104 protein-coding genes, 4 tRNA genes and 7 pseudogenes (2 of these 115 only partly in view) are annotated in these 115343 nt (G+C 30.4%); 64 read left to right on the top strand and 51 right to left on the bottom strand.

Annotated features, from left to right (window positions below; translation table 11 throughout):
- The 19 genes and pseudogenes from BTO04_RS08850 to BTO04_RS15740 all read left to right on the top strand — a co-directional run.
- Positions 1-157, top strand: the final stretch of a protein-coding gene (locus BTO04_RS08850; RefSeq protein WP_087564151.1) for a Gfo/Idh/MocA family protein. 818 nt of this gene lie to the left of the window's left edge; 157 of the gene's 975 nt are visible here — the last part of the coding sequence; its start codon lies beyond the left edge, outside the window; the stop codon is at positions 155-157.
- Between the two features lie 29 nt (positions 158-186).
- Positions 187-1641 carry a lipopolysaccharide biosynthesis protein gene (locus BTO04_RS08845; protein WP_087564150.1) on the top strand — a complete coding sequence of 485 codons (1455 nt, stop codon included), beginning with the start codon at positions 187-189 and terminating at the stop codon, positions 1639-1641.
- Positions 1634-2758, top strand: coding sequence for a DegT/DnrJ/EryC1/StrS aminotransferase family protein (locus tag BTO04_RS08840; RefSeq protein ID WP_087564149.1), 1125 nt, complete (start codon positions 1634-1636; stop codon positions 2756-2758). The genes BTO04_RS08845 and BTO04_RS08840 overlap by 8 nt, the downstream gene beginning before the upstream one ends.
- A complete protein-coding gene (locus tag BTO04_RS08835; RefSeq protein WP_087564148.1) occupies positions 2755-3456 on the top strand; it encodes a WbqC family protein in 702 nt (233 codons plus the stop codon). Before BTO04_RS08840 ends, BTO04_RS08835 begins: the two co-directional genes overlap by 4 nt.
- A 45-nt stretch (positions 3457-3501) precedes the next feature.
- Positions 3502-4020, top strand: coding sequence for a GNAT family N-acetyltransferase (locus BTO04_RS08830; protein ID WP_087564147.1), 519 nt, complete (start codon positions 3502-3504; stop codon positions 4018-4020).
- Positions 4021-4260: 240 nt separating this feature from the next.
- Positions 4261-4815, top strand: a complete 555-nt coding sequence (locus tag BTO04_RS08825) for a GNAT family N-acetyltransferase (protein ID WP_087564146.1) — start codon at positions 4261-4263, stop codon at positions 4813-4815.
- Positions 4816-5520: 705 nt separating this feature from the next.
- A complete protein-coding gene (locus BTO04_RS08815; protein WP_087564144.1) occupies positions 5521-6369 on the top strand; it encodes a glycosyltransferase in 849 nt (282 codons plus the stop codon).
- Entirely contained in the window at positions 6351-7229 is an 879-nt protein-coding gene (locus tag BTO04_RS08810) for a glycosyltransferase family 2 protein (RefSeq protein WP_087564143.1), read from the top strand. Before BTO04_RS08815 ends, BTO04_RS08810 begins: the two co-directional genes overlap by 19 nt.
- 199 nt (positions 7230-7428) lie before the next feature.
- Entirely contained in the window at positions 7429-8826 is a 1398-nt protein-coding gene (locus tag BTO04_RS08805) for an oligosaccharide repeat unit polymerase (RefSeq protein ID WP_087564142.1), read from the top strand.
- 217 nt (positions 8827-9043) lie between these two features.
- Positions 9044-9325, top strand: a complete 282-nt coding sequence (locus BTO04_RS08800) for a hypothetical protein (protein WP_157662446.1) — start codon at positions 9044-9046, stop codon at positions 9323-9325.
- Positions 9322-10299 carry a glycosyltransferase family 2 protein gene (locus tag BTO04_RS08795; protein WP_087564140.1) on the top strand — a complete coding sequence of 326 codons (978 nt, stop codon included), beginning with the start codon at positions 9322-9324 and terminating at the stop codon, positions 10297-10299. The genes BTO04_RS08800 and BTO04_RS08795 overlap by 4 nt, the downstream gene beginning before the upstream one ends.
- A gap of 13 nt (positions 10300-10312) precedes the next feature.
- A complete protein-coding gene (locus BTO04_RS08790; RefSeq protein WP_087564139.1) occupies positions 10313-11245 on the top strand; it encodes a glycosyltransferase in 933 nt (310 codons plus the stop codon).
- Positions 11246-12340: a hypothetical protein gene (locus BTO04_RS08785; protein ID WP_087564138.1), complete on the top strand. Its 1095-nt coding sequence runs from the start codon at positions 11246-11248 to the stop codon at positions 12338-12340.
- A 34-nt stretch (positions 12341-12374) separates the two neighbouring features.
- Positions 12375-13556 (top strand): non-hydrolyzing UDP-N-acetylglucosamine 2-epimerase, encoded by a 1182-nt coding sequence (gene wecB / locus BTO04_RS08780; RefSeq protein WP_087564137.1) that lies wholly within the window; start codon positions 12375-12377, stop codon positions 13554-13556.
- Positions 13557-13710: 154 nt separating this feature from the next.
- Positions 13711-14841 (top strand): sugar transferase, encoded by a 1131-nt coding sequence (locus BTO04_RS08775; RefSeq protein WP_087564136.1) that lies wholly within the window; start codon positions 13711-13713, stop codon positions 14839-14841.
- Positions 14842-15189: 348 nt separating this feature from the next.
- Complete coding sequence (locus BTO04_RS08770; protein ID WP_087564135.1) at positions 15190-15945, top strand: polysaccharide biosynthesis/export family protein; 756 nt, start codon at positions 15190-15192, stop codon at positions 15943-15945.
- A gap of 13 nt (positions 15946-15958) precedes the next feature.
- Positions 15959-18286 carry a polysaccharide biosynthesis tyrosine autokinase gene (locus BTO04_RS08765; RefSeq protein ID WP_087564134.1) on the top strand — a complete coding sequence of 776 codons (2328 nt, stop codon included), beginning with the start codon at positions 15959-15961 and terminating at the stop codon, positions 18284-18286.
- Between the two features lie 277 nt (positions 18287-18563).
- A pseudogene (locus tag BTO04_RS08760) lies at positions 18564-18814 on the top strand (DUF3127 domain-containing protein); the annotation flags it as partial.
- A gap of 530 nt (positions 18815-19344) precedes the next feature.
- Positions 19345-19536: a PID-CTERM protein-sorting domain-containing protein gene (locus BTO04_RS15740; protein ID WP_087564132.1), complete on the top strand. Its 192-nt coding sequence runs from the start codon at positions 19345-19347 to the stop codon at positions 19534-19536.
- A gap of 3 nt (positions 19537-19539) precedes the next feature.
- On the opposite strand, the gene BTO04_RS08745 is transcribed toward BTO04_RS15740, so the two are convergent.
- A complete protein-coding gene (locus BTO04_RS08745) occupies positions 19540-20124 on the bottom strand; it encodes a riboflavin synthase (RefSeq protein ID WP_087564131.1) in 585 nt (194 codons plus the stop codon).
- Positions 20125-20183: 59 nt separating this feature from the next.
- Between BTO04_RS08745 and pdxA the strand changes: the two genes are divergently transcribed.
- The 7 genes from pdxA (at position 20184) to BTO04_RS08710 (ending at position 25643) form a co-directional block, all read left to right on the top strand.
- Positions 20184-21218, top strand: coding sequence for a 4-hydroxythreonine-4-phosphate dehydrogenase PdxA (gene pdxA / locus BTO04_RS08740; protein ID WP_087564130.1), 1035 nt, complete (start codon positions 20184-20186; stop codon positions 21216-21218).
- Between the two features lie 84 nt (positions 21219-21302).
- Positions 21303-21839 (top strand): DUF177 domain-containing protein, encoded by a 537-nt coding sequence (locus BTO04_RS08735; protein ID WP_087564129.1) that lies wholly within the window; start codon positions 21303-21305, stop codon positions 21837-21839.
- A 1-nt stretch (position 21840) separates the two neighbouring features.
- The gene (gene rpmF, locus BTO04_RS08730; RefSeq protein WP_087564128.1) at positions 21841-22035 is read left to right on the top strand and encodes a 50S ribosomal protein L32; all 195 of its coding nucleotides are present in this window, start codon (positions 21841-21843) and stop codon (positions 22033-22035) included.
- 153 nt (positions 22036-22188) lie between these two features.
- Positions 22189-23184: a beta-ketoacyl-ACP synthase III gene (locus BTO04_RS08725; RefSeq protein WP_087564127.1), complete on the top strand. Its 996-nt coding sequence runs from the start codon at positions 22189-22191 to the stop codon at positions 23182-23184.
- Positions 23185-23217: 33 nt separating this feature from the next.
- Positions 23218-23682, top strand: coding sequence for an acetyl-CoA carboxylase biotin carboxyl carrier protein (gene accB, locus BTO04_RS08720; RefSeq protein WP_087564126.1), 465 nt, complete (start codon positions 23218-23220; stop codon positions 23680-23682).
- Positions 23683-23763: 81 nt separating this feature from the next.
- Positions 23764-25101: an acetyl-CoA carboxylase biotin carboxylase subunit gene (gene accC, locus BTO04_RS08715; protein WP_087564125.1), complete on the top strand. Its 1338-nt coding sequence runs from the start codon at positions 23764-23766 to the stop codon at positions 25099-25101.
- A 92-nt stretch (positions 25102-25193) separates the two neighbouring features.
- The gene (locus BTO04_RS08710) at positions 25194-25643 is read left to right on the top strand and encodes an Lrp/AsnC ligand binding domain-containing protein (RefSeq protein ID WP_087564124.1); all 450 of its coding nucleotides are present in this window, start codon (positions 25194-25196) and stop codon (positions 25641-25643) included.
- A 696-nt stretch (positions 25644-26339) separates the two neighbouring features.
- Here the strand turns inward: BTO04_RS08710 and BTO04_RS08705 are convergent.
- From BTO04_RS08705 to BTO04_RS08695, 3 genes are all read right to left on the bottom strand, one after another.
- Positions 26340-26425, bottom strand: a tRNA-Leu gene (locus BTO04_RS08705).
- 23 nt (positions 26426-26448) lie between these two features.
- Positions 26449-26520 (bottom strand) — tRNA-Gly (locus tag BTO04_RS08700).
- Between the two features lie 21 nt (positions 26521-26541).
- Positions 26542-26615: transfer RNA gene (locus BTO04_RS08695), tRNA-Asn, on the bottom strand.
- A gap of 176 nt (positions 26616-26791) precedes the next feature.
- Between BTO04_RS08695 and BTO04_RS08690 the strand changes: the two genes are divergently transcribed.
- The 6 genes from BTO04_RS08690 to BTO04_RS08665 all read left to right on the top strand — a co-directional run bounded on the left by BTO04_RS08690 (position 26792) and on the right by BTO04_RS08665 (position 33773).
- On the top strand, positions 26792-29524 hold the full coding sequence (locus BTO04_RS08690; protein ID WP_087564123.1) for a 2-oxoglutarate dehydrogenase E1 component: 2733 nt from the start codon (positions 26792-26794) through the stop codon (positions 29522-29524).
- A gap of 241 nt (positions 29525-29765) precedes the next feature.
- Positions 29766-30971 (top strand): 2-oxoglutarate dehydrogenase complex dihydrolipoyllysine-residue succinyltransferase, encoded by a 1206-nt coding sequence (gene odhB, locus BTO04_RS08685; RefSeq protein ID WP_198342046.1) that lies wholly within the window; start codon positions 29766-29768, stop codon positions 30969-30971.
- 181 nt (positions 30972-31152) lie between these two features.
- On the top strand, positions 31153-31731 hold the full coding sequence (locus tag BTO04_RS08680) for a Crp/Fnr family transcriptional regulator (RefSeq protein ID WP_087564121.1): 579 nt from the start codon (positions 31153-31155) through the stop codon (positions 31729-31731).
- Between the two features lie 94 nt (positions 31732-31825).
- Positions 31826-32632, top strand: coding sequence for an SDR family oxidoreductase (locus BTO04_RS08675; protein WP_087564120.1), 807 nt, complete (start codon positions 31826-31828; stop codon positions 32630-32632).
- Positions 32633-32645: 13 nt separating this feature from the next.
- Positions 32646-32858: an aldehyde dehydrogenase family protein gene (locus tag BTO04_RS08670; protein ID WP_157662445.1), complete on the top strand. Its 213-nt coding sequence runs from the start codon at positions 32646-32648 to the stop codon at positions 32856-32858.
- A gap of 54 nt (positions 32859-32912) precedes the next feature.
- Positions 32913-33773 (top strand): alpha/beta hydrolase, encoded by an 861-nt coding sequence (locus BTO04_RS08665; protein ID WP_087564119.1) that lies wholly within the window; start codon positions 32913-32915, stop codon positions 33771-33773.
- A 129-nt stretch (positions 33774-33902) separates the two neighbouring features.
- On the opposite strand, the gene BTO04_RS08660 is transcribed toward BTO04_RS08665, so the two are convergent.
- Positions 33903-34322 (bottom strand): helix-turn-helix domain-containing protein, encoded by a 420-nt coding sequence (locus BTO04_RS08660; RefSeq protein WP_232455877.1) that lies wholly within the window; start codon positions 34320-34322, stop codon positions 33903-33905.
- A gap of 249 nt (positions 34323-34571) precedes the next feature.
- On the opposite strand from BTO04_RS08660, the gene BTO04_RS08655 reads away from it, so the two are divergent.
- Positions 34572-36977: a helix-turn-helix domain-containing protein gene (locus tag BTO04_RS08655; protein ID WP_198342045.1), complete on the top strand. Its 2406-nt coding sequence runs from the start codon at positions 34572-34574 to the stop codon at positions 36975-36977.
- A gap of 711 nt (positions 36978-37688) precedes the next feature.
- On the opposite strand, the gene BTO04_RS08650 is transcribed toward BTO04_RS08655, so the two are convergent.
- The 3 genes from BTO04_RS08650 to BTO04_RS08640 form a co-directional block, all read right to left on the bottom strand.
- Positions 37689-37988: a GIY-YIG nuclease family protein gene (locus BTO04_RS08650; RefSeq protein WP_087564116.1), complete on the bottom strand. Its 300-nt coding sequence runs from the start codon at positions 37986-37988 to the stop codon at positions 37689-37691.
- 234 nt (positions 37989-38222) lie between these two features.
- Complete coding sequence (gene recJ, locus BTO04_RS08645) at positions 38223-39908, bottom strand: single-stranded-DNA-specific exonuclease RecJ (RefSeq protein WP_087564115.1); 1686 nt, start codon at positions 39906-39908, stop codon at positions 38223-38225.
- A 33-nt stretch (positions 39909-39941) separates the two neighbouring features.
- On the bottom strand, positions 39942-40370 hold the full coding sequence (locus tag BTO04_RS08640; protein WP_087564114.1) for an OsmC family protein: 429 nt from the start codon (positions 40368-40370) through the stop codon (positions 39942-39944).
- A gap of 105 nt (positions 40371-40475) precedes the next feature.
- Here BTO04_RS08640 and BTO04_RS08635 point away from each other — a divergent pair, with 105 nt between their 5' ends.
- Together BTO04_RS08635 and BTO04_RS08630 are read left to right on the top strand one after the other, a co-directional pair.
- Entirely contained in the window at positions 40476-43448 is a 2973-nt protein-coding gene (locus BTO04_RS08635; RefSeq protein WP_087564113.1) for a T9SS type B sorting domain-containing protein, read from the top strand.
- Positions 43449-43451: 3 nt separating this feature from the next.
- Positions 43452-44054, top strand: coding sequence for a carboxymuconolactone decarboxylase family protein (locus BTO04_RS08630; RefSeq protein ID WP_087564112.1), 603 nt, complete (start codon positions 43452-43454; stop codon positions 44052-44054).
- A 67-nt stretch (positions 44055-44121) separates the two neighbouring features.
- Here BTO04_RS08630 and BTO04_RS08625 read toward each other — a convergent pair whose 3' ends face one another.
- From BTO04_RS08625 to BTO04_RS08585, 10 genes and pseudogenes are all read right to left on the bottom strand, one after another.
- Positions 44122-44694, bottom strand: coding sequence for a uracil-DNA glycosylase family protein (locus BTO04_RS08625; protein ID WP_087564111.1), 573 nt, complete (start codon positions 44692-44694; stop codon positions 44122-44124).
- Between the two features lie 3 nt (positions 44695-44697).
- Positions 44698-45042: a HopJ type III effector protein gene (locus tag BTO04_RS08620; protein ID WP_087564110.1), complete on the bottom strand. Its 345-nt coding sequence runs from the start codon at positions 45040-45042 to the stop codon at positions 44698-44700.
- 110 nt (positions 45043-45152) lie between these two features.
- Positions 45153-45824: a 16S rRNA (cytidine(1402)-2'-O)-methyltransferase gene (rsmI, locus tag BTO04_RS08615; protein ID WP_087564109.1), complete on the bottom strand. Its 672-nt coding sequence runs from the start codon at positions 45822-45824 to the stop codon at positions 45153-45155.
- A 171-nt stretch (positions 45825-45995) separates the two neighbouring features.
- Positions 45996-46112: pseudogene (locus tag BTO04_RS15525) on the bottom strand (GIY-YIG nuclease family protein); the annotation flags it as partial.
- A 128-nt stretch (positions 46113-46240) separates the two neighbouring features.
- A pseudogene (locus BTO04_RS15190) lies at positions 46241-46330 on the bottom strand (GIY-YIG nuclease family protein); the annotation flags it as partial.
- A 162-nt stretch (positions 46331-46492) separates the two neighbouring features.
- Positions 46493-46762 (bottom strand): annotated as a pseudogene (locus BTO04_RS08605) (GIY-YIG nuclease family protein).
- Positions 46763-46945: 183 nt separating this feature from the next.
- Positions 46946-47059: pseudogene (locus BTO04_RS15520) on the bottom strand (GIY-YIG nuclease family protein); the annotation flags it as partial.
- 190 nt (positions 47060-47249) lie between these two features.
- Positions 47250-47372 (bottom strand): annotated as a pseudogene (locus BTO04_RS15515) (GIY-YIG nuclease family protein); the annotation flags it as partial.
- Positions 47373-47494: 122 nt separating this feature from the next.
- Positions 47495-47584 (bottom strand): annotated as a pseudogene (locus tag BTO04_RS08590) (GIY-YIG nuclease family protein); the annotation flags it as partial.
- Positions 47585-47776: 192 nt separating this feature from the next.
- A complete protein-coding gene (locus tag BTO04_RS08585) occupies positions 47777-48136 on the bottom strand; it encodes a cupin domain-containing protein (protein WP_087564107.1) in 360 nt (119 codons plus the stop codon).
- Positions 48137-48320: 184 nt separating this feature from the next.
- Here BTO04_RS08585 and aspS point away from each other — a divergent pair, with 184 nt between their 5' ends.
- The 5 genes from aspS to BTO04_RS08560 all read left to right on the top strand — a co-directional run bounded on the left by aspS (position 48321) and on the right by BTO04_RS08560 (position 56435).
- On the top strand, positions 48321-50075 hold the full coding sequence (aspS, locus tag BTO04_RS08580) for an aspartate--tRNA ligase (RefSeq protein WP_087564106.1): 1755 nt from the start codon (positions 48321-48323) through the stop codon (positions 50073-50075).
- A gap of 144 nt (positions 50076-50219) precedes the next feature.
- Entirely contained in the window at positions 50220-52709 is a 2490-nt protein-coding gene (locus BTO04_RS08575) for a DUF2339 domain-containing protein (protein ID WP_087564105.1), read from the top strand.
- Entirely contained in the window at positions 52696-53919 is a 1224-nt protein-coding gene (locus BTO04_RS08570; RefSeq protein WP_157662444.1) for a DUF3999 family protein, read from the top strand. Before BTO04_RS08575 ends, BTO04_RS08570 begins: the two co-directional genes overlap by 14 nt.
- Positions 53920-53946: 27 nt before the next feature.
- Complete coding sequence (locus tag BTO04_RS08565) at positions 53947-54651, top strand: DUF6503 family protein (RefSeq protein ID WP_087564103.1); 705 nt, start codon at positions 53947-53949, stop codon at positions 54649-54651.
- A gap of 2 nt (positions 54652-54653) precedes the next feature.
- The gene (locus BTO04_RS08560) at positions 54654-56435 is read left to right on the top strand and encodes a chloride channel protein (RefSeq protein ID WP_087564102.1); all 1782 of its coding nucleotides are present in this window, start codon (positions 54654-54656) and stop codon (positions 56433-56435) included.
- A 168-nt stretch (positions 56436-56603) separates the two neighbouring features.
- Here the strand turns inward: BTO04_RS08560 and BTO04_RS08555 are convergent, their stop codons facing one another.
- Both BTO04_RS08555 and glpQ read right to left on the bottom strand, forming a co-directional pair.
- On the bottom strand, positions 56604-57137 hold the full coding sequence (locus BTO04_RS08555; protein ID WP_087564101.1) for a hypothetical protein: 534 nt from the start codon (positions 57135-57137) through the stop codon (positions 56604-56606).
- 4 nt (positions 57138-57141) lie between these two features.
- Complete coding sequence (gene glpQ / locus BTO04_RS08550) at positions 57142-58119, bottom strand: glycerophosphodiester phosphodiesterase (RefSeq protein ID WP_087564100.1); 978 nt, start codon at positions 58117-58119, stop codon at positions 57142-57144.
- Positions 58120-58167: 48 nt separating this feature from the next.
- On the opposite strand from glpQ, the gene BTO04_RS08545 reads away from it, so the two are divergent.
- Both BTO04_RS08545 and hflX read left to right on the top strand, forming a co-directional pair.
- Positions 58168-58407: a hypothetical protein gene (locus tag BTO04_RS08545; protein WP_087564099.1), complete on the top strand. Its 240-nt coding sequence runs from the start codon at positions 58168-58170 to the stop codon at positions 58405-58407.
- Between the two features lie 596 nt (positions 58408-59003).
- A complete protein-coding gene (gene hflX / locus BTO04_RS08540; RefSeq protein WP_087564098.1) occupies positions 59004-60215 on the top strand; it encodes a GTPase HflX in 1212 nt (403 codons plus the stop codon).
- Positions 60216-60372: 157 nt separating this feature from the next.
- Here the strand turns inward: hflX and BTO04_RS08535 are convergent, their stop codons facing one another.
- The 6 genes from BTO04_RS08535 to BTO04_RS08510 form a co-directional block, all read right to left on the bottom strand.
- Entirely contained in the window at positions 60373-61482 is a 1110-nt protein-coding gene (locus BTO04_RS08535) for a CNNM domain-containing protein (RefSeq protein ID WP_087564097.1), read from the bottom strand.
- 85 nt (positions 61483-61567) lie between these two features.
- Entirely contained in the window at positions 61568-62488 is a 921-nt protein-coding gene (locus BTO04_RS08530) for a DUF3078 domain-containing protein (RefSeq protein WP_087565369.1), read from the bottom strand.
- 59 nt (positions 62489-62547) lie between these two features.
- On the bottom strand, positions 62548-63429 hold the full coding sequence (locus BTO04_RS08525; protein ID WP_087564096.1) for a DUF3078 domain-containing protein: 882 nt from the start codon (positions 63427-63429) through the stop codon (positions 62548-62550).
- Between the two features lie 47 nt (positions 63430-63476).
- On the bottom strand, positions 63477-63986 hold the full coding sequence (locus BTO04_RS08520; protein WP_087564095.1) for a DUF2480 family protein: 510 nt from the start codon (positions 63984-63986) through the stop codon (positions 63477-63479).
- 108 nt (positions 63987-64094) lie between these two features.
- Positions 64095-64415: a DUF59 domain-containing protein gene (locus tag BTO04_RS08515; protein WP_087564094.1), complete on the bottom strand. Its 321-nt coding sequence runs from the start codon at positions 64413-64415 to the stop codon at positions 64095-64097.
- 9 nt (positions 64416-64424) lie between these two features.
- On the bottom strand, positions 64425-64850 hold the full coding sequence (locus BTO04_RS08510) for a SufE family protein (RefSeq protein ID WP_087564093.1): 426 nt from the start codon (positions 64848-64850) through the stop codon (positions 64425-64427).
- A 71-nt stretch (positions 64851-64921) separates the two neighbouring features.
- Here BTO04_RS08510 and BTO04_RS08505 point away from each other — a divergent pair, with 71 nt between their 5' ends.
- Positions 64922-65848 (top strand): PfkB family carbohydrate kinase, encoded by a 927-nt coding sequence (locus tag BTO04_RS08505; RefSeq protein WP_087565368.1) that lies wholly within the window; start codon positions 64922-64924, stop codon positions 65846-65848.
- 78 nt (positions 65849-65926) lie between these two features.
- A complete protein-coding gene (locus BTO04_RS08500; protein ID WP_087564092.1) occupies positions 65927-67825 on the top strand; it encodes an amidophosphoribosyltransferase in 1899 nt (632 codons plus the stop codon).
- A gap of 131 nt (positions 67826-67956) precedes the next feature.
- Here the strand turns inward: BTO04_RS08500 and BTO04_RS08495 are convergent, their stop codons facing one another.
- Both BTO04_RS08495 and fbp read right to left on the bottom strand, forming a co-directional pair.
- Positions 67957-68565, bottom strand: a complete 609-nt coding sequence (locus BTO04_RS08495; RefSeq protein ID WP_087564091.1) for a superoxide dismutase — start codon at positions 68563-68565, stop codon at positions 67957-67959.
- A gap of 112 nt (positions 68566-68677) precedes the next feature.
- Positions 68678-69688, bottom strand: a complete 1011-nt coding sequence (gene fbp, locus BTO04_RS08490; protein ID WP_087564090.1) for a class 1 fructose-bisphosphatase — start codon at positions 69686-69688, stop codon at positions 68678-68680.
- Between the two features lie 165 nt (positions 69689-69853).
- Here fbp and BTO04_RS08485 point away from each other — a divergent pair, with 165 nt between their 5' ends.
- Genes BTO04_RS08485 through BTO04_RS08475 form a run of 3 tightly spaced genes read left to right on the top strand, consistent with a single transcriptional unit; the run spans position 69854 to position 73453 of the window.
- On the top strand, positions 69854-70333 hold the full coding sequence (locus BTO04_RS08485; protein WP_087564089.1) for a GNAT family N-acetyltransferase: 480 nt from the start codon (positions 69854-69856) through the stop codon (positions 70331-70333).
- A 2-nt stretch (positions 70334-70335) separates the two neighbouring features.
- Positions 70336-71589 (top strand): aspartate kinase, encoded by a 1254-nt coding sequence (locus tag BTO04_RS08480; protein WP_087564088.1) that lies wholly within the window; start codon positions 70336-70338, stop codon positions 71587-71589.
- A gap of 55 nt (positions 71590-71644) precedes the next feature.
- Positions 71645-73453 (top strand): lysophospholipid acyltransferase family protein, encoded by a 1809-nt coding sequence (locus tag BTO04_RS08475; protein ID WP_087564087.1) that lies wholly within the window; start codon positions 71645-71647, stop codon positions 73451-73453.
- Between the two features lie 93 nt (positions 73454-73546).
- On the opposite strand, the gene BTO04_RS08470 is transcribed toward BTO04_RS08475, so the two are convergent.
- The gene (locus BTO04_RS08470; RefSeq protein WP_087564086.1) at positions 73547-74245 is read right to left on the bottom strand and encodes a hypothetical protein; all 699 of its coding nucleotides are present in this window, start codon (positions 74243-74245) and stop codon (positions 73547-73549) included.
- Positions 74246-74385: 140 nt separating this feature from the next.
- Between BTO04_RS08470 and BTO04_RS08465 the strand changes: the two genes are divergently transcribed.
- The 5 genes from BTO04_RS08465 (at position 74386) to dnaG (ending at position 80568) form a co-directional block, all read left to right on the top strand.
- Complete coding sequence (locus BTO04_RS08465; protein WP_087564085.1) at positions 74386-74745, top strand: phage holin family protein; 360 nt, start codon at positions 74386-74388, stop codon at positions 74743-74745.
- A 98-nt stretch (positions 74746-74843) separates the two neighbouring features.
- Positions 74844-76166, top strand: a complete 1323-nt coding sequence (gene tig, locus BTO04_RS08460; protein ID WP_087565367.1) for a trigger factor — start codon at positions 74844-74846, stop codon at positions 76164-76166.
- Positions 76167-76352: 186 nt separating this feature from the next.
- Entirely contained in the window at positions 76353-77015 is a 663-nt protein-coding gene (gene clpP / locus BTO04_RS08455) for an ATP-dependent Clp endopeptidase proteolytic subunit ClpP (protein ID WP_087564084.1), read from the top strand.
- Between the two features lie 139 nt (positions 77016-77154).
- Positions 77155-78393 carry an ATP-dependent Clp protease ATP-binding subunit ClpX gene (gene clpX, locus BTO04_RS08450; protein WP_087564083.1) on the top strand — a complete coding sequence of 413 codons (1239 nt, stop codon included), beginning with the start codon at positions 77155-77157 and terminating at the stop codon, positions 78391-78393.
- 153 nt (positions 78394-78546) lie between these two features.
- Entirely contained in the window at positions 78547-80568 is a 2022-nt protein-coding gene (gene dnaG / locus BTO04_RS08445; RefSeq protein WP_087564082.1) for a DNA primase, read from the top strand.
- A gap of 456 nt (positions 80569-81024) precedes the next feature.
- Here dnaG and nadE read toward each other — a convergent pair whose 3' ends face one another.
- Positions 81025-81813 (bottom strand): NAD(+) synthase, encoded by a 789-nt coding sequence (gene nadE / locus BTO04_RS08440; protein ID WP_087564081.1) that lies wholly within the window; start codon positions 81811-81813, stop codon positions 81025-81027.
- Positions 81814-81872: 59 nt separating this feature from the next.
- Between nadE and gldB the strand changes: the two genes are divergently transcribed.
- Complete coding sequence (gene gldB / locus BTO04_RS08435; protein WP_087564080.1) at positions 81873-82832, top strand: gliding motility lipoprotein GldB; 960 nt, start codon at positions 81873-81875, stop codon at positions 82830-82832.
- Positions 82832-83167, top strand: a complete 336-nt coding sequence (gldC, locus tag BTO04_RS08430; RefSeq protein ID WP_087564079.1) for a gliding motility protein GldC — start codon at positions 82832-82834, stop codon at positions 83165-83167. Before gldB ends, gldC begins: the two co-directional genes overlap by 1 nt.
- An 82-nt stretch (positions 83168-83249) precedes the next feature.
- Here gldC and BTO04_RS08425 read toward each other — a convergent pair whose 3' ends face one another.
- From BTO04_RS08425 to BTO04_RS08395, 7 genes are all read right to left on the bottom strand, one after another.
- Positions 83250-84716 carry an OmpA family protein gene (locus BTO04_RS08425; protein WP_087564078.1) on the bottom strand — a complete coding sequence of 489 codons (1467 nt, stop codon included), beginning with the start codon at positions 84714-84716 and terminating at the stop codon, positions 83250-83252.
- Between the two features lie 88 nt (positions 84717-84804).
- Complete coding sequence (folK, locus tag BTO04_RS08420; RefSeq protein WP_087564077.1) at positions 84805-85929, bottom strand: 2-amino-4-hydroxy-6-hydroxymethyldihydropteridine diphosphokinase; 1125 nt, start codon at positions 85927-85929, stop codon at positions 84805-84807.
- Positions 85930-86032: 103 nt separating this feature from the next.
- A complete protein-coding gene (locus BTO04_RS08415) occupies positions 86033-88273 on the bottom strand; it encodes a polyribonucleotide nucleotidyltransferase (RefSeq protein WP_087564076.1) in 2241 nt (746 codons plus the stop codon).
- A gap of 185 nt (positions 88274-88458) precedes the next feature.
- Positions 88459-88728, bottom strand: coding sequence for a 30S ribosomal protein S15 (rpsO, locus tag BTO04_RS08410; RefSeq protein WP_087564075.1), 270 nt, complete (start codon positions 88726-88728; stop codon positions 88459-88461).
- 154 nt (positions 88729-88882) lie between these two features.
- A complete protein-coding gene (gene accD, locus BTO04_RS08405; RefSeq protein WP_087564074.1) occupies positions 88883-89740 on the bottom strand; it encodes an acetyl-CoA carboxylase, carboxyltransferase subunit beta in 858 nt (285 codons plus the stop codon).
- 199 nt (positions 89741-89939) lie between these two features.
- A complete protein-coding gene (gene fbaA / locus BTO04_RS08400) occupies positions 89940-91007 on the bottom strand; it encodes a class II fructose-bisphosphate aldolase (protein ID WP_087564073.1) in 1068 nt (355 codons plus the stop codon).
- Positions 91008-91124: 117 nt separating this feature from the next.
- Complete coding sequence (locus tag BTO04_RS08395) at positions 91125-93644, bottom strand: BamA/TamA family outer membrane protein (RefSeq protein ID WP_232455875.1); 2520 nt, start codon at positions 93642-93644, stop codon at positions 91125-91127.
- Between the two features lie 27 nt (positions 93645-93671).
- Here BTO04_RS08395 and BTO04_RS08390 point away from each other — a divergent pair, with 27 nt between their 5' ends.
- Positions 93672-94397 carry an RNA methyltransferase gene (locus BTO04_RS08390; protein WP_087564072.1) on the top strand — a complete coding sequence of 242 codons (726 nt, stop codon included), beginning with the start codon at positions 93672-93674 and terminating at the stop codon, positions 94395-94397.
- Between the two features lie 93 nt (positions 94398-94490).
- On the opposite strand, the gene BTO04_RS08385 is transcribed toward BTO04_RS08390, so the two are convergent.
- The 5 genes from BTO04_RS08385 to BTO04_RS08365 form a co-directional block, all read right to left on the bottom strand.
- A complete protein-coding gene (locus BTO04_RS08385; RefSeq protein ID WP_087564071.1) occupies positions 94491-95192 on the bottom strand; it encodes a porin family protein in 702 nt (233 codons plus the stop codon).
- Positions 95192-95920 (bottom strand): bifunctional demethylmenaquinone methyltransferase/2-methoxy-6-polyprenyl-1,4-benzoquinol methylase UbiE, encoded by a 729-nt coding sequence (gene ubiE, locus BTO04_RS08380; RefSeq protein ID WP_087564070.1) that lies wholly within the window; start codon positions 95918-95920, stop codon positions 95192-95194. The genes BTO04_RS08385 and ubiE overlap by 1 nt, the downstream gene beginning before the upstream one ends.
- Before the next feature lie 11 nt (positions 95921-95931).
- Positions 95932-96837, bottom strand: a complete 906-nt coding sequence (locus tag BTO04_RS08375) for a NifU family protein (RefSeq protein WP_087564069.1) — start codon at positions 96835-96837, stop codon at positions 95932-95934.
- A gap of 134 nt (positions 96838-96971) precedes the next feature.
- Positions 96972-98357: an OmpP1/FadL family transporter gene (locus BTO04_RS08370; RefSeq protein WP_087564068.1), complete on the bottom strand. Its 1386-nt coding sequence runs from the start codon at positions 98355-98357 to the stop codon at positions 96972-96974.
- Between the two features lie 33 nt (positions 98358-98390).
- Positions 98391-99482, bottom strand: coding sequence for a hypothetical protein (locus BTO04_RS08365; protein ID WP_087564067.1), 1092 nt, complete (start codon positions 99480-99482; stop codon positions 98391-98393).
- Between the two features lie 164 nt (positions 99483-99646).
- Between BTO04_RS08365 and proS the strand changes: the two genes are divergently transcribed.
- From proS to rpsT, 3 genes are all read left to right on the top strand, one after another.
- The gene (proS, locus tag BTO04_RS08360) at positions 99647-101125 is read left to right on the top strand and encodes a proline--tRNA ligase (protein ID WP_087564066.1); all 1479 of its coding nucleotides are present in this window, start codon (positions 99647-99649) and stop codon (positions 101123-101125) included.
- Between the two features lie 98 nt (positions 101126-101223).
- Positions 101224-101295, top strand: a tRNA-Glu gene (locus BTO04_RS08355).
- Positions 101296-101330: 35 nt separating this feature from the next.
- Positions 101331-101582, top strand: coding sequence for a 30S ribosomal protein S20 (gene rpsT / locus BTO04_RS08350; protein WP_087564065.1), 252 nt, complete (start codon positions 101331-101333; stop codon positions 101580-101582).
- A 366-nt stretch (positions 101583-101948) separates the two neighbouring features.
- On the opposite strand, the gene rodA is transcribed toward rpsT, so the two are convergent.
- The 8 genes from rodA to BTO04_RS08310 form a co-directional block, all read right to left on the bottom strand.
- Entirely contained in the window at positions 101949-103229 is a 1281-nt protein-coding gene (gene rodA / locus BTO04_RS08345) for a rod shape-determining protein RodA (protein ID WP_087564064.1), read from the bottom strand.
- Entirely contained in the window at positions 103210-105096 is a 1887-nt protein-coding gene (mrdA, locus tag BTO04_RS08340) for a penicillin-binding protein 2 (protein WP_087564063.1), read from the bottom strand. Before mrdA ends, rodA begins: the two co-directional genes overlap by 20 nt.
- Positions 105096-105599 carry a hypothetical protein gene (locus BTO04_RS08335; RefSeq protein ID WP_087564062.1) on the bottom strand — a complete coding sequence of 168 codons (504 nt, stop codon included), beginning with the start codon at positions 105597-105599 and terminating at the stop codon, positions 105096-105098. The genes mrdA and BTO04_RS08335 overlap by 1 nt, the downstream gene beginning before the upstream one ends.
- Positions 105592-106419: a rod shape-determining protein MreC gene (gene mreC, locus BTO04_RS08330; protein WP_087564061.1), complete on the bottom strand. Its 828-nt coding sequence runs from the start codon at positions 106417-106419 to the stop codon at positions 105592-105594. Before mreC ends, BTO04_RS08335 begins: the two co-directional genes overlap by 8 nt.
- A gap of 19 nt (positions 106420-106438) precedes the next feature.
- The gene (locus tag BTO04_RS08325) at positions 106439-107467 is read right to left on the bottom strand and encodes a rod shape-determining protein (RefSeq protein WP_087564060.1); all 1029 of its coding nucleotides are present in this window, start codon (positions 107465-107467) and stop codon (positions 106439-106441) included.
- A gap of 80 nt (positions 107468-107547) precedes the next feature.
- Entirely contained in the window at positions 107548-109074 is a 1527-nt protein-coding gene (gene purH / locus BTO04_RS08320) for a bifunctional phosphoribosylaminoimidazolecarboxamide formyltransferase/IMP cyclohydrolase (protein WP_087564059.1), read from the bottom strand.
- 234 nt (positions 109075-109308) lie between these two features.
- Complete coding sequence (locus BTO04_RS15640; protein ID WP_302849190.1) at positions 109309-109437, bottom strand: hypothetical protein; 129 nt, start codon at positions 109435-109437, stop codon at positions 109309-109311.
- Between the two features lie 75 nt (positions 109438-109512).
- The gene (locus BTO04_RS08310; RefSeq protein WP_087564057.1) at positions 109513-109965 is read right to left on the bottom strand and encodes a GAF domain-containing protein; all 453 of its coding nucleotides are present in this window, start codon (positions 109963-109965) and stop codon (positions 109513-109515) included.
- 53 nt (positions 109966-110018) lie between these two features.
- On the opposite strand from BTO04_RS08310, the gene xrtF reads away from it, so the two are divergent.
- From xrtF to BTO04_RS08280, 6 genes are all read left to right on the top strand, one after another.
- Positions 110019-110555 carry an exosortase family protein XrtF gene (xrtF, locus tag BTO04_RS08305; RefSeq protein ID WP_087565365.1) on the top strand — a complete coding sequence of 179 codons (537 nt, stop codon included), beginning with the start codon at positions 110019-110021 and terminating at the stop codon, positions 110553-110555.
- Positions 110552-110983, top strand: a complete 432-nt coding sequence (locus BTO04_RS08300; RefSeq protein ID WP_087564056.1) for an exosortase F system-associated protein — start codon at positions 110552-110554, stop codon at positions 110981-110983. Before xrtF ends, BTO04_RS08300 begins: the two co-directional genes overlap by 4 nt.
- A gap of 44 nt (positions 110984-111027) precedes the next feature.
- The gene (locus tag BTO04_RS08295; protein ID WP_232455873.1) at positions 111028-111429 is read left to right on the top strand and encodes a hypothetical protein; all 402 of its coding nucleotides are present in this window, start codon (positions 111028-111030) and stop codon (positions 111427-111429) included.
- Between the two features lie 73 nt (positions 111430-111502).
- On the top strand, positions 111503-113746 hold the full coding sequence (locus BTO04_RS08290; protein ID WP_087565363.1) for a carboxypeptidase-like regulatory domain-containing protein: 2244 nt from the start codon (positions 111503-111505) through the stop codon (positions 113744-113746).
- 96 nt (positions 113747-113842) lie between these two features.
- Complete coding sequence (locus tag BTO04_RS08285) at positions 113843-114256, top strand: heavy-metal-associated domain-containing protein (protein WP_087564055.1); 414 nt, start codon at positions 113843-113845, stop codon at positions 114254-114256.
- Between the two features lie 2 nt (positions 114257-114258).
- A complete protein-coding gene (locus tag BTO04_RS08280; protein WP_087564054.1) occupies positions 114259-114513 on the top strand; it encodes a heavy metal-binding domain-containing protein in 255 nt (84 codons plus the stop codon).
- 108 nt (positions 114514-114621) lie between these two features.
- Here BTO04_RS08280 and groL read toward each other — a convergent pair whose 3' ends face one another.
- A protein-coding gene (groL, locus tag BTO04_RS08275) for a chaperonin GroEL (protein WP_087564053.1) crosses the window boundary here: on the bottom strand, positions 114622-115343 show its 3' end. It continues 910 nt past the right edge of the window; 722 of the gene's 1632 nt are visible here — the last part of the coding sequence; its start codon lies off the right edge, out of view; its stop codon occupies positions 114622-114624.

The raw sequence follows: 115343 nt of genomic DNA, 5'->3' as shown, positions 1-115343 counted from the left end.
TATTATTGATGGAAAAGGATTTGGGTTGGCCGATGCAAAACCTTCGGTACAATTGGTTCATGATATAAGAAATGCGGAGTTATCACCTCTAAAAGGAGCCTATCATCCCTTGGTTAAATATCCACAAATGAAACATCCTTTTACCAATGGACATTGATATGACTATTTTTAAAACAAAAATATTTAATGAGTAGTCTGAAAAACAAAACAGTATCAGGTTTATTATGGAGTTTTATTGATAATTTCTCCAAACTGGGACTAACCTTTGTTATTGGAATCATCCTTGCTCGTTTACTAGGTCCACGGGAGTTTGGTTTAATTGGGATGATTACCATTTTTATTGCGTTGTCACAATCTTTAGTAGATAGTGGTTTTACTCAGGCTTTGATACGGAAAAAGGATTGCTCCCAAGCCGACTATTCAACGGTTTTTTATTTCAATCTATTTATTGGCATCATTTTATATATAGTGCTGTTTTTCTCTGCGGGTGCTATCAGCAGTTTTTTTGATGAGCCTCAATTGCTTTTAATCGTACAAGTTGTTGGTTTAAGTATTATCGTAAATGCTTTTACTATCGTGCAAAGGGCCAGATTAACCAAAGCGATTAATTTTAAACTGCAAACAAAAATTTCAATTACTGCCTCCCTGGGTTCGGGTATCATTGGAATATTGATGGCCTATTCAGGTTACGGGGTTTGGAGCTTGGTTTTTAAAACGTTATTAGGAGTTGCGATTACCTCCTTATTGTTATGGATTTGGAATAAATGGAAACCTTCTTTCATATTTAGCAGGAATTCTTTTAAGGAAATGTTTTCTTTTGGTTATAAGCTTTTGATAAGTGGATTAATTGATACTGCTTACCGAAATATCTATCTCCTTATCATTGGTAAATATTTTTCAGCTGCGGAGTTGGGCTTTTATACGAGAGCCGATCAGTTTAGTAATTTACCATCTAAAAACATTACAAGTGTCATACAGCGTGTGTCTTATCCTGTACTCGCTGAAATACAAGATGATATTCCAAGGCTAAAAACCGCCTACCAAAAAATAATTAAAAGTACGATGCTGATTACTTTTGTATCCATGATAATTCTGGCAGCTGTTGCGAAACCACTTGTTTTGAGTTTGATTGGAGAAAAATGGTTGCCCTCTGTTATTTATTTGCAATTACTCAGTTTTGGCGGGACCTTTTACCCCTTGCATGCTATTAATTTAAATATGCTCAATGTGCAAGGAAGATCCGACCTTTTTTTAAGGCTCGAGATTATAAAGAAAATTCTAGCCATCCCTGTTATTGTAGTAGGTGTTTTATTAGGAATTAAAGCAATGATTGTAGGAATGATTATTATTTCGATGATAGCTTTTTTTCTAAATAGCTATTATTCGGGACAGCTGATTGCTTATTCCAGTATGCAACAATTAAAAGATATTTTGCCGTCTTTTATTTTAGCCATTTTCATTGGAAGTATTACATATCTAATAGGCTCATTCTTAATTCTGCCTAATTATTTAATTCTAATTATTCAATTGATGGCCGGTGGAGGGCTATTTATATTGTTGGCTGAATATTTTAAAATGCAAGACTATTTATATATAAAAGAAATATTTTTAGATAAAGTGTTAAAACGGAAAAATGACTGAAAAGAGTAAACCTATCCTGGTTACCCAACCGGCCATGCCGCCCTTGGATGAATTTGTAGAATTGCTTAAAGACATTTGGGATAGCAAATGGCTGACAAACAACGGCAAATTTCACCAACAATTGGAAGTTGCATTGGCAGAATATTTAGGTGTTAAATATATCTCCCTATTTTCAAACGGGACGCTGGCATTAACTTCAGCTTTGCAGGTTTTGCGGATTACGGGAGAAGTGATTACCACACCCTATACTTTTGTTGCAACTACGCATTCGTTGCATTGGAATGGTATCAAGCCCGTTTTTGTGGATGTTGATCCTGTTTATGGGAACCTTGATCCTGCAAAAATAGAAGCTGCCATTACACCCAAAACTACAGCAATAGTGCCTGTTCATGTTTATGGTAATCCGGCAGATGTAGAAAAAATACAGGAAATAGCAGATACTTATGGTTTAAAAGTGATTTACGATGCAGCCCATGCTTTTGGCGTTAATTCTAAGGGACAAAGTATTTTAAATTTCGGTGATTTATCCATTTTGAGTTTTCATGCCACGAAAGTTTACAATACCATAGAAGGAGGTGCTATTATATGTCACAACGAGAAAACGAAGAAGCGCATTGACTATTTAAAGAATTTTGGTTTTGCAGATGAAACCACCGTTATCGCCCCAGGAATCAACGCCAAAATGAACGAAGTGCAAGCCGCATATGGTTTATTGCAATTAAACTACGTGAAAGAAAATATCCAAAAACGAAAAGAGGTAGCTGAAATTTATGATAAAGAACTCAGCAAAATAAAAGGCATTCGCATTTTAAAGCATCAAACCAAAGCGGAACATAATTATCCTTATTACCCCATTTTTTTGGATGAAAAGGAATATGGAAAAACAAGGGATGAATTGTATGATTATTTAAAAACCAAAAACATTTATGGCCGTCGTTATTTTTACCCTTTGGTAAGTGAATTCCCTATGTACAGAAGTTTGGATTCGGCAAAACCTAGCAATTTACCAAATGCACACAATATAGCAGAGCAGGTGATTTGTTTGCCTATTTATCCGGAGTTAGCCACTGAACAAGTGAATGAAATTATTCAAAAAATAAAGGAATTTAAAGGATGAAGCTAGCCATAATGCAACCCTATTTATTTCCTTATATAGGATACTTTCAGATGATTAGCGCTGTTGATCATTTTGTGTTCTATGATGATGTTAATTTTATAAAAAGAGGATGGATAAATAGAAACAGAATTTTAGTTAACGGAAAAGATACTTTTATTACGGTACCATTAATTAAAGCAAGTCAAAACAAACAAATTAATGAAATTAATTTGTTTGTTGATGAAAAAATGAAAAAGAAAATGATCTTAACGATTGAATTGGCATACAAAAAAGCGCCATATTATAATCAGGTCATTGAAATCATTAAAAAAATAATAAATGCTGACATATCAAATATAGGTGAATATGCAGCGAATTCAATTATCACTTTGTGCAATTATTTGAAGATAGATACAAGTTTTTCTTATAGTTCAATTCAAAGCCCAGAGTCAAGAGGTATGAATAAGGCAGATAGGCTAATTTTTATTTGCAAGAAACTAGGAGCTGATGAGTATATTAATGCAAACGGTGGTCAAGAATTTTATACCAAAAAATATTTTGAGAATAATCAAATAAATTTGCAATTTATTAAAACTCAAGATTTCAAATATGAACAGTATAACCATCCATTTGTTCCTTGGTTATCAATTATTGATGTGATGATGTTTAATAATAAGGTAGAAATTAAAAAAATACTTCATTCTTATAAATTAAATTAATAGAGATATTGTGCATTTATTAAATTATAAAAAACCCTAAAGAGTATGAAAAACGAAGTCATTTATTTACGAGCATTTGAATTAGAGGATTACAAATTTTTAAATAAAATGAGGACAAATGAAGAAATGTTTAAACTTACTTGTGGAAACAAATATTATATTTCTTCTGAATATGACAGGAAATGGGTTGAAGATAAGATATTTAATAATGATAGAAATGTTTATTTGGCTATATGCTTGAAAGATAATAGCGAAATTATTGGATATACTAGCATTAATGATATTGATTATAGAAATCGGTGTGCAATGTGGGGTGCTATTATGATTGATTCGGAAAACAACGGAAAAGGTTATGCGACAGAGGTTGGTAGTATTTTAATTGACTATGTATTTAACGAATTAGGATTTAAAAGATTTCACAGTAGAATATTAGAAGGACACTTTGCTTCCTTGCGTTTTGTTGAAAAGTTAGGATTTGAAAAGGAAGGAATACTCAAATCTTCAGTATATAAAATGGGGAAGTTTCATAATGAGATTATTGTTGCATTGATTAACAATAAATGATAAAAAAGGAGGAAAAGCCCATCAGCTAGTGTCTATTTATGAGGCTTATGTTTCACAAGCAATAGAAGGGATTCTGATGCAAAAGACTTCATTTGATTTTGAATTTATAATTGGGGAAGACCATTCTAAAGACAACACACGACAAATGAAAAGAGTTTAGAAAACAAATTTGTGAATAATAGTATTCATTTACGAATTGATCAAAGATATATTACTAAGGATATTGTCAGTATGGTGTAAATAATAAAAGAAATTGAAAATAGAATTTATTTTAGGGCATTTGAATACTCAGATTTATCTTTAATTAATAAAATACGAAATGATAATTATGCGTATGAACATACAGGAGGAAATAAATATTACATTTCATCAGAATACGATAAAAAATGGATCGAAGATAAAATATTTAAAAATCAGAATCAAATATATCTTGCTATTTGTCTAATTGAAACAGATGAATTAATAGGTTATTTTGGGATAAATAAGATTGATTATAGAAATAGAAAAGCTCAATGGGCAGGAATAAATGTAGATAAGAAGTTTTCTAACAAAGGATACGCCACTCAAGCGGGGAAACTTATGCTTAAATATGTATTTGAAGAAATTGGTCTTTATCGATTTTACGGGTATTGGCTGGAGTCAAATTCACCTTCGGTTAGAATGGCTGAAAAACTCGGATTTATAAGCGAAGGTGTAATAAGAGGGTTTGTTTTTAAAGGAAATAAATTTAGAAATGCTATCCTAATGAGTATTCTGAAAGAAGAATTTGATTTGAAGCACAATAGAAAACAATAATTCTATGTGTCTTATAAGTATTTGTTGCATAACATATAATTAAGAACAATTTATAGCAAAGGCAATAGAAAGTTTCTTGATGCAAAAAATAAATTTTCCATGATGATGCTTCAACCGATAATACTTCAAAAATCATTAAAGAATATGCAGATAAATACCCTGTTTAATGGGAAATCATGATTGGTATATGGCAAGTGGAGGTTTCTGCCCAAGGTCTCAAAGTGTGAATGATTGCCTTAAATACCTTAGAACAGTTGTGACTAAATAAAATATTGATTGGCTTAGAACCTTTCCCGTGCAACTGTTTGTTGAAAATATACACATGGTTCATGCGGTATGGACCGATCGAATTGATGAATATATATTGGAGCCAAATGAAGAGTATTTCTCAAAAATACCCGGTGAATTATTTTTTTCTGGACACACTCATATTCAGTCTCTTTACCATTTTAGAAAAAAGACATATTGCATTCGGAATCAGTAGGAGTGCCTAGGGACAATGATCCAAGAGCGGCTTATGCGGTGTTTGAAGACAATAGAATAGAATTGCATCGAGTAGAGTACGATATGCAGAAAGTATTTGACTTAATGAAAAAAGCAGGATTCGATTATTATTACTATGGTAGTCTAAAAACAGGGGCTAGAAGACTTTGTAAACTTTCGTAATTTGGATATTTGAATTTTTATTAATGAACATTTTGAAATATGTATAAAATAGAGGCACCATTACTATCCGTTTGCTTAATCACTTATAATCATGTCAATTATATTCAACAGGCAATTGAAGGAGTTTTAATGCAGGAGGTTGATTTTGCGTGGGAGTTAGTTATTGCAGATGATTTTTCAACAGATGGAACAAGAGAAGTATTATTAGAATATCAGGATAAGTATCCAGATTTTATAAAATTAATATTACAAGAAAGAAATGTTGGTGTTACAATTAACGGGATTGATTTATTAACTTATCCTGAAGCGAAGTATATTGCATATTTTGATGGCGACGATTATTGGACAGACCCATTCAAATTGCAAAAGCAAGTTGATTTTTTGGAAAGGAATGCAGACTTTGTAATTTGTTTTCACCCAGTAAAAATATGGAATGAAAATGATCAAAAGTTAGAAGACGATTACATAACTCGTAACGTATCTGAAACTACTGATATTTATGAATTGGCAAAAGGAAATTATATACATACACCATCTGTTTTGTTCAGAAATGGATTAATTAAAGAATATCCCGATGAATTTTATAAATCACCTGTAGGTGATTATTTTTTGCATATGCTAAATGCACAATTTGGTAAAATAAAAAAGCTACCTGATGTTATGGCAGTTTACAGAGTGCATGTAAATAGCGTTTGGAGTAATAATAAACAACAGGGCGAAAAAATTATTGTTTATCTTGATTTAATGATTAATTATTTTAAAGACCCTGCGATTTCAGAAATATTGAATAACAGAAAGATTAATATGCTTCAACGTAGCAAAGTTAATTCAAGAGTAAAAAGAAAATTTAAAAAATTATTTTTAAAATTATGGTATTTTCTATCGTAGTAACATATAATGGTTCGCAATGGATTGAAAAGTGCTTTGGTAACTTGGTGAATTCCATTATACAAGACCATCATATTTTAGCCATTGATAATGGATCTACAGATAATACTCTAGAGTTAATTCGAGCTTTATATCCCGAAGTTGAAGTAATAGAGAATGACGCTAATTTGGGTTTTGGTAAAGCCAATAATATAGGAATTCTTAAAGCATTGGAAGCGAAAGCTGAATATGTTTTTCTTTTAAATCAGGATGCATGGATAGAATCAAATACAATAGAGGATTTAATCAAAATTTCCAAAACAAAGCCTGAATACGGCATATTAAGTCCCATACAAAATGATGCAAGGGGGAACATTGAAAAGCAGTTTTCAACTTATTTATCTAAAGCAAAATTAAATGTGCAAAAACAAATTCTTGAGGTTCCTTTTGTAAACGCTGCCTCATGGCTAATACCCGTTACTTGTATAAAAAAGATAGGTTTGTTTGATTCTTTGTTTTTCCATTATGGTGAAGATGAAAATTATTGCCACAGGGCGCATTATTATAAGTTTAAAATAGGGATAATCCCCAGTTCATGCATTGTACATGACAGAGGGGAGCGATTAAACAAGATGTCTTTTTTAAAAACACAAGTCCGTCATATTATATATATCAAATGTAATTTAGCGAATATCAATTATCCAATGAGTTATTTGATATTGCAATTTTATTTCAAAACGCCCATTTTTTTACTAAAAAAACTTTATTGGCGTCAGTTTAAAATATTCTTTGTAAGAATAATTATTATAATCAAATTGCCTTTTATGTTGAAAGGCATTCTGTTAGCCAGAAACAGGACAAAAAAACAATTTAATTTTTAACCATAATTGGTCGAAACTAAGGCTGTAAACCTAAAAAATGTTTGGAGATTATTTTTTTATAAACAGACGATATACTTATTGCGATTGCACGGAGTATTGTGGCCAAAGATCAGTTAGGCATGCAATGATTAATATAAAACAGTGGTTCAACCTATTTGCTCTACTTTTGAACAATCTTAACAGATTCACATATAGATAAATGAAAGACTTTGAATTTATATCAACCATTGATAATGTAAATCCATCTTCTATTTGGGCAATATATTTATTATCATTTTTGTATTTGCTTTTTACATTAAGAAAGCAAAAGCTATCCTATCTTTCTTATATCTTTATATACGTTGGCTTTGCAGGAGTGTTTGAATATACAGGGGAACTTTTTATGCGGCTTTTTGACTTATCCGTATTTTTGCTTGTTGGGTTTACTATTTTAAGAGGACATAAAGGTAGAATAAATGAAGCACCCGTGCGGTTGTTTATTGTTTTTACTAGTGTGTTTTTTCTTGCGGTATTTTACCATGGATTTTCCGAACCCTTAAGTGATGTAAGACAGTATGTGATTTATTCTGTTCCATTTCTTTTTTATATACTTTTCGATAAAGTAAAGTTTCATGTTAATTACACAAATGAGATCAACATCTTTGTTAAGATATTCAATGTGCAAATCATAGCATCCATTTTAAAATTAATATTCATAGGGTTTAATGAAAAATTTATTGGTACGCTGTCTATTTCCGGTGGAGGAATAGCAGCCGTTTTTCCCATTATTTATTTTATGCTAATCTGGTATAAAAATAGAGGCACATTATCTAGAAAAGATTGGTTTTGGGTGTTGGCGAGTTTGTTGGTTGCTATTGCTTCGAATAAACGATCAATATGGTTTTTCTTCCCACTCACACTTTTCATTTTCTTTTTTGCATACAAAAGAATTAAATTCAACTCTTTAACCATCGCAACCACAGTGTTGGTTGCTTTTGTTTTCTATTTTGGGGTGAGGTTTAATGCGACTTTAAACCCTGAGGGAGAAGTGGGAGGAAGCTTTAATATGAGTTTTGTATCAGATTACATTGTTCGTTACAATCTTGGAAAGGAGGAAGAAATTGACCCCACGGTGGGAGTGGGCAGGATGGGGACAAACATTTACTACACAAAAGAATTATTTGGAGATTTTTTTAAAGAAACAAATATTTTTGGATACGGAAATGCTGAGTTTAATAAATCTGGAGCCCGCGATGAAGAAAATGCTACAAAATTTGGATTTAGATCCAAATATATGTTAACTGGTTGGGCAACTGTATTTATAAAATTTGGTGGCATTGTACTAATTGTTTTATTAGGTGCTCTCTTTTATATGATACGTAGAATTAAGAAAAAACGTGATTTTTTACTGATGCTATTTGTTTTTAGCTCTTGGTTTCTTTTTTATTCAGGAGTTTTGTATACCACAACTTTATTGATTAGCAGCTTTCTTTTTGCAATCTTTTTTATACAATATCACAATAATAGACGTTTTATACAACCGCCAGTGAGTGTGAGGTTAAAAAGAAATAGATTTGCAATCCTCAACAAAAACAAAAACTTTAAAAAAATAAAATAGTGATCTCTTTTATTGTAATAGGAAGGAACGAAGGCTGGAAACTAACCAAATGCTTGGAGAATGTTTTTCAAACAATCAAAAGGTATTCCCTTGCCAAGTATAAAGTAATTTATGTTGATTCCGAATTCTCAGACCATAGTCTAAAACGAGTACAAAAATTCCCGCTTAACGCATCGATTATACCCTGTTCCAGCAAAATTTAATGAAAGACTAATTTTTGGCTGGGAAGTTTTCTAAAATTGAAATGGAAGCCTTTGATGAGCGTGTCAGGTTTTTATCACCTTTAATGATTGATGATGTTATTGGTGGATCAATAGTACTGTTATTTAATATTACAATTATTCATAAAGATGATGGCTTGTACAAATACCTGAACACCAAACACCCTGTTAAAAGAAGAATAATAGTATTAATCGGTGCTTTAAGAGTGGTAATTTATTTAGCCATCTTAAATGCAGTTTATCATTCAGCACTAAAAGAAAATACAAATCATATATGATTTCATTTATTATAATAGGCCAAAATGAGAGCTGGCGCCTTGACAAATGTTTAAAAGCAATTCATCTGCAAATAGAATTTAATAGACTTGTCGAGTATGAATTAATTTATATTGATTCTGATTCAAGCGATAACAGCATAGAAATAGCTAAAGATCATCAGGCCAATAAGATTTTTAAAATAAGCGGCAGTATGAATGCTGCAATTGCTAGAAATTTGGCCGCCAAGGCTGCATCCGGGGAAGTTTTATTCTTTATGGATGGAGACATTGAATTGAAACCTTTTGATTTGAAGATCATTTTAAATGCAGATTCCAGATTAAAATTTAGTTATGTTGTGGGTTTTCTTGATGATGTAAATTATACTCAAGATTGGAAATACGTTAGTCAAACGCCCAGAAGTTACAAAACGGTAATAAATGACCAAAAAGTAACAACTGTCGGTGGTGGTATTTTTATAATTGAAAAAGAAACTTGGAATCATTTTAAGGGGATGAATGTACGGTTGAAAAGAACCCAAGATAGGGATTTGTCTCTACGAATGGCAAAAAATGGGATAAAGGGAATTAGAAAGGCTGAAGTGTTTGGTCTGCACCATACCATACCGTACAAAGATAGTAAGCGAATGTGGGAAATGATTTTTAATGGATCATTTAATTATAAAGGACTAATGATACGAAGGCATCTTCTAAACCCTTCATTTTTTCCTAAACTTATTCGTGAAGAATGGACAATAATTATATTGATTCATAGTTTTGGTTTGATGTTTTTTAATCCACTATACATTTTGTTCTATTTTATGGCCGTTTTGATAAAAACAAGAAAACAATTATTAACTAAAAGTGCCCAAGTTGTATCTCATAGAATACTTCAGGATATTATTGTTTTTTTTTCAATATTATTTTTCTTTCCTGGAAGACCTAAATTCGAAACGGATCAAATAGTCTTTTTTCTTATGATTTATATAGTAATTTAAAAGCTAGGTAAACATGAAAGTCTTATTTGTAAGCAGTGGTAATTCGGCAAATGGTATATCACCAATCATATTAAATCAAGGTGCTTCTTTACAAAATCAGGGAGTTTCTGTTACCTATTTTACAATAAAGGGAAAAGGAATAAGAGGGTATCTAAAAGCAATACCTAAATTACAAAAATTTATAAAGGACAATAAATTTGATATTATTCATGCCCACTACTCCTTATCTGCTTTTGTTGCAACTTTGTCAGGCGCAAAACCATTAGTGGTTTCTTTAATGGGAAGCGATGTGAAATCTAAAAAATATTTCAAGCTTTTTATAAAATTATTCAATAAGTTTTCATGGGCAAAAATAATTGTAAAGAGTGAAGATATGAAACTTTCACTTGGAATAAAAGAGGTGGAGATAATTCCAAATGGCGTTGATTTTGATAGATTTCTGCCTATTGATGGAAAAATTTCTTTGATAGAAACAGGGTGGGACACCACTAAAAAGCACGTGTTATTTGCAGCAAATCCAGAGCGTTACGTAAAGAATTTTAAATTGGCAAAGGATGCTTTTGATTTATTAAATAGATCCGATATTGATTTACATTTTTTAAACGAAGTTCCCAATGTACAATTACCTTTTTATTTTAACGCTGCCGATGTAGTTTTATTAACAAGCTTATGGGAAGGTAGCCCCAACGTTATTAAAGAAGCAATGGCTTGCAACCGTCCAATTGTTTCCACTGATGTTGGTGATATTAATAATCTTATTGGAAAAACAGAAGGCTGCTATATTTCGAGTTTTGACCCTAAAGACATAATGATTAAAATAAAAAAAGCTGTAAATCATAAATTGGATACAAAGGGACGTGAAGATGTAAAACACCTAAAATCAAATGAAATTTCCCAAAAAATAATTAATTTATATCTTAATGTTATAGAAAAGAAAATTAGTTAAATGAAAATTATATTTTATTTTGGGCATCCCGCCCAATATTTGTTTTTACGTGAAACAATAAAGAGATTGCTTGTTGCCAAGCATCAAATCAAAATTTTAATTAAAACCAAAGACGTCTTAGAGAATTTATTGTCTCAGGATGGCTTTGAATACACAAATATTCTTCCACAAGAGCGGGGAAAAACAAAGTTTGCTATTGCCTATAGCTTACTAAAACGAAATTTATTATTATTACCAATTTTTTTGAGATTTAAACCCGATTTAGTTATCGGTACAGATGCTTCCATAGCTCAAATAGGAAAGTTATTGAATATCAATCGGATAACGATAACAGAAGATGATTACGCAGTCATTAAAACACTTGGAGATCTTTCCTATCCTTTTACTCAAACAATTTTATGCCCTGAAGTATGTACAGTTGGAAAATGGGATAATAAAAAAGTTGGCTATGCTGGCTATATGAAATTAGGTTATTTGCATCCCAATATTTTTAGACTAGATAATAAAATTGTAGGAGAATATAAGCTGAAGAAGGATTATGTAATTATCCGTTTAGCGAAATTAACGGCTCATCATGATTTTGGAATAAAAGGAATTAGTTACGATTTTTTAGAAAAGCTGATATCCATTATTGAGCGTAAATCAATGCAAGTTTATATTTCTTCGGAAGACACCCTTGATGATAAGTACAAGCAATATCTTTTAAAAATCAATCCGAAAGATATGCATCAGGTTTTGTCATTTGCTTCGCTTTTAATCTGCGACAGCCAAAGTATGAGCGTTGAAGCAGCTGTGTTGGGTGTACCTTCTTTAAGATACAGTAGTTTTTCTGGTCGGATTTCGGTTTTGGAAGAATTAGAACATCAATATGGCCTGACCTATGGAATCAATCCGGAACATCCTGAGCGTTTAATTTCCAAATTGGAAGAATTGCTTGCCATGGACAACTTATGGGAAGAGTTTAAATCCCGCAAGGTAAAAATGTTAGCGGATAAAATTGATGTCACAGCATTTCTAGTTTGGTTTATTGAGAATTATCCAAAGAGCGTACATACAATGAAAGAAAACCTAGGTTATCAGAATCGGTTTAAATAATATTAAATAAATCACACATTACCTTTTTATCTAAATGAAAATACTCACTATTATTGGCGCTCGTCCACAAATTATTAAAGCAGCAGCTTTATCGCGTGCCATAAAGAAACACTTTATTGCATCAATACAGGAAGTGATTGTGCATACAGGACAGCATTATGATACCAATATGTCGCAAGTTTTTTTTGATGAAATGGGCATCCCCGAACCGAATTATAATCTGGAAGTAGGCTCCGCTTCGCATGGACTGCAAACAGCGCAAATGATAAGTGGGATAGAAGAGATATTGGAAATAGAAAAGCCAGATTATATTATTTTATATGGCGATACAAATTCAACACTTGCTGGTGCCATTGCAGCCTCTAAAATACATATATCAATTGTGCACATTGAAGCAGGTTTACGTTCTTTTAATAAAAGGATGCCAGAAGAAGTAAACCGTATTTTATGTGATCATGTGAGTACGCTTTTATTTACACCAACAAAAACGGGATATCAAAATCTTTTAAACGAAGGTTTTAAAGAAAATGAAGGGCCTTTTACAGTAGATAAGCCAGGTATCTTTCATTGTGGAGATGTGATGTATGATAATTCTTTGTTTTTTGCAGATATGGCAGAAGAAAAAACAAGCATTCTTTCAGAATTGAATTTGACAAACAAGCACTTTATTCTCGCTACCATTCATCGGGATCACAATACGGATAATCCATTACGCCTGCAAGACATTTTTGAAGCCTTGCTAGAAATTGCATTGGAAAAGAAAATTAAGGTGGTTTTGCCGCTTCATCCGCGCACCAAAAAGAAAATGGAAACCCTTCCTTCAGAATTAAAGGAACGAGTAAATGCCAATACGAATATCCAAATTATTCAGCCAGTTTCCTTTTTAGAGATGATTGCCTTAGAAAAAAATGCACAATTAATTATAACGGATTCAGGTGGTGTTCAAAAAGAAGCCTATTATTTCCATAAACCTTGTATTATTCTTCGACCCGAAACGGAGTGGGTAGAAATTATAGAAGCAGGAACAGGTATATTGGTGGATGCAGAGAAAAAGAAAATAAAAGAAGCTGTAAATTTACTTTTGTATCAAACTTTTGAATTCCCATCCATATATGGTGATGGTCACGCCGCTGAATTTATTTGTCAAAAACTATTAGACAATCAAAAAAAAAATCAAAAAAGCATTAAAAAAAAATCAGATGTCTTTGCGGTTTAAAAACCATAAAAAATAGTAATTAATGCGATTGAATTGGATATACACAAGAATTTTATTATTCCTGTTGCTAAGCAACCCATTTTCCAATTAATAAGGCAGCATTTAAATCATTAACCTTTCTCTTTTTATTCAAATTTAACAAATCCCCCACAATATGTTAGTATTAGAAGAATCCACAGCGTTTTATGAATCATTCAATCAGAAGATCGTACGGCCTCAGCTCAATAGTTTTCCTAAGTATGAAAGCAGTCTAAAACAAAATATAATTGAAGAAGTAGGCTCAGCTGTTTACGAGTTTTTAGAAAAGCATGTTAATCTTTCTGAAACCAATAGCTTTACAACGGCAACAACGAATTCTTTTAATATTAGTAAATTAACTAACGATGATCATAAGCAAATTATTAATTTAAATAAGATTAATGATGCACGTTATATCAACAAATTTTTAGAGCTCATCAATAGTAAACTTAGTGATGGAGGTTTATACGTTAACTGTGTACAAACCTATGCTTTACGACGTAAAACTATTTTAAGTAAATACAAGAAACCTTTAAGTTGGATATATTACGTTGCTGACGTATTGTTTATGCGTATTTTTCCAAAGTTACCCATAACTAAAAAGATGTACTTTTTTATTACAAAAGGTCGAAATAGAGTACTTCATCGTTCAGAAGTCTTGGGTCGTTTATATTCATGTGGTTTTGAGATTTTAGCAGAGCAAGTAATAAATAACAAACTATATTTTGTAGCACGTAAGATTAAGACACCCGTATTTGACCATCATGCAAGTTATGGACCTTTAATCAGACTAAAACGTGTGGGTAAAAATGGTAAACTATTTAATGTATATAAATTAAGAACCATGTATCCTTATTCAGAATATTTACAGCAATACATTCACCAACATAACAGTTTAAAAGAAGGTGGTAAGTTTAATAATGATTTTAGAATTTCTACAGAGGGCAAAATATTTAGAAAGTTTTGGTTGGATGAATTACCCATGCTACTTAATTTTTTAAAAGGAGATATGAAATTGGTTGGGGTACGACCGTTGAGTCCCCACTATTTTAGTTTATACTCTTCAGAATTACAAAATAAACGCAAACAACATAAAGTAGGACTTGTACCACCCTATTATGTCGACATGCCTAAAAATTTAAATGAAATTATGACCTCGGAAATGCGCTATTTTGAAGCATATGAAAAGAATCCGGTTAGGACCAATGTTAACTATTTTTTTAAAGCTTTTTATAATATTTTTATAAAGAGGGCACGCAGCAGTTAGTTCATGAAAGATCTTTTTAAAAACAGTAAGCGATCTTCATAAAAACTTAAAATGGAATGTTATATTCATTAGAAATTACCATGGCACTATAAGTTTACATATCTTATAAAAAAAGAAGAATCATTCCTGGTAGATGGTAAAAAACTATCTTTACCGACCATTAAAAAATATGATTTTCAATGTCTTAAAGTTGAATCGCATAGTCATAAAATAAAAACCTTATACAATCTAAACGTTCAATAATATTTTAAACAATCAGTATTAAAAATTAAGAGAAATAATTCCTAATCTTATTTCGAATAATTTTACTTTGGAAAAATTAAATAATTAAAATCCTCAATATATAAAATGAAGACTCAAATATATAGTGCCTTTTTGTTAGTTATGTGGCTATTAACCTCTTGTGTATCATCAAAAAAAATGGTTTATTTTCAAGATAATGAAACTGTGCAAGTCAATGAAGCCATACTGAATTTTGAACCTATAATTCAGTCCGGGGATTTATTAAGCATCAATGTTTCCGCTCTAGAGGCAGAAGCAGCAGTCACTTTTAATTTATATGAAACACCAGGAACCAGAACCAACAATGCTAAACCATTAAATTATTTGGTGGATAGCGAAGGCGAAATCAATTTTCCTGTGGTAGGCCCTATAAAAGTAGCAGGATTTACCACCAAACAAGTCACTCAAAATTTAACAAGTACCTTAGGTGCTTATTTGGTAAACCCCATTGTAAATATTCGGTTAATTAATTTTAAAGTAACGGTCATGGGTGAAGTAAAATCCCCTGGAACGTATACAATACCTAACGAACGAATCACCATTGTAGAAGCGCTTGGCCTGGCAGGTGACTTAAACATACAGGGAAAAAGAAGTACAGTGCTGCTTATTAGAGAGCAAGAAGGTAAAAGAGCCTTTATTACGATGGACTTAACCAATAAAAAATTATTTAATTCACCCTATTACTATTTGGCTCAAAACGATGTGATTTATGTAGAACCCAATAAAACAAAGATCAACTCCTCGGCAGTAGGCACCAACACCAGCATTATTGTTTCATCAGTTTCCCTATTAATCACTTTATTAGCTTTACTTACCCGTTAAAAAACAACCAATTATGCAAAATGAGAACCCCTTAAATGATATGTTTCTTGAAGAAGAATCTGTTAATTATCGTGAGAAGATTGAAAAATATGTATACCACTGGAAATGGTTTTTGTTGTGTGTTTTACTGGCTTTAGCAGGTGCTTATACCTATTTGAAATATACACCAAACCAGTATGCCGTTGCAACTACTATTTTAATTGATGACGAAAATGCCGGAGGTATTTCATCAGAATTGTCAGCTTTTGAAGATTTAGGATTGATGGGTGGCAAAAAGAAATCAATTGAGAATGAGATCGGTTTGTTAAAGTCGCGCAGCTTGATGGAGCGCGTGGTAAAAGAATTGGGAATAAATATCCCTTACTATAAGAAAGGAAGGGTTCGCGAAATTGAATTGTATAAAAATGATATTCCATTTAAAATTAATTTTTTTTCAAAAGATTCCTTGTTTTACAACCGAGATACAGCATTTACCATTCAGGCCATTTCTTCAACTCATTTTACCCTAAAAGACATTGAAGGAAATAATAGTAAGGAACATGTTTTTGGTGAAAACATTGCTACAAACTTTGGGGATATTACCATAACACCTAAAGCTATTAATGCCATAAATACAGAAGACGAGATCATTGTTCAAATTTCTCCTTTAAAAAGTGTTGCCGGTGGTTTAAGAAATAATCTTCAGGTAGAATTGTTGTACCAAAAATCAAGCTTGATTGAATTAAGTTTAAAGTCACCAATTAAATTGAAAGCCCAGGAGATCTTAAATAATTTGGTTCGACAATACAATAAAGATGCGGTGGAAGATAAAAGTTTGATAGGTAATAACACCAATACCTTTATAAATGAACGATTGACGGTTATTGAGAAAGATTTATCAGGGGTAGACAAAGGCGTTGAGGAATTCAAGACCTCTAATAATTTAACGGATATTAGTTCTGAAGCTACGTTGGTTTTAGAAAGCAATGCACAACTGGAAAAGAAAATTGTTGATTTAAATACCCAGTTAAAACTGGCAGCTTATGTTTCAGAATATGTTGCCAATAATACAGAGGAGTTAATTCCTGCAAATTTAGGGCTAAGCGATGGCGCCGTTAATTCAAACAGCGCAAAATATAATGAATTGTTGCTGGAACGCAATCGAATTTTAAAAAGCTCTAGTGAAAAACACCCTGTAATCGTTACTTTAAATGATCAGTTAAATCAGCTGAGAGGAAGTATTTCTCAAGGTCTGGTAAATTTAAAATCGAGCTTGCGCATCGCTTTAAAAGATGCTGTGAATGATGAGTACAAAATGAATTCAAAAATTACCGCTGTTCCCAAACAGGAAAGGCAGTTTAGAGACATACAACGTCAGCAACAAATTATAGAAACCTTATACCTGTATTTATTGCAAAAGCGTGAAGAAAATGCCATTTCATTGGCAGTTACAGTGCCAAATGCTAAAGTAATTGATACTGCCAACGGAAGTGACACTCCTATAAGTCCTAAAAGAAAAATTGTCTATCTGGGAGCCTTACTTTTAGGATTGGTCATTCCATTTGCATTACTGTACCTTATGTTTTTATTGGATAATAAAATACATAGCAGCAAAGATGTGGAAGAAATTGTAAGAGCACCCGTTGTGGGGGAGATACCGCATTCGAAATCAGAAAATAAAATAGTGATCCATGAAAATGATAAAGACAATATTGCTGAATCATTCAGAATGCTGCGAACCAATATTTATTTTATGCTTTCTGGTGTAAAAGAAGGTGCTAAGACGATATTTATAACTTCTACAATAGGCGCAGAAGGAAAAACATTTATTTCATTGAATCTTGCCACCGTATTGGCATTATCAAATAAAAAAGTATTGTTAATTGGAGCTGATGTTCGAAAACCAAAATTTAATGAATATTTAGATGTTGACTTTGGTAAAGGACTGACACATTTTTTAATGGATGACACCTTAAAAATGAAGGATATCGTTAAACATTATCCAACCGGTAATTTTGATGTTTTAAGTTCAGGTGCAGTACCTCCAAACCCCTCTGAATTGTTTATGAATGGTCGTTTTGAGGAAGTGATGGCCTATGGAAAAGCCAACTATGATTTTGTGATTGTAGATACAGCTCCTATAAAAATGGTCACAGATACCTTGCTGCTAAGTGAGTATGCTGACTTATGTTTATATGTAATACGAGTTGATTTTTTAGACAAAAGGTTTTTGGAAATTCCAGAAAAAATGTACGAACAAAAACGTTTGCCAAATATGGCCGTATTGCTAAATGACGTTAATTTAGAAAAAGGTTATGGCTATGGATACGGCTACGGTTATGGTTATGATAAACATCACTAAAAAACCTTGGTGGAAACTTGTTTTTATGGCTTAGTTAAATGGGTGTCTTTTTTCTTTTTAAGCTTAAGGGGTATTATAATAGTCACTTGGAAAGCAGCCGATTTATAAAAATTCACCATCATATCCTGCTTATCGAAGTATTTATTTTGTTGATTAGAATCATAGACTTCTTTTAAAAGTCCAAAAACCATAGTAGTTGTAAATACTATGGTTTTTTTTTAAAAGGACTCAGATTTTATATGAAAAGTTTTTAGAAATATTAGAAATGTCTAGTAATATTGAGGTTGGTATTATAAAAGTATTAAACAAAACTCAAAACATAGGTAGTAATGGTTTTAGAAAGTGAGAAGTTGTAATTACTACAGAAGAGCAGTACCCACAACATATTTTAGTGGAGTTTATTCAAGATAAAGGTGATTTGCTTATTGACTACACAGTAGGACAAGAGGTGAAAATAAATCTCAATTTAAGGGTAGAGCGTGGGTAAATCCAGAAGGTATAGCAAAGTATTTTAATGCTATCCAAGGTTAGAGAATAGCGCTTTTAAATACTAAAGAACCTGCATCAGTAAAATTACCAGAAGTAACACCTGTTCGTTTCTTAGATGAAGAAGAAAATGATTTTCCTTTTTAGAAAAGAGGTATTTTCAAAGTGATAGTCAGTGACTTTAGAATTGATATTCGAAATATACTGAATAAAAAATAAAAAAAATTTAGACTAAAATTAAATAATTATTTAAATTTGCAAACTACTTTTGAAAATAATAGTAAAGCTTTTAGTTTAAATATTACAAGAGTAGAAGAGACATTAAAATTAAAGTGTTTAAATTTTTTGGTCAAACATAGGTTAAACATTTTAGTTGAAAATAACAAAGAAAGGAAACAAAGGAGTAAGTTTAATTTGTTTATTTTTAGTGTTTTGCAAACAAATGAAACAATCGGTAATTTAAAAGTTACTGACTCATAATTAGAGGGTCCTTGGTTCGAGTCCAAGTGGAATCCTTTTATTTTAAAAAAATAATAATTGTCTAAGTATAAAGATTTCAAAATTTTAATCTGGTGGGATATAAAATAAAGAAAACAAAGTTTTTCACGTTAGCAATAGCGTTGTTTTTAACATGTATTCTGAATGGTCAGATAGTACCACCACCTGTGCCACCGCCACCGCCACCGGGCTTGCCAATTGATGGAGGACTATTTTTTTTACTTGTTTCTGGATTAATTTATGGGGTAAGAAAAATAAAAAAGTAAGATTTAGTAATTATTTAATCTGCTAACATATTTTCCAATTACATCAAATTCTAAATTCACAGAATCTTCCAATTCCATATTTTTAAAAATAGTATTATCAAAGGTATAAGGTATTATAGCTACACTAAACTCATTCTTTTTAGAGTTTACAACGGTTAAACTTACGCCATTAACAGTAATAGAACCTTTTTCTATAGTAATATTATTTTTATCAGAATGATAAGAAAAAGTATAAACAGTACTTCCTTGTTCTCTTTTAATTTTCACACAAGTTCCTGTTTCATCTACATGGCCTTGCACCATATGGCCATCTAATCTGTCTCCAAGTTTCATTGCGCGTTCTAAATTTATTGCAGACGAAACTTTTAAAGAACCAATAGTAGTTTTACTTAATGTTTCTTTAATGGCAGTAACAGTATATTCATTTTCATTAATATTAATAACTGTTAGGCAAACGCCATTATGAGCAACGCTTTGGTCTATTTTTAATTCTTTTGTAATAGTACTTTTAACAGTTAAATGAATGTTTTCTTGTTCTTTAACAATATTAGTTACTGTTCCAAGTGTTTCAATGATTCCGGTAAACATATCAGTAAATTTTGGTTACTTTTGTAGAAACCAAAAATACTAATATTACAAGAATTACTATGGATAAATCTGATAAAATTATAGTTGGAATTTCAATTGGAGATTTAAATGGAATTGGGATAGAGGTAATTCTAAAAACTTTTCAAGATAAAAGAATGTTAGATTTTTGTACTCCTGTTCTTTTTGGAGCTACAAAAGTAGTTTCGTATCATAAAAAAGCATTAAACCTAGATGTTCCCATACATGGAATTACATCTATAAGTCAGGTAAATCATGCTAAAATAAATTTACTAAATATTTGGAAAGAAGAGGTTTCTGTTGAATTAGGGAAAGCAACAAAGGTTTCTGGAGAATATGCAGCAAAATCTTTGGCATTAGCAGTAAAACATTTAAAAGAAAAGACTGTTGATGTTTTATTAACTGCTCCTATAAATAAAGAGACAATTCAATCAGAAGATTTTAATTTTCCTGGTCATACAGAATATTTAGAAGCTAATTTAGAAGGAAAAAGTCTAATGATTCTAATGACAGATAAATTACGAATAGGTTTAATTACTGGACATATTCCTATTTCTAAAGTAGCAGAATCTATAACTCCAAAATTAATTAAAGAGAAAGTAAGTACAATGTATACTTCTTTAGTACAAGATTTTGGTATTAGTAAACCAAAAATAGCAGTTTTAGCACTAAATCCACATTGTGGAGATAAAGGAGTTATAGGTAAAGAAGATGATGAAATTATAAGACCAACTATTCAAGAAATAAAAGAAACAGGTAAATTGGTTTATGGACCTTATGCTGCAGATGGATTTTTTGGTTCTGAAACATATAAGCAATTTGATGGCGTTTTAGCAACCTATCATGATCAAGGTTTAGCGCCATTTAAAGCACTTTCTTTTGGGAGTGGTGTTAATTTTACTGCAGGATTAAGTGATATTAGAACTTCTCCAGACCATGGAACAGGTTTTGATATTGCTGGAAAAAATATGGCAAACGCTTCATCCTTTAATGAAGCTTTGTTTACTGCATTACAGATTTTTAAAACAAGAAAAGAATATAAAAGTTTAACTAAAAACCCACTTTTGATTAAGTAGTTTTCGGGTGTAAAATTTTTTTAATATAAAACATTGTATGAAAGCAATTTTTTATATCTTTGCCCGCTCAATTGATGTTTGATAATGAAAGACTTGAAACAATTCAACATACCATTTGTAGGATTAAAAGAAGGAAAACATTTATTTCAATATGAAATTGATAATACGTTCTTTAAGACATATAATTACGACGAATTTGAAAATTCATCATTAGATGTTACATTAGAATTTGTAAAAAAAAGTACTCATTTTGAACTTAATTTTACAGCTTCTGGAACCATTAACGTTCCTTGTGATGTAACTAGTGAATTCTATGATCAAGAAATAGCATCGGTTATGCCGCTAGTTATTAAGTTTGGTCCAGAATATAATGATGAAAATGAAGAGATTATAGTTTTACCACATGAAGCTTTTCAGCTAAATGTTGCACAGTTTATTTATGAAATGATTGTGTTGGGGCAACCGTCAAGAAGAGTGCATCCAAAAGTATTAGATGGAACAATGGAATCTGAAACTTTAGATAAATTAAAAGAATTAGAAATAAAAGAAGTAAAAACTGTTGAAGAAACAGACCCAAGGTGGGATAAATTAAAGAATTTAATAACAGAAAAAAAGACATAAAATGGCACATCCTAAAAGAAAAATATCCAAAACAAGAAGAGATAAAAGGAGAACACATTACAAAGCTTCGTATCAACAAATTGCAACTGATCCAACAACTGGAGAAGCGCATTTATATCACAGAGCTCACTGGCATGAAGGTAAATTATACTACAGAGGACAGATCGTATTAGAATCTGCTACAACTGAAGCATAAAACATTTTTAAAATACTTAAAAAACCCTCATTTCTGAGGGTTTTTTTGCGTTTTTAAAGTAAAAAAAATTGTTTTTGATAACTTTTAAGTCAAAAAGTGGAATAATTTTCATTACTTTGAATTTCCTTAATATTAGGATAATAAACAAGAATTATGACTAAAATAACTGCAGCAATTTCAGCAGTAGGGAAGTATGTTCCTGAATATGTTTTAACTAATAAAGAGTTAGAAGCCTATGTAGACACTAATGATGAGTGGATAACTACCAGAACAGGAATTAAAGAAAGAAGAATTCTTAAAGGAGAGGGTTTAGGTACTTCTTATATGGCTATAAAAGCGGCTCAAGACTTATTGCAAAAATCAAATACAAATCCAGAAGAAATAGATTTGGTAATTGTAGGAACGGCTACACCAGATTTACCAATAGCATCTACAGCTGCATACGTAGCTACAGAAATTGGGGCAGTAAATGCATTTGGGTATGATTTGCAAGCAGCATGTTCTAGTTTTTTATTCGGAATGTCTACTGCAGCAAGCTACATAGAGTCTGGTAGGTATAAAAAAGTGCTATTAATTGGAGCAGATAAAATGTCTTCGATTATAGATTATAAAGACAGAGCAACGTGTATTATTTTTGGTGATGGCGCGGGTGCTGCACTCTTTGAACCAAATAATGAAGGGTTAGGCTTACAAGATGAATACCTACGAAGTGATTCTATTGGAAGAGATTTCCTTAGAATAGAGGCAGGAGGATCTATAATGCCAACAACGGCAGAAACGGTGGCACAGAATAAGCATTTTGTTTATCAAGAAGGAAAAACAGTATTTAAATATGCTGTTTCTAACATGGCAGATGTAGCTGAAAAGATGCTTACTAGAAATGGGTTAGAAGAAAAAGATATTCAATGGCTAGTAGCGCATCAAGCAAATAAAAGAATTATTGAAGCAACTGCAAAAAGAGTTGGCGTTTCATCAGAAAAAGTAATGATGAATATTCATAAGTATGGAAATACTACTTCTGCAACATTGCCTCTTTTATTAGCAGATTACGAAGATCAATTAAAAAAAGGAGATAATTTAATTTTTGCTGCATTTGGTGGAGGCTTCACATGGGGAGCTATCTACTTAAAATGGGCGTACAACTCATAAATCATTAAACCAAACAACTAAATAATAAGAAAAATGGATATTAAAGAAATTCAAAATCTTATAAAATTTGTAGCTAAATCTGGTGCGAGCGAGGTAAAGTTAGAAATGGAAGATGTAAAAATCACTATTAAAACAGGTTCAGGAAAAACTGAAACTACTATTGTACAAGCTGCTCCTATGGCAAATATGCCACAAATGACAGCTCCAACTGCCGCAGAAGCTGTTACTCCAGTAAAAACAGAGAGTGAAGACTCTCATTTTATTACTATAAAGTCTCCAATTATTGGAACTTTTTATAGAAAACCATCTCCAGATAAGCCAAATTTTGCAGAAGTTGGTACAGAAGTAAGTGTTGGAGACACTGTTTGTGTAATTGAAGCAATGAAGCTTTTTAATGAAATTGAATCAGAAATTTCTGGTAAAATCGTAAAAGTTTTAGTAGAAGATTCTACTCCAGTAGAATTTGATCAGCCACTATTTTTAGTAGATCCATCTTAATATTAATCCAATTTTCAATTTCCAAATTTTATTCATTTTTATGACAAATTTGTTTTTTGAATTGTTGAAAAGTATACGATTATGTTTAAAAAAATATTAATTGCCAACAGAGGTGAAATTGCTCTAAGAGTTATTAGAACCTGTAAAGAAATGGGCATTAAAACCGTAGCTGTTTATTCTACTGCAGATGCAGAAAGTTTACACGTAAGGTTTGCTGATGAAGCAGTTTGTATTGGGCCTGCACCCAGTTCAGAGTCTTATTTAAAAATGTCTAATATTATTGCTAGTGCAGAAATTACCAATGCAGATGCAATTCATCCAGGATATGGATTTTTATCAGAAAACGCCAAATTTTCTAAATTATGTGAAGAGCATAATATTAAATTTATTGGCGCTACTGGAGAAATGATAGATAAGATGGGGGATAAGGCTTCAGCGAAATCTACTATGATTTCTGCAGGAGTTCCATGTATACCAGGTTCAGAAGGAATCATGAAAGATTTTGAAGAATGTGAGATATTAGCACAAGAATCAGGATATCCTGTAATGCTAAAAGCTACTGCCGGAGGTGGAGGTAAAGGTATGCGTGCTGTTTGGAAGAAAGAAGACCTAAGAGATGCTTGGGATTCTGCTCGTCAAGAAGCAAAAGCAGCTTTTGGTAATGATGGAATGTATTTGGAAAAATTAATTGAAGAACCTAGACATATAGAAATTCAAATTGTTGGAGATTCTTATGGAAAGGCTTGTCATTTATCAGAAAGAGATTGTTCTGTTCAGCGTCGTCATCAAAAGTTAACAGAAGAAACTCCTTCTCCTTTTATGACAGATCAATTAAGAAAAAAGATGGGTATTGCAGCAGTAAAAGCAGCAGAATTCATTAAATATGAAGGTGCAGGTACTGTAGAGTTTTTAGTTGATAAACATAGAAACTTCTATTTTATGGAAATGAATACTCGTATTCAAGTAGAGCATCCAATTACAGAAGAAGTAATAGATTACGATTTAATTAGAGAGCAAATTTTAGTTGCTGCAGGTGTGCCAATTTCGGGTAAAAATTATTTTCCAAAAATGCACGCCATAGAATGTAGAATTAATGCCGAAGATCCTTATAATAACTTTAGACCAGCTCCTGGAAAGATTACAACTTTTCATGCTCCTGGAGGCCATGGGGTAAGAATAGATACACATGTTTATGCAGGGTATACGATTCCTTCAAATTATGATTCTATGATTGCTAAATTAATTGTTACAGCGCAAACAAGAGAAGAAGCAATTAATAAAATGAAACGTGCTTTAGATGAATTTGTAATTGAAGGTGTTAAAACAACAATTCCTTTTCATAGAGAACTAATGGAGCACCCAGATTATGTTGCGGGAAACTATACAACTAAATTTATGGAAGATTTCAAAATGAAATAATATCTTAATATTTAGTTATTAATAATAAATGAAAATAGAGAATACAATTTGTATTCTCTATTTTTTTTATCTTTATAGTAAATATAGTTAAAATGAAAATAGACGGAATTGATAAAATAATTATAAAAAGGTTGGTAAAAGATGCAAGAACACCTGTGCTTAGTATTGCAAGGGAAGTTGGTATTTCTGGAGCTGCAATTCATCAAAGATTAAGAAAATTAGAAAAATCTGATTTAATAGATGGGTATAAAATGATTATCAACCCAAAATCTTTAGGATATACAACAACAGCTTTTGTAGGTGTTTTTTTAGATTCATCAAGTCAATATTCATCAGCAATAAAAAGGCTAAAAGATATTCCAGAAGTTGTAGAAAGCCATTATACTACAGGTAATTATGCTATTTTTATTAAAGTTATGTGTAAAAATAATGAAGATTTAATGAGCCTTTTAAATAAGGATATTCAAAATATTAAAGGGGTTTCTAGAACAGAAACCTTTATTTCTTTAGATCAACAAATAGATAGACAAATCAACATATAAAAACTATTCACCTATTTTTATCAATGACTTACCCTGCTTTATATGCAGGTAAGCTAGCAAGTGTATTTTTTAGATTTTCTTACTTCAGTTTTGTATGCTCCCTATAATTTAATTATTTATAAAATGAATTCAATTTCGCTGCTTTTAAGTGATGATGAAAAACCTTTCATTTTTTTTTAATTGAATCAAAAGGAGATAATAATAAAATTTAAAAAAAAGATTTACATAATTCATTCTACATTAAAAAATAGATAAAAAATTCCTCCATCACTATTTTTAAGAGTGCATGGTTGGCTTATAATTAATATTTCTGAGAATATAATAGTGTTCTTTTTAAGAAAAATGTTACTCCTGTTAGTAGATTTAATAAAAGTGAGTTTATGAAGTGATCAAACTTACTTTAAACTTAGTTAATTACCTTAAATAATCTAGTTAACGGGTAAAAGTAACCATTCACCGAAACTTACAGTTCACTAATCGAATTATTAAGCAAGAGAGTTATACCTTTTTGTTTATTTGTAATGTGATAATCATTATTACAAATTAAAGTTGAATTAATTTTATATTAAGACAATCATACGTTGGGGGATTTATGAATTGTATCAAAGAGAGCTAAATTAATTTTCAGCTCTCTTTTTTTGTGTGAAATAGTGTAAAACAAAAAAAAACCGTAACAAATAAATGTTACGGTTTTAGTACTGAAGGCGGGACTTGAACCCGCACGGCCATTACTGACCACTGGATTTTAAGTCCAGCGTGTCTACCAATTCCACCACTTCAGCATTGGTAATTTGTTTTACAATAGAGCGAAAGACGGGATTTGAACCCGCGACCCCCACCTTGGCAAGGTGATGCTCTACCCCTGAGCTACTTTCGCAGTCAATGTAAATGAACTTAGCTCCTCTTCAAGGACTCGAACCTTGGACCCTCTGATTAACAGTCAGATGCTCTAACCAACTGAGCTAAAGAGGAGTTTGCTACACGTTTTGTGTTTAGCGAGTGCAAATATAAATCTTTTTAAGACATGTCCAAGTGTTTTTGTAATTTTTTTTATTTTTTTATATAATAAAGATAAATTCTTCTTTAAATTTCAAATTATTGTATTTTTGCCTTTAGAATATGCTTAGATCTTAAGCGCAAACTATTATATGGACAAATTTTCGTTCTTAAACGCAGCACACACAGGCTTTATCGCCGATTTATACGACCAGTATTTAGTTAATCCAGATTCGGTTGAACCTAGTTGGAGAAGTTTTTTTCAAGGGTATGATTTAGCCAATGAAAACTATTCTTTTAAAGATGAGGATGTTTCTACAGAAATTCCTGAAGAAGTAAAAAAAGAATTTCTGGTTGTAGATCTTATAAACGGGTATAGAACCCGTGGGCACTTGTTTACTGAAACAAACCCAGTTAGAGATAGAAGACAATACAAGCCAACTTTAGACATAGAAAATTTTGGATTATCTAAAGAGGATTTAGGTAAAACATTTTCTGCTGGTGAAGTTTTAGGTTTAGGTAAAACAACACTTTCTGAAATAATTAAAAACTTACAACGTATTTTTTGTGATTCTATTGGTGTAGAATACATGTATATGCGTAATCCAGAAAAGTTAAAATGGTGGCAGAATCGTTTGAATACAAATGATAATCGCCCTAATTATTCTGTAGAAGCTAAGAAATATATTTTAGGTAAATTAAACCAAGCAGTTACTTTTGAAAGTTTTTTACAAACTAAATATGTTGGTCAAAAACGTTTTTCTTTAGAAGGAGGAGAAGCTTTAATTCCTGGAATTAGTGTTGCTTTGCGCGATGCTGCAGGAATTTATGGGGTAAAAGAATGTGTTATTGGAATGGCGCATCGAGGTAGATTAAATACATTGGTAAACATTTTTAAAAAACCTGTTAGAGACTTATTTAGTGAATTTGAAGGTAAAGATTTTGAAGATGAGGATATTGATGGAGATGTAAAATACCATTTAGGTTTAACTTTAAGTAAAACTTTTAGAGATGGAAACAAAATTAAAATGAATTTAGTTCCAAATCCATCTCACTTAGAAACCGTTGCAGCGGTAGTTGAAGGGATTACAAGAGCTAAGATTGATAGAAAATACAAGGGTGACGAAAGCAAGATATTACCTATTATAATTCATGGAGATGCTGCAATTGCAGGTCAAGGTATTGTTTATGAGGTAACTCAAATGGCAAAATTAAATGGTTATAAAACAGGAGGAACAATTCATATTGTTGTAAACAATCAAATTGGGTTTACTACCAACTATTTAGACGCACGTTCTAGTACGTATTGTACTGATGTTGCTAAAGTAACCTTGTCACCTGTTTTACACGTTAATGCAGACGATACAGAAGCTGTTTGCCATGCAATGGAAATGGCATTAGAATTTAGAATGAAGTTTAAATCGGATATTTTTATCGATTTATTAGGCTATAGAAAATATGGCCATAATGAAGGTGATGAACCTCGTTTTACACAACCAAAATTATACAAAGCAATTGCAAAGCATAAAAATCCAAAAGATATTTATGTAGAACAATTATTAACTGAGGGTTCTATAAATGACACTTATTTAAATGAAATTACTACTGAGTTTAAACAAATGCTTGAAAGAGAATTTGAAGAAGCTAAGAAAGTAAAAACCTCTAAGCTTAGAGAATTTATGAAATCTACTTGGAAAGGATATGAGCGTCAAGATTTAGACGCCATGTTGCTTACTGAGAATACACAATATTCTGAAGATGGATTAAAAAATATTGCAAAAGTAGTTTCTACAGTTCCAGAGAATGTAAAATTTGTTAAAAAAGCAGAACGTATTCTACAAGGTAGAGATAAAATGGTTTTTGAGACCAATAAATTAGATTGGGGAATGGCTGAAAACCTTGCCTATGGAAGTTTAATGGAAGAAGGATTTAATGTTCGTATTTCTGGACAAGATGTAGAAAGAGGAACTTTTTCTCATAGACACGCTGTTTTACGTGATGAAATTACAGAAGAGAGAATAAATTTATTAAACACAAATCCAAAAAGTAAAGGGAAAATGACGATTTATAACTCGTTATTGTCTGAATACGGTGTCTTAGGTTTTGATTATGGTTATGCCATGGCAAACCCTAATACATTAACTATTTGGGAAGCTCAGTTTGGAGATTTCTCTAACGGAGCTCAGATTATATTTGACCAATACATTTCTGCTGCAGAAGATAAGTGGAAATTACAAAACGGAATTGTAGTCTTATTACCTCATGGTTATGAAGGACAAGGTTCTGAGCATTCATCTGCAAGAATAGAGCGTTATTTACAATTATGTGCAATAGATAACATGACCGTTACAAACTGTACAACACCGGCTAATTTCTATCATTTATTACGTAGACAAATGAAACGTAATTATAGAAAACCATTAATTGTATTTACGCCAAAAAGTTTATTACGTCATCCAAAAGCGGTGAATACGATTCAAGATTTAGCAAACGGAGAATTCCAAGAAGTTATAGATGATACACTAAACCCTAAAAATGTAAAGAAACTAGTTTTCTGTATGGGTAAATTCTATTATGATTTACTTGAAGAAAGAGAAAAATTAGAAAGAGATGATGTTGCTTTAGTTAGAATTGAACAATTATTCCCTTTACATTTAGAGAAAATTCAAAAAGTAATTGATAGATATCCAAATATTGAAGAATATATTTGGGCACAAGAAGAGCCTAGAAACATGGGTGCTTGGAGTTTTATGTTAGAGCGTTTTGAGTTGGTAAAATTAACTGTTCGTTCTCGTAAATATTATGCAGTACCGGCAGCAGGTTCTAGCACAAGATTTAAAAAACGTCATAAAGCAGTTATTGATAGTGTTTTTGATAATGAGTAGGCGCGTTAAGGATTGAAACGACATCCTTTTCTTTGTCTATATAAATAGGCGTCATTGCGAGGTACGAAGCAATCTGTTATAATTAAGAGATTGCCACAGTTTACAAAAAAGTAAACTTCACAATGACAAAAAAAAAGAAAAGATATAGTGGAAAGCCTGTTAAAACGCCCAAATAGTAAAAAAGAATAAATTAATAAATTGAGGTGCTGAATCTAGTTCAGCATACATAAAATAAGAACTGATGATTTTAGAAATGAAAGTTCCTTCTCCGGGAGAATCAATTACAGAAGTAGAAATTGCAACGTGGTTAGTAGAAGATGGTGATTATGTTGAAAAAGATCAACCTATTGCTGAAGTAGATTCTGACAAAGCAACTTTAGAATTGCCTGCAGAAGAAAGCGGAATTATCACTTTAAAAGCTGAGGAAGGTGATGCTGTTAATGTTGGTGAAGTAGTTTGCCTAATTGATACAAGCGCTGCTAAACCAGCAGGTGCTGCTGCTAAAACTGAAGCTCCAAAAGAAGAAAAGAAAGTTGCCGTAAAAGAAGCTCCAAAAGCAGCAACATATGCTACTGGTACTGCTTCTCCTGCAGCTAAGAAAGTATTAGCTGAAAAAGGAATTTCTGCAACTACTATAAGTGGATCTGGAAAAGATGGTAGAATTACTAAAGAGGATGCAGTAAAAGCGGTGCCTTCTATGGGAACGCAACCAACAACTGGTTCTAGAGGTACTGAGCGTAAGAAAATGTCTATGTTGCGTAGAAAAGTTGCAGAGCGTTTGGTTGCTGTAAAAAGCGAAACGGCTATGTTAACTACTTTTAATGAAGTAAACATGCAGCCAATTTTTGATTTGCGTAAACAATTTAAAGAAGATTTTAAAGCAAAACATGGCGTTGGATTAGGATTTATGTCTTTCTTCACGTTAGCTGTTGTAAGAGCTTTAAAATTGTTTCCTGATGTGAATTCGATGATTGATGGAGATTTCCAAATCAAAAATGATTTTCAAGATATTTCTATTGCAGTTTCCGGACCAAAAGGTTTAATGGTTCCCGTAATTAGAAATGCAGAAAACTTGTCTTTTAGAGGTGTAGAATCTGAAGTAAAACGTTTAGCAATTAGAGCTAGAGATGGACAAATAACAATTGATGAAATGACGGGTGGAACTTTTACCATTACAAATGGTGGTGTTTTTGGTTCTATGTTATCTACGCCAATTTTAAATCCTCCACAAAGTGGAATCTTAGGAATGCACAATATTGTAAACAGACCAATGGCTGTAAATGGGCAAGTTGAAATACAACCTATTATGTATGTTGCTTTGTCTTATGATCATAGAATTGTAGATGGTAGAGAATCTGTTGGTTTCTTAGTTGCTGTTAAAGAAGCATTAGAAAATCCTATGGAATTATTGATGGATAACAACCCAACAAAAGCATTAGAAATGTAGTCTAATAAATAGACTTATAAATATTGAAATCCTGAGCTTCTAGCTTGGGATTTTTTTGTTTTGATAGTTTGATTTGTTTCTGAAGTTTCAAAAAGATAACTTCGCTTATACATCTCATAAAATAAAGCGACTGAATTAGCGCCCAATAAGAAAGGATGTTTGGTAAACTAGGATTCATAAAATGAGCGATCAATTCAAAAACATACAGCAAGTTATTTCTAGTTATATTGAAATTAGCGATGAAGAATGGTCTTACTATTCATCCATGTTACAAGTAAAAACACTTAAGAAAAAGATAACCATTCTTTCTGAAGGAACTATTTGTAAAGAGGTGTTTTTTGTAAATAGCGGCTTGTTAAGAATTTATTTTGTTGATAATAACGGAGAAGAAAAAACATTTCACTTTGCCTTAGAAAAAACATTTGCTACTGATTATAAGAGTTTTTTAAAAGAAATACCTTCAAATTATTCAATTCAGGCAATGGAAGATACAGAGGTTTTAGTCATGTCACTTGAAATGGTTCAAAATGGATATAAGAAGTTGAGGTTTGGTGAAAAGTTAGGCAGACGCATTGCAGAAGATTATTTTTTTATGTTTAATGACAAAATTCAAGCGATGTATACGCAAACTCCATTAGAGAGATATAATAATTTAACTGCTAGTTTTCCCAATATATTTCAGCGAGTTCCACAACATTTAATTGCTTCTTATTTAAATATTAGTTCCGTGCATCTTAGTCGCCTTAAAAATGCTATTTAAAAGTGGTTATTTAAAGTGATAACATTTGTTATTGCTAAAAAACTATAAAGTCATTATTTTTACATTCATAGTAATGATACTTAAAACTTTTAGCATGCAACGAATGACAAATAAAACAGTTCTAATTACAGGCGGAGCATCTGGGATTGGTAAAATTATGGCGCGCTTACTATTAGAGCGAGGAGCAAAAGTGATACTTTGGGACATCAATAAATTAAAGATTGATGAAACTATTTCAGAATTGGCTAGCAAAGGGACGGTTGTAGGATTTATTGTGGATGTTTCTGATAGCAATCAAATTGAACAAACAGCTAAAAAAGTAAAAAAAGAAATTGGCGTAGTAGACGTATTGATAAATAATGCAGGTATTGTTGCAGGAAAATATTTTCATGAACATACCACATTAGATATTTCAAAAACAATGGACATTAATGCGAGTGCTCCAATGCTCATAACCAAAGAATTTCTGAATGATATGCTCGACCAGAACTCTGGTCATATTTGTAATATTGCTTCTTCTGGAGGTTTAATCTCGAACCCTAAAATGTCGGTATATGCAGCAAGTAAATGGTCGGTAATTGGTTGGTCCGATAGTTTGCGTTTGGAGATGAAATTGCTAAAAAAGAACATCAATATCACAACGATAATGCCGTATTACATTAATACAGGAATGTTTGACGGCGTAAAATCAAAAATACCTATTCTAGCACCAGAAACTGCTGCACTTGCAATTATTAAGGCGATGGAGCAAAAGAAAAGAATGGTAACTATTCCAGGATATATGTATAGACTTACAAGAATAGGGCAAGGTTTTATGTCTATTAATGTGTTCGACTGGTTTGCGGGGAAGGTCTTAGGAATTTACAAAACGATGGAGCATTTTACAGGTCATAAAAAATAATTAATAGTGGCTAATGATAGCTACAGCAGCAGCAGTTTTAGTTAAAACTGCCTCTGGTGGCGCTTGTATTAATGATACACTGATGCACATAACCAACCACAATTTGCCTTTTGGTGGTTTAAGAAATAGCGGAATGGGAAATTACCATGGAAAAGAAAGTTTTTTAGCATTTAGTAATCAAAGAGCAGTTGTAACGATTCCTACATGGTTACAAAAAATTATTTAAGGCGCCAAAGTCATAAAGTATTTTAAAGATGAACACACAATTAAAATAAAATTAATGAACAAATCATTAGAAACAGAAGGAACTCCCGTTTTTTTCAGAACCCTAACATTACTTTTTTGTATTTTTTTAGTATCAAGTTGTGCATCCAAAAAAATAAGTGATATTTCTTATCTTAAAAAAACAGAAGCTCTAACAACCTCTTTTCCGGAGTTAAATGTATTTCAGACGCAAACCTCTGAAAAAAGTCCAGTTGTTATTTTTATTCACGGTGGTTATTGGACTTCAGGGAATAAAGATATTTATGGTTTTTTGGGACGAAATTTTGGAAAGAAAAAGATGGTAACGGTAATTCCTAATTATACTTTAAGTCCTAATGGTAATTATGATACGATGGCGAAAGAAGTTGCCGCTGCCATTCAATGGACTTACGATAATATTGAAAAATATAACGGGAATCCCGATCAGATATTTTTAATGGGGCATTCAGCAGGAGGTCACTTGATTGCTCTAGTGGGTACAAACCCTAAGTATTTAAAAAATACAGATATGATTAAAGGGATTATTTTAAATGATGCAGCAGGATTGGATATGAACTCTTATTTAAAAAAATATCCTCCAACGAAGAACCACAATTACGATGTAACTTGGACAAAAAATCAAGATAATTGGAAAGATGCGTCCCCTATTTATTGGCTGTCTAAAAAAGTGCCGCCATTTTTAATGTTCACTGGAACAAAAACGTATCCTTCGATTATTTCTCAAAATAAATCTTTTGTTCAGAAATTGAAAACTTTTCAACCAAATGCAAAGATCAATTTCTTGAATAAAAAACACGTACCAATGATGCGTCAGTTTCTTTTTCCATGGAACAAAAATTACAAAGAAATTATAAAATTTATAGAGGCAAATAAATAGGAGTAATCTCAGGTACTTACTTTTCAGAGCGTCGAAGAAATTTACAGATTGATAGAAACTTGATTGCAAACTAAAGCAGAGTTTTGTTGAAGAGGTATCTAAACGCTGAAATTTTCCCTGGTTTTTTTGTTATTCTTTTTTGAATTTCTTATTAATTAATTTTTGTTTCCACTCATCTCCAAGGAAATCAAAAACATTTAGAGAATAAATTCCTATGATTACGATCCAAGAAAGGAGTAGCCAGAAAAAGACACCCCAATTTGAGGCATCATTAATTGCAAGGATAACAGGAGCTATTAAACTTAAAATTGCGATGGCAAGAAGTTTATAAAATCCTTTTATATTTTGAATGTATGCTTCTTCGGTTCTAATTTGTGCTATTTCTTTCTTTTTATCGGAATCAATAATATCTATTTCAAAAACAGCTGCTAAAGATTTTAAAGATTCTAAACCTGCATTTTCACCATTTTCAATCCGTTGAATAGTTCTGATACTTAATCCGCTCATTTCTGCTAATTGCTCCTGTGACCAATGGCGTTGCAATCTCATTTTTTTAAGGTCTCTTAAATTTATAGTTGTCGGCGTCATACTTTTTCCATATTATTTACTAGACAAAGATAAGGATTCACTTTTCTATTGCGATGCTACCAATAGGTAGGGAATATGACACGCATACGACAGCAGTCTGACAGCTATAGATTCGGTAAAAACAGATAAATATTAAATAACTTTACTCATTTTTAGCACTATTTTTTATGAAGTTATTTATGATTGTTTACCTTGCATCGAAAAGCTATAATGCCTAAAAATCCTGAATTAGAACTTGCCTTACAATTTATTGATAAAACAGATAGAAATATCTTTGTCACAGGAAAAGCAGGTACAGGAAAAACTACTTTTTTACATCAAATTAAAAAAGAGTCTTTAAAAAGAATGGTTATTGTGGCACCTACAGGTGTTGCGGCAATTAATGCAAAAGGAGTTACAATTCATTCGTTTTTTCAAATGCCTTTTGGGCCAATTTTGCCAGATCAGATAGCCAATACCTCCAATGCACAACGTAAGTTTAGTAAGACAAAAATCGATATTATAAAATCTTTAGATTTAGTAATTATTGATGAAATTTCTATGGTGCGTGCAGATTTATTAGATGGTATAGATCAAGTAATGCGTCGTTATAAAAACAGAAATAAAGTATTTGGTGGCGCACAAGTTTTAATGATTGGAGATTTGCAACAATTAGCACCCGTTGTGAGACCAAATGAATGGAATTTACTACAACAACACTACAATACAGTGTACTTTTTTAGTTCTAAGGCGTATCAAGAAGCAAATGTAGTTTCTATAGAATTGAAACATATTTATCGTCAGAAAAATGCGAATTTCATTAAAATTTTAAATGAAATTAGAAACGATAATTTATCAGATGTCTCTGCTAAAATTTTAAATGAACGCTACAATCCTAACTTTTCTCCAAGTAAAGAAGAAGGGTATATTACGTTAACAACACATAATAAAAGAGCAACTTTAATCAACGATTCTGAGTTGAATAAATTAAAAAATAGAAGTAGTTTTTTTCAAGCTGAAGTTTCTGGGAAGTTCAATGAAAACGCTTTCCCAAATGATGAAAAGTTAGAATTAAAAGTGGGCGCTCAAGTAATGTTTATCAAGAATGATTCCTCACCAGAAAAAAGATATTTTAACGGAAAAATAGGAATTGTTACTGATATTTCTAGAGAAAGTGTAACCGTTCAATGTCCAAATGAAATTGACGAAATAGTCACTGAAAGAGAAATGTGGGATAATGTAAATTACTCCATCAATGAAGAAACTAAAGAGATTAAAGAAGATATTATTGGTTCTTTTAAGCAAATCCCTTTGCGATTGGCATGGGCAATTACCATTCATAAAAGTCAGGGTTTAACTTTTGAAAAAGCGGTGATTGATGCAGAAGCGTCTTTTGCACACGGGCAAACCTATGTTGCGTTAAGTAGATGTACATCTTTAGAAGGGTTGGTTTTAAAAACACCAATTACTAGCAGTGCAATTATTAACGATAGAACTGTAAGTGTTTTTAATGAAAGTGTAGAAGAAAACCATCCTGATGAATCTATTTTAAATGAATCTGAAAAACATTTTCAATTAAATTTGATTTCAGAATTATTTGATTGTCAACCGTTTTTATATCCAACAAGTCGTTTAATTGATATTTTTTACAAAAATAAAACAAGTATTAAGGGTGATGTTATTGATCATTTACAAACCATAAAAGATGATGGAATTGTAGCTTTAATGAAAGTTTCAAACGGATTTAAAAATCAACTTATCCAAATTTCTGAAGACAATGTGTTACCTGAAAATAGCTCTCAAATTCAGGAACGCTTTATAAAAGCTGTAGCTTATTTTGTAACACAAACAAAAGGTAATATTCTAAAACCTTTAAATGCTATTTCATTTTCCACAGATAATAAAGCGGTAAAAAAAGATTTTTCAAAACAGTTTGATTCACTTCAAGAAAAGTTATTAGAAAAATTATTTGCACTTCAAAAAATGACTTCAGGGTTTAAAGTTCAAGAATATTTAGAAGTAAGAGCAAAAGCAGTTTTACAAAAATCAGAACCTACTAAAAAGAAGAAAGTGTCTTCTAAACGAGATCCTATTTTAGCAATAAAACTACGTGAATTAAGAGACGAAATTTCTAAAGCAGAAAAGATTCCGCATTTTCAAATATTTACACAAGAGACCTTATATGCTATGTGTGATGTGCTTCCAAGAACTGAATCTGCCTTGTTAAAAATTATTGGAATGGGTAAAATTAGAGTTTCTAAATATGGTGAAGAAATTTTAGAAGCTATAGAAACGTATTGCAAAGAAAACGGAATTAATAAATTCAACGAACAAAAAAAGGAAGACAAAAAACCAACAAAACAAATTTCTTTAGAGTTGTTTAAAACGGGGCTTTCAGTAAAAGAAATTGCCAAAGAACGCAGCTTAACCGCAGGAACTATAGAAAGTCATTTGGCAAGTTATATTCCTTCTGGCGACGTAGATATTTTGGAATTAATACCAATTAATAAGTGCAAAAAAATTATTAAAGCAATTGAAGAAACGAAGTTCAAAAACTTAACAGAACTCAAAGAAAAAGTTGACAAAAGTTTTACTTTTATGGAGCTGAGAATGGTTTTACTTTCTATGGAGAGTTAGACTTCTCTTTTCTGTAAAAATTATTTTTAGAAGCTATTTCCTGCTTTCCACTGTATCTTTTTATGAAAAATAAAAAGGATGCCATTTCAATCAGGGCTAAACTTTTTTGCTAGTTATTTTCATTTTTATAAAACCAATAAATTCTAAATCATTAATTCTAAATCATAAATTGGAACTCAGAATGGCATTCCGAAATGAGCTTTTTTAAGCGATTGAGAAATCTCTTTTAAGTTCTAATATCATCCTGAAAGAAGTATACAAAAGAATCTAATATTTAGATTCCTCGTCGTTCTTTCTTCTCTCTGTCGAAATGACATTGTAACTAGAATATATCATTTTTTTATAATAACTTTTTAATATCATTAAAAAGTAAGAATGTCATTCCGAAATGAGCTTTTTTAAGCGATTGAGGAATCTCTTTTAGGTTCTAATGTCATCCTGAAAGAAGTAATACAAAAGAGTCTAATATTTAGATTCCTCGTCGTTCATTCTTCTCTCTGTCGGAATGACATTGTAACTAGAATATATCATTTTTTTATAATAACTTTTTAATATCATTAAAAAGTAAGAATGTCATTCCGAAATGAGCTTTTTTAAGCGATTGAGGAATCTCTTTTAGGTTCTAATGTCATCTTTAAAGAAGTATACAAAAGAATCTAATATTGAGGTTCCTCGTCGTTCATTCTTCTCTCTGTCGAAATGACATTGTAACTAGAATATATCATTATTCAAAAACTCCCAATTTGCATTAAAATCAGAAATAAGTTTATTTTTCTTTTCTCTTCTCCAACCTTTTAATTGCTTTTCTCTTTGAATTGCTATATTAATATCTTCAAAAACTTCATAATATAGCAAGTAAAAGCAATTGTATTTTCCAGCAAATGATTTTTTAGCATTCTGACTATCAAAATAATGTTGGGAAAGTCTTTTTTGAATATCGTTTGTAACTCCTATGTATAAAACAGTTTTGTTTTCATTTGTAATTATATAGACATAATAGTTTTTAAACATTATTAAAAGTAATTAAACTCTACCTAATTAATGAGATTCCTCGTCGTTCATTCTTCTCTCTTTCGGAATGACCTGCATTAAAGATTTCATTTTAAAGTAAATTAATTAATTCTATTTGTAATATATAGTCAAATAAGAACAATTGATTTATCTTATTTGGTAATTAATAATTATTTAAATTTAAGTATTTGATAATTAGTTATATATAATATATTATTATGATCAAATAAGCATTTACTTCAAATCCTTCAACAATAACTGTACAGTTTTATAACCATTCCATTCGTTTTCATCTAAGGCATAGACAATATCAAAATCGTTTTGTACAAAGGCCATTTTATCACCCAAATTAAACCCAATTGCATTGTAAGTTTTTTTGTTATCACCTTGAAAAACATTTAGTTTTAAATGTGTTTTATCTGCACCAACTTGTTTGCCATAACCATTATCTCTAACACAGGTAGATTTAAAAGTAGGTTTCATATTCATTGGACCAAAAGGCGCCATTTGCTGAATGATTCTAAAAAATTTGGGTGTAATTTCAGACAATTCAATTTCTGCATCCACAGAAATTTCTGGAGTTAATAATTCTTTATCAATTGTTTTTTTGACAACTTCTTCAAACTTGTTTTTAAAATTTTCGTAGTTTTCTGGTAGCAAAGTTAAACCAGCAGCATATTTATGTCCGCCAAATTGTTCTATAAACTCCTCACATGCTAACAAAGCATCATACACATCAAAACCTTTTACAGAACGCGCAGAAGCAGCTAATTTATCGCCACTTTTTGTAAAAACTAAAGTTGGTCTGTAGTAGTTTTCTATCAATCTAGAAGCAACAATACCAATTACCCCTTTGTGCCAATCTTCTTGGTAAACTACAGATGTAAATCTATTTTCTTCTTCATTATCAATAATTTGAATAATAGCTTCGTCTGTTATTTTTTTATCTAAATCTTTTCTGTCTGCATTAAAAATTTCTATGGCAGCAGCAAATTCAATTGCCGAATCAAAATCCATTTCTGTTAATAATTCTACAGCATAATTACCGTGTTTCATTCTTCCTGCAGCATTAATTCTTGGTGCAATTATAAAAACAACATCTGTAATTGTAAGTTCAGTTTTTTTAGTTTGATGAATAATGGCTTTAATTCCGTTTCTAGGATTTTGATTAATTACTTGCAATCCAAAATAAGCAAGTGCTCTATTTTCTCCATTCATTGGTACAATATCTGCAGCAATTGCAGTAGCCACCAAATCTAAATAAGGTAGAAAATCTTCAATAGTTTGATTTCTAGAAACACCTAAAGCTTGAATCAATTTAAAACCAACTCCGCAACCACAAAGCTCATCAAAAGGATAATTACAATCTTCTTGTTTTGCATTTAAAACTGCAACTGCTTTTGGAATTTCTTTTCCGGGTTTATGATGATCGCAAATAATAAAATCGATATTTTTTTCTTTTGCATAATCAACCTTTTCAATGGCTTTTGTACCACAATCTAAGGCAATAATTAAAGAGAAATCATTGTCTTGAGCAAAATCAATTCCCATATAAGAAACACCATAACCCTCTGCATATCTATCAGGTATATACGTTGCAATATTTGGAGTTATCGTTTTTAAATAGGAAGAAACTAAAGAAACTGCCGTAGTTCCATCAACATCATAATCGCCAAAAACTAAAATATTTTCATTGTTAGCAATTGCAGTTTCTATTCTTGCAACAGCAATATCCATATCTTTCATTAAAAAAGGATTATGAATATCTTCTAAACTTGGGCGAAAATACTTTTTAGCCTCTTCAAAAGTTTCAATATTTCGTTGACACAATATTTTTGCAATCGTTGTATCAACTTGTAATTCTTTGGCTAATTTATTTATTTTTTCTTTTTCGGGTTGTGGCTTTGATGTCCAGCGCATAGCAATTTATTTTTTCAACATAAGGTACATAAATTATATCTTGTGTAAGAAAATTTCAGTTTTCACATCAGCAAATTGACGAAACATTTCCATTACACCACAGTATTTATCAACAGATAAGTCTACTACCTTTTTTATTTTGTCTTCTTTTAAATCACTTCCTGTAAAATGATAATCAACTTTTACTTTGTTGTAAAATTTTGGATGTTCTTCTGTTAACTCTGCTGTTACTTCAATTTTGAATTCATCAACTTCCGCACGCATTTTCTTCAATAAAGAAACAACATCTAGACCAGAACAACCGGCTAAAGAAGATAACATTAATGCTTTTGGTCCAAAACCAACAGTATCTTTATTTTCTTCATCTGCAGCAGAAAACATGGTTAATTTATGTCCACTTGGGTTATTAGATTCAAATTGTTCTTTTTGTGTCCAAACTGTAGTTATTTTATTAGATTTCATAATTAATATTTATTGTGTAGTTTTTTTAAAAATGATGTATTAAATTGTGCTTTGTTACAAAAATAAGAACAAGCTTTTAAAGTAAGCTTTTAAAATCAATAAATCTTGGAAAGAAATAATAAGTTGTTTTTAGTGTTTTTACTATTTCTGTGTTTTCAAACAAATGCGCAAACGGATGCTCCACCTGTTTTAACTGCTACAGATAGGCAAGCGTATTGTTTGGGAAGTGAAATCAAAATTGCACCTAGTTTTACTATTACAGATCCAGATGATTTGGGAATTACATCTTTTTCCATTCAAATTTCCTCTGGTTATCAATTAAGTTTAGATAAATTAAGTTTAGATTTAGCTCTCCATCCAACTATAAATACTAGTTGGAGTTCCTCCGAAGGTAAATTAACCTTAAGCGGATCTGGTGGTTCAGATATTTCATATACAAATTTACAAAAGGCAGTAAGAGATGTCGTATTTGTATCAACAGCAACAACAATTTCTGATGAAAAATTTTTTTCATTAACCATTGGCGATGTCAATTATTTGCCTTTAACAGAACATTTTTATGAATATATTTCAAGTATAGGAATTACATGGACTGCTGCAAAAACAGCAGCTGAGGGAAAAACATATTATGGTAGACAAGGTTATTTAGCAACTTTAATTAGCCAGGAAGAAGCTGAGTTTGCAGGAGAGCGTGTTGGTGGTGCTGGTTGGATTGGTGGTTCTGATGCGTCTACACCAGACGTTTGGAAATGGGTTACTGGCCCAGAAGAAGGAACTACTTTTTGGAATGGAGGTGTAAATGGAAGTTCTCCAAATTTTGCTTTTTGGAATAGTGGAGAGCCTAATAACTTTGGCAATAGAGGTGAGAATTATGTACATATTACCGCACCAGGGGTTGGGGTTACTGGCTCTTGGAACGATTTGACGAACACGGGAGATGCTTCTGGTTCTTATCAACCAAAAGGGTATGTCGTAGAATATGGCGCTCCGGGGGATCCAGCTTTAAGTATTGTGGCAACTACTAGTATTTATATACCTAAAATTTTAAGTACTACGAGTGCTTCTATTTGTGCTGGAGAAACTGCAAGTTTAAATGCTACTTCAGATTTTGGAGAAGTTTTTTGGTATGTTTCTAGATCAGCTACTACTCCTGAATTCGAAGGAAACAACTTTACCACACCGATATTAAATGTAGATACAACCTATTATGTGTCTGGTATAGAAGGTATTTGTGCCTCCATATCTAGAACGCCTGTAGCTGTTGCTGTAATAGCGTCTGTAATAACACGATTAGCACCAAATAGTCCTGTTTGTGAAGGAGAAGAGGCTCTTTTTAACATTAAAGGAACAGCAAGTGCCACTGTTACTTATACAATCAATGGTGGAACAAACAACGCTACAATTGTATTAGATGGAGCAGGAGAGGGTATCGTAACAGTTGTTAATGCTATAGTTGATACCACCATTAACCTAAACAGTATTACTACAGGTGATTGTTCATCTAGTCTAACAAATACAGCTACTGTAACAGTCAATCCAAATCCAGTGATAACAATCTTAAAAGCTGATAGCTCAATTTGTTCTGGAGAAGATGCAGTTTTTATAATCAATGGTACTGCCAACGCTACAATAACCTATACAATCGATAACGATACAACAAACCCAACCCTTATTCTAGACGCCTCTGGGGAAGGTACCGTAATGGTTGCCGCAACTAACGATACTACCATTAGATTAATTGATATTACTTTGGGTGCATGTAAAGCTACCCTAACAAATACAGTTACTGTGTCTTTGAACGAAAACCCTGCTATACCTACAATATCTTCGAATAGCCCAGTTTGTTACGGAACAGATGCCATTTTTTTAATTACAGGGGAAGCCAATGCCACAGTAACTTATACGGTGAATGGTGCAGCTACTAATGAAACATTAGTCTTGGATAATGCAGGAGATGGTGTTATAGCAGTTGTTGACGCAATAGTAAATACCACAGTTACACTGAATAATATTGATAATAGCATTTGTGAAACTGATTTAACAAATACAAATACAGTAATAGTAACACCTATTCCAACAATCTCTAACATCACCAATAGTGGTCCTATTTGTGCAATAGTAGGTGTCGGTCAGTTAGGTGCTATTGCGTCTTCGGGAAATGTTCAGTGGTTTGCTACAGGTTTAGCGACAGATACTACGGTTCTGTTTGAAGGAGAAACTTTTACTGTTTCCGACTTAACTATTGATACCACCTATTATGTGGCTGCTATAGATGATACTTGTGTTTCGTCAGAGAGAATTCCTGTAACAATTACTTTAGATACTACAACGCCAAAATTTGATTTAGCTCAAGACACCTATGTTTTGTGCAAAAGTATTGGTTCTGTAACCTTAGCAACCATAAACCCACAATCGAATGATTATATCTATGAATGGTACAGAGAAGGAGAAGTGCTTTTAGAAAACTCAGGTGCGATATCTGTAACTAGTCCTGGAATTTATTCGGTAAAATCTATCTCTTTAACAGGGTGCCAATCTATAGAAAAAAGTATTATCGTTACAGAATCTGAAGAACCAACTATTACAAAAGACGATATTATTATTGTAGATGATTCTGATAATAATTCAATAGAGGTACTTACCTTAAATTTAGGTATTGGTGATTATGAATTTTCTTTGGATGATGAGTTTGGTATTTATGATAATAATGCTTTTATTCAAAATATAGCTACAGGAATGCATACTTTGTTTATTAAAGACAAAAATGGATGTGGTACAACATCATATACTTTTTCAATTTTAGCTTTTCCAAAGTATTTTACCCCAAATGGAGATGGAGAAAATGATGTTTGGAAAATTGATGGATTTAATAGTGACTCATTAACAATTGCAGAAATTTCAATTTACAACAGGTTTGGAGTTTTGTTATACCAAATGGAATCCTCTTCTCAAGGTTGGGATGGAAGATATCAGGGTAAAATAGTGCCATCAAACACCTATTGGTTTAGAGTGATTTTAAATGATGTAAATGGTCAAAAAATAGAAAAAACAGGAAGTATTAGTTTAATAAGAAAATAAAATATGGCATTAGTAACACCTTTATCTGCAGAACACGATTTAGAAACAAAAAAATTAGCAGAATTCTTTAATGAAACTTTAGGGTTTTGTCCAAACTCAGTCTTAACAATGCAACGCAGACCAGCAATTTCTAAGGCATTTATTAACCTAAACAAAGCTGTTATGGCAAATGAAGGCAAGGTAACATCTGCTTTAAAAAGAATGATTGCTTGGGTTTCTAGTAACGCAACAGGTTGTAGGTATTGTCAAGCACATGCAATTAGAGCAGCAGAACGTTATGGAGCAGAACAAGTGCAATTAGATAATATTTGGGAATACAAAACACATGCTGCTTTTTCTGATGCAGAAAGAGCAGCATTAGATTTTTCTTTGGCCGCTTCTATGGTGCCAAATGCTGTTGATGCACGTATTAAAGAAGAATTGTATAAATATTGGGATGAAGGAGAAATTGTAGAAATGTTAGGGGTTATTTCTCTCTTTGGATATTTAAATAGATGGAATGATTCTATGGGAACAACTTTAGAAGAAGATGCCATTGATAGTGGTAAGCAGTTTTTAGGTAAACATGGTTTTGAAGTAGGAAAACATGATGGATCAAAATACTAATTAAGTTTCTTTTAAAATGATAAAAAACTAAATAGAAAAAGACTTATCAAAATTGATAAGCCTTTTTCTATTTTAAAACTAATGCTACTTTTTTTTGTAATTCAGGAATTACATTTTTCTCAAACCAAGGGTTTTTAGTCAGCCAAAAACGATTTCTTGGTGATGGATGAGGCGTCACAAAATACTTAGGTAAATACTCTGGATAATTGTCTACTGTTTCTGTAAGTGTTCTTTTTACTTTGTCTTTTAAATAATAGTTCTGTGCATATATTCCTATTAAAATAATCATTTCTAGGTTTGGCATTTTATCAAACAATTGTTGATGCCATTCTGGAGCGCATTCTTTTCTTGGTGGTTTATCTCCACTTTTTCCTTTCCCAGGATAACAAAACCCCATTGGTACAATTGCAAATTTTTTAACATCATAAAAATCTTCATAAGAAACATTTAGCCATTTTCTTAATTGTTTTCCACTTGCATCATCCCAAGGAATTCCAGATTTATGAACCTTTGTCCCTGGAGCTTGACCAATAATAGCAATTTTAGAATTCTTATGACCAGAAACAACAGGATTTGCTCCCAAATCTAAATGAGGAACACAAATTGTACACTTTTTTATTTCTGATAAAAGGTTTTTCAAATATTATTTTTTTAGTTCTAAAGCTTCTCCTTCAAACGACAAACCTTCAAAACCAGACTTCATAAAGTTTCTAATATTTTGATGAGAATCTCCATTTTCATCTTCTAACACATTTTTATAATGTTCGCCAAAACAGCATAAAGTTTCTTCTTTTCTTAATTTTTGATGCTTTGCAAATGCAAACAACTTACAAGAACCAGCATTTTCTCCTGCATTATTTTTGAGACCTCCATTTGTAAAAGTGATTGGAGTAAAATTGTAGTTGTCATCAATTACTTGCATGGTTTCTGCAAAATTAATTTCTGTAGGATTTACTTTTAGTTTTGTTATGAATTGTTGGATGATCATTTCTATTACTTCTTGATTTTTTTTTAGGTCCAGGTGGTTTTTAATAAGTCCTTGACTACGCTTGAACAGACATTGTTACATTATTAAAATTGATAAATTATTACATTAACCTACTTCTTCCCTTCAACGATCACAACAATTTCTCCTTTTGGTGGTTTGTTTGTATAATGTTCTAAAACCTCAGTTGCAGTTCCTCTAATGGTTTCTTCAAACATTTTTGTTAATTCTCTTGACACAGAAACTTGTCTTTCTGCTCCAAAATATTCTACAAAACTGCCCAAAGTCTTTAATAATTTATGAGGAGATTCGTAAAAAATAATAGTTCTAGCTTCTTCTGCTAATAGTAATAAACGTGTTTGTCTTCCTTTTTTTACAGGTAAAAAACCTTCAAAAACAAACTTATCATTTGGCAAACCAGAGTTTACTAAAGCGGGTACAAAAGCAGTAGCGCCAGGTAAACAATCTACTTCAATATTATTTTCTACACAGGCTCTTGTTAGTAAAAAACCAGGATCTGAAATTGCAGGAGTACCAGCATCAGAGATTAGTGCGCAGGTTTCTCCGTTTTGTATTCTTTGTACAATTCCTTTTACAGATTTATGTTCATTATGCATATGATGACTGTGCATTTGTGTTTCAATCTCAAAATGTTTTAAGAGTTTTCCACTTGTACGCGTGTCTTCTGCAAGAATAAAATCGACTTCTTTTAAAACACGAATTGCTCTAAAAGTCATGTCTTCTAAATTACCTATTGGTGTTGGTACTAAATATAATTTACTCATTTTTTTGGATTCAATTTTTAAATGTTCTCGATACAATTTCCTTTCATTCTTCAAGAAAATCACTCGAACTGACAACACGTTCTTACTGTTGTGTCTAAATTACTCACGAACTGTCACTTCGAGTGAAATTCTTTTTTCAAGAATTTTGTATCGAGAAGTTTTTTAACAGGACTACTTAAATTTCTTTTTTGCTAAATTAGGAAGTTTTTCATATTCATTATTAATTAACGCTTCCTTTTTAGTTTTCGACCATTTCTTTATTTGCTTTTCTGTATCAATTGCAAATGCTGCTTCAAAACATAATAGATCTTCATGATTTTTGATAAATGTTCTCGATACAATTTTTCTTCATTCTTCAGAAAAATCACTCGAACTGACAGCGCGTTCTTACTGTTGTGTATAAATTACTCACTTAATTCTATCAATCTTTTTTCAAGATTAGAACTAAAACCTGTATAATAGGTTTTATCAGAACATTTTAGAATGTAAACATAATAGATCTTCATGATTTTTGATAAATGTTCTCGATACAATTTTTCTTCATTCTTCAGAAAAATCACTCGAACTGACAACACGCTCTTACTGTTGTGTCTAAATTACTCGCGAACTGTCACTTCGAGTGAAATTCTTTTTTCAAGAATTTTGTATCGAGAAGTTTTTTAACAAGACTACTTAAATTTCTTTTTTGCTAAATTAGGAAGTTTTTCATATTCATTATTAATTAACGTTTCCTTTTTAGTTTTCGACCCTCTCTTTATTTGCTTTTCTGTATCAATTGCAAATGCTGCTTCAGTAAACTATGCGTAAAAGACCAATTCTAAAGGTCTTCTTTTATAGGTGTAACTTTCTATGTGTTTTCCTTCTTGATGTTCAAAAAATCTTTTTTCAAGATTAGAAGTAAAACCTGTATAATAGGTTTTATCAGAACATTTTAGAATTTAAATAGAATAGATATTCATGATTTTTGATAAATGTTCTCTATACAATTTCCTTTCATTCTTCAAGAAAATCACTCGAACTGACAAAACGTTCTTACTGTTGTGCCTCAATTACTCACGAACTGTCACTTCGAGTGAAATTCTTTTTTCAAGAATTTTGTATCGAGAAGTTTTTTAACAAGACTACTTAAATTTCTTTTTTGCTAAATTAGGAAGTTTTTCATATTCATTATTAATTAACGCTTCCTTTTTAGTTTTCGACCATTTCTTTATTTGCTTCTCTGTATCAATTGCAAATGCTGTTTCAAAACATAATAGATCTTCATGATTTTTGATAAATGTTCTCGATACAATTTCCTTTCATTCTTCAAGAAAACCACTCGAACTGACAACACGTTTTTACTGTGTGTCTAAATTACTCACAAACTGTCACTTCGAGTGAAATTCTTTTTTCAAGAATTTTGTATCGAGAAGTTTTTTAACAGGACTACTTAAATTTCTTTTTTGCTAAATTAGGAAGTTTTTCATATTCATTATTAATTAACGCTTCCTTTTTAGTTTTCGACCCTTTCTTTATTTACTTTTCTGTATCAATTGCAAATGCTGCTTCAAAACATAATAGATCTTCATGATTTTTGATAAATGTTCTCGATACAATTTTTCTTCATTCTTCAGAAAAATCACTCGAACTGACAGCGCGTTCTTACTGTTGTGTATAAATTACTCACTTAATTCTATCAATCTTTTTTCAAGATTAGAAGTAAAACCTGTATAATAGGTTTTATCAGAACATTTTAGAATGTAAACATAATAGATCTTCATGATTTTTGATAAATGTTCTCGATACAATTTTTCTTCATTCTTCAGAAAAATCACTCGAACTGACAACACGCTCTTACTGTTGTGTCTAAATTACCAATTGGTGTTGGTATTAAATATAATTTACTCATTTTTTTTCAGTTATCATTTAACAATTAACAATTATCAGTGTTCAGCTTTATTGATAAATGATTATTAAATACTTTCATACGTTTCTACAGTAATATCTGCAATAATATCTCCTGTATGTTTTATAGACAGCGGTTCAAATAATAAAATATGAACTTCTTCTTTTGCAATTGGTTTGTGCGGTACTCCTTTTGGTACAATATAAAATTCTCCTTCGTTTAAAGTTACCGTTTTATCGCGTAATTCTATCTCTAAAGTTCCTTTTATTACCATAAAAAGTTCATCTTCATTATCATGTTTATGAAAAACGAATTCACCTTTTAGTTTTGCTAATAAAATTTGTTGTCCGTTTAACGCTCCAATTTTTTTTGGAGACCAAAGATCTGAAAATAACTTAAATTTTTCTTGAATATTAATTACGTCCATAAATACAAATTTACAAAGAATTGGACGGATTCTGCGTTACCGATTGCAGCAATTGTTTGAGCTCTTTTTTGTTTAAAAAAAGCGAGTGCGAAAAGCGGGGCATTTCTGAGAAGAAATGAACGCCCAAAAACAGATTAGATTTGTTATAATTGATTAAATTTGCAGCTTATTAAATAAGAGAGAAATGTATAGAAGTCATTCTTGTGGTGAATTAAGAGCATCGCATATAAATACAGAAGTAACGTTAGCTGGTTGGGTTCAGAAATCACGTGATAAGGGATTTATGATTTGGGTAGATTTACGTGATAGATATGGAATTACACAATTAATTTTTGATGAAGATCGTACTTCTGCAGAAATTATGGAAAAAGCAAAATCTTTGGGTAGAGAGTTTGTAATTCAAATTACTGGAACTGTAATAGACAGAGAATCTAAAAATTCTAAAATGCCTACTGGAGATGTGGAAGTTTTGGTTTCTAAATTAGAAATATTAAATGCCTCTGTAACTCCGCCTTTTACTATTGAAGATGAAACGGATGGTGGAGAAGACATTAGAATGAAATACAGATACTTAGACATTAGAAGAAATCCTGTAAAAAACAGTTTGATTTTTCGTCATAAAGTATCTATGGAAGTTAGAAAATACTTGTCTGATCAAGAATTTATAGAAGTAGAAACACCTTATTTAATAAAATCTACGCCAGAAGGCGCAAGAGATTTTGTAGTTCCTTCTCGTATGAATGAAGGTCAGTTTTACGCATTACCACAATCTCCACAAACATTTAAACAACTATTAATGGTTGGTGGAATGGATAAATATTTTCAGATTGTAAAATGTTTTAGAGATGAAGATTTACGTGCAGACAGACAACCAGAATTTACACAAATTGATTGTGAAATGGCATTTGTTGAGCAAGAAGATATTTTAAATATTTTTGAAGGATTAACACGTCATTTACTAAAAGAAGTAAATAATGTTGAGGTAGATAAATTTCCTAGAATGTTGTATGATGATGCAATGCGAATCTATGGAAATGACAAACCAGATATTCGTTTTGGAATGGAATTTGGCGAGTTAAACGAAGTTACACAACATAAAGATTTTGGTGTTTTTAACAGCGCAGAATTAGTGGTTGGAATTGCAGTTCCTGGAGGAAATACGTATACAAGAAAAGAGATTGACAAATTAATTGATTGGGTACGAAGACCACAAGTGGGTGCTTTAGGAATGATTTATTGTCGTGTAAACGAGGATGGATCTTTCAAATCTTCTGTAGATAAATTTTACGATCAAGAAGATTTAGCAAAGTGGGCAGTAACTACAGGTGCAAAACCTGGAGATTTAATCTGTGTTTTATCTGGAGAAACGAATAAAGTAAGAGCACAATTATCTGCTTTAAGAATGGAATTAGCAGAACGTTTAGGATTGAGAGATCCAAAAGTATTTGCGCCACTTTGGGTAATAGATTTTCCATTATTAGAGTTGGATGAAGAAACGGGTCATTATCATGCAATGCATCACCCATTTACATCTCCAAAACCTGGGCAAATGGAATTGTTAGACACAGATCCTGGAGCAGTAAAAGCAAATGCATATGATTTGGTTTTAAACGGAAATGAAATTGGTGGAGGTTCTATTCGTATTCACGATAAAAAAATGCAAGCAACCATGTTGCGTCATTTAGGGTTTTCTGATGAAGATGCAAAAGCACAATTTGGTTTCTTAATGGATGCTTTTGAATATGGAGCACCACCTCATGGAGGTTTGGCTTTTGGATTGGATAGATTGGTTGCTATTTTAGGCGGACAAGAAACAATTAGGGATTTTATTGCGTTTCCTAAAAACAATTCTGGACGGGATGTAATGATTGACGCGCCTGCGTTTATAGATGATGATCAATTAAAAGAATTAAGTTTGAAATTAGATATTAAAGCATAAAAATATAATTTATAAATAGTAGACCTCACAGATTTTTAAAAATTGTGAGGTTTTTTTCTTGTGTAAACTTTAGAATAGACATTTTCTATTCTAAGGTTTACATAAATTAAAAACTTATATTTGGTTACTTAATAATAAAAAGCTATGGAATCTATTTTATTTATAATCATTATAATATTCTTAATTGTAATTCAAAATAAGTTAAATACGAAATTCAGTAAATTAGAAAATACGATAGATAGACTGAACAATACAGTTTATGTGCTAACACAAAAATTAACTTCGTATCAAACTTTAAAAAAGCAAGAAGAAGTTGTTTCTAAACCAGCACAAGAAGAATCAAAAGAAATAAGTAAACCAATTATAGCAGAAAAACCGAAAGTAGCACCTCCTGAAAAAATTATTGAAGTCCCTAAAACGCCTGTTTTTGATACTACTTCAAAACCTTCTTATTCGATTGAAGAGAAGAAAACAACGAATACAATTGTAGAAAAACCTAAAAAAGTTATTCCAAAAAAATCTTTATTTGAAAAATTTAAAGAAAAACATCCTGATTTAGAAAAATTTATAGGTGAAAATTTAATTAATAAACTTGGAATTTTAATTTTAGTGTTAGGGATTAGTTTCTTTGTTAAATTTGCCATTGATAAAGATTGGATTAATGAACCAGCAAGAGTTGGTATTGGGTTTTTATGTGGTGCACTTGTTATGGCACTTGCTCATAAATTAAAGAAAGATTATGCTTCTTTTAGTTCTGTTTTAGTGGCTGGTGCTATTAGTGTCTTTTACTTTACAATTTACATAGCCTTTCATGAATATGAATTGTTTAGCCAAACAGTTGCATTTAGTATTATGGCAGTAATTACTGCTTTTAGTACATTAGTTTCTGTTTCTTATAATAGACAAGAGTTGGCTGTTTTATCTTTAATTGGTGGTTTTGCAGCGCCTTTTATGGTAAGTATAGGAGAAGGAAATTATGTTGTTTTATTTAGTTATATCGCTATTTTAAATCTTGGTATTCTTGCAGTTTCTTATTTTAAAAAATGGAAAATAGCAACTATAGTAGACTTTGCTTTTACAACATTGTTGTTTGTTGGTTGGTGCTTAACAGAATTGTATAAAGATGGTTTTGAACATTTTGGAGCGTTAACTTTTGCAACCCTATTTTATTTTATTTTCAGCATTACAATTGTTTTAAACAATTTAAAAAACAAAGGTGTTTTTTCTAAAGTTGAATATTTTATTTTAATCGCAAATACCTTTATTTTCTTTGGAATAGGAATGTTAATTCTAAAAGATTTAGACTCTAATTTTACAGGATTATTTACATTGCTACTAGCGATTTACAATCTAGCTTATGCAACTATTTTATACAAGAAGTTTGGTTTAGATAAAAATGCTATTTATATTTTAATTGGATTAGCACTAACATTTGTTACGTTAACAATACCAATTCAGTTTAATGGAAATCAAATTACAATTTTCTGGGCTGCAGAAGCGGTATTGCTGCTTTGGTTGTCGCAAAAATCTAAAATTAGTTCTTTTAAATTCGGTGCAATTATTGTGCAAATATTAGCAGTTATTAGTTTGTTGTTAGATTGGAAAGGGTATGCATATTCTGCAGAATTATCATTGGTATTTAATCCGTTATTTATTGCAGGTTTTATAGTAAGTATTTCTTTATTTTTAACCTATTGGCTTTTAAGGAGTGAGAACGACCTTATTACAAAAAAGTTTAAAATAAAGATAAACTCCTATAAAATTATTGTTTTATTAGCGGGAATTATAGTAACGTATTTTACGGGTATTTTAGAAATACAGTATCAAGCAAATCAATTTTTAGCAAATACAGCATCTGCAATGTCATTGTCTGTAGGGTATCATTTTGTATTTGTCGTCGTTTTATTGTACTTAAGTTCATTATTTACAAACAAAGCAATAACTAAAGGAATATTAGGTATAAGTATTATTTCTGTTTTTTTATATATTATTAAATTTTATGCGTTGCCATCCAAAGAAATTATTGAGAATTTTGTAAATGATACAAACACTCATTATGCTTTTATTTTACACTATATTGTTTTAGGATGTTTGATGTATTTTGGAGTTCAAATATTTAAGAAAACAAATATAGCATTCAAAATAAAACCAAAACAAAGTAAATGGCTTCCTTGGCTCTTTGTTTTTGCAATTGTGTATGTTTTAAGTAACGAAATAATGTTACACAGCTTGCATTTTTTAAATAGTGTAGACCTTACAGAATACGATACTAGATTTCCTAACGCAGGTCTTTTAAATAAAAAATATTTTGTAAATCAACAAATTGATGGTGTAAAAACACAGATTGTAAAAATAGGATACCCAATACTTTGGGGTGTCTTCTCTTTCATTTTCTTAATTATAGGAATTAAAAAACAATGGAAAAATTTAAGAATTATAGCCCTCTCATTATTAGGAATTACGATTGTGAAATTATTTTTGTACGATATTAAAAACGTGTCTGAAACAGGTAAAATAATCGCCTTTATTTTATTAGGTGTCTTAATTCTGGTAATCTCTTTTGTGTATCAAAAAATTAGAAAATTAGTTGTAGATGAAACAGCAGAAAAAAAGATTGAAGATGAAAAAATATAGCCTCTTAATTGCCTTCTTTATAAATTTAGCCGGTTTTAGTCAAAACTATAAAGGAAGTTTAAAGCCGTTATTAAAAGACGGACTGCATTCGCTAATGCTTGCTCCAGAAATACGGTCTGCTGCCAATGATAATTTAGATTTTTTAAGAATTAGGGATGCTCAAAAAAATGAAATTCCGTATGTTTTAATTTCTAATACAGACAAACGGTTTTCTATATTCAATCCTATTAAAATAGATTTTAAAGAAACCTTAATAGATTCCGTAACTTCTATAGTTATCGAAAACAAGACGCGTAGAAAACAAGATCATATTACCTTGCAAATTGCCAATACAAATGTTTATAAAAACTATACTATTTATGGAAGTAACAATAAGATAGATTGGTTTGGATTGGCTGCTAATGGACAGCTAACGGATTTAAATTCGCAACAAGAAACTACCATAGAAAAGACAATTTATTTCCCTCTAAATACCTATGAGTTTTTAAAAATTAATTTTAATGATAAAAATTCTTTGCCAATTAATATTTTAAAAGTTGGTGTTTATGAAAGTGAATTTTTTCCTCAAAAACTGATTGAAATAGACAATTTTAAACTGGAAATAATATCTGTAAAAAATAAAAATGTAACGCAACTTAAGTTTACAGCTAAGAGAGCTCATAAAATAAATAATATTTCGTTTAAAATAAATACCCAGTTTTTTCTTCGAAATGTAAAAGTGATTATAAAAAAGACGCGTAAAATAAAAAAACGAATTGAAATGTATGATGAAGTTATACTTCGAGATCAGTTAAATTCAAAATACGAAAACAGCCTCGTTTTAAATAATTTGAATGAAAAAGAATTTATTTTAGAGATTGATGATCAAGATAATCCTCCATTAGAAATACAGGAAGTACATTTATTTCAAAAGCCAATATACTTAGTTGCCAATTTAAAACAACAAGAAAACTATACCCTTATTGTTAATAATACCTTAAAAGAACCTTCTTATGATTTAGCGAATTTTATTACTGATAAAACAAAAGTAATGGATAAAATTTTTATTGCTGATTTTTCTAAAATTCAAAATGACAAAGATTTATTAAAAAAATCATCGTTTTGGCAGACTTCAATTTTTATGTGGATTTGTATTGTTTTAGGCACAGTCGTTGTAGCATATTTTGCCTTTGGATTATTACAAGATATAAATAGTGAAGAAAAAAGGTAAAAAAATTATCTGATATAATTTAAAAGTATGAAAAAAATAATTATTTGTTTATTACTATTTAATGCCTTTATAAGTTTCTCTCAAGAACTTACTGGTGATGAATTGTTAGAAAAATCAATTCAATTTCACGACCCAAATAATAATTGGGCAACTTTTGAAGGAGCATTTTTTGTAACCATGGAAACTCCTGAAAAGTCTGCGAGAAAAAGTAGCATCAGAATTAATTTACCCAAAGAACACTTTTCTGTAAAAGCAATTAGAGATACAATTGTAACAGAATATACAGTTGATAAAGGAGCTTGTAGTATTGCTATTAATGGAAATACAGATCCGTCTGAAGCGCTAAAAAAGAAACATAATTTAAGTTGTGAACGTGCCAACTTATATAAAAACTATTACACATTTTTATATGGTTTACCAATGAAATTAAAAGATGAAGGAACTATTATTCATCAGAATGTAGAGAAAAGAAAATTTAAAGGAAAAGAGTATTTGGTTTTAAAAGCAACTTACAATAAAGAAGTTGGTAAAGATACTTGGTATTTTTATTTCAATCCTAAAACGTATGCGATGGAAGTGTATCAGTTTTATAAAGAGAAAAAAGATAGTGGAGAATATATTTTGTTGTCTGGTTTAGAGACCATAAATGAGATAAAAATGCCAAAAAACAGAGCTTGGTATTATAACAAAAATGAGGGTTATTTAGGAACTGATATTTTGACGACAAATTAATAATGCCAACAACAAAAAAAATATTTAAAAAAATCCTAATTTGGAGATATAGACATATTTCTGAGCGTCAATTTATTTACATTTTAAGTATTTTAGTCGGTTTTTTAGCAGGATTAGGTACCGTTTTTCTAAAAAATTTCACACATTATATTCAATTACTTTTATCAATAGATTACTTAGAAAATTATAAAAGATCCCTATATTTTATCTTCCCAATTATTGGCCTATTAATTATTGCCGTTATTAAAAAAGTATGGTTAAAAAAACATATTGGTCATGGAATTTCTAGTACACTTTATGCTATTTCTAAAAAAAAGGGAGTAATACCAAAATACAATATGTATGCAGCTTTATTAACGGCTCCAATAACAGTTGGTTTTGGCGGATCTGTTGGGTTACAAGGTCCAGCAGTTAGTGCGGGTACTGCTTTGGCATCTTATACATCGCAGTTGTTTCATATGAACACAAAAACAAGAATGCTCTTAATTGGCTGTGCAACGGCAGGTGCTATGTCTTCTATGTTTAAGGCACCAATTGCAGGTATTGTTTTTGCTTTAGAAGTTTTTAGTTTAGATATTGCTTTTGTTTCTCTCATTCCCTTATTATTAGCTTCTGTTGCAGCTATTGTAACCTCTTATCTTTTTTTAGGTTCTGATGTATTATTAGGTTTTGAATTGAATGATAAATTCGAAATTAATGAAATTGGTTTTTATACAATTTTTGGAATTTTTACTGGAATTATATCTGTTTATTTTTCTGTTGTATATTTTGCCATAAGAAAATTTTTTTATCAATTTGAAAAACGTTTTGTTCGCTTAATTATTGGAAGTGTAGTCATTGGATTTATTTTATATTTGATGCCTTCTTTATATGGTGAAGGTTATGGTTTAATCAATAACTTATTAAAAGGAAATCATATTGCTGCTATTGGTAACACTCCTTTTTCTTTTGATGAAAATAATATTTGGGTAGTTATAATTCTCTTGTTATTAATTACTTTTTTTAAAGCAATAGCCATGAGTACAACTTTTGCAGCTGGAGGAGTTGGAGGAATCTTTATACCAACATTAGTTATGGGAAGTGCTCTTGGAAATGCATTTGCAAAAATAATTAATAATATGGGTTTTGGCTTTGAAGTTTCTGAAGCTAATTTTACCTTAATTGGAATGACAGGCTTAATGGCAGGAGTTTTACATGCGCCATTAACAGCTATATTTTTAATTGCAGAAATTACTGGAGGTTATGATTTATTTGTGCCTTTAATGTTAGTAGCAGCTATTTCATTCTCTTTTACAAAATATTTTGTTTCTAAATCTATTTACACCTATAAATTAGCACAGAGAGGAGAGCTCATTACTCATAATAAGGATAAAAATGTGATGATGATGATGCAAATTGATCGTTTAATTGAAACTAATTTTAAATCCGTTTATCCAGAAATGTTGTTAGGTGATATGCTTAAAAAAGCGGTTGCTAAGTCTGCAAGAAATATTTTTCCTGTTATTAATAAAGAAAAACAATTTTTGGGAATTGTTTTATTAGATGATATTCGCCCTGTAATGTTTGATACAGAAATGTACAACAGTGTAACAATTGAAACTTATATGAAAGCTGCACCAGAAATAATTTTGCAAACAGATTCTGTAGAAAAAGTTATGAAAAAATTTAAAGTAAGTGGTGCTTGGAATTTACCTGTTGTTAAAAATGGCAAATATGTAGGTTTTATTTCTAAATCTAAATTATTATCTGCTTATAGAACAAAATTGATTGAAGTTACTGCATAGAAATTAGCGTAGCTTCTCTTATAATCAAGTTTGTTTTTATTTCAATAGTTTTACTACTTAAATAATTCTTTGGATCTTCAATTTCTTTAATTAAATAATCTACAGCAATCTCACCAATTCTATTTCCAGGTTGATCTATTGTTGTTAGTTTTGTGCTAATTTATAAAATCAACTCCAAGCTTCTTCATTGGTTTCTAATTGTTTTTGACTAGATAATATTGCAGAAGAATTTTGTTCTGTCTCACCAATTTTTATACAAGAGAATAATAAAAAACAAATTTCTAAATCTTTTTTGTCTAAAAGCTGTAGTTTAATACATTCTTTAAAATTTTCATCTGAAAAAGAGGCATCTAATTCTGCTATTTTTTTTTCATTTTTATAAATAGAAATTTTCTTTTTAAAATGAATTTTTATTTTATAAGTAACCTCATTAACAGCAATAGCATAGATTGTTTTTCTGTTGTTTTGAGAGACTAATTGTATTAAATTGTCTTTACTGTCTTTTATTGTATAAACCATTTTCCATTTCCAAAATTTAAATTTTTTTGTGATAGAATAAATGATTTTTTCTTCTGAATTGAAAATTTCAGATCCCAATTTTCCAAAACCCATAAACCATTGAGAATTATAAAATTGTTCTTTTGAGTTAAAAACATCCAATCGATTATTATAATGTTTTATAGAATATAGTTCTGTAGTCATAGTATTATTTTTCTTTTAAAAAGTTGACAACCAAATCAGGAAAATCTGTAAATGCGCCATCTACATTTGCATCCATCAATAATGTTTGCATCATTTCTTCAAAAGTAGAGAATTCCTCTAAAGAATCTGCCCTAAAAGTATAAGGATGTACTTTTAAGCCTAATTTATGTGCATCAGAAACTAATGAAGTGAATTTCCAAATGCCATTTTCTTTCTTTTTTAAAATTTGTTTGTACCAAGGTCCAATTCCATCTGCATAGGTTGCAAAATGTTTTAGTTGTTTTGTTTCTTCTGGAAACTCAATTAATTGAACTAAAAATAATTCAGATTTTAATTCAACCCTAATTCGCTCTAATTCTTTGGCATCAAAACACTGTAAAATACAATTGTCCTTTTTTGATTTATAGCCATAATCAGAAAGCGTTTTTAAAACAATTTCGGTTAAATTTTTTCCTTCTTTTTGATGAAATTCGGGTTCTTTAATTTCAGGGTAAATACCAATATTTTTTCCTGTACTTTTATTTAAGCCTTGAATCAATTGAAGTTCTTCTTCAAAAGAATGTAGCTTAAAAATTCCTTTTCCTTTTGGGAAACGATTTGGATAAAATTGTTTGCCTGTTTTTGGATTAAAACGTTCCGTTACTTTTAGGGTTTGCAACTCATCAAACATAAAATCAATCACATAAAACCTTCCGTCTTTTCTTTTTCTTTCAGGAAATTTGATTGCAACATCGGTTACATCATCTAAATAAATATCATGAATTACAATAGGAATATCATCTTTGCTTAAGACTAAATCTTGCTCTATAAAATTAGGATTCATTGCAAAAGCCATCGCTTTAGATTCTAAAGTATGTTCTGGTAAATACCCAGAAGCTCCTCTGTGCGCAATGACTATTTTTTTACTCATAAGACTATTTTTTATAGTTGTATTGCACGAAAAAAGCAGCAAACAAGTCAAAAATAATGAAATTGATTTCATTTCTATTAAAATTAGTTTCTAAAGATATAGATTTTGTAATTTTGCAGTATGAAGTTACTGTTAAAAATAATGTTTATCATTTTTATTGTTTGGATTGGTGTTGGAATTTATTTAATAAATACACAACATGAAAAAGCACAGATGGTAATGGGTTTTGGTGTTTTTTATTTTTCTTTTCTGTTTATGCCTATCTTTATCTATTATAGATATAGAGATGGGAAATACAAGAAATACATTTTAAATGATGAAAAGTTAAAGAATGCTTTTAAAAATGTTGGGAAAGATTAATTTTCTTTTTTCAGGCATAAATAAACAAGAAAAGGGTCTTAGAAACCTCCTTGATACCCAGGGCCATTATAAGTTCTAAAAGAACTTCCTTTTAATTTCCCTCTAAATATTTTTAACCATTCTTTATTAATTACTGCTACATGTTTAAAATGGTGTTTATAAAATTATGGTTCTAAGAAATTTTTTCTAAGAATTTGATAAAACAAGTTTCATTTACTTTCATACGTTAAAGTTTCAATAGAATCTCTATCTAATAATGTTTCTATTGGGTTGTGAAAATCTTCTGTAACTTAATGTCCTTTCTACTTTTACTTTTTCTTCAAAAGAATATTAATTGACTTTAACGATGAAAACAACAAAATGAAATTTTCAATTCATAACTTAAAAGAGATGTTTTGTTAACATTAAACTATTCTGTTTTATTGTTTTGTACAATAAATTTGTACCGATTAAAATACAGAATCAAAATTATTTAATCATTAAAAAAATTGCTATAAGAGAAAACGTGTTGAATTTGAATTAATTAATTGAAACCTTAATTTGTATTAAGGTTTTTTTGTGCTTTTACAATTCAAATCTTCGTATTTTTGCATTCTATGATAGACGAACGCGAAGTTACATCCGAAAAAGCGGTTTTAATTGGAGTTATAACTCAAAAACAAGACGAAACTAAATCTGAAGAGTATTTAGATGAATTAGAGTTTTTGACGTTAACTGCAGGAGGAGTTGCAGTAAAACGTTTTGTACAAAAGATGGAAAAACCAAACCCTAAAACTTTTTTAGGAGTTGGAAAGTTAGATGAAGTAAGAGATTATATAGAATCTAATGATATTGGAACTGCTATTTTTGATGATGAATTATCACCAGCACAAATAAGAAATATCGAAAAAGTTTTAGATTGTAAAATTTTAGATAGAACCAATTTAATCTTAGATATTTTTGCACAAAGAGCACAAACAAGTTCTGCAAAAACGCAAGTAGAATTAGCGCAATGTCAATATTTATTACCACGTTTAACAAGACTTTGGACACACCTTGACAAGCAAAAAGGGGGAATTGGAATGCGTGGACCTGGTGAAACAGAAATAGAAACGGATAGACGTATTATACGTGATAAAATTTTTCTTCTTAAAAAGAAACTACTCACTATTGATAGGCAAATGGCAGTGCAACGTAAAAACCGTGGAAAAATGGTTAGAGTTGCATTGGTTGGTTACACAAATGTTGGGAAATCTACCTTAATGAATGTAATTAGTAAAAGTGATGTTTTTGCCGAAAACAAGCTTTTTGCAACCTTAGATACAACTGTTAGAAAAGTGGTTATTAAGAACATTCCGTTTTTAATGACAGACACCGTTGGGTTTATTAGGAAATTACCAACACAATTAGTAGAGTCTTTTAAATCTACTTTAGATGAAGTAAGAGAAGCAGATTTGTTGTTACATGTAGTAGATATTTCTCATCCAAATTTTGAAGATCATATTGCATCTGTAAATAAAGTTTTAGATGAAATAAAATGTTCAGATAAGCCTGTATTAATGGTTTTTAATAAAATTGATGTCTATTCTCATGAAACTATTGATGAAGATGATTTGATGACAGAAAAATCTAAAATTCATTATACTTTAGAAGATTGGAGAAATACTTGGATGAATGATTTAGAAAAAGAATCAATATTTATTTCTGCTTTAAATAAAGATAATTTAGAAGCCTTTAAAGAGAAAGTGTATGAAGAAGTAAAGAAAATTCATATTCAACGTTTTCCGTATAATGACTTTTTGTATTATGACTATAAAGAGGAAGAATAATTATTTCACTCTTAGATTAGCATTTAAATTTAGTTTATGAAGCGTTCAAAAAAAAGAAAAATTATACTATTAGTTATTATAATTTTTCTTTTTTTAATTTGGGCAGAACTTGGAGTTGGTATTTTTGGAACTCCATTTGCAGGAAGTTGATATAAAATTAAATTTCACCTTCAATAATTCCCATTCTTTTTGCACGGTTTTCCCAAGATTTTCTTGCGTAAGATTGCAAGTCTGCAACAGAATCACTTTCATCCATAATCTCTAAACCTAATAGCGTTTCAATAACATCTTCCTGAGAAACGATTCCGCTTACAGAACCATATTCATCTACAACCAAAGCAATATGCTCTTTCTCTTCTATTAATTTATCAAACAAATTAGGAATAGATAAATCTCTATTTGTAATTATTATACTTCTTCTTATAGTTGCTAATTTTTCTTCACCATTTCCATTAATTATTGCTTCCAATAAATTGTCTTTTAAGAAATACCCAGAAATATTATCTGGATCTTTAGAAAAAACAGGAATCCTAGAAAAACGCAATGTTTTATTACTGTCATAAAAAGACTGAATAGTATCGTTTTCATCAGCAGTTTTTAAAACGGTTCTTGGGGTCATTACATCTTTTACTTTAATTTCTTTAAAGCCTAATAAATTTCTAATAACTCTACCTTCATTCTTTTGAAAAACACCGTCTTTTTCAGCCATGTCTGTCATCACTAAAAAACCTTCTCTACTTAAAATACTACCATGTCCTTTACCACCAATTAATTTTGTTGTTAATTGTAAAACCCATAAAATTCCTGTCCACTTCAAAGGGAAAATTAAGACTTTTAAAGCTGTAGTTGTAAAACCTGATAACTGTTTCCAATAAGTTGCGCCTATTGTTTTTGGTATAATTTCTGAAGTTACTAAAATTAAAATAGTCATTAATGCAGACACAATACCTACCATAATATCTTCATTTATTACAATGCCAAAAATAGTTTTTGTACTACTGCCATACATTTCTGCGTAAGCAACTTTGGCTTGTACACCAACTAAAATAGCACCAACAGTGTGTGCAATTGTGTTTAGAGTTAAAATAGCAATAAGAGGTTTATCTACATCTTTTTTTAAGATTTCTAATTCTGATGCAAAACTATGTCCTTCGCTCTTTTTTAAATTGATAAAGGTTGGTGTAACACTTAAAAGTACAGCTTCAAGAATTGAACACAAAAACGAAAAGAAAACAGAAAAAGTTGCGTAAATTATTAATAATGTCATCAACAAAAATTTAGATAGTAAAAGTAGTTAAAATAAAAAAACTCAAGAATTTCTTCTTGAGGTTTTCATTAAAATATTTTTTTATTTAGAATCCATAACTCATTCCAAATAACCAATAAGATTGTAACTTGTTGTCTATAGAACTAAAAGTTGCAGTTGCATCATCCGCTAAAGCATTGTTTAAAGCTTCTTGTTTATTATTACGTAAACCAAGTTCAAAACCAACTCCAATTCCTTTCCAAAGTGTGTAACCTAAAGAGTTTGTCCAATTCCAGTTAGATAAATCTCCGTCTTTATAACTTTGAAAAATAGATAGGTTAGACTTTACACTTACTTTATTATATTTAGCAGTATAATCTGCTACTATTTTAGCACCCGCAGAAGAGCTATACACACTTTCACCTTTACTGAAAATCATATTATAATTGGCAGGATGCATAACAACAACCAATCTTTCTGCTGGCGTCCATGTAAAACCAATACCTAAATCTAAAAAGCCAGGGTTGTTAAAGTTGTCTAATAAAGTAGTTCTGTATTCACCTAAAGCAGACAAAGCCCATTTTTTATTTAACCTCTTACCATATAAAGAAGAAATTGTAAAAACATCTGTTGCAATTTCAAAATCCCCACTATCAGTAGCAATATCTTTGTCATCTAATTTAACCCATCCAAGATTAACTGCACCGGAGTTTCTCCAGAAAAATTTATCTTCAATTAAGTTAGCAAAACCATTTACAGTAATTCCAATATTTCCTGCAGATGAATTTGAAGCTGTTTTAGAATACCAGTTTTTAAAACCAGAAAGACTAGCACCAACGGTGCCAAAAGCACCTTTTCTCCAACCTGGAAGTGCGTTAATTTTAGCTTGTAAGGCATTTACTTCTCCTTGTAATTTAGCAATTTGTGCTTTTTTAGGAGCTTGTTCTTTTTTTAATTCTTCTGCAGTTTGTGTGTTTGCAGAAAAGCTAATAAATACTAATAAAAATAAGATGGATAGTTTTTTCATTTTTTTCATTTTATTTTAAGATGCCAAAGCATGCTTTTCTTCTTTAGACAATAAAACAATTAATATGTCACTTTTTCATGAAAATTATAATTTAAACCAAGTCCAAAGACTTCTCTAAATTGAATTTTACTTGAAGCATTTGCATCTACAATTGTATGCACTGTAACGTGCATTTTAATGTGCTTATTCACTTTAAAACCTAACTTAGCTTGATGTTCGATATCAATGTTTTCTGGGTTGTCTAAATAATCTGAATACATAGACAGAATGTTTTCCATTTCTACGTTCTCCATTAAACCAAATTTATAATACCCAGATAAACTAAAACCTAAACTATAAGCTATATTTTCACCTTCATCTACACCAAATTTTCCGGAAAAAAAATCGTTAACAAAAGTAAGTCTTGCAGAAGCAGGTGCAATGTTAAAATTAAAATCATCAGATTTTTTCCATAACATTCCTGGTCCAAAACTTAAATATGCTGGAGAAAAAAAGTCTGAAACAGAAATTTCTGGAGTTTGCTTATAGTCAAAACCTCTTGTATATTGAGTTTTAAAGTTTGTAAAAAAAGAAAAAAACCAAAAGTTTTTAGATTTTAAACCAAGTAAAGAATTAAATTCAAAACGGTCATTTGTTTTTCTATATCCTTTTTCACTTAAATGGCTTAATCCATAACCTGTATTTATTCTACTATCCCAGTTCCAGTTTTTTTTCTTGAAATTAAAATCGTAATTAATATCAATGTTACCGGCAACAGTATTTTCTCCACCAGAAGCCCAATTAGAAAATGAAGATTGATTAAAAAGAAATGTGAATTTTCCATGAATTTTCCATCGTGGAATTTTTACTTCTTTTTTTGCAGTTTTTTTTTCTTTCTTTTTTTCTTGAGAAAAAAAAGTGATTGAGAGCAGCAGTAAACAAAGTGTTACTATTTTTTTCATAATGAATTACTAAGTGCAAAAATAGATGTGCATAAAAAAAATAAAAATTATTTTTTTGCCTTATATAAGGGTACGGTAGAGCATGCTTCACCAAACATAATAGATTTGGCAATTGGCTGTATTTTTTCAATTAAAAAAGCAAAAGCAGAATTTGGAATTGGCTTTTCTGCACAACCTTTTATTATTACTGGTGAATTTTCAAAGTCTTTAAAATCTAAAAAACCTATTAATTCTTGATACAAAACAGTTTCTAATAACTCTAAGTTTCCAATAACAACTTTATTTGCAAACGGAATTAACTCGGCAGCAACTAACATAAAAGCCCAAGAAGGAATAATTGCATCTACAGAGCAATTAATAGCTACAAAAGTGTTTTTGTATTGAGACCAATCGTGGTTTTTTACAGAATCTCTAAAATCTTTTTCTTTTAGGATAATTTCTTCAAAAAGCCAATCTTTGATGTCAAATAAAACTCTTTCTCCTTCAGGGTAAATTTCTTCAAGATCAAAAGTTTTTAATTTGCTATTTGTAATTCTGTTTACAATTTCTTCTGCCATATTCTAAATATTCATTTCAAAATTTTTCATTTTTGCTAACTGCTAACTGCTAACTGCTAACTGCTAACTGCTAACTGCTAACTGCTAACTGCTAACTGCTAACTGAACTTAAAGCATACCTAACTCTAACTTAGCTTCTTCACTCATCATTTCTTGCGACCAAGTAGGGTCGAAAGTGATTTCTACTTCACAGCTATTAATTTCTTTTAAAGATTTTACTTTTTCTTCAATATCTAGAGGTAAACTTTCTGCAACTGGGCAATTCGGAGATGTAAGTGTCATTAATATTTTTGCAGTGTTTTCTTCCGAAACAAAAACATCATAAATTAAACCTAACTCGTAAATATCTACTGGGATTTCTGGATCGTAAATAGTTTTTAACACATTTACAATTTTATCTCCTATTTCTTCTAATTCGATTTCTGTCATTACTTTTAATTAATTACTTAATTTAGTTTGTTGTGCAATTGCATACAATTTTATTTGTTTTATCATAGAAACTAGACCATTAGCTCTTGTTGGAGATAAATGTTCTTTTAAACCTATTTCATCAATAAATTTTGTCTCTGCAGCTAAAATATCTATTGGTTTTTGATTAGAGAATACGCGCAATAATAATGCCACAATTCCTTTTGTTATAATAGCATCACTATCTGCAGAATATTTTATGATATTGTTTTCTAACTCAGAAAACAACCATACTTTAGATTGGCAGCCTTTAATTAAATTTTCATCTAATTTATGCTCTGCCTTAATAATAGGTAACGATTTTCCAAGTTCTATCATGTATTCATAACGTTCCATCCAATCATCAAACATAGAAAACTCCTCAATAATTTCTTCTTGTATTTCTTTGATACTCATTTTTTAAACTTATTTTTGCAGCGAAAATGCCGGTTTTTGTAAACAGCAAAATTACGGTAAAAAAACAAGAAATGAGCAAATTATTAGCAGTAGGAACAGTCGCTTTTGACGCCATAGAAACTCCGTTTGGAAAAACAGATAAAATCTTAGGTGGTTCTGGAACCTACGTAGGATTAGCAGCATCACAATTTGGTGTAAAAACAGGCGTTGTTTCTGTAGTTGGAGGAGATTTTCCTTCTTCATATTTAGAAATGATGAATTCTAAAGGAATAAGTACTGATGGAATTGAAATTGTAAAAGAAGGAAAAACATTTTTCTGGAGTGGTAAATATCATAATGATATGAATTCACGAGATACTTTAATTACAGAGTTAAATGTATTAGAGACATTTACACCCGTTGTGCCTGACGGTTTTAAAGATGCAGCAATTGTAATGTTAGGTAATTTACACCCATTAACGCAAGCATCTGTATTAGATCAAATGAGAGAAAGACCAAAATTAGTAGTTTTAGATACTATGAATTTTTGGATGGATATTGCTTTAGAAGATTTACATACTGTTTTAAAAAGAGTAGACGTTATTACCATTAATGATGAAGAAGCGCGTCAATTATCTGGAGAATATTCTTTGGTAAATGCCGCAAAGAAAATTCATGAAATGGGGCCAAAATATGTGGTAATCAAAAAAGGAGAACATGGCGCTTTATTATTTAATGAAGGAAATATGTTTTATGCACCCGCTTTGCCATTAGCAGAAGTTTTTGACCCAACAGGAGCAGGAGATACATTTGCAGGAGGTTTCTGTGGGTATTTAGCGAGTACAGAAGATGTTTCTTTTGAAAACATGAAAAATGCTGTTATTTATGGTTCTAATTTAGCTTCGTTTTGCGTTGAGAAATTTGGAACAGAACGCATGCAAGTGCTTACAGAAGAAGATGTTAAATCTCGTTTGCAAGCTTTTAGAGAATTAACACAATTTGATATAAAAATATCTTAATTTTAATCCGCGGTTTTTGCTGCGGATTTTTTTTTACAACAAAACGACACACTAACAACAAAAACAACTAACAATAAAATGAGTGATGCTATTAAACATGAATGTGGAATTGCACTTGTTCGATTAAAAAAACCTTTACAGTTTTACAAAGATAAATACGGTTCTGCTTTTTACGGAATTAATAAAATGTATTTATTAATGGAGAAACAGCACAATCGTGGTCAAGATGGTGCAGGTTTTGCAAGTGTAAAATTTAATGTTGAACCAGGAACAAGATATATTAGTAGAGTTCGTTCTAATAAATCACAACCAATTCAAGATATTTTTGCTCAAATTAATGAAAGATTAAACGGTGTTTTAGAAGAAAATCCTGATAGGAAAGATGATGTTGCTTGGCAAGAAGAGAATATGCCTTATGTTGGAAACTTATTTTTAGGTCATGTTAGATATGGTACTTTTGGTAAAAACAGTATAGAAAGTGTACATCCATTTTTACGTCAAAGTAACTGGAAACACAAAAATCTAATTGTTGCTGGTAATTTTAACATGACAAATTCTAAACAAATGTTAGAAGAATTAGTTGAGTTAGGTCAGCACCCAAAAGAGTTTACAGATACTGTAACTGTAATGGAAAAAATTGGTCACTTTTTAGAAGATGAAGTATCTAAATTGTATATAAAAGCAAAAGAAAAAGGATTTAGTAAAAAAGATGCTTCACCATTTATAGAGGAAAACCTTAGTATAAAAAAAGTATTAAAAAGATCTTCTAAAAATTGGGATGGAGGCTATGCAATGGCAGGTTTAGTAGGTCATGGAGATGCTTTTGTTTTAAGAGATCCAAATGGAATTAGACCAACATTTTTTTATGAAGATGATGAGGTTGTAGTTGTTGCTTCAGAAAGACCTGTAATTCAGACTGTTTTTAATGTTACCATTGATAAAGTTCAAGAATTAAAAAGAGGACACGCATTAATTATTAAAAAAAGTGGAAAGACTTCCATTAAAGAAGTATTGGAGCCAAGAGAGAATAAGGCCTGTTCTTTTGAACGTATCTATTTTTCTAGAGGAAGTGATGCAGGTATTTATAAAGAGCGAAAACATTTAGGAAAACTAGTGTTTCCTCAAATTTTAAAATCTATAGATAGTGATATCTCGAATACTGTTTTTTCATTTATTCCAAACACAGCAGAAACTTCTTTTTATGGGATGACTGAAGCTGCTGAGGATTTATTAAATCAACAGAAAACCGCTAAAATATTAGCAGGAGGCACAAAGCTGTCAGCTAAAAGAGTAACTGAAATTTTGTCTGAAAGAGCACGTTTTGAGAAAATTGCAATTAAAGATGCAAAACTAAGAACTTTTATTGCAGATGATAGCAGTAGAGATGATTTGGTAGAGCATGTTTACGATATTACTTATGGCGTTGTAAAACCTACAGATAATCTTGTTATAATAGATGATAGTATTGTTCGTGGAACAACTTTGAAGAAAAGTATTATAAAGATTCTAGATAGATTAAATCCAAAGAAAATTGTTGTAGTTTCTTCTGCTCCTCAAATTCGTTATCCAGATTGTTATGGAATTGATATGGCAAGAATTAATGATTTTATTGCTTTTAAAGCGGCAATTGAATTATTAAAAGATACAAATCAAAAACATATAATTGATGACGTTTACAAGAAAAGTAAAGCACAACAATCTAAAAGCGATGTAGAAATTATAAATTTTGTAAAAGAAATTTATGCTCCTTTTACTAGAGAAGAAGTTTCTGCAAAAATTGCTGAAATGTTAAGAACTAAAGATATAAAAGCGGAAGTAGAAGTTATCTACCAATCTGTAGAAAACTTGCATATAGCATGTCCAGATAATTTAGGAGACTGGTATTTTACTGGAGATTACCCTACACCTGGAGGTCATAGAGTAGTAAATGAAGCATTTATTAATTTCTATGAAGGAAATGATAAAAGAGCTTATTAATACCAATAAGAGTTATATATAAAGTAAAAAGCATCCTAAATTTAGGATGCTTTTTTATTGTATAAGAGTTTTAAAAACTCACCTTTTACTTGTTTATTGTATGAGTGAGTTGCTAAAAAAAAGTTGTGCTATTATTTAGCTTCAGCATATCTGCGTTCAACTTCGTTCCAGTTAATTACATTAAAAAATGCATTAATATAATCTGGTCTTCTGTTTTGGTAGTTTAAGTAATATGCATGTTCCCAAACATCTAAACCTAAAATAGGAGTTCCGCTACAAGTAACACCTGGCATTAATGGATTGTCTTGGTTTGGCGTAGAACAAACTTCTACTTTACCGCCTTTATGCACACATAACCAAGCCCAACCAGAACCAAATTGTGTTGCAGCAGCATTAGAAAAAGCTTCCATAAACGCTTCTTTAGAACCAAAAGCAGCTTCAATAGCATCTTTTAGTTCGCCAGATAAGTATCCTTTATCTTCAGGGTTCATTACTGTCCAGAATAATGAATGATTGTAAAAACCACCACCATTATTTCTTACAGCGCCATTACTCATATCTAAATTAGTTAGAATATCTTCTATAGATTTTCCTTCTAAATCAGTTCCTGCAATTGCTCCGTTTAATTTTGTTGTATATCCTTGATGATGTTTACTGTGGTGAATTTCCATAGTTCTAGCATCAATATTTGGTTCTAATGCATCATATGCATAGTCTAATTCTGGTAATTTAAAAGCCATTTTTTATTTTATTTAAAAGTTAGTACCATTTTTACAATTGTAAAATTAACTATAAATAGACGGTTTTACAAGAGGTTTACGTTTTGATAATTTATTGTGCTATAAAGAAGATTTATTCTCCATGAATTTGCATAAATTCTTCTAACTTATTAACCATGTTTTTACTTCCGCAAATAAATGGAACTCTTTGGTGTAATTCTGTAGGTGCTACTTCCATAGTTCTTGTGTAACCATCAGAAGATTTACCATTTGCTTGTTCTGCAATAAAAGCGATAGGATTACATTCATATAATAAACGCAATTTACCATTAGGATTTCTAGAACCTTTAGGGTATAAATAAATTCCTCCTTTTATCATATTTCTATGAAAGTCGGAAACCAAAGAACCAATATATCTACTTGTATAAGGTCTTTCTCCTTCCTCTTCCTGACAATATTTTATATATTTTTTCACTCCTAAAGGGAAATCTAAATAATTTCCTTCATTTACTGAGTACATATTTCCGTCTTCAGGGAAAGTCATATTTGGGTGTGATAAATAAAAGGTACCAATTGCGGGGTTTAAAGTAAAACCATTTACGCCATCTCCTGTTGTATAAACCAACATTGTAGAAGTTCCATAAACAACATAACCAGCAGCTACTTGTTCGATTCCTTTTTGTAAGAAGTCTTCTAATTGCACAGGAGTTCCTACAGGTGTAATTCTTCTATAGATAGAAAAAATTGTTCCTACAGAGACATTTACATCAATATTAGAAGAGCCATCTAAAGGATCGATAAGAACTACATATTTATTTTGGTGATTTTCGTCGATACTATTAATAGAAATAAAACTATCTTCCTCTTCACTTGCAATACCACAAACAATATTTCTTTTTGTTAGCGTTTGAATAAATTTTTCATTTGCATAAACATCCAATTTTTGTTGGTCTTCACCTTGAATGTTTGTATCACCAGCAGCACCAGTAATATCAATCAAACCAGCTTTGTTTACTTCATGATTTACTACTTTTGCGGCTAATCTAATAGAGTTCAAAAGACTAGAAAGTTCTCCGGAACTGTATTTAAAAGCGTGCTGATTGTCAATAATAAATTCTCCTAAAGTTTGATTTTTGTTAGCCATTTGTTGTGTTTTGTCTGTGACAAATATCTGAACTTTTTTAATTTACTACAACGTTTTCGTTATTATTTATCAAAAAATTAAACAAAAATGAGATACCTGTACAAAACGTTTAATTATTTTTAGTTGTTTTCAAATAAATTATCTTTACCATCAATTATAAAAAATATGAGCTTTACAGTTAGAAATGCAGTAGAAAAAGATATGCAATCAGTATTAGATTTAATTACTGAATTAGCCGTTTTTGAAAAAGAACCAGATGCAGTTAATATTACTGTAAATGATTTGATAAATGATGGGTTTTCTGAAAATCCAAAATTTAAAATTTTTGTAGCAGAACAAGAAAACATAATTATTGGAATTGCTTTGTTTTACGAAAGATATTCAACTTGGAAAGGAAGGTCTATTCATTTAGAAGATTTAATAGTAACAAAAAAGAAACAGAAAATTGGGGCAGGTAAAGCGTTGTACTCTGCTGTTTTAAAGTATGCGTATGATAATAATTTCAATAGAGTTGCTTGGGAAGTAATAGATTGGAACACCAATGCAATTGACTTTTATAAAAGTACAGGAGCAACCTATTTAAATGATTGGTCTGTGGTTCAAATGAACAAAGAGAATTTAGCAAAATTTGTAGAAAATAATTAGAAATGAGAATTTTTAAATTTGGAGGAGCCTCTGTAAAAGATGCTAATGAAATAAAAAATGTTGCAAATGTTTTGCAAAGTGAAGGAACAGAAGAAACATTAGTTGTTATTTCTGCAATGGGAAAAATGACAAATGCTTTTGAAGATGTAATTAATGCATATTATAATAAAAGTGATCAATTAAGCCCGAAATTAACTTTTATAGAAGAATATCATAAAAATATTATGGGTGAATTGTTTGATAAAAACGATTCAGTTTATAAAGAAGTTGAAATCCTTTTAGGAGAACTTGGTTGGTTTTTGGCAAGAAATAGCTCTCAGAGATATAATTATGTTTATGATCAAATTATTTGTTTTGGAGAGTTGTTGTCTACTAGAATTGTAAGTGCTTATCTTTCTAAAATAGGTATAGAAAACAATTGGTTTGATGTAAGAAATTATGTTAAAACAGATAGTAACTATAGAGATGCAAAAGTAAATTGGGAATTAACTCAAGATATTATTACCAATAAATTAGACAGACAAAAACTAAATATAACGCAAGGTTTTATTGCCGCTAATGATACAGAAAATACCACAACTTTAGGAAGAGAAGGTTCAGATTATACGGCAGGTATTTTTGCATATTGTTTAGATGCAGAAAGTGTAACTATTTGGAAAGATGTAGAAGGTGTTTTAAATGCAGATCCAAGAGTTTTTTCGGATACAACTTTATTAGAACAAATATCTTATGAAGAAGCCATTGAAATGGCTTTTTACGGAGCTTCTGTAATTCATCCAAAAACATTACAGCCATTAGAAAGAAAAGAAATTCCATTATATGTGCGTTCTTTTATAAACTCAAAAGAAGCAGGAACAAGAGTTTCTAAAGGAATAAGATTAGTGCCTTTTATACCTTGTTTTATTGTTAAAAAGGATCAGGTTTTAATATCTATTTCTGCCTTAGATTTTTCTTTTATGGTAGAAAATAATATCAGTTATATTTTTCAGAAACTACATGATTATCAGTTAAAGGTAAATTTAATTCAGAATTCTGCTATTAGTTTTTCTGTTTGTATAGACAACAAATTTAATAAGTTTGATGCCTTTTTTGAGGATTTAAAAACGCAGTTTAAAATAGATTTTCAAAAAGGAGTAGATTTGTATACAATTCGTCATTTTAATGACCAAACGATTACTTCTATAACAGAAAAAGGAAAAGCGCTTTTAACGCAAATAAATAAAGAAACTGCTCAAATTGTTTTAAAAGCAAATTAAAAAATTTCTGTATATATTTTTTTAGTAATTTTGCTTTTACGTCTAATCATAAAATATGTCATTAGTTACTTCTAAAGAGATTGCACAAGTAATTGGTTTAGAAAAATTTGGTTTTTTTGGAACTTTTGTAGGGTTTCTGTTGATGAGGGTTTTACGTATCTCTTCAATAAATAAAATCTACAATAATAATAAAGATAAGAAAGAGTTAGAGTTTTTAAATGGTGTTTTATCAGACTGTAAGATAGAATTTGAAATTCCTGAAGAAGATTTAAAAAGAATTCCAAAAGAAGGTCCTTTTATAACTGTTTCTAATCATCCTTTAGGAGGAATAGACGGTGTTTTACTATTAAAACTTTTGATAGAAAAAAGATCCGATTATAAAATAATTGCCAACTTTTTATTACACAGAATAGAGCCACTTAAGCCATATGTAATGCCTGTCAATCCTTTTGAAACAAGAAAGGATGCAAAATCTAGTGTTTCAGGAATAAAAAGTGCACTTCTTCATTTAAGAGAAGGGAAACCTTTGGGTATTTTTCCTGCAGGAGAAGTTTCTACGTATAAAGACGGTAAGCTAAATATAGATAAACCTTGGGAAGAAGGAGCTGTGCGTTTAATTAAAAAAGCAAACGTACCTGTAATTCCTATTTATTTTCACGCAAAAAATAGTAGACTTTTTTATGTGTTGTCTAAAATTTCTGACACCTTAAGAACGGCAAAATTACCATCAGAAGTAATCTCTCAAAAAAATAGAGTTATAAGAGTTAGAATAGGAAAACCTATTTCTGTAAAAGATCAAGATGAATACAGAGAGATTCCTGCTTTTTATAAATTTATAAGAAAGAAAACCTATATGTTGGCAAATCCTTTTGAAAAGGAACATAAATTATTGTCAACTCAGAATTTGAAAATCCCTAAAAAACCTGCAAAAAAAATTACGTTACAAAAAAGTGTTTCTTCATTTATTAAAGAAGTAGATGCTCTAAGAGAAAGAGGTGGAAGGCTTTTAGAAAGTAAAAATTATGAAGTGTTTTTTGCCAAAGCAACAGAAATTCCTAATTTATTACATGAAATAGGTAGGCTAAGAGAAATTACTTTTAGAGATGTTGGTGAAGGAACTAATAAAGCTATAGATTTAGATATATATGATACCTATTATTATCATCTATTTTTGTGGGACAGAGAAGCAAAATGTTTAGCTGGATCTTATAGAATGGGGCTTGGAAAAGAGATTTTTAAAAAGTATGGAATAAACGGTTTTTACGTTCAAACACTTTTTAGAATTGAGCCAGAATTGCATCAAATGATGGAAAACACCATAGAAATGGGTAGAGCTTTCATTATTAAAGAATACCAACAGAAACCAATGCCATTGTTCTTACTTTGGAAAGGAATTGTACACGTTACTTTACGTTACCCTGAGTATAAATATTTAATGGGCGGAGTTAGTATTAGTAATCAATTTTCTGATTTTTCGAAATCGCTAATGATTGAGTTTATGAAATCTCATTATTACGATCCATATATTGCGCAATATATTCATCCGAAGAAAGAATACAAGGTAAAATTAAAAGATGCTGATAAAGATTTTGTATTTGATGCCACTAAAGCAGACATGCAAAAGTTTGATAAAATTATTGATGAAATTGAGCCAGGAGCATTAAGAATTCCGGTTTTAATTAAAAAATACGTAAAGCAAAATGCACGTTTGGTCGCTTTTAATGTAGATCCAAAATTTAACAATGCGGTAGATGGTTTAATGTATATTAAAGTTGCAGACATTCCAGAAAGCACCGTAAAACCTGTAATGGAAGAATTTCAAGCAGAACTAGAGCGTAAAGCTACAGAGCTTCAAAATAAATAGGTGTATTTTTTTTGCATTTTTACTGAACGAGTTTCTACAAAACCATTTTAAATTATTATTGATCTCTATAGTTAGTTATTGATAATTTTGATTTTAACAAATCAACAACAACCTGTTTTGTCCAATTTTTTCATTTGGAGCACGATGAATACAAGGAAGAACTTTACTTTTAGGATAATCCGTTGCTAATTTCCATAAGTGACCAACACCTAAGTTGATAGGGTTTGCCTTTGGTTTAGCAAGATAATGTAGGTCAAAAAAATATTCGGTTAAAAAGGACTCAAAACCTTCTTCAGATCCTTGATATAGTTTTTTGAGTTCATCACGAATTTCTGGTACAAGTATTTTTTGTGTGGCTTGTGAGTTTGGTAATATATCACTCGATTCGCCATAATAAGTGCATAAAAATGTGTCAACAGGTATTGTAGAGCGATCTACATGAAAAGAATAAACGTCTGTTGGAAAAAATGGAAAGACATCATCTCTCTCATAGTTTTTGATAACATTAAGTGTTGGATCTGCTCCATGAGACTTCAATACATTTAAATCATTTAAAAGAATTTTACGAGCAAGTTGGCCTTGTTCACTTAATTGAAGTTCAATAAGTTGCTCTTGATCAAGTGTTGCTATATTTCCGTTTACTTCTACTTTTTTAATAATCTCAGAAAAATCACCAATTAGATTACGTTTCCAGCAAATTGCATTCATTTCTTCATGAAAAGGCGTGGTAACTAGATCTTGGAAATTTGTAACACAGTTAATTTGATTCTCAGTATGAGATAAATCTATCATAATGGGTACTATAAGTGTAAAATTATTTGACGAAAGTAGTACTATTCTAACTATTAAATTACTTTAAAAAACTGCTCTTTTGGCAGTTTTTTAATTTGGTATAGTTTTCGCATTTAAAATAGGATATTAAAACTAAAGACATGAAAACTTTTTTAAAAATTTTATTAACTGCTTTAGCAGTAGTTGTTTTAGCTACTATTTTACCAGGAATAACAGTAACAGGTTATGTAACTGCAATAATTGTTGCAGTAGTAATTTCTTTGCTAAATATGTTTGTTCGCCCGTTGTTAATCTTCTTTACATTACCAGCTACCATAGTTACTTTAGGTTTATTTCTCTTTGTAATTAATGCAGTTATTATCTTGTTGGCAGATAGATTAGTAGATGGTTTTGCGGTTTCAGGCTTTTTTACAGCGTTATTGTTTAGTGTGTTATTGTCAATTTTTAGATCGGCATTATTTTCATTGCTAAAAGAAAACAAGAAATCTATAAATAATTAAAAGAAAATACTGAAATAGAAGTGTTTAAACCTTTGTAAGGTTAATTAATAATGATTAATTTTGCAGTCGATTTTTTAAGAACTAAAGAATACAAAGAAATGAATATTACAAAAGAAAACATAGATGCGTTAAACGCAGTTGTAAAGGTAGAAATTGTTGCAGAAGACTATCAAGCAAAAGTAACAGAATTGTTAACAGATTACCGTAAAAAAGCAGATATCCCTGGTTTTAGAAAAGGGCAAGTGCCTATGGGAATGATAAAAAAGCAATATGGTAAATCTATAATGATAGATGAGGTTAATAAGCTTTTACAAGATTCTTTAAATAAATATTTAGCGGAAGAAAAATTAGATATTTTAGGAAATCCAATACCAAGAGTTAAAGAAAATTTTAATTGGGATGCAGAAACATTTTCTTTTGAATTTGAATTAGGTTTAGCTCCAGAATTTGATGTTGATTTAAAATCTAAAAAGAAAGTAACAGAATATACTATTGTTGCTACAGAAGATTTAATTGACGAAGAAGTTAAAAATATTCAATCTCGTTACGGAAAAATGAGTTCTTTAGATGAAGCTACAGCGCATTGTAATGTAACAGGTACTTTTGTAAATGAAGAGAAAGAAATCAACAAAAAATCTACTTTTTTAGTTAAAGATTTAAAAGTGAAGAAAAATGAAACGAAATTAATTGGCGCTAAAGTAGGTGATGTAATTGAATTAGAGACAAAGCAATTATTTGAAGATGACCATAAATTAGAAACTATTTTAGGTGTTTCTCATGATGTAATTCATGATTTAGATATTACAGTTTCTTTTACAGTAGAAGAAATTACAAAAACAGCACCAGCAGATTTAGACAAAGAGTTATTTGATAAATTATTTTCTGACGGAAGTGTAAATTCAACAACTGAATTAAGAGTAAAAATTAAGGAAGATGCAGAAAAGCAATTTCAACAACAAGGAGATCAGCAATTATTAAATGCGATAACTGAGTATTTAGTTGAAAATACAAAGTTTGATTTACCATCAGAATTTTTACAAAAATGGTTAGCAACTGCAGGAGAAAAAGAATTGTCTGCAGAAGATGCTGCTGCTGAGTATACTAAATCTGAAAAAGGATTGCGTTATCAATTAATCGAAGGAAAGATTATGAAGGATAATGATATCAAATTAGATTATAAAGAATTGATAGACTATGCAAAAGGATTTATCCGTACGCAAATGGCTCAATTTGGTAACATGAATCCAGAAGAAAAAGAATTGGATGAAATTGCTGGTAAAATTTTACAAAACCAAGAAGAAGCTCAAAAATTACAATCTCAATTAATCAGTCAGAAATTATTGGCTTTTTACAAAGAGAACATGAATTTTAAAACAAAAGAAGTTTCTTACGAAGATTTCGTTAAAGAAGTATATAAATAACAGTCTCAAATTGTTTTTACACCTCGCTCTTAAAAATACTATATAGTATTTAAAACAGCGTAGAGAAGTCTTAAAAACAAAAGAACCTGAATTTTTAAATTCAGGTTTTTTTGGCAATAACTGTAACAAAATATTAACGTAATAGTTCTTATCTTTACAGTTCAAACATTAAAAATAATCACAAAAATGGATTACGGAAAAGAATTTGAAAAATACGCAACAAAACATCACGGAATAAACAGCACATATTTAGGTAAAATTACAAGTAGTTTAACGCCATATATTATGGAAGAGCGTCAAATGAACATTACTCAAATGGATGTTTTCTCTCGTTTAATGATGGATAGAATTATCTTTTTAGGAACAGGAATTAACGATCAAGTAGCAAATGTTATTCAGGCGCAATTATTGTTTTTAGAAAGTGTAGATGCTAATAAAGATATTTCAATTTACATTAATTCTCCAGGAGGAGGCGTTTATGCAGGTTTAGGTATTTATGATACCATGCAGTTTATAAAGCCAGATGTTGCAACAATTTGTACAGGTATGGCAGCTTCTATGGGAGCCGTTTTAATGTGTGCAGGAACAAAAGGAAAACGTTCTGCTTTACCACACTCTAGAATTATGATTCACCAACCTTTAGGAGGTGCTCAAGGTCAAGCTTCAGATATTGAAATTACAACTAGAGAAATTTTGAAATTGAAAGATGAGTTATATGCAATTATTGCAGATCATTCAGGGCAAACGATAGAGAAAGTTCATAACGATTCTGATAGAGATTATTGGATGAAAGCTAATGAAGCGAAAGTGTATGGAATGATTGATGAAGTTTTAGAAAGAAAGAAGTAATAAATAAAAAAGCCATTCGCATTTAGCTTTTAGTAAAAAGTTAAATGCAATGAGTAAAAAGCAATTTTTTTATAAAAAGATTCTTTTTATAATGTTGATGAGCTAATAGTGATATAGCTAAAGGCTAAAAGCGAAATAAATGTCGAAAGAAGAAAATTTAGAATGTTCGTTTTGCGGACGAAAAAAAGCAGAAACGGACTTGTTAATTGCAGGGGTGGATGCTCATATTTGTGATAAATGTATAGAACAAGCTCATGGAATTGTAGAAGAAGAAGTTTCTGAAGCAAATTCTAGTAGCTTATCTAAAGATTTAACACTAAGAAAGCCACTTCAAATAAAAGAGTTTTTAGATCAATATATTATTGGTCAAACAGAAACAAAAAGAGCAATGGCAGTTGCTGTTTACAATCATTATAAACGTTTATTACAAACAAAAGAGGATGAAAATGAAGTTGAAATTGAGAAATCTAATATCGTATTAGTAGGCGAAACAGGTACCGGAAAAACCTTAGTAGCAAAAACAATTGCAAAAATGCTAAACGTACCTTTTGCCATTGTTGATGCAACTGTATTAACACAAGCAGGTTATGTTGGTGAAGATGTAGAAAGTATTTTAAGTAAACTATTGCAAGCTGCAGACTATGATGTAGAAAAGGCACAAAGAGGTATTATTTTTATTGATGAAATTGATAAAATTGCCAGAAAAGGTGATAACCCTTCTATAACAAGAGATGTTTCTGGAGAAGGAGTGCAGCAAGCTTTATTAAAATTATTAGAAGGAACTGTTGTTAATGTTGCACCTAAAGGTGGAAGAAAACATCCTGAGCAAAAATTTATAGAGGTAGACACCAAAGAAATTTTATTTATTGCTGGTGGTGCTTTTTCTGGGGTTGAAAGACTTATCAGCAAACGCTTAAATATGCAAGCTGTTGGTTATAGCGCTTCAATTAGTGAAGATAAAATTGATGAGGAAAATTTATTACAATATATTATTCCTTCAGATTTAAAAGCATTTGGTTTAATACCAGAAATTATTGGTCGTTTACCTGTGTTAAGTTACATGAATCCATTAGATGCAACTACTTTAAGAGCCATTTTAACGGAACCTAAAAACGCTATTATTAAACAGTATGAAAAGCTGTTTATTATGGATGAAGTTGTCTTTACTATAGAAGAAGGTGCTTTAAACTATATTGTTGAAAAAGCATTAGAATATAAGTTAGGAGCAAGAGGTTTACGTTCTTTATGTGAAGCTATTTTTACAGATGCAATGTTTGAATTACCAAGTTCTGATGAAAAAGAACTTAATGTAACTAAAGAATATGCTGAAGCAAAATTGACAAATACTACGCTTAAAAAATTAAGAGCGGCTTCTTAATTTTACAAGATGCCACATCGAGTGCAGTCGAGATGAATATATAAACCTCACTATTTTAATTAGTGAGGTTTTTTTAATTTTAAATTAAATTTACAAATTATCAGAAATATGGTTTTCTTATATTTGTTTTCACTTTCCAATTAATATTTATAAATGATATCTAGAAGTACCATAGACCGAGTTTTTGAATCTGCAAGAGTAGAAGAGGTTATTGGTGAATTTGTTCAGCTTAAAAAAGCAGGAAGTAACTTTAAAGGTTTAAGCCCTTTTACAGATGAAAAATCACCCTCATTTATGGTGTCTCCTGTAAAACAAATTTGGAAAGATTTCTCTACAGGAAAAGGAGGTAATTCAGTTTCATTCTTAATGGAACATGAGCATTATACATATCCAGAAGCTTTAAAATGGTTAGCTAAAAAGTACAATATAGAAATTGAAGAAACTGAGCAAACTAGTGAGCAGAAAGAGCAAATGAATGAAAGAGAAAGTATGTTTATGGTGTCTAATTTTGCCAAAGACTATTTTCACGATTTAATGTTGAACTCTAACAAAGGAAAAGCAATTGGTTTGTCCTATTTTAAAGAACGTGGTTTTAGTGATGAAACCATTAAAAAGTTCGATTTAGGGTATTGTATTGATGAATGGGATAACTTTACTAAAGCAGCTTTAGCAAAAGGATACGATTTAAAATATCTTGCTTCAACAGGCTTAACAATTGTAAAGGAAAATAAGCAATTCGATCGTTTTAAAGGACGTGTAATGTTTCCTATACATTCTATGTCAGGACGTATTTTAGGCTTTGGAGGGCGTATATTAACTGCAGATAAAAAAGCGGCTAAATACTTAAATTCACCTGAAAGTGACATTTACCACAAGAGTAAAATTCTCTATGGATTATATCAAGCTAAAAAAGAAATAGCAAAACAAGACAATTGCTTTTTGGTAGAAGGGTATACAGATGTAATTTCTTTTAACCAATCCGGTGTAGAAAATGTTGTAGCTTCTTCTGGTACGGCTTTAACTTCAGATCAAATTAGATTAGTAAATAGGCTTACAAAAAACATTACTGTTTTATTTGATGGCGATGCAGCCGGAATTAGAGCTTCCATTCGTGGAATTGATTTAATTCTTGAACAAGGAATGAACGTAAAAGTTGTTCAATTCCCAGACGGTGAAGATCCAGATAGTTTTGCAAAATCTCATTCAGATGCCGAGTTAAAGAAATATTTAGAAGATGCTGCACAAGATTTTATCAACTTTAAAGTATCCCTTTTATTAAAAGATTCTAACAATGATCCTATAAAAAAAGCAGGAGTAATTAGAGATATTGTTTCAAGTATTTCTAAAATTCCAGATGGAATTCAACGTGAAGTTTATGTGCAGGAATGTGCACGAGTTATGGATATTTCTGAGCGTGTTTTATTTAGTGAGTTAGCGCAATTACTAAAAAAAGAAGCTACAAAGAGAAGTACTAAAACATTTAATTCAAGTTCAAATGTCAATTCTAATGTAGATCCAAATCAACCACCTCCAGAATATTTTTATGAGCAAGAACAAGCCGCAATGGGTCTTGTTAAAGGAGGAGGGTTAACATCAGAAAAAGTTGATCAACTTTCAATTTTAGAAAAAGAGATTATAAGAATATTGTTGTTATATGGTAATGAAGAAGTAGGTTTTACTGAGGATGTTACAAATATAGATGATGAAGGTAAAGAAACTATAACCATCAGAAAATATCAAAACATGGTTTCTGCAGAGATTTATTTGCATTTACATGATGATGAAATAGAATTTACGAATACTATTTTTCAAGAAATTTATGCAGAAATAATTCATCAGTTAAATCAAGCAGAAAAAATAGAAATGGATGGATTTATAAATCATAAAAATTCAAATATTTCAAATACTGTTACCTCTATTTTAATGGATGAAGAAAAGCACCAGTTAAGTGATTGGGTGGGACAAAATATAGAAGTAAAATCTGCTTTAGAAATTTTAGATAAATTAGTAAACGATTCTGTGTTTAATTTAAGAAGGATTTTAATTGGTAAAAAAATTGATGAGCTTATGACAGAAGCTTTAGAACAACCTGCTAAATCTGTAGATCTAGAAACCATAAAAAACTATACAGGATTAAAAATGAGGCTTTTTGAAAAGTTAAATAGAGTAGTTTAAAATTGTTAAATTGTAAAAAAAAGCTATAGACCCCATATAGCTATAATTCAGAATAAAAAGTTTTTTTGTATATTGCACCCGCCAAGTGAAAAATTAAAATCTATAAAAAAACTATTACAATTTTTAAAAATTGTATAGTTATATTTTTTATTACCATTTGAAATATCTAAAGGATCTAAAAAAAGAGCTTATAATAGAATCAAAAAAATGATGGTTGCTGCCAACATTTTATAAAATTTTATCCCCACATAAGATATAAACATTTTTTTCCTGTTTGTTTAAAATTGACTTTTTGTCATTTAGTGTATCTAATTAACAGATAAAATAATTATAATGAAAACATTTATTGAAATTCTAAAAATTATTGCCCTCTTTATTTTATTACCTTTTCAAATTGCAAAAGGGTCCAAAAAGAAATCTTATATGAGAATTAAAAATAAGATGGTAGCGGCAAACTTAGTTTAACTCTTTTGGTATTTCACAAATAGGAATTGGCAACATCTTATGTTGATTGATGCTATTTAATTTTGAATAAATTTTAAATACTTCTTGTTCTCTTCCAGAAAAATCACTTTCGGTTTTGTCTTTACCCTGCATATTCATAGCCCATTCTAGTTCGTCATAGGAAGCACCAATTTGATCTTCGTCAGTTCTACTGTCTCCAAATAAACCATCAGTTGGTTGTGCGTTTTGAATTGAGTTAGGAACTTTTAAAAATGCTGCTAAATCATAAACTTCAGATTTCATTAAATCAGCAATCGGACTTAAATCAACACCTCCATCACCATATTTGGTGTAAAAACCGACACCAAAATCCTCAACTTTATTTCCTGTTCCTGCAACTAAATAACCATGTAAACCAGCTAAATAGTACAAGGTTGTCATTCTTAACCTTGCTCTTGTGTTTGCTAAAGATAAATCTACTTTAGGTGAAGAACTAGCAGTAGGAACTACATTTTTAAAATCTTCGAAAGTTGAAGTTAAATCTACACAAACATCAGAAACATTTTTAAAATGTTCTTTTAGTTGTTTAATATGATTTTGAGCTCTTGTAACTTGGCTCTTTGCTTGATGAATAGGCATTTCTACACACAACGTTGGAAACCCTGTTTTTGCACATAAGGTAGAGGTAACAGCAGAATCTATTCCTCCTGAAACTCCAACAACAAAACCTTTTACCTTTGCATTTTCTGCATACTCTTTTAACCAACCTATTATATATTCTGCAACCTTTTCAGTCTTCATTGATAAACTATTTTAGTATTTTTATCGTTTGTAATTACAAAAAGCAAGATACAAAGTTTATGAGATTTTTTTTAATAGTATTTGTTGTTTTATTTAGTCTTTTTTCATGTAAATCAGATGACATAAAAAAAGTAGATGTCTCTAAAGTTGATATAGCGTTTTCTGTAGATAGATTTGATGTTGATTTTTATACAGCAAATAAAGAAAGTCTACATAAAGTTAAAGATAAATACCCATTCTTTTTTCCTTATCAAATTACTGATAGTCTCTCCTTATCAAAAATTGCAGATAAAGATGAGCAAGAATTGTTTACTGAAACTCAAAAAGTTTACAAAGACTTTTCATCCGTTGAAAAGAAGTTGTTTTTGCTTTTTAAACATGTTAAATATTATAATCCCAAATTTAAATCGCCAAAAGTAATTACGATGTTAACAAACATAGATTATGAAAATAGAATTACTTATGCCGATAGTTTATTAATAATTTCTTTAGATGCTTATTTAGGAAATAACCATAAGTTCTATTCAGATTTTCCTAATTACATAAAAGAAAATAATACAAAAGAGCATATAATTGTTGATGTTGCTAATACTATAATTAATAAACAAGTCTCGCCTTTTAAAAATCGAAGTTTTATTAGTAAAATGATTTATGAAGGAAAAAAAATGTACTTGCTTGACTTGTATTTACCTTTAATTTCTGATAAAGAAAAAATAGGGTTTGAACAAGATAAATTAGAATGGGCAAATGCTAATGAAGAGCAAATTTGGAAGTATTTTATCGATAAAAAACTACTTTTTAGTACAGATACAAAATTGAATAAAAGGTTTATAGAAACAGCTCCTTTCTCTAAATTTTATATGGAGCATGATAATTTATCTCCTGGTAGAATAGGGGTTTGGATTGGATGGAAAATTGTAAAATCATACATGAAACATAATGATGTATCTTTGCAAGAATTATTAAAAACAAGTGAAACAGATTTATTAAAAAAATCTAAATACAAGCCTAAAAAGTAATGTCAGTAAAACATAATTCAGAGATAAAGTTTAAAATTAGTTTAGACGAGAATAAAGTGCCAGAAGAAATATCTTGGACAGCAAAAGATGGTGGTATAAATAACGAAGCTTCTAAGGCTATTATGATTTCCGTTTGGGATCATAAAGAAAAAGATACCTTGCGTATGGACTTGTGGACGAAAGATATGCCTGTAGATGAAATGAAGCAATTTTATCATCAAACATTAGTAGCTATGGCAGACACTTTTGAACGAGCTACAGATGATGATAAGATGAGTGCAACAATGAGAGATTTTTGTGATTATTTTGCAGAAAAATTGGATTTAAAAAAGTAATTAAACCTATTTTTAAAATAAAAAAAAGCGATAACTTTAAAAAGTTATCGCTTTTTTTGTTTTCTAATTATTCTTGTAAATACTAATCAAAAGAAGCTACAGGAGTAATTTCTACTCTTCTGTTTAATTGTCTTCCACCGGCATTATCGTTAGAGAATTTAGGTCTAGATTCTCCATAGCCAGCGGCCTTTAATCTTTCAGAAACAATTCCTTGTGTAATCATGTATTTTCTAACACTTGCTGCTCTTCTTTGAGATAAGGAAAGATTATACCTATCACTATTTCTATCATCAGTATGTCCTTCAATAACAAATTTTACATTTGGTATTTTTTTCATTAATACTACAATTTTATCAATGTTAGAATAACAAATACTTTTAATTTTGTCGCTATTAGTATCAAAATAAATACTTGTAGCTAATAGTGCAATTTGTTGATTAATATTATTTGATTTAGGACAACCTCTGTTTTCAACTGTACCAACTGTATTTGGACATAAATCTTTGCTATCCATAACCCCATCGCCATCAGAATCTATATTTAAAGGACATCCTTCATTAGAAATTGGACCATACTCTAACGGACATTTGTCATTGTAGTCTGGTAAACCATCTTTATCAGAGTCAACAGCTTTTCCATTTCCATAAACCATTACACCGGCAGGAGTATTTGGCTCAATATCTAATTGATCTATTACACCATCTTTATCAGTATCAATAATTTTAAATGCTTTTACACCATTTTTACCTTGATCACCCCAAATTGTAAATATTTTCTTCTTTCCAATTTTAACTATGATTCCAATACTTGATACAAAAAAAGTTTCCCAATCTTGCTTATTAGAGATAGCCGCATCTAAGTGGTCTTCATAGTTAAAATACATACCAGATCTAAACTCAACATCTACACGTTTACTTATTCTTCTTTTTAGACCAAACTGAGCAGATAAATAGATTGAACTGGCCTCATTTTTACTGTTTCTTGCCGGGTTAACTCCAAAGTCAGCTCCCGGAATGACTGCACTAGAACCATCAGCAAATTGTTCAGATAAAGCAGAGTTATATTGATGATGTCCAATTCCAAAATAGCCAGCTGCATTCCACTTACTTGCAGTTGTTTGGTATAGATTAGTGAAACTAAATATTAAATTCAATTCTGCTCCATAAGCTCTACCTTTAAAAGTTAAATTATTTTGATCGGTGACATTGCTTGTATATAATACAAAATAGTTTGCTGTATTAGAAAAATACTGTGCACCACCTGACATTTGATTGTAAGATGCTTTAAATTCTAAACCTAATAAAGGGTTAAACATTTTTTGAGCAAGAACGAAACCTCCAAAGTTTAAGTAATTTGTATCGTCTCCAGTTCCTATAGAACGTAAATCACCATGCATAATGAAGTTGCTTAGTCCAGCTCCAAATGCCCAGCTATTGCTGTTTTCTAGGTCAATATTGTTTCCGTAAGTAATTTCGTCTGTAGTAAATTGACTATACGATTTCACAACAATTAAGCTGCTGAATATTAGAAATAAAAAAACTCTCCTCATTTGGTTTTATGTATTATTTTTTAACAATTCGAGGAAATATAATTATCTTGCAAAGATATAATTATCTTGCAAAAATATAATTTTTTTTTTAAAAATTCCTTATTTTATTAATAATGTAATTATAATCTTTTTTGTTATTAACAAAATCAATTTCTGAAACATCTATAACTAATAAATTAAGATTTTTTTCAGTGTTTATAAAGCTTTTATAGCCATCATGTATTTTTTGTAAATACGCTGGTTTTATATTTTGCTCATATTCTCTGCCCCTTTTTTTAATGTTCTCTAATAATCTTTCTGTATTTTGATAAAGATATACATATAAATCTGGTTTAGTAATTTCTTTATACATTAGATTAAACATTTTTCTGTACAATAAATATTCTTCTTTTTGAAGTGTTACTTGTGCAAAAATTAGAGATTTAAAGATATAATAATCTGATACAATAAAGTTTTTAAATAAGTCGAACTGCGCTAAATCATCGGTTAACTGTTGATATCTATCTGCTAAAAAGCTCATCTCTAACGGAAAAGCATATCTTTCTTTGTCTTCATAGAATTTTGGTAAAAAGGGATTGTCGGCAAAACGTTCTAAAACCATTTTTGCGTTAAATTCAGCTGAAATCATTTTAGATAAAGAGGTTTTACCTGCTCCAATATTACCTTCAATAGCAATATAGTTGTATTTTTCTGAGAGAGTAATTGGGCGAATTAATTTTTCTTCAATAACACTTATTTCAGAAGAATCTTCAATATTTTGTAAACAAACAGAAAGTTGTTTCTTTTCTATTGGATGAATAATACTTGAAGCGATTTCTACTAAAGGAGCCATCACAAACCTACGTACTAACATTTTTGAATGAGGAATCATTAATGTTTTTGAAATTATGATTTCATCATCAAAGAGCAAAATGTCTATATCTATATTTCTATTTTGATAACCTACTTGGTTTGATCTTTCTCTTCCTAAAGATGTTTCAATTTCTAATAAAGTGTTCATTAATGTTTCTGGTTGATGAAGTGTAGAAACTTTAATGCAAATATTATTGAAATCTTCGCCATTAAAACCCCAAGAAGGAGTTTTGTAAATAGAAGATATTTTTTTTACAACACCAACTTCATTGGCAATTAAATCAATTGCATTTTGTAGATTTTCAAGTTTATTTCCTTGATTTGTTCCTAAAGATAAATATGTAATGTGTTGTATTTTCATATAGATTTACAAAGAAAATAAAAGCATTTAGATAATTGGGTTTTAAACAAAAAAAATCGCCAAATTATTTTGGCGATTTTTAAAATATCAATTAAAAAAGAATTTATTCTTCTTTTCTAGGTTCTCTAGGCTTTCTGTCATCACGTCCGCGAGTATCTCTGCTTCTGTTATCACGTCCACCAGAACGTTTATCATCTCTTGGTGGTCTTGCTACATAACCTTCTGGTTTTGGTAACAATGCTTTTCTAGATACTTTTTCTTTACGAGTTCTTGGGTCTAAACCAAAGTACTTCACATCAAAAACATCTCCCATTTTTACAACATCAGAAACATTTTCTGTACGTTCCCAAGCTAATTCACTTACATGTAATAAAACTTCATTTCCTGGAGCTTCTGCATATTCTACTACAGCACCAAAATCTAACATTTTAATTACCTTCACTTCATAAGCACTTCCAACTGTAGGTTTGAACAACATTGATTCAATACGAGTAATTACTTGTTCTATTCCTGCAGGATCTGTACCTAATATTTCGATAATTCCTTCTTCAGTAACAGCGTCTTCAGTAATAACAATTGTAGTTCCTGTTTCTTTTTGTAACTCCTGAATATGTTTACCTCCTGGACCAATAAATGCTCCAATCATATCATTAGGAATACGTCTGTTAATCATTTTAGGAGCATGTTCTTTAACCTCTACGTTTGCAGTAGAAATGGTCTCAGTTATTTTTCCTAAAATATGTAAACGACCTTCACGAGCTTGTTTTAGTGCATTCACTAAAATTTCGTAACCCAATCCTTTTACTTTAATATCCATCTGGCAAGCAGTAATTCCTTCAGAAGTACCAGTTACTTTAAAATCCATATCTCCTAAGTGATCTTCATCACCTAAAATATCAGATAATACAGCGTATTTTCCAGACTCAGCATCAGAAATCAATCCCATTGCAATCCCAGAAACTGGTCTTGTCATTTGAACACCCGCATCCATTAATGCCATTGTACCAGCACAAACAGTAGCCATAGAAGAAGAACCATTAGATTCTAAAACTTCAGATACAACTCTTACCGTATAAGGACAATCTGCAGGAATCATTCCTTTTAATCCACGTTGTGCTAAGTTACCATGTCCAACTTCTCTACGAGAGGTTCCACGAATTGGTCTTGCTTCACCTGTACAAAAAGGAGGGAAGTTATAATGTAAATAGAAATTTTCTTCACCTTCGAAAGAGGGCATATCTATTTTGTTTGCATCTCTTGACGTTCCTAGAGTAACTGTAGCTAAAGCTTGCGTTTCTCCACGTGTAAAGATTGCAGAACCATGAACTGATGGTAAATAATCTACTTCTGACCAAATTGGTCTAATTTCATCCGTTTTACGACCATCTAAACGTAAGCCTACATTTAAGGTTAAATCTCTAATCGCAGCTTTTTCAGCTTTGCGATAATAATCAGAAACTAAACCACCATATTCTGCTAATTCTTCTTCAGAAAAAGTAGCTTTAATCGCTTCTTTTATTTCTTTAAATGCAGCAGTTCTCTCATGTTTAGCAGATCCAGCTTCAGCGATAGCATATACTTTATCGTATGCCATATCATGAACCTTTTTCTCTAACTCTTTATCTTCTCTTGCGCCTTCATATTCACGAACTTCTTTCTTTCCAAATGCTTCTGCTAATCTTAATTGAGCAGCACATTGTACTTTAATAGCTTCGTGTGCAAACTTAATAGCGTCTGCCATTTCTTCTTCAGAAATTTCATCCATTTCACCTTCAACCATCATTACAGAATCAGCGGAAGCTCCAATCATCATATCGATGTCAGATTCTGCTAATTGTGCTCTTGTTGGGTTGATAATAAATTCACCGTTGATACGACCAACTCTTGCTTCAGAGATTGCGCATTCAAAAGGGAAATCTGATAATTGAATAGCTGCCGATGCTGCTAAACCTGCCATTGCATCTGGCATCACATCTTCGTCATGAGACATTAACTGAATCATCACTTGTGTTTCTGCAGTATAATCTTTTGGGAATAATGGACGTAAAACACGGTCTACTAAACGCATTGTTAATACTTCGCCATCACTTGGTCTCGCTTCTCTTTTGAAGAAACCACCTGGATAACGTCCTGCAGCTGCAAATTTTTCTCTGTAATCTACTGTTAAAGGAAGAAAACCAAGATCTTTTTGTTCGTAATTGGAAACAACTGTACACAACATCATACATTTTCCTGATTGCACAACAACACTACCATGAGCTTGTTTTGCTAATTTTCCGGTTTCGATAGAAATTTCTCTACCATCACCAAGGTCTATAACCTCTCTAAATACTTTTGGAATCATAAATTTTAATTCTAAATTTTTAATTTGTTTGTTGTTGTTGTGTCGTTCTCCTTTGTTGCAATGGAAATACAGAATTATTGTTGGTAATTCTGACTTTTTATAAGGTACTGATTTTGTTAAGATCAGATTTTAAATTTGTTATAAAAAAAAAGAGGCGCGTTTATAGCACCTCTTTTTTGTAAGAATTATTTTCTAAGTCCTAATTCTTTAATTATTGCACGATATCTATTGATTTCGGTTTTCTTTAGGTAAGCTAATAAACTTCTACGTTTACCTACTAGCAATACTAATGAACGCTCAGTGTTAAAATCTTTACGATTCGTTTTTAAATGTTCTGTTAAATGCTTAATTCTGTGAGTGAATAAAGCAATTTGACCTTCTGAAGTACCAGTATCGTTTTTTCCTTTACCGTGTTTTTCGAAGATGCTTTCTTTTACTTCTTTAGTTAAATACATTCCAATATTATTTAAATGATTTTTATGTATTCAATGAGCTTTTCATTGAAGCTGCAAATATATAATTATTTTTTTTAATAAAAAATCAAGAAGTAGTTCTTTTAATCGTTTTAAGTGAAGAATAAAAAAAGCCAGCAAATGCTGGCTTTTTTTATTATGCTCTAATAGGTAGGTTTTGTATTAAATCTATATATAAATTTATTTGCTTTTTCAAGAATTTACGCTCGTAAATAGCATCTAAAAAACCATGTTCTAAAACAAATTCAGATTTTTGAAATCCTTCTGGCAAATCTTTACCAGTTGTATCTTTTACTACTCTTGGTCCTGCAAAAGCAATTAATGCTTTTGGTTCTGCAATATTAATATCACCAAGCATTGCGTAAGAAGCTGTTGTACCTCCAGTAGTTGGATCTGTACATAAAGAAATATAAGGAATTTTAACTTCTGCTAATTGTGCTAATTTTGCAGATGTTTTTACTAATTGCATTAAAGAAAGTGAGGCTTCCATCATTCTTGCGCCTCCTGATTTTGAAACCATTAAAAACGGAATTTTATTTTTAATAGCATAATCTATTGCTCTTGCAATTTTTTCACCTACAACAGAACCCATAGAACCACCAATAAAAGCAAAATCCATAGCAGCAATTACAATATCTTTGCCTAAAGACTTACCAACAGCAGTTCTTACAGCATCTTTCAATTTTGTTTTTTCTTGTGCTGCTTTTAATCTGTCTGGATATTTTTTTGTGTCTTCAAATTTTAAAGGGTCTTTAGAAGTTAGGGTTTCATTTAACTCTTCAAATTTATTATCATCAAATAAAAGTTCGAAATATTCTTTACTACCAATTCTTACATGATAACCATCTTCTGGACTAACATATAAGTTTCTCTTTAGTTCTTCTGTGTCTATAATTTTTCCACTAGGTGTTTTATACCATAAACCTTTTGGAGTGTCTTTTTTATCTTCTGTAAGGGTTTGAATCCCTTTATCTGTTCTTTTAAACCAAGCCATAATAAGTTAGAATCTATTTTTTTGGATTATTTTTCTAATTCAATTTTCTCAAATAGAAGAAAGAATAAGAAGATACAAATGTAAAAGTTTTTTATGAACTTTACTTTTTTCTTTAAGGTATTCTTTGTTTAGATTTATAAAAAAAGCATTTTGAGGTTAATCAAAATGCTTTTAAGGGTATTATAGTTTTATAAAAGTATTATAAAGTATCTACATTATTTAAATCTGCAAATGCTTGTTTTAAACGTGTTTTAAAAGTTTCTTCACCTTCACGTAACCATTTTCTTGGGTCATAGTATTTTTTGTTAGGTTGTTCAGCCCCATCAGGGTTTCCAATTTGAGTAGCTAAATAAGCTGCTTTACCTTGCATGTAGTCTCTAATACCTTCTGTAAAAGCAAATTGCATGTCCGTATCAATATTCATTTTAATAACTCCGTAGCCAATTGCTTCTCTAATTTCTTCTACTGTAGAACCAGAACCTCCGTGAAATACAAAATCGATATGGTTTTCTTCAACACCATATTTTTTTGTGATAAATTCTTGAGAATTCTTTAAAATTTTTGGAGTTAACTTTACGTTTCCTGGTTTATAAACACCATGAACGTTACCAAACGCTGCAGCAATTGTAAATTGAGGAGAAACTTTTAATAACTCTTCATAAGCATATGCAACTTCTTCTGGTTGCGTATATAATTTAGAAACATCTACATCAGAATTATCTACTCCATCTTCTTCACCACCTGTAATTCCTAACTCAATTTCTAAAGTCATATCCATTTTACTCATTCTTGCTAAATAAGTTTTACAAATTTCAATATTTTCTTCTAAAGGCTCTTCAGATAAATCAATCATGTGAGAGCTGTATAAAGATTTACCAGTTTCTGCAAAGTGTTTTTCACTTGCATCTAATAAACCATCTATCCAAGGTAATAATTTCTTTGCCGCATGATCTGTATGTAAAATTACAGGAACTCCATAAGCTACAGCTAATTCATGAATATGTTTTGCTCCTGCAACTGCTCCTGCAATTGCTGCTTTTTCATTTTCATTAGATAATCCTTTACCTGCATTAAATTGTGCTCCACCATTTGAGAATTGAATGATTACGGGTGCATTTAAATCTCTTGCAGTTTCTAAAACACCATTTATTGTGTTAGAACCAATAACATTTACAGCTGGTAATGCAAATCCTTTTTCTTTAGCTAGCTTAAAAATTGCTTGTACTTCTTTTCCTGTTGCTACTCCAGGTTTTATATTATGACTCATAATTGTTGTTTTAAATAATTGATATTTTACTTTCCAAAAGTAATCAAAATAGCTGTTTTTTTACCTGATCTGATTATAAAATAACGAAAACGTTATAGGGTTTTTTAGAAATTTTAATTAAAATGGGTAGTTAATTCCTATGTTATAAACAGCACTAGAAAAGTTGTAGTTACTAAACCATTTTTTGTTGTCTAAATAGGGTTCGTAGGTTTTAAAACCAATATCAAAACGAAGTACCAAAAAATTAAAATCTAATCTTGCACCAAATCCAGAGCCAATTGCAATGTCTTCTAAGGAAGATAAATTACTAAATTTTGACTCATCATCAACAAAACTGGAACCTGTTATATCCCAAATGTTACCAGCATCAATAAATACAGCTCCTTTTAACTTACTTACAACATCAAATCTATATTCTGCACTTGTTAAAAACTTTAAACTCCCAACATTGTATTCTAAACCAGTGTTTCTGCTTCCTGGTCCAAGTTCATAAGTTTGCCAAGCTCTAATATCATTTGATCCTCCAGCAAAATAACTTTTTGTAAACGGGATGTCAGAATTGTCATAAGGAATAATTGCTCCCAAAAAGGTTCTAATACCAAAAACAGAATTACCCCCAACATCCCAAAATTTCTTGTATTCAATATCCGTTTTAAAATATTGAGCTAAAGGAATTTTTAAAAATGTTTTTTTGTTTTTACTATTTGTATTTTTAGAAAATAACCCTAAAATATTTCCGGAGTTAGCAACCCTAACTTTAAAGAATGAAAAATTATTGTCCTTAAAATTTGTCTGACTATTGTAAGTATAGGAGTAGGCTAAAACTGGAATTAAGAAATCTGATGTTACTATATTGTATCTATCTAAAATATTTAAAGCGGTATTGTATTCATCTGAGTTTGAAGTTTGAAAACCAGTGTCAGTAGAAACTGTATCCATAAAACTTACAGCTTCTTCAGGCAAGCTTAATTCTTTTGTTGTGTTATTATAATATGTTTGAGCTACATTGTTTAGATTCGTAAATTCTGAACTATAAATGTCAAAAAATCGATCTATATTTAAATTATGGATATATTGTGTATTAAAAAGTTCTAATTGAATTGTTTTTTTAGCATTAAACTGCCATTTATAATCTGTAAGAATTGTAAAGGTTTGTCTGTCTAGACCAATGTTTTTCTGAAAACTTGTACCTAAAGATATTAAAGTCCTTGGAGACATTTCTTTTGGCACTAATTTACTAATTCCAAAAGGGGCAAGGAGTCTAGGTAGTTCTAAAGACGCATCTGCTCCAATTTCCAAACCAGGACCATTATTGGAATTAAAGTAAGAACCAAGAAATGATAATTTAAACAACTCTGCACCTCTTAAAAAATTTCTATCAGTAATAGAAAACTTAGCAGATGTACCAATATTTCTAATATTAGAATGTGTTAATTCTGTTTCAAAACCAAGTGTGTACTTTTCTGTTGGAGCTAGAAAAATATCCATTTTTAGTTCATCATCTGAACCAAGAATAGGCGTAAATTTTATATTAGTAGATTTAAAGTTTTTAAGCGACTTTAAATGGTTTCTTGTTAAGTTTCTTAATGTATCTTTATATACGCTACCAGGTTTTAAGAAAATAGATTGGGCTAAATACTTAGGGTTATATTTTATCTTATTATGCGCGAAAAAATTAATTCCTTTATAAGTAAGCGTATCTGATAAAGTTTCTCCTTTTTTGAGAAAAGAATAGTCTGTAATTACATTTACTTCTTTAATCTTATGAACCTTAAAAGGTTTGTTTATGTAATTTCCATTTTCTTCTTTAAAACTAAATCCAGACATTAAAAAATCTACATTCGTTTTATAATCTGTTCTTGTAGAATCTACATAAAAACCTAAAGCAGCTTCTGAAAAATGATAAATCCCATTATTTCTAAAAAGTTTTATTACACTTGATGCTTCATTTCTAAATGTTTCATCTTTATATTGATCTCCTTTTTTTAGAAGTGATGCTATTCCTGAACTCTTGTAAATTGAGTCTAAAACTGGAGATTCAATTTTTAAATTTATAGTGTCTAATAGCGTTGGTTTCCCTTTAGTGATAAAATAATCTACTGTAGCTTTTTTATCATTATACCTATTAATTTTTGATTGAACTTTAGACTTGAAATAACCTTGGGTTTTATAATATGCCCATAAATTATCTTGAGTTCTTTTTACTTTATTTTGACTAACAATTGCTGGAGCATCATAGTTTAAAAGCCAATTATTTAGCCTAATAAATGAATTAGCATAAGCAATGCTTTGTTTTTCAGAAAATATATTTTTTATAAAATTATAAGAGCGTAGATTTTTCTTTCCCCATTCAGAAGGTTTTTTAGGTTTGTTATGATTTCCTAAATTATGAAAATACAACCCAAAAGGGAAACCTAAAAAACGTGCATTAGGCTTCTGTAATACGTATTTTTGTAATTCGCTGTTTTTATTTTTTGTACTGTCTACAAAAATGTAATTTTGCGTTAGCATATGTTCATCTTCTGTAACATGTTTTGTAGAATTACATGAAACTAGAATGAATATCAGTAAAAAATAAAAAGAAAGTTTTTTCATTACTTTAGCAGCGCTATTAACATCAAAAATAGTATTTTTCAACGGTTTATTTCAATTTACAATCAATTAATGAGTATCTCAAAAAATCAACTTAAATTAATAACAAGTTTATCTCAAAAAAAGTATAGACAGAAGCATAAATTATTTATTGCTGAAGGTGTAAAGGTTGTACAAGAATTATTGAATTCTTCTTTTTCTTTGGAAACACTGTTTTGTACAGATGATTTTTCTACTAATATTTCTACTGATAAAATTATACTAATTTCTGAAACGGAATTAAAAAAAATAAGCAACTTAAAAACTCCAAATAAAGTTTTTGGTTTATTTAAAATTCCTGATGAAAATTCAATTGAAAAGAAAGGATTAATTGTTGCTTTAGATGCAATTAATGATCCTGGGAATTTAGGTACAATAATTCGTTTGTGTGATTGGTTTGGGGTTTCTCAACTTATTTGTTCTAATGAAACTGTAGACTGTTACAATCAAAAAGTAGTGCAAGCTTCTATGGGTTCTTTAACTAGAATAGCGATTCATTATGTTGATTTAGAAGTATATTTGAAAGAAACAAAATTACCAACATTTATTGCAGACATGGATGGTGAAAATGTGTATAAAACGAAATTACCAAAGCAAGGAATTCTTATTATGGGAAATGAAGCTAACGGTATTTCGGAAGAAATAAAAACATTAGTAACTAATAAAATTTCTATTCCACGTTTTGGAGAAACTCAAGAAACTGAAAGTTTAAATGTTGCAACTGCAACTGCAATTTTATTGAGTGAGTTTAGACGGTAAAATCAGTTAGAATGATTTTAATTTTTCAATGAAATTGTATCAAGAATAACTTTGTAACTTTTTTTACTTTGAGCCTTTGTAGCTAATAAAAGTTTACTCAAAAGCAAATGTTAGAAAAACACCACGAGTTCCCATGTAATTTATAGGAGCTGTCCATTGGCTGTTAGCATCGTCATCATATTTTATCTCATTATTCATTGCAAAAACGCCTCTAATAGATGGAGAGAATTTAAAGAAATATAAATAAACATCTATTCCAATACCAACTTCATACATAAAGTTGTGCGTTTTCATTCTAAATTGTCCGGCAGAATTATCATCCTGATTTCTTTCGTTACTAGAAAAGTTATAATCATAAGAAACTCCTGCTAACAAATATGGGCGAATATTTTTATATCTATCTGTGCTAAATTTAAAAACTAGTGGCACATGTAAATAGGTAGATCCAATTTCTCTAACGCTATCTTGTGGTGTAGCTAAATGATTAAAATAAATTTTTTTGGTATTACTTACTAAACCTGGTTCTAAACGTAAACTTAAATTTTTGTGTAAACGTAAATCTGCAACTAAACCAACATTAAAACCAGCAGCTGCTTCTACAATTATGTCTGCATTTGTTATATTGCTCTCTCTTAAGTTTAGTTTAAAATCGTTTTTATTTAAGCCTAAATAAAAACCATAATGTATTTTTCGGTTATCAAAAGTTGGTAAATATTCTACTTGATCTCTTTGTGCATAAAAAGCAAGAGAAGTTAAAAGGAAAAAACCAAAAATTAAGATTCTTTTACTAATCATTATTTACGTGCAGTATAAATTGTAGCAACTCCAAAAGTTACAGGCTTATGTTCTGTATTGGTAAACCCATTTTTTTGTAAAATATTGTTGAACTCATTACCAAAAGGAAAAGAATTTGCAGATTCAGATAAATATGAATAGGCAACTTTATCTTTTGAAAATAATTTGCCAACAATAGGTAAGAATAAATTGGTGTATAATTTATAACCTTGTTTAAAAGGAAATTTTGTTGGGTTAGAAGTTTCTAAAATAACTAAAACTCCCGTTGGTTTTAAAACTCTTGCAATTTCTGTAATTCCTTTATCTAAATGAGCAAAATTACGTACTCCAAAAGAAACAGTAATTGCATCAAAAGTATTGTCATCAAAAGGCATGTCTTCAGAATCGCCAACAATCATTTCTATCTTATTAGATAAATTTTCTTTGGCAATTTTTTGTTTTCCAACTGCTAACATTCCTGCAGAAATATCTAAACCAACAACTTTTACAGGGTTTAATTTTGCCATCATTAAAGCTAAATCTCCTGTTCCTGTTGCTATATCTAAAATTTGTTTCGGGTTATTTTTACCAACAATTTCAACTACTTTTTTACGCCATTTTACATCAATTCCTAAAGAAATTACACGGTTTAAGCCGTCATAATTTTCAGAAATTGCATCAAACATTTTTGTTACTTGCTCTTTCTTTCCTAATTCTGAATCTTTGTATGGTTTGATGATTTTTGACATAAATAATTAAATTATCCGTTAATGGCTACCACTTCATTAATTTGATTTGGTAACATTTCTTTTAATAAATTTTCTATTCCGTTTTTTAAAGTTGCAGTAGAAGAAGGGCAACCACTGCAAGCTCCTTGTAAAATTACGCTCACAACTTTATGCTCTTCATTATAAGATTGAAAAGCAATATTTCCTCCATCTGAAGCAACAGCAGGTTTTATGTATTCATCTAAAATATCTACAATTTGAGCAGCAATTCCTTCAAGTTTAACTTCAGGTGCTTCAACTGTTTCAACTGAAGAAGATGTAGTTTTTGGTAATTCCTTTATAATGGTTTTTCCATCAGCCAAATATTCTCTAATAAATGTTCTAACTTCTCCATAAACTTCATTCCATTCTACCATATCATACTTTGTGATAGAGATATAATTATCAGAAATAAAAACTTCTTTTACAAAAGAAAAGTTAAAAATTGCTTGCGCTAAAGGAGATGATTGGTTTGCCTCATCTATGTTTTTAAACTCAACATCTGTTTGTGTTAATGCTTTATTTGTTCCAAATTTCATTACTGATGGATTTGGAGTAACTTCTGCATAAACTTCTATAGCTTCTTTTTTTGTGGATGCACTTTTCTCATTTATAACAACATTTCCATCATTTAAATAAGCTTCTATTTGCTCTCTTACTTCTTCTTGTACGTCAATCCATTCTACAATGTCAAAACGTTGAAGTGCTATAAAATTAGCGGTAACAAAAATCTTTTTTACAAAAGGTAAATAGAATAATTCTTGTGCTAAAGGCGAGTTTTTTGCCTCGTCAATATTGTTAAATTCATAACTTCCACCATTAATTAAAATTTGATTACTATTAAATTTTATAATGGTATCGTTAGTTGTTTCTTGAATGATAATCTGAGTGTTTTTCATAATAAAAAAATGAGCTGCAAAATTAATGCAAAAAAAGGGAAATAGACTTGTTTTTAAGGATATAAAAAAAGCGACTTAAGTTGATTGTTTTCTGATCAATTTAAGCAGCTCGTTATTTTGTTTTAAAATAGGTTTTATAAATTTAGAGTAAATGTTGCAGTTACTGTTCTATTGTCTATGTTTAAATCTGCTGCATTTACTGTATTATATTGTGGATAAAAATTATACAATCCTGTTCTATTATTGTCGCTAAAAGCAAAGTCTAATTTAAAACCACCAAAGTTATAGCCACCACCTAAAGAATAACCTTCTAAATTGTCTGTGTCTAAAGCTAATTTATCTGGACTTTGTTCAAATTTATAACCTCCACGAACACTAAAACGATTCATTCTCCATTCTGTACCAACATTAAAAGAATGTGTATTTCTTAATTCGTTTTGAAAAAATTGATTTTCTAGAGTAAAATTATCATTTGATAATTTTATGTTTTTATATTTTTTATTGATGTAATCTAAACTTAATAATCCATTTTTACCAAAAATAAAAGCAGCACTTGCTGTTAATTTACTTGGTGTTTTTAAACTATAAATAAATTCTTGTGATGGATAATACCCGCCAGATGTATTATTATAAATTGCATTGTCATTGTTTACTGAAATTTCAGTATCCCCAAAATAACCATCATTTTCAACAATATTTGTTGTTTCAAACACTTCTGAAAACCAAGTTGGTGTTTGGTAGGCTAAACCAAATCTAAAATTAGAGTGTGCTTTGTATATAAAACCTGCATTTGCAGAAAAACCAGCTGCTGTTGTAATGTTTTCTTGGTAAAAATAAGCGTCTAATTCATTGCCGTTTCCATCACTATTAAATTCTGTTAAAGTAGATCTTTGACTAAAATTAAGATCGTAGAAATTAAAACCTACACCAAGATATAAATTGTTCTGATGTACAGATGAAAAAGCCAAATTTAATTCACTCATTTCTCCACCGTTTTTGTTTGTAAAACGTTGTTCATCTGCAATTGAATAATCTATTGGAGTTGTATTGTTGTCTAAAGGAAATTCAGTAAAAGTAGCAACTCCGCTATTCCCTTGTGCTAGAAAATTATCATTAAAATCTTTTGTTATTCTATAGTTAAACCCAACTGCAAACTTGCTCCATTCAGAATTGTTGGCGATATCAAAAACGAGTACAGCTCCTGCATGAGAAAGATTAAAAAATTGATTTTGAGTTGTTAAAGAGTTTCCGTAGTAAGTAGATGTAATATCAGAATTTCTTGAATTAATAGTTCCAGAAAAAGCACTGTTATTAAAAACTGCAATTCCTGCAGGGTTACTATTTATTGAAGAAATATCGCCTCCTAATGCTCCAAAAGCGCCACTCATAGATGTAAAACGAGCAGATCCATTTTCATCGTTTTGAGAAAAAACCAAAGCTAAATCTTGGTAGCCTAGAGATTGAGAGTAGGACGTATAAGTTACTGCGATTAATATCGCTATTATAATTTTTTTTTTCATGCTACTATTTTTTAATGTTTTAGAAATCAAGTTTTAGTTTCTTCTTCTAGATGAAGAATTACTTGAACTGCTTCTGCTTGATGATGATGAACTTCTTGAAGAAGAACTACTTGAATTACTTCTAGTTGATGAAGTGCTTCCACGTCTTACCGAATTTCGAGTATTAGAATTATTGTTGCTATTTATACTTGTGCTGTTGTCTCTTTTACTTTTTGAACTACTGCGACTACTGCGTCTTTTAGAAGTGCTACTTCTTGAAGTATTTGAAGAGCTTCTTCTTGTTGGAGTTGTAGTTCTTCTTGTTGGAGTTGTAGTTCTTCTTGTTTTAGTTGTAGATCTTTTCTTAGGATTAGTTGTTGTTGATGTACTTCTCCTTCTTATAGAGTTTGTAGACGGTTTACTAACAGTGCTTCTTCTGCCTGTTGAATTTGAATATCTAGAGTTTGTACTGCTTCTTCTGTAAGTACTGTTACTGTTAGTAGTTCTTCTTCCGTAATTTGTGTTTCTAGAATAACTATTGTTGTATCTGTTTGTATTATAATATCTATATGGATTATAATAAGGAGAATATTGGTAAGGTGTGTAAAAACCGGTATTCCAGTAATAAGCAGCGTGGTAAGGGCGCCAATATGGATTGTAATTCCAAAAACGAGCATTATTATAACCCCAATTTCTATATCCCCAGTTATCATTAAATCCATAACCATGACCATAATAATTGTCCCAATATGGAGATGTGTTTAAAACAACATTTACTACAATATCATTATTATCATTATATCCCCAAGGTTCATTTGCATTATAATTAAGAGCTTCATCAATTGTTTCATCATCAACAAATTCATTATCTACAGAATTATAGTCTTCTACATCTGTAAAAATTTCATTATTATCAATGCTTTCTAAATTTTCTAATTTTTTAGTAAAGTAATTGTCATTATATTCTCTAAATTCATTTTCATCAGCAACAATAACGTTTCTTTTTTGTTTTACTGATGTTTCATCGTCATAAATACCATCATTAGTATATGTGTTTTGGTAAGTTCCACAAGAAACCAGCAACAAACTAGAAATAAATAATAAGCTAAGTTGTTTAAGGTTGAGGTTTGTATAACGTAGTTTCATAATGATATGTTTTTTTAATGGTTACTAATATGTTATATAAAAACTATAAACTTTACTTGGTCTCTAACCATTTTATAGTAGTTTTGTACAGTTTTTGTATACAAAACAATTTTAACAAAATTTTCACTTTAAAGGTAACAATATTTGTGCCAAACTTTTAATTTATGAGCAAGAAGTTAACAAAACGAGCAGAAGATTACTCTAAATGGTATAACGAATTAGTAGTAAAAGCAGATCTTGCAGAAAACTCTGCAGTAAGAGGCTGTATGGTTATTAAACCTTATGGGTATGCTATTTGGGAAAAAATGCAAGCTGAATTAGATAGAATGTTTAAAGAAACAGGACATGAGAATGCCTATTTCCCTCTTTTTGTACCTAAAAGTCTATTTGAAGCAGAAGAGAAAAATGCTGAAGGTTTTGCAAAAGAATGTGCAGTAGTTACTCATTATCGCTTACAAAATGATCCTGATAATCCAGGTAAATTACGTGTAGATCCAGATGCGAAATTAGAAGAAGAATTAGTTGTAAGACCAACTTCTGAAGCTATTATTTGGAGCACATATAAAGGTTGGATTCAATCTTATAGAGATTTACCACTATTAATAAATCAATGGGCAAATGTAGTTCGTTGGGAAATGCGTACACGCTTATTTTTAAGAACTGCAGAATTTTTATGGCAAGAAGGTCATACAGCTCATGCAACAAAAAATGAAGCAGTTGCTGAAGCAAAACAGATGCAAGAAGTATATGCAACTTTTGCTGAAAACTTTATGGCGATGCCAGTTGTTAAAGGTGTAAAGTCTGATAGTGAGCGTTTTGCTGGTGCGGTAGACACCTATACAATTGAAGCTTTAATGCAAGATGGAAAAGCTTTACAAGCTGGAACAAGTCACTTTTTAGGACAAAATTTCGCAAAAGCATTTGATGTTAAATACACTTCAAAAGAAGGGAAACAAGAATATGTTTGGGCAACTTCCTGGGGAGTTTCTACCCGTTTAATTGGTGGGTTAATTATGACACATTCAGATGATTTAGGGTTGGTTTTACCTCCTAAATTAGCGCCAATTCAAGTTGCAATAATTCCAATTTATAAAGGTGATGAGCAATTAGAAGCAATTTCAGAAAAAGTAAACGTAATTGTAAAAGAATTACGGAAAAAAGGAATTTCTGTTAAGTTTGATACTAGAGATACTTATAGACCAGGAGCAAAATTTGCAGAATATGAGTTAAAAGGGGTTCCTGTAAGAATTGCTATAGGAAATCGTGATTTAAAAAATGGAACGCTAGAAATAGCTAGAAGAGACACTTTAGAGAAACAAACAGTTGCACAAGTTGATGCAGTTTCTTTTGTTGAAAATCTTTTAGAAGAAATTCAAGAGAATTTATTTGCCAAAGCAATTAATTACAGAACTGCCCATACAACTGAAGTTGCAACTTTTGAAGAATTTAAAGATGCAATAGAAAACAAAGGAGGCTTTGTTTCTGCTCATTGGGATGGAACAGAGGAGACTGAGGACAAGATAAAGGAGATTACAAAAGCAACGATTAGGTGTATTCCTAATGATGCAAAAGAAGAAATTGGAGCCTGTATTTTAACAGGGAAACCATCAACAAAAAAGGTGCTTTTTGCAAAGGCATATTAATTTTGAAAAAAAAAGTAAATTTTTTTCAAAAACTATTGCAGAATTTAAAAAACAGTGTATATTTGCACCCGCAATTGAGGCATTAACCTCTTTGTAATGGTCCGTTCGTCTAGGGGTTAGGACGCATGGTTTTCATCCATGTAACACGGGTTCGATTCCCGTACGGACTACAAGTTTTAATAAAAAAACTAATAAATTAAGAATTATGGCAAATCATAAGTCAGCATTAAAGAGAATTAGAGGAAACGAAGCAAAAAGATTGCGTAATAAATATCAGCATAAAACTACTCGTAATGCTGTTAGAGATTTACGTTCTGCTGAAAGTAAAGATGAAGCTCAAGGAATGTTAGGTAAAGTTATTTCTATGTTAGATAAATTAGCTAAGAATAACATTATTCACAAAAACAAAGCAGCTAACTTAAAATCTAAATTAACAAAGCACGTTGCTGCATTGTAAGATTTTATTTTTAAAATATTTAAAAGCTCTAAATTTTAATTAAGAGCTTTTTTTTTGTTCTTATATTTTTAGGTTAGTTGATGGGTTTAAAGTTCTTTAAGTAGCTATCTGCTATTTACCTGATGTTTCAGATTGTTGTACCTTTAATTAATAACCTTATTTCAGTATTTTTTTTTAGAGCTTAAAAGAAGTGATTAATTTATATTGATTAAAATTTAAAGTCCAAAATATTCATTTTAGTATTTATTAAATAAAAGGCAGGTAGATTTATAGTCAATTATTTTCTAAAAAAAAGTGATGTCTCTTATATTATGATATAGATAAAAAGGTGTAAATAACATAGAAATAAGGGTTCTGCTATTGACGTTACCAATCATTATTTTTATGAGCATCTAATCTAATAAAGATAAAGAGTAGAATTGTAAAGCCCCAAAGTGAAGAGCCTCCGTAACTAAAAAAGGGGAGCGGTATGCCTACGGTAGGTAATAAGCCAATAACCATACCTATGTTTACAATTACATGAAAAAATAAAATTGAAGCTAAACTATAGCCGTAAATTCTTCCAAATTTATTTGTATGAGTTTCGGCTAAATAAATAATACGATATAGCATTAACATAAATAAGATAATTACAAAGCTACTTCCTATAAAACCCCACTCTTCGCCAACTGTACTAAAAATATAATCTGTGTGTTGTTCTGGCACAAAATTTCCTTTTGTTATATCGCCCTGTAAAAAACCTTTACCTGTTAATCCTCCTGAACTAATAGTTAATTCAGATTGATAAGAATTATATCCAATATTTTTATTATCAACTTTTAATCCTAATAAAACTTCAAAACGATCTCTATGATGTTGTTTAAAAATGTTATTGTAAGTATATCCGGTTCCTAAAACAAATAGACCAATAACTAAATAGATACCTAAAATCTTATGCCAATTAAAGCGTAAAAATTGGCTTCCACCTTTGTAAATGGCATAAATGGCAAAAATTGTGATTACTATAAATAAGGATAAGATCATCCAATAGGCACCAAAGAAAATTGTTAAAATGAATAATAGAATAAATGCCGAACCTAGTAAAATATAATTTAGTGTTAATCCTTCTCTATTTAAAACAAAAAAGAAGGATAGGTAAATTAAAGCAGAACCTGCATCTGGTTGTAATGTGATTAAAAATGCAGGTGTAAAAATGATAATGAATGCTTTAATTTGATTTTTAATAAGTTTTAAGTTGTACTGTCTATCACTTAATAATTTTGCGACAGCAAGTGCTGTAAAAGCCTTTACAAATTCTGATGGTTGTAAGCTCATTCCGCCAAAATTAAACCAAGACTTTGCACCATTAATTTCTTTCCCTAAAGGAAATAGTAAAATTAGAGAAAAGAGTGAAATGATATATAGTATACCCGCAAAACGTTGATAAAACTTAGCGTTAAAAAAAAGAATGGTTATTATTAAAGGAAAACTTAATCCTATCCAAAGTAATTGTTTTCCGTATTTGGTAGAAAAATCTAATATTTCATTATTTTCTTCTGTAAATGATGCAGCATAAATATTTAACCAGCCAAAACTCACCAAAATGATAAAAAGGAAAACTAAAATCCAATCTATTTTTTCAAAAATATTATTTTGTTCCTGACGCAATTTCTAATGGTTTTGGAATTTGTTTATCGTAAATGTTTTGCAAACTTAGGTTAAACATTCTTTGTTCTCTGTATTTGTTTGCTTTAGATATCTCACCTTTTAAATATTTTTCAATAAGTAAACTTGTTATTGGCGCAGCAATTGTAGAACCAAAACCACCATTTTCCACAAATACGGCTATTGCAATTTGGGGATTATCTTTAGGGGCAAATGCAACTAAAATAGAATGATCTGGTAATTGTTCTTTTACTCCATTTACACGAGTAAAATTCTCTGCAGTACCTGTTTTACCGCAAATATCTATTCCTTTTACTTGACTCCATCTACCAGTTCCGGAAATAAAAACTTCACGCATTGCCTCTACAACTGGTGTAAAATATTTAGTATCTATAGTTGTTTTTTTTGGAGTCGTAAATTTGGGATTTTCAATAGACTTGTTATCAACTTTTTTAAGAATATGAGGTGTAAAAAAGAAGCCTCTATTTGCAATTGCTGCAGTAAAATTTGCAAGCTGAATTGGCGTTGTTAATACTTCGCCTTGGCCAATTGCATTTGAAATTATTGTAGAACCATTCCAGGTATATTTATAGCGATCATCATAATATTTACCTGTTGGAATTAAACCTGGGCTTCCTGCAGGTAAATCGTACCTCAAATAGTCTCCTAATCCAAAACTTGCAATGTGATTATGCCAATTAGTTACTCCTTCAGAAGGATTATTGTTTTTTTCTATAATTCGTTTAAATGTGTTAGAAAAATAGCTATTACAAGATTTTGCTATGGCAGTTTGTAGTTTTATAGGTCTTCCAACGATTCCACAATGGCAGCCCATAAATTCATTTTTCCTATTTCCATATCTGTAACCATGATGGCAATAAAAAGAGGTTTCTTCGTCAATTACTTTTTCTTGTAAACCAATTAATGCATTCATCATTTTAAAAGGAGAACCTGGTGAATAAGCAGCTAATAAACCTCTGTCATAAGCAGGCATGTTAATAGTATCATTAAATAAAATAACTGAGTTTTTAGAGCGTTTTCTACCCACTAACATATTTGGATCATAGGAAGGTGCTGTAACTAAAGCTAAGATTTCTCCAGTAGAAGGTTCAATGGCAACAATTCCACCTCTTTTGCCTTTCATTAACTTTTCTGCATATTCTTGTAAAACGATGTCTAAAGTAAGTGTTAAATCTTTTCCGTTTTCAGGAAGCGTATCTAATATTCCATTTTTATAAGAACCAGTAACTTTGTTAAAACGGTTTTTATGAAGGTATATTTTTCCTTTAGTACCTCTTAAATAATTTTCATATTCAACTTCTACACCACCTTTTCCAATTAACTCTCCTTGCTCATAATCTTCACTATTTCTTGCTTTGTTCTCATCAACTTCACTAATATAACCTAAAACGTTTGCGGCTGATTTTATTGGGTAATTTCTAATTATTCTTTTTTGAATATGAAAGCCAACGTATTTATGCAGCTTCTCTTGTAAAAAAGCAAAGTCTTCTTTTGCTAATTGCTTTAAAAACACAGAGGGTAAATAAGGTGCATAACTTTCAGCTTTTTTAAAACGTTTTAGAAAGTCCTCTTTGTTAATTTTTAAAAGTGAACAAAATTCTAAAGTATCTAATGGTTTTACTTGATTTGGCTGAATCATTACATCATAAGAGAGCTGATTAGCAACCAAAAGTTTACCATTTCTATCATAAATATAACCTCGTTCAGGAAAATCAAAAGCAACTTTTACAGCAGCATTCTTTATTGGGTTATAGTTTGCTCCTTTTAAAATTTGCAATTGAAATAATCTTCCAATAAATAGAATTCCGACAAGTGTGATTATAAAATACAGTAAAAAACTCTTTTGCATTATTCTATTTTTCTAAAAATATAGGTTCCTAAAAAGAATACTATTAACGTAAAAACACTTGAATATATTGTGTTTAGTAATACGTGTGATATATTCTGAAAACTAAAATTAGTAAAAGTAAATAAGATAAAGTGATGAACAACTGTTAAAGTTACAACGTAGTTAAAAACTTTTCCAAAAGATTCTGATTGCAATTTAAAAAATGGATAATCTAAAGGAATCTTTCTAAAATAAATTTTCACAAAAATTAGTCTAAGATATGCAATAGATAAAGTAGAAAAAGCATGAATTCCTCCTGAATCTAAGAAGAAATCAATAGAAAGACCTAATAAAAAACTAACTAATAAAAATGGAAACCGATTCTCTTTTAAAGGGTAATGGAAAACAAAAGCGATATATAAATACGGATTTATATAGCCTAAAAACAAAATATTATTTAGAACAAAAACTTGCAATAAAAGTAAGAAAATGAATAGAAATCCAAAATAAAGTGTCTTATTCATCTTCTGTTATTTCTAATGATTGTAATTCTTCTTTATGTAAACTTTTAACAATATAAACAAAACCTAAATTACTCATGTCGTTAAAAAGGGTAATATCAATTTTATTATCAGTTGCGTTTCCTCTGTTGATTTTTAAAACGATTCCTATTGGAATTCCTTCAGGGAAAATAGTCGACTTTCCTCCAGTTTCAATTGTGTCGCCAATATTTAAAATAGCTTGTCTTGGTATATCTATAAGTTGAACTTTATTATAGTCTTTCCCATCCCAAATAAGTGTTCCAAAATAAAAACTATTTTTTAAACGAGCATTAATTTTACTGTTTTTATTTAAAATTGATTGTACTCTTGTGTAATTATTAGAAGTGTTATCTGTAATACCAATAATTCCTTTACTGTTAATTACTGCCATTTCATTAGAAACCTCATGATTTTTTCCTTTGTTTAAAGTAATGAAATTAAATGCTTTTGTATAATCGTTTTTTATAATTTTTGCATTTGTATAGGTATATTTTTGTTTAAAATTTAAAGAGTCGGTAACTAAAGAATCAAAATCAGTTAAATAAAAATTATTATTTTCTAATTTGTTTTTAAGGTGCGTGTTTTCATTGCTTAAAACCTCATTTTCAGATTTTAAATTTAAATAATCAGAAAAAGTGGAAATTTTAGAATAGAAACCACCTGTAATAGAATTTGCAGAATTTACATATTTACTTTTATGGAAATTTAAATTATTAAAAATTAAAGCGATTGCAATAAGTTGTAATAAGATAAAAAACAGAAAATATTTAAATTTTTTAAAAAAATAGATAAGTTGTTGCATTTTAAGAACTTAAAAAATGTTATTTCATTAAAACATTTTTGTATTTATTTAATTCTTTTAAAGCAATTCCTGTTCCACGAACTACAGCTCGTAAAGGATCTTCTGCAACATAAACAGGTAAATCTGTTTTTCTAGATAAACGTTTGTCTAAACCCCTTAACATAGAACCACCACCTGCTAAATAAATACCAGAATTATAAATATCGGCTGCCAATTCTGGAGGTGTTTTAGATAAGGTTTCCATAACAGCATCTTCAATTCTTAAGATAGATTTGTCTAAAGCTTTCGCAATTTCTCTATAAGAAACTTGTACTTGTTTTGGTTTTCCGCTCAACAAATCTCTACCTTGAACTAACATTTCTTCTGGTGGAGTTTCTAAATCTTCAGTTGCTGCACCAATGGTAATTTTTACTTTTTCTGCAGTTGTTTCTCCAACATGTAAATTATGTTGGGTACGCATATAGTACATAATGTCATTTGTAAATAAATCTCCTGCAACTTTTACAGATTGGTCACAAACAATTCCTCCTAAAGCAATAACAGCAATTTCTGTTGTGCCACCACCTATATCAATAATCATATTTCCTTTTGGCTCCATAATGTCTATACCAACACCAATTGCAGCAGCCATAGGTTCATAAATTAAATAGATTTCTTTTGCATTCATATGTTTTGCAGAATCTCTAACAGCACGTTTTTCTACTTCTGTAATTCCAGAAGGAATACAAATAACCATTCTTAAAGCTGGTGGAAAAAGTTTCTTTTTGATTGAAGGAATTTGTTTTACAAATTCTTTAATCATTTCTTCAGATGCTTGAAAATCTGCAATAACTCCGTCTTTTAACGGACGAATCGTTTTGATGTTTTCATGGGTTTTTCCTTGCATTAAATTGGCTTCTTTACCAATTGCAATAATTTTACCTGTGGTTCTGTCTCTTGCAACAATTGAAGGACTATCAATAACGACTTTACCGTTATGAATTATTAAAGTATTTGCGGTTCCTAAATCAATCGCAATATCTTCCGTCATAAAATCGAAAAAACCCATAAAATATCTTTGTTATTTTTGTTCTAAACTCTATACTTACAAACTTACTAAAATTATGTTTGTAAATAACATATTAGTTATTAATGTTTAAAATGCCTTGTACCAGTCATAACCATGGATAATCCGTTAGAATTACAGTAGTCTATACTTAATTGATCTTTTATAGATCCTCCAGGTTGAATAACACTTTTAATACCAGCATTGTCTGCAATTTCTACACAATCAGGGAAAGGGAAAAACGCATCACTTGCCATTACAGATCCATTTAAGTCAAAGCCAAAATTAGTTGCTTTTTCAATTGCTTGGTTTAAGGCGTCAACTCTACTAGTTTGTCCTGCTCCACTAGCTAATAGTTGTCTGTCTTTTACTAATACAATTGTATTAGATTTTGTGTTTTTACACAACTTAGAGGCAAATAATAAATCATCTAACTCTTTTTCTGTTGGTTTACTTTTAGTTGCGTAGCTTAAGTGTTCTAATTTATCTGTAATATTATCTTTATCTTGAACTAATAAACCATTTAATGATGTTCTTACTATTTGGTTAGGTAATGCTACTTCTTTTTGAATTAAAATAATTCTATTCTTTTTTCCTTTTAAAACAGTTAACGCTTCATCTGTATAATTTGGTGCAATTACTACTTCGCAAAATAAAGAATGAATTTCTTCTGCAGTTTCTTTATCAATAGTTGTGTTTGCAATTAAAACACCTCCAAAAGCAGAAACAGGATCTCCAGCTAAAGCACCTAAATAAGCTTGTTTTAAAGTTTCTCTTTGTGCAAAACCACAAGCATTATTATGTTTTAAAATAGCAAAAGTTGGAGCTTCTCCTTTAAATTCTTCCATTAAATTAACAGCAGCATCAACATCTAAAAGATTGTTGTAACTTAATTCCTTACCGTGTAATTTATCAAACATTGCATCTAAATCACCAAAGAAATATCCTTTTTGATGAGGGTTTTCTCCATAACGTAATGTTTTAGAAACGGTTTCACTTGCTTTAAAAACTACTTCATCTTCATTGAAATAATTAAAAATAGCAGTATCATAATGAGAAGAAATATTAAATGCTTTTGCAGCAAATTGCTTTCTATCAGAAATAGACGTTTCTCCGTTTTTTTCTGAAATAAGATTTAAAAACGCATCATATTGATCCATTGAAGAGACAATAAATGTGTCTTTAAAGTTCTTTGCAGCTGCTCTAATTAAAGAGATTCCTCCAATATCAATTTTTTCTACAATATCTTGTTCTGGTGCTCCAGAAGCAACCGTTTTTTCAAAAGGATATAAATCTACAATTACAAGATCTATTTGTGGAATATTATATTCTTTTAACTCTGCAATATCACTTTCGTTATCTTGTCTGTTTAAAATTCCTCCAAAAACTTTTGGATGTAACGTTTTAACTCTTCCTCCTAAAATAGAAGGGTAAGAAGTAACTTCATCTACAGGAACTACGTTTATCCCTAGTTCTTTAATAAATTTCTCTGTTCCTCCAGTAGAATAGATTGTTACGTTTAACTCGTTTAATTTTTCTACAATTGGCGCTAAACCATCTTTGTGAAATACTGAAATTAATGCGGATTTAATTGTTTTTGAAGTGCTCATTTAGTGTTGTGTTGTTAAGCACGCAAATTTAGTGAAACCAATAATGGAACACAATAAAAGATAGTAACAAAAAGTACAAGTAATTAACAACGATTCTATCTGAACTCTAGATTTAAAACTTTCTAGAAGAGTATTGAAATTTCTTTTAGGTTTTTCTTGATGATTCTTTTTTAAAATGGAAGTAATTTAAAAAATAAAGAGTAAGTTTATTTTTTCATTTTTAGGGGTAAAATGTTATTCTGCATTTTCTAAGAAGTTTCTAAACCAATTAATAAATTTGCCTCTAAAGGATTCTTTTTTAACTGCGTAATTTGAATTTTTATTGCTAGAAGCAATAGATGAAGTCTCTGTTTCTTCTCTCATTATTGTGGGGGTTAATGGATTATAGAATAAATAATAATTACCAAATATAAAAAAAAAATGATTAAAAAACAATTTTTATAAGATAGTAGCTACTTTTTCAGCTACAAATTCGAGTAATAATTCATCTTTTTCTGTAAATACGTTTGCAGTATGAGAATCTATATCAATTTGTCCAATATTTTCACCATTCACAAAAATTGGAATTACAATTTCAGATTTCACTTTCCAACCACAAGAAATATAATTATCTTGTTCAGAAACGTCTTGTACAACAAAATTTTTATTACTAACAGCAACTTGTCCACAAATACCTTTTCCAAACGGAATGATTGTGTGCTCTGTTTCTTCGCCAGTATATTGTGCTAGTTTTAATTCGTTTTTATCTCCGTTTTTAAAATAAAAACCAACCCAATCATAATATGAAATTTCATTTTCTAAATAATCGCAAATAGATTGTAGTTTGTTTTCTAATGGAGAATTAGATGTAATAAATTTACTTATATTTTGTTCTAAGATTTCTATATTCATTTTTAGTATATTTGAGTTGTAAAATAGAATGCAAAAGTAAATTAAAATCAATTGTGAATAAACATAAAAATATAGTCATTTTCCTCCTGAAATTCTTTGTAACATATTTTATATTGTTTGCTGTTTATTCTATTTATCTAAAAAAGTCTCAGCAGAAAGAAGGGGGATTTGTTACGTCATCTATCACAACAAAAGTTGCTAAGCAAACTGTAAGTGTTTTAGAGTTTTTTGGTTATTATGCAGATGCGAAACAGCATGAAGAAGAGTTGTCTGTAAAATTATTAATTGAAAACCAATACACAGCAAGAGTTATAGAAGGATGTAATTCTATAAGTTTAATAATTCTATTTATTTCATTTATTATTGCATTTGCAGGTTCTATAAAAGCAACACTAATTTTTGCTTTTTTAGGAAGTATTTTTATTTATATAATTAATATATTTAGAATTGCTTTTTTAACGGTAATGATTTATAAATACCCAGATTATCAGGGGTTTTTGCACAACTTGGTGTTTCCATCAATTATTTACGGAACAATATTTCTATTATGGGTTGTTTGGGTAAATAAATTTTCTAAGTACAAAACATGAATTCATACATTAAAATAGGCTTACTTTCTATACTTTTTTTATTGCTTTTTGTAATAAGAGGTTATGAGGCAGAATTATTTTATGACCCATTAATCGTATATTTTCAAAACGATTATTTATATACAAAAATGCCAGAAATTAGTGTTTGGCATTTAGTTGTTGATATGCTGTATAGATATGTTTTAAATTCATTAATTTCAATAGGAATCATTTGGGTGATATTTGAGAGGAAAGATTATATAAAATTTACAGGTTTCTTTTTAATGTTAGCTTCTATGATTTTAATAGTTGTCTTTGTTTTCTTGATAAGAGATCAGTTTGAATCTGGCTATTTATTACCCTTTTATATTCGAAGATTTATTGTTCATCCATTGTTTTTACTTCTTTTATTGCCGGCCTTTTATTATCAAAAATTAAGCAATAGATAATTTAACACAACTTTAAAAAACCTTGTTGTAAATTTGCCTTAGAAATGAAACAAGTTTTAATCAAAATAGCTACAATTTTAATAGCATTTTTAGTGCTGTTTTCTACGTTTTCTTTTACTGTAGAAAAACACTACTGTGGAGGTTTTTTGATGGATATTTCTTATGTTGGCGATGCTGATGGTTGTAATATGAAGATGGATAAAGTTTCTTCAACAAAGAAAAACTGTTGCAAAGATGAAGTTCATCAAATTGAAGGACAAGATGAATTACAACAAACTTCCGTTGATGATTTCGACTTTCAAAAACAACAATTTTTAACTTCTTTTGCAGTCTCTTTCAATAATTTATTTGTAGAAATTGAAGCTCAAAATAATTTCTATAAAGATTTTTCTCCACCAGATATTTGGCTAGATTATCAGGTTTCATTTCAGACTTTTTTAATTTAATTTTTTAATAATTATCTAAACAAAAGCTTTTTTTTATAAGAAGTAAAAGCTAATTATTATTAAATCTAAAATGATGAAAAAATATATAATAAGTAGTGTGTTACTACTAATTCCTGTCCTATTATTCTCTCAAACAAATTTAAAGGGAATGATTATGGATAAAAATAACCCTAAAGATAATCGAGGTATTTATGGCGCAAATGTACGTTGGCTACATACCAATATTGGAGCAGTAACTAATGAAAAAGGATGGTTTTCAATTCCTTATAATCCAGAACATAAAAAACTTGTTATTAGTTATATTGGTTATAAAACAGATACAATTACAATAACAAGCTTAAAGCCAATTCATCATTTTATAAATGAAGAAAGTGGATTGTCTGAGATTACAATAACAAGTAGAAAGAAAGCAACCCAAAAATCATTTTTTGCTACAGTAAATGTTTTTACAGTAAATAGTGATGAATTATTAAAAGCTGCATGTTGTAATTTAGCAGAAAGTTTTGAAACAAACCCATCAATAGATGTTAGTTTTTCTGATGCGTTAACAGGAACAAAACAAATACAAATGCTGGGCTTAACAAGTCCGTATTTGTTAATAACGCAAGAAAATATTCCTTCTGTAAGAGGGGCTTCTCAAGCATTCGGATTAACCTTTACACCAGGTACTTGGGTAGAAAGTATACAAATTACAAAAGGAGCAGGAAGTGTTGTAAATGGTTACGAAAGTATTGCTGGACAGATAAATGCAGAATTAGTAAAGCCTTTTTCTGATAATAAATTTTTCTTAAACGCTTATAGTTCTTTAAATGGAAGGCTTGAATTAAATACTCATTTTAATCAAAGAATTTCTAAAAAATGGCAAACAGGTTTGTATGTTCATGGAAATTATAGAGGTGAAAAATTTGATAAAAACAACGATAATTTTTTAGATGCTCCTTTGGCAAATCAAATAAATGTCATGAATAGATGGCAATATACAGATGCAGAAAAAGGCTGGGTAAGTTTTATTAATTTTCGTTTTTTAAATGATGAAAAGCAAACTGGAGAAATAGATTTTAGCCCAACCTTAGATAAAGGAACTACAAACGCTTGGGGAAGTGAAATTGATACAAAACGTTTTGAGACTTCTGCAAAACTAGGATATGTTTTTCCCGAATTACCTTTTCAAAGTATTGGTTTTCAGATCGCTTATAGTAATCATGAGCAAGACTCCTATTTTGGTTTAAATATATATGATATTCAGCATAAAAGTGTGTATTCTAATTTAATCTTTAATTCAATTATTGGTGATACAAGAAATAAGTTTAAAACTGGAATAAGTTTCACATATGACAAATATGATGAGTTGGTAAATGCAACAGATTTTGGTAGAAAAGAGAATTCTGTTGGTACCTTTTTTGAATATGCTTTTGATAATTTAGACAATTTCAGCTTTACAGCCGGATTAAGATTAGATACTCATAACTTAATAGGAACCTTTGTAACTCCTCGTTTACATATGCGTTATGTTCCTTGGAAAAAAGGAGTGTTTAGAGCTTCTGTTGGAAGAGGGAAAAGAAGCGCGAATATCTTTGCAGAAAATCAACAATTATTTGCGAGTTCAAGACAGATTAATATTGATAATGCTGGAGGTACTATTTATGGATTAAATCCAGAAATTGCTTGGAATTGTGGTGCTTCATATCTACAGAAATTTAATCTTTTTGATAAAAAAGGAGATATAACATTCGATTTTTATAGAACAGATTTTAGTAATAGAGTTGTTGTAGATTGGGAAAACCCACAAGCAATTTCTTTTTATGATTTAGAAGGAAAAAGTGTTGCCAATAATTTACAGATAGAAGTAAACTATGAAATAGCAAAAAACTTAAACTTTAGAACAGCTTATAAATATTTTGATGTTTCTACAGATTATAAAAGAGGTAATCTTCAAAAAGCAATTCAACCAGAAAATAGATTTTTTGCAAATATTTCTTATGAAACAGCGCTTAAAGAAAATGATGCGCAATGGAAATTTGATGTAACGTTTAATAATATTGGCAAACAGAGGTTGCCAAACACAGCATCAAACCCAGTAAAATATCAATTTTCAGAATATGTAGATAGTTATCAATTACTTAATTCACAGGTTACTAAAGTGTTTTCAAAAAAGTTTGAGGTTTATTTTGGTGCAGAAAATATTACAAACGTGAAACAGAAAAACCCTATTTTAGCAAGTGAAGCTCCTTTTGGTTCAAATTTTGATACTACTATTGTGTATTCGCCAATTTTTGGAAGAGCAATCTATACAGGATTAAGATTTAAAATAAAGTAATAACTCTGTCATTACGAAGGAAGCATGACTGAAGTAATCTGTTTGTTAATCAGAAGATTGCTTCGTAAACTCGCAATGGCATAAAAAATAATAATAATGAAAAAAATAATATTCATATTCAGTTTATTGTTGATTGGGTTTTCTGCTCAAGCACAAACAAAAGAAGTTAAGAAAAATAAAAATGCAAAAATTTCTTTTGAAGTAGATGGTATTTGCGGAATGTGTAAAAAACGAATTGAAACTGCTGCTTTAAAAACGAAAGGAGTAAAGTTTGCAATTTGGAATGTTAAAACACATCAACTAAATGTAATCATGGATGAACGCAAAACAAACGTTGCAGTGATTCAAAGTAATATTTTAAAGGTTGGTCATGATATTATTGGTTTTGATGATAAAAAATTAGAAGCAACTAAAGATGCTTATAGTTCTGTACACCCATGTTGTAAATACAGAGATGAAGAAATTGTATTAGATCATGAAGGGGAATTAATAAAACAGAAAAAACAATAATTATGAAGAAAATAATTTTATTAATAGCATTCGTTTTAGTGGCAAGTGTAAGTTTTACTGCTTGTAAAACAGAAAAGAAAGAGATTAAGAAAGAACAACCAACTACTGAGAAAAAAGAAGTGGCTGTTAAAGATGTTTATCAATGTCCTATGAAATGTGAGAAAGAAAAAACATATAAAAAAGAAGGAAAATGCCCTGTTTGTGAAATGAAATTAAGAAAAAAGGTTACTGAGTATCACGAAAATCAGAACCATTAAATAATAAAAATCCGCTAGAAATTCTAGCGGATTTTTGTATTTGAGATTTCTCTATAAAGTCGAAATGACAGTGAATAGAGAAAGCTTTTTATCTTTGGCAATTGGCCACTACATCATTCCTGGCATCCCACCACCGCCCATTGGAGGCATTGCAGGAGCATCTTCTTTAATGTCAACTAAAGCACATTCTGTGGTTAAGATCATACCAGCAACAGAAGCAGCATTTTCTAATGCAACACGAGTTACTTTCTTAGGATCAATAATTCCAGCTTCTAACATATCTACATATTCGTCAGTTTTAGCATTATAACCAAAACCTTTTTTCCCTTCAAGAACTTTATTTAATACTACAGAACCTTCTCCTCCGGCATTTTCAACAATAATTCTTAAAGGAGCTTCAATGGCTTTATTAATAATTTGCACACCTGTAGTTTCATCTAAATTATCTGTTATAATTTTTTCTAAAACTTTTTTAGCCCTTACTAAAGCAACACCACCACCAGCAACAATTCCTTCTTCAACCGCAGCTCTTGTAGCATGTAAAGCATCATCAACTCTGTCTTTCTTTTCTTTCATTTCTACTTCAGAAGCAGCACCAACATATAAAACAGCAACACCACCAGCTAATTTAGCTAAGCGTTCTTGTAGTTTTTCTTTATCGTAATCAGAAGTAGTAGTTTCTATTTGAGCTTTTATTTGATTAACTCTCGCTTTAATAGCTTTAGCATCTCCAGAACCGTTTATAATTGTAGTATTGTCTTTGTCTACAGTGATCGTTTCTGCTGTTCCTAATAAGTCTAACGTTGCATTTTCTAATGAAAAACCTCTTT

The sequence above is a fragment of the Polaribacter sp. SA4-10 genome, from assembly GCF_002163835.1.
Lineage (GTDB): Bacteria > Bacteroidota > Bacteroidia > Flavobacteriales > Flavobacteriaceae > Polaribacter.
The sequence above is the reverse complement of the archived record's forward strand: the minus strand, read 5'-3'. Positions and strand labels throughout refer to the sequence as shown.

Coding starts and splice junctions, on each gene's coding strand:
- BTO04_RS08665 (WP_087564119.1), top strand. CDS start 32,913: ATGAACAAATCATTAGAAACAGAAGGAACTCCCGTTTTTTTCAGAACC.
- BTO04_RS08485 (WP_087564089.1), top strand. CDS start 69,854: ATGAGCTTTACAGTTAGAAATGCAGTAGAAAAAGATATGCAATCAGTA.
- hflX (WP_087564098.1), top strand. CDS start 59,004: ATGATAGACGAACGCGAAGTTACATCCGAAAAAGCGGTTTTAATTGGA.
- mrdA (WP_087564063.1), bottom strand. CDS start 105,096: ATGCAAAAGAGTTTTTTACTGTATTTTATAATCACACTTGTCGGAATT.
- BTO04_RS08520 (WP_087564095.1), bottom strand. CDS start 63,986: ATGGCAGAAGAAATTGTAAACAGAATTACAAATAGCAAATTAAAAACT.
- glpQ (WP_087564100.1), bottom strand. CDS start 58,119: ATGAAATCAATTTCATTATTTTTGACTTGTTTGCTGCTTTTTTCGTGC.
- BTO04_RS08575 (WP_087564105.1), top strand. CDS start 50,220: ATGGAATCTATTTTATTTATAATCATTATAATATTCTTAATTGTAATT.
- proS (WP_087564066.1), top strand. CDS start 99,647: ATGAGCAAGAAGTTAACAAAACGAGCAGAAGATTACTCTAAATGGTAT.
- BTO04_RS08385 (WP_087564071.1), bottom strand. CDS start 95,192: ATGATTAGTAAAAGAATCTTAATTTTTGGTTTTTTCCTTTTAACTTCT.
- aspS (WP_087564106.1), top strand. CDS start 48,321: ATGTATAGAAGTCATTCTTGTGGTGAATTAAGAGCATCGCATATAAAT.
- BTO04_RS08810 (WP_087564143.1), top strand. CDS start 6,351: ATGGTATTTTCTATCGTAGTAACATATAATGGTTCGCAATGGATTGAA.
- BTO04_RS08845 (WP_087564150.1), top strand. CDS start 187: ATGAGTAGTCTGAAAAACAAAACAGTATCAGGTTTATTATGGAGTTTT.
- BTO04_RS08475 (WP_087564087.1), top strand. CDS start 71,645: ATGTCATTAGTTACTTCTAAAGAGATTGCACAAGTAATTGGTTTAGAA.
- BTO04_RS08335 (WP_087564062.1), bottom strand. CDS start 105,599: ATGAATAAGACACTTTATTTTGGATTTCTATTCATTTTCTTACTTTTA.
- rpsT (WP_087564065.1), top strand. CDS start 101,331: ATGGCAAATCATAAGTCAGCATTAAAGAGAATTAGAGGAAACGAAGCA.
- BTO04_RS08295 (WP_232455873.1), top strand. CDS start 111,028: ATGAAACAAGTTTTAATCAAAATAGCTACAATTTTAATAGCATTTTTA.
- BTO04_RS08650 (WP_087564116.1), bottom strand. CDS start 37,988: ATGTTTAAAAACTATTATGTCTATATAATTACAAATGAAAACAAAACT.
- mreC (WP_087564061.1), bottom strand. CDS start 106,419: ATGCAACAACTTATCTATTTTTTTAAAAAATTTAAATATTTTCTGTTT.
- clpX (WP_087564083.1), top strand. CDS start 77,155: ATGTCGAAAGAAGAAAATTTAGAATGTTCGTTTTGCGGACGAAAAAAA.
- BTO04_RS08530 (WP_087565369.1), bottom strand. CDS start 62,488: ATGAAAAAACTATCCATCTTATTTTTATTAGTATTTATTAGCTTTTCT.
- BTO04_RS08285 (WP_087564055.1), top strand. CDS start 113,843: ATGAAAAAAATAATATTCATATTCAGTTTATTGTTGATTGGGTTTTCT.
- odhB (WP_198342046.1), top strand. CDS start 29,766: ATGATTTTAGAAATGAAAGTTCCTTCTCCGGGAGAATCAATTACAGAA.
- nadE (WP_087564081.1), bottom strand. CDS start 81,813: ATGAAGACTGAAAAGGTTGCAGAATATATAATAGGTTGGTTAAAAGAG.
- BTO04_RS08370 (WP_087564068.1), bottom strand. CDS start 98,357: ATGAAAAAAAAAATTATAATAGCGATATTAATCGCAGTAACTTATACG.
- BTO04_RS08815 (WP_087564144.1), top strand. CDS start 5,521: ATGTATAAAATAGAGGCACCATTACTATCCGTTTGCTTAATCACTTAT.
- BTO04_RS08620 (WP_087564110.1), bottom strand. CDS start 45,042: ATGATCATCCAACAATTCATAACAAAACTAAAAGTAAATCCTACAGAA.
- BTO04_RS08500 (WP_087564092.1), top strand. CDS start 65,927: ATGAGTGATGCTATTAAACATGAATGTGGAATTGCACTTGTTCGATTA.
- BTO04_RS08675 (WP_087564120.1), top strand. CDS start 31,826: ATGCAACGAATGACAAATAAAACAGTTCTAATTACAGGCGGAGCATCT.
- recJ (WP_087564115.1), bottom strand. CDS start 39,908: ATGCGCTGGACATCAAAGCCACAACCCGAAAAAGAAAAAATAAATAAA.
- BTO04_RS08745 (WP_087564131.1), bottom strand. CDS start 20,124: ATGTTTACCGGAATCATTGAAACACTTGGAACAGTAACTAATATTGTT.
- BTO04_RS08735 (WP_087564129.1), top strand. CDS start 21,303: ATGAAAGACTTGAAACAATTCAACATACCATTTGTAGGATTAAAAGAA.
- BTO04_RS08495 (WP_087564091.1), bottom strand. CDS start 68,565: ATGGCTTTTAAATTACCAGAATTAGACTATGCATATGATGCATTAGAA.
- BTO04_RS15640 (WP_302849190.1), bottom strand. CDS start 109,437: ATGAGAGAAGAAACAGAGACTTCATCTATTGCTTCTAGCAATAAAAAT.
- rpmF (WP_087564128.1), top strand. CDS start 21,841: ATGGCACATCCTAAAAGAAAAATATCCAAAACAAGAAGAGATAAAAGG.
- BTO04_RS08365 (WP_087564067.1), bottom strand. CDS start 99,482: ATGAAACTACGTTATACAAACCTCAACCTTAAACAACTTAGCTTATTA.
- BTO04_RS08725 (WP_087564127.1), top strand. CDS start 22,189: ATGACTAAAATAACTGCAGCAATTTCAGCAGTAGGGAAGTATGTTCCT.
- BTO04_RS08765 (WP_087564134.1), top strand. CDS start 15,959: ATGCAAAATGAGAACCCCTTAAATGATATGTTTCTTGAAGAAGAATCT.
- BTO04_RS08640 (WP_087564114.1), bottom strand. CDS start 40,370: ATGAAATCTAATAAAATAACTACAGTTTGGACACAAAAAGAACAATTT.
- BTO04_RS08790 (WP_087564139.1), top strand. CDS start 10,313: ATGAAAGTCTTATTTGTAAGCAGTGGTAATTCGGCAAATGGTATATCA.
- BTO04_RS08375 (WP_087564069.1), bottom strand. CDS start 96,837: ATGAAAAACACTCAGATTATCATTCAAGAAACAACTAACGATACCATT.
- wecB (WP_087564137.1), top strand. CDS start 12,375: ATGAAAATACTCACTATTATTGGCGCTCGTCCACAAATTATTAAAGCA.
- BTO04_RS08465 (WP_087564085.1), top strand. CDS start 74,386: ATGAAAACTTTTTTAAAAATTTTATTAACTGCTTTAGCAGTAGTTGTT.
- accB (WP_087564126.1), top strand. CDS start 23,218: ATGGATATTAAAGAAATTCAAAATCTTATAAAATTTGTAGCTAAATCT.
- accD (WP_087564074.1), bottom strand. CDS start 89,740: ATGGCTTGGTTTAAAAGAACAGATAAAGGGATTCAAACCCTTACAGAA.
- BTO04_RS08835 (WP_087564148.1), top strand. CDS start 2,755: ATGAAGCTAGCCATAATGCAACCCTATTTATTTCCTTATATAGGATAC.
- gldC (WP_087564079.1), top strand. CDS start 82,832: ATGTCAGTAAAACATAATTCAGAGATAAAGTTTAAAATTAGTTTAGAC.
- rpsO (WP_087564075.1), bottom strand. CDS start 88,728: ATGTATTTAACTAAAGAAGTAAAAGAAAGCATCTTCGAAAAACACGGT.
- BTO04_RS08690 (WP_087564123.1), top strand. CDS start 26,792: ATGGACAAATTTTCGTTCTTAAACGCAGCACACACAGGCTTTATCGCC.
- BTO04_RS08390 (WP_087564072.1), top strand. CDS start 93,672: ATGAGTATCTCAAAAAATCAACTTAAATTAATAACAAGTTTATCTCAA.
- BTO04_RS08655 (WP_198342045.1), top strand. CDS start 34,572: ATGCCTAAAAATCCTGAATTAGAACTTGCCTTACAATTTATTGATAAA.
- BTO04_RS08310 (WP_087564057.1), bottom strand. CDS start 109,965: ATGAATATAGAAATCTTAGAACAAAATATAAGTAAATTTATTACATCT.
- BTO04_RS08555 (WP_087564101.1), bottom strand. CDS start 57,137: ATGACTACAGAACTATATTCTATAAAACATTATAATAATCGATTGGAT.
- BTO04_RS08795 (WP_087564140.1), top strand. CDS start 9,322: ATGATTTCATTTATTATAATAGGCCAAAATGAGAGCTGGCGCCTTGAC.
- BTO04_RS08535 (WP_087564097.1), bottom strand. CDS start 61,482: ATGACATTATTAATAATTTACGCAACTTTTTCTGTTTTCTTTTCGTTT.
- fbp (WP_087564090.1), bottom strand. CDS start 69,688: ATGGCTAACAAAAATCAAACTTTAGGAGAATTTATTATTGACAATCAG.
- BTO04_RS08425 (WP_087564078.1), bottom strand. CDS start 84,716: ATGAGGAGAGTTTTTTTATTTCTAATATTCAGCAGCTTAATTGTTGTG.
- BTO04_RS08565 (WP_087564103.1), top strand. CDS start 53,947: ATGAAAAAAATAATTATTTGTTTATTACTATTTAATGCCTTTATAAGT.
- BTO04_RS08280 (WP_087564054.1), top strand. CDS start 114,259: ATGAAGAAAATAATTTTATTAATAGCATTCGTTTTAGTGGCAAGTGTA.
- pdxA (WP_087564130.1), top strand. CDS start 20,184: ATGGATAAATCTGATAAAATTATAGTTGGAATTTCAATTGGAGATTTA.
- BTO04_RS08480 (WP_087564088.1), top strand. CDS start 70,336: ATGAGAATTTTTAAATTTGGAGGAGCCTCTGTAAAAGATGCTAATGAA.
- BTO04_RS08830 (WP_087564147.1), top strand. CDS start 3,502: ATGAAAAACGAAGTCATTTATTTACGAGCATTTGAATTAGAGGATTAC.
- BTO04_RS08770 (WP_087564135.1), top strand. CDS start 15,190: ATGAAGACTCAAATATATAGTGCCTTTTTGTTAGTTATGTGGCTATTA.
- tig (WP_087565367.1), top strand. CDS start 74,844: ATGAATATTACAAAAGAAAACATAGATGCGTTAAACGCAGTTGTAAAG.
- BTO04_RS08585 (WP_087564107.1), bottom strand. CDS start 48,136: ATGGACGTAATTAATATTCAAGAAAAATTTAAGTTATTTTCAGATCTT.
- BTO04_RS08710 (WP_087564124.1), top strand. CDS start 25,194: ATGAAAATAGACGGAATTGATAAAATAATTATAAAAAGGTTGGTAAAA.
- ubiE (WP_087564070.1), bottom strand. CDS start 95,920: ATGTCAAAAATCATCAAACCATACAAAGATTCAGAATTAGGAAAGAAA.
- accC (WP_087564125.1), top strand. CDS start 23,764: ATGTTTAAAAAAATATTAATTGCCAACAGAGGTGAAATTGCTCTAAGA.
- BTO04_RS08670 (WP_157662445.1), top strand. CDS start 32,646: ATGATAGCTACAGCAGCAGCAGTTTTAGTTAAAACTGCCTCTGGTGGC.
- dnaG (WP_087564082.1), top strand. CDS start 78,547: ATGATATCTAGAAGTACCATAGACCGAGTTTTTGAATCTGCAAGAGTA.
- BTO04_RS08570 (WP_157662444.1), top strand. CDS start 52,696: ATGAAAAAATATAGCCTCTTAATTGCCTTCTTTATAAATTTAGCCGGT.
- BTO04_RS08630 (WP_087564112.1), top strand. CDS start 43,452: ATGGCATTAGTAACACCTTTATCTGCAGAACACGATTTAGAAACAAAA.
- BTO04_RS08775 (WP_087564136.1), top strand. CDS start 13,711: ATGTTAGTATTAGAAGAATCCACAGCGTTTTATGAATCATTCAATCAG.
- BTO04_RS08515 (WP_087564094.1), bottom strand. CDS start 64,415: ATGACAGAAATCGAATTAGAAGAAATAGGAGATAAAATTGTAAATGTG.
- purH (WP_087564059.1), bottom strand. CDS start 109,074: ATGAGCACTTCAAAAACAATTAAATCCGCATTAATTTCAGTATTTCAC.
- folK (WP_087564077.1), bottom strand. CDS start 85,929: ATGAAAATACAACACATTACATATTTATCTTTAGGAACAAATCAAGGA.
- BTO04_RS08840 (WP_087564149.1), top strand. CDS start 1,634: ATGACTGAAAAGAGTAAACCTATCCTGGTTACCCAACCGGCCATGCCG.
- fbaA (WP_087564073.1), bottom strand. CDS start 91,007: ATGAGTCATAATATAAAACCTGGAGTAGCAACAGGAAAAGAAGTACAA.
- BTO04_RS08560 (WP_087564102.1), top strand. CDS start 54,654: ATGCCAACAACAAAAAAAATATTTAAAAAAATCCTAATTTGGAGATAT.
- rsmI (WP_087564109.1), bottom strand. CDS start 45,824: ATGAGTAAATTATATTTAGTACCAACACCAATAGGTAATTTAGAAGAC.
- BTO04_RS08510 (WP_087564093.1), bottom strand. CDS start 64,850: ATGAGTATCAAAGAAATACAAGAAGAAATTATTGAGGAGTTTTCTATG.
- gldB (WP_087564080.1), top strand. CDS start 81,873: ATGAGATTTTTTTTAATAGTATTTGTTGTTTTATTTAGTCTTTTTTCA.
- BTO04_RS08300 (WP_087564056.1), top strand. CDS start 110,552: ATGAATTCATACATTAAAATAGGCTTACTTTCTATACTTTTTTTATTG.
- BTO04_RS08785 (WP_087564138.1), top strand. CDS start 11,246: ATGAAAATTATATTTTATTTTGGGCATCCCGCCCAATATTTGTTTTTA.
- BTO04_RS08545 (WP_087564099.1), top strand. CDS start 58,168: ATGAAGTTACTGTTAAAAATAATGTTTATCATTTTTATTGTTTGGATT.
- BTO04_RS08805 (WP_087564142.1), top strand. CDS start 7,429: ATGAAAGACTTTGAATTTATATCAACCATTGATAATGTAAATCCATCT.
- BTO04_RS08290 (WP_087565363.1), top strand. CDS start 111,503: ATGAAAAAATATATAATAAGTAGTGTGTTACTACTAATTCCTGTCCTA.
- BTO04_RS08660 (WP_232455877.1), bottom strand. CDS start 34,322: ATGAGATTGCAACGCCATTGGTCACAGGAGCAATTAGCAGAAATGAGC.
- clpP (WP_087564084.1), top strand. CDS start 76,353: ATGGATTACGGAAAAGAATTTGAAAAATACGCAACAAAACATCACGGA.
- BTO04_RS08505 (WP_087565368.1), top strand. CDS start 64,922: ATGAGCAAATTATTAGCAGTAGGAACAGTCGCTTTTGACGCCATAGAA.
- BTO04_RS08325 (WP_087564060.1), bottom strand. CDS start 107,467: ATGGGTTTTTTCGATTTTATGACGGAAGATATTGCGATTGATTTAGGA.
- BTO04_RS08525 (WP_087564096.1), bottom strand. CDS start 63,429: ATGAAAAAAATAGTAACACTTTGTTTACTGCTGCTCTCAATCACTTTT.
- BTO04_RS08415 (WP_087564076.1), bottom strand. CDS start 88,273: ATGATTCCAAAAGTATTTAGAGAGGTTATAGACCTTGGTGATGGTAGA.
- BTO04_RS08470 (WP_087564086.1), bottom strand. CDS start 74,245: ATGATAGATTTATCTCATACTGAGAATCAAATTAACTGTGTTACAAAT.
- BTO04_RS08680 (WP_087564121.1), top strand. CDS start 31,153: ATGAGCGATCAATTCAAAAACATACAGCAAGTTATTTCTAGTTATATT.